This window comes from Pseudomonas syringae pv. tomato str. DC3000, from assembly GCF_000007805.1.
GTDB lineage: Bacteria > Pseudomonadota > Gammaproteobacteria > Pseudomonadales > Pseudomonadaceae > Aquipseudomonas > Aquipseudomonas avellanae.
In genome coordinates this window covers 5,940,716-6,054,362 of record NC_004578.1, presented here as the reverse complement: position 1 = coordinate 6,054,362, position 113,647 = coordinate 5,940,716, and the positions used below count along the sequence as shown (strand labels likewise).

Here is a 113,647-nt window from a genome sequence, read left to right as displayed (position 1 = left end):
TCGGATTCTCGAAGAACTCGCCGTCACGAATCGCCTTGGTCACCCGGGTGAAATCCTGATACACCACGCGACCGGCACCGAGGTTCATGTGCCCGACTTCGGAGTTGCCCATCTGCCCGTCCGGCAGACCGACGTCCATGCCCGAACCGGAAATCAGGCCGTTGGGCATGGTTTTGTAGAGGCGATCCATGACGGGCATTTTCGCCGCCAGGATGGCATTGCCTTCGTGGCTTTCGCTGTGTCCGAAGCCATCGAGGATGATAAGGACCAGAGGTTTTGGCGTGGCAGTCATAGAACCCACTCGATGCTGGTTGAATAAAGAGAGTAACAAAGTACAAGGGAACGGCATTTTAGGGACAAGTTCCAACGGCGTCACTGCCGTACGGACTTTGGCCGACCTTGGCTGCTGTGTATACTGGCCGACATTTTAACGCCCTGGAACCTACTGATGGTTGCTCACCTGCTTGAATTCGCCACTACCCACTATTTGATCACCGGTGCCTTCGTCATTCTGCTGGGCCTGCTGATTGCTTACGAACTGAGCAAGGGCGGCGCCAGCCTGAGCACTCGCGAGCTGACCGCACTGGTCAACAGCGATCAGGGCGTGGTCATCGACGTGCGCTCGAAAAAGGACTTCACCGCCGGCCACATCGTTGGCTCCCTGAATTTTCCGCAGGACAAGGTGCTGACCCGCACCGCCGAACTGCAGAAATACAAGGACAAGACGTTGATCATAGTCGATGCAATGGGGCAGCATGCGGGCTCTACCGCCCGCGAGCTGCTCAAAACCGGCTTCAAGGCGGCCAAGCTGTCCGGCGGTATTTCCAGCTGGCGCGGCGATAATCTTCCTCTGGTGAAATGAACATGGCTCAAGTCATCGTCTATTCCAGCGACTACTGCCCGTATTGCATACGTGCCAAGCAGCTGTTGCAGAGCAAGAGCGTGGCCTTCGAAGAAATCCGGGTCGACGGCAAGCCGCAATTGCGCGCCGAAATGACCAAGAAGGCCGGTCGTACTTCTGTACCGCAGATCTGGATCGGCCCGACCCACGTGGGCGGCTGCGATGACCTGTTTGCTCTGGAACGTGCCGGCAAGCTTGATGCCCTGCTGGCCTGATTCCCTTTAATCTTTCAGCCCTATCTGACAAGGATCCGAGATGACCGATCAACCGAACAACGGCGCTGTTGCCAACGAAGAAAACGGCCCGCAATTTTCCCTGCAGCGTATCTACGTTCGCGACCTGTCGTTTGAAGCGCCAAAAAGCCCGGCAATCTTCCGCCAGGAGTGGACGCCGACCGTCAGCCTGGACCTGAACACTCGTCAGAAGCCGCTGGAAGGTGATTTCTACGAAGTCGTGCTGACCCTGTCGGTGACCGTCAACAATGGCGAAGAAGTTGCGTTCATCGTTGAAGTGCAACAGGCCGGTATCTTCCTGATCAAGGGTCTGGACGACGCCGCAATGAGCCACACACTGGGCGCGTTCTGCCCTAACATCCTGTTCCCGTACGCTCGCGAAGCCATCGACAATCTGGTCGTACGTGGCTCGTTCCCTGCGCTGATGCTGGCCCCGGTGAACTTCGACGCCCTGTACGCGCAAGAGCTGCAACGCATGCAGGAAGCTGGCGAAACGCCAATGCCGACTGTGCAGTAAGCATTACGGCTATTACAGCGATGAAAAAGCGCCTTTCGGGGCGCTTTTTTGTGCCTGGCAGCTCGCGGTCAGGCAAACCCGTGCTGGCGCCACGCTTCATAGACGGCCACCGCCACGGTGTTGGACAGGTTCAGGCTGCGGCAGCCTTCGCGCATGGGCAGGCGCAGGCGATGTTCGCTGCTCAGCGAGTCGAGAATGTCGGCGGGCAGGCCACGGCTTTCAGGGCCGAACAGAAACGCATCGCCTGGCGCAAAGCTCGCATCATGAAAAGGCCGCGAGCCTTTGGTGGTGAAGGCGAACAACCGAGGGTTGCCGATCTTCTCCAGGCAGCTTGCCAGGTCTGCGTGCGTCTGCAGCGTGGCATACTCGTGGTAATCGAGACCGGCACGGCGCAGGCGCTTGTCGTCCAGCTCGAAACCCAACGGCTCGATCAAATGCAGGGTGCAGCCACTGTTGGCGCACAGCCTGATGACATTGCCGGTATTCGGCGGAATTTCTGGTTGAAAAAGGATGACGTGAAACATGCACGGCTCCGGACAAAAGGACGGGATGCATTCTACCCCTGAAGAGGACCCGAGACCGAAGCTCTGGCCACGCGTTCTTGGCTCTATGGCGATTGTCGGCTTCACCGTGGGTACGATTATCGGTCGCTTGCAGCAGCCAGACCCCGTCGAGCTTGAGCAGATTGAGGAATTACCCACCGGGCTGGTGCTGTGGTTCAACGAAGAGCCCAAGTATCAGGGGGCGACGGTCGATGGCGCTGTAGTGCTCAACGTCGATGCGTCGGGGCGGCCGTGGACGGGCCAGTTGAGGTTCGACAACAAGGTCGCACGCTGGAAAGTAGAGCAAGGGGAGAAGGGCTTGGTGCTGACGCTCCTGGCAGCCCGTCCGCTTCATGGCGACTGGCGCACTGAGAAGGTGGACGGGCGCTGGAGACTGGAGGTCAGTCTCCGGGAGGAATAAAAGAGGGGAATCCCCGGCCTGCCTGTACCAAGGTCCCCAAAACGGGTGATACAAGACTTATTGCAGAGTGCGTGCCAGTTTTGAGAATTAATCCGAAAGAACGCATTTTCATAGTCATATCGGATTACATACCGCTTGGTTGTAGTGTCTTTAAAACCTTTAAGTCATTGAATAGGCTGGATTTATTCCTCGGGTCTGCTCCTTGGGCAACATTTTTGAAAAACGCTTTGCACGCCTGTCACTTTAGCGTCTCGAATTCTGAGCGGTGCCTTTCGCTTGATTGCGCAGCCTCGGGAGATGCACTCAATGTGCGCACCGTCACGATGCAAACACCCATACTGATGCATTAATGATGCTGACCATGCCACGGCACCAGTTTGCGTTGCAGCGCGCGCAGGCCCAGTTCCATGGCAAAAGCGATGATGGCGATGACCAGAATCCCCAGTACCACCACATCAGTCACCAGAAACTGCGCAGCCGACTGGACCATGAAGCCAAGCCCGCTGGTCGCGGCGATGAGTTCTGCGGCGACCAGTGTCGACCAACCCACGCCCAGGCCGATGCGAATGCCGGTAAGAATGTCCGGTAACGCGCTGGGCACGATGACATGGCGAATCAGTTGCCAGCGCGTGGCCCCCAGCGATTGCGCAGCCCGCACCCTGGCAGGGTCCACGGTGCGCACCCCGGCGGCTGTGGCGATGGCAATCGGCGCGAAGATCGCCAGGTAGATCAACAGCACCTTGGAAAACTCGCCGATGCCGAACCAGATCACGATCAGCGGCAGGTAGGCCAATGGCGGGATGGGACGGTAGAACTCGATCAGCGGGTCGAAAATCCCGCGAGCGATGCGGTTCTGGCCGATGGCAATGCCGACCGGAATCGCGGTGAGAGTCGCTGCGCCCAAGGCCAGGCCGATACGTTGCAAGCTGGCACCCAGATGCTGCCAGAGCGTGGAGTCCATGTAGCCCTTGGTCATCAGTAGCCAGCCTTTGCCCAGTACATCCGCTGGCGGCGGCAGGAACAGTGGCTCGATCCAGCCTCCGGCCGTTACCGCCCACCACAGGGCCAGCAGCGTGACGAGGGTCAGAGCGCTGATGGCCCGGGTGCCCGGATAGACCCGCGGCCTGCGGGCGACAGGTGGTTTACCTGCAAGGTTGGCGATGCCTGTCAGTTCATGGCTGCTGATCGGCTCATGGCTGCTCATGCGCGCTGTTCTCCGGCACGTTGGGCAAACACGCTGGCCAGCACCTGTTCGCGGGTTTCGATAAAGCCTGGGTCAGACTTGATCGCACGAGCCGACTCGCCAGCGCTGTAGCGGCGGCCGAAGTCCAGTTGCAGGTGCTGCGCAATACGCCCGGGGTCGGGCGCCAGCAGAATCAGGTCAGTAGCGAGAAAAACCGCTTCTTCTATATCGTGGGTAATCAGAAACACCGGTTTGGCGGTGCGTTGCCAGACTTGCAGCAACAATTCCTGCATCTGTTCGCGGGTGAAAGCGTCCAGTGCGCCGAAGGGCTCGTCCATCAATAGAATGCGTGGGTCGGCTGCCAGCGCTCTGGCCAGACCCACGCGTTGCCGTTGCCCGCCGGACAGCTCCCAGATACGCCGCTGTTCAAAGCCGATCAGGTCCACCAGCGCCAGCATTTCCCGCGCCTTTGCTTCGCGTTCGCTGCGGCTGACCCCGGCCAGTTCCAGGCCAAATGCAACATTGGCCAGCACGTCCTGCCAGGGCAACAGTGCATTATCCTGAAACACCACGCCGCGCTCGGCACCTGGCCCTTCGACGGCGCTGCCGTCCAGCGTGATGCGCCCGCCGCTGGGTGTGACGAACCCGGCAATCAGATTCAGCAGCGAGGTCTTGCCGCTGCCTGACGGCCCGAGCGCCACCAGCAATTGCTGTGGCCCCAGACTCAGGTTGATGTTCTCCAGCACGGGTGCTGCTGCACCGGGGTAGTGAGCGCCGATGCCCTCCAGCTGCAACAAAGCCATGGGGATTTCCTCGCGATTTATTGCGGGATGAATGCGTTGCTGACGTACGGCGAGTAATCAGGCAGCACCGCGTCGACCTTGCCTTGTTCTTTAAGGAACGCCGCAGTTTTGGCTACCGCTTCGATGGTCGGTGTGCCCAGCAGTGAGCTCTGCTCGGTGGCCAGCGGATAGACATTGCCTTGCAGCAGTTCCGGTACGTCAGACGCCTTGGCGCCGGAAAGCCGGGTCAACTTGTCGACGTTCGCCGGGTTGGCGATCCACGCCGCAGGGTCCTGGCGATACTGGGCGTAGGCATCCAGCGTCACTTTGGCGAACGCTTTGACGACTTCCGGGTGTTTGCTGGCGAAGTCCTTGCGCACGATCCAGGCGTCGAACGTCGGCGCGCCAACCTTGGCCAGTTCGCCGGAAGTGATCAGCACCTTGCCGGTTTCCTTGGCTACACCCAGCGCCGGGTCCCAGACGTAGGTCGCGTCGATGTCACCGCGTTTCCACGCGGCGGCAATGGCTGGCGGCGCGAGGTTCAGAATCGTGACCTTGGCCGGGTCGATGTTCCAGTGCTTGAGTGCCGCGAGCAGGCTGTAGTGGCCGGTGGAAACGAACGGCACGGCAATCTTCTTGCCGATCAGGTCCTGAGGCGAATTGATTCCCGAGCCATTGCGCGCAACCAGTGCCTCGGCAGCGCCGATCTGAGTGGCGATCAGGAAGGTCTCGACCGGCAGTTTGCGCGTAGCGGCCGCAGTGAAAGGGCTTGAGCCGAGATACCCGATCTGTACGTCGCTCGAAGCGATGGCAGTGATGACGTCGGCCCCGTTGTCGAACTTGCGCCAGGCGATTTTCGAGTCAGTGGCTTTTTCGTAGGCATTGTCGGCCTGCGCCACCTTGGCTGGATCGACAGTGGTCTGGTAGGCAACCGTAAAATCGGCTGCTTGTGCGAGAAAGGTTGCGCCAGTCAACGACAGCGCTGTCAGCAGGCGCAGGGAAAAATGCAGTTTCATGATGAAGCTCCGAATCAGACGGGCCGGGGACAGGCTGGAGATGGAGACTAAGTGATCTAAGAATCCTAAAATAAATAACTTTTAGGCATTAGCTTATGAGGTGTTCTGCTGCATGCATGCACACGATCGCCAGGTTTCGCATCGGCCAATCGGCCCGAGCCAGTGGCGCACGACACTGAAATTGCTTTTTTGTTCATCTGGACTACAGTCGAATGCGTGTTTTGAGTGGTAAAAAGTGCCCAAAAAGCCTGTTTTGAGCGGATTTTCGAAATTATTTTGCGATGGCACAACGCCTGCCGTCAAAGTGGTGACAACTGTCACATTAACCGCTTAATCTCTTCGAAGTGCCCGTTTTACAAGGCTTTTGCTGGCTTGCCAGTAACGCAGTGCCGTGGGGGCCTGTGACTGGTCAGTCTCAATTTGGGCAGTCTGGTGCACAAAACCAAACGATCTGACGAATGGTCCCAAAATAAATTTTGGGAATTACACAATTAGGTCGATACACGTCCGTGACGTCCTGGCTGACACGAGTTGTGACATATAACTGAATACTCTTAATAACTGCAAAATGGTTATTTTTGAGCATGAAGAAAACACACTCCCGTGCGGCCATCGATATACGCGGTCTAGTCAAAAGTCGGGGTGTACAGAATCCATTGACCTCCAGGTCGGGACTGTCACCTTTCGCGAAATCCTTGGGTCAGGGCAAAGCCCGGCACCAAGGACATAAAAAATTAGATTCACGAGGAGCGTAGCAATGAAGAAGTCCACCCTGGCCTTGGCCGTAACCGTCGCGGCATTGGCTCAGCAGGCCGGTGCAGCTGGTTTCCTTGAAGACAGCAAAGCGTCCGTCAGTTCTCGTACTCTGTATTTCAACAACGACCTGCGTGAAGGCCGTCGTGCACCCGATCAGCGCGAAACCGCGACCGGTTTGAAATTTGACTACACCTCGGGCTTTACCCAGGGCACCGTTGGGTTTGGTCTTGATGCACAAGCCGTGATGGGTCTCCATCTGGGCGGCGGCATTCAGCACCATACTGTCAACACGGCCAACACCGTTGTTCCGACCGATACTGATGGTTCTTCGGTCAGCGACTGGTCCCGTGTAGGCGCCAACGCCAAGATGCGCTTCTCCAAAACTGAATTGAAGGTCGGTAACGCTCTGGCGCCTAACCTGCCAATTCTGGTCGCCAACGATGGTCGTCTGTTGCCTCAAGCTTTTGAGGGCGGCATCCTGACTTCGAAGGATCTGGACAATGTTACCTTCACTGCCGGTCAACTGAACAAGTCCATAGGCCGTGCTTCGAGCAACTGGACTGACCTGTCCGTTGCCGGTGCTACTCAGACCGCCGATCAGTTCCGTTTCGCGGGTGCTGACTGGAAAGTTACCAAAGACCTGACCTTGCAGTACTACTACGCCAACCTGGAAGACTTCTACAAGCAGCACTTCCTGGGCCTGGTTCATGTTTACCCGATCAGCGACAACCAGTCTTTCAAGACTGACCTGCGTTATTTCAACAGCAGCTCTGACGGTAAAAACAGCGAGGCCGCCGCAGGCTATCGCTTCAACAACAACGGTGGTTACGCCTCACACGCCGGTGAAGTCGACAACCAGACCTGGTCTGCCATGTTCACCTACGCTTTGGGCGGTCACTCGTTCATGGTTGGTCACCAGCAAGTGGGTGACAGCGGCGGCATGGTCTTCCTTGGCCAGGGTAACGTAGTGGACGGTCGCGGCCGTCCTGAAGGCAACGGCGGTTCAAGCTTCTACCTGTTCACCGATTCGATGATCAACGGCTTCAACCGTGCTGGTGAAAACACCACATTCGGTCAGTACTCGTATGACTTCGCCAAGGTCGGTGTTCCAGGTTTGAAAGCCGCGATTGCTTACTTGAGCGGTGATGACATCCGTGACGTAAACCGCAATCTGGGTACTCACTCCGAGTGGGAACGCGATATGCGCGTTGACTACGTGATTCAAAGCGGCGTGTTGAAAGGCTTCGGCACCACTGTACGTCACGGCACCTTCCGCGGTGACGTTGCCACTACTGCTGATACCGATCAAACCCGTATTCTCTTCAACTACACCTACAACTTCATGTAAGTGTACTGAAGCGTGACGAAACCCCGCCGAGTGCGGGGTTTCTTTTGTCTGCTTTCTGATATTCCTTATCGGTATATATCTGTCGTTATTTATTCTTTTTAATTTCCTTTCACAGGGCGCACAGTCAGGCTATACCCAGATACACCCGAATATCACAAGGAGCAACACCATGACACTGCGACTTGGCGACATCGCCCCTGACTTCGAGCAGGAATCCAGCGAAGGTCGTATCCGTTTCCATGAATGGCTCGGCAACAGCTGGGGTGTGTTGTTTTCTCATCCGGCAGACTTCACGCCTGTCTGCACCACAGAGCTGGGCTTCACTGCCAAATTGAAAGATGAGTTCGCCAAGCGCGGCGTTAAAGCCATCGCGCTGTCCGTTGACCCGGTTGATTCGCACATCAAGTGGATCGACGACATCAACACCACGCAGAATACCCAGGTCAATTTTCCGATTCTGGCCGACGCCGACCGCAAGGTTTCCGACCTTTATGACTTGATTCACCCCAATGCCAACGACACGCTGACCGTGCGCTCGCTATTCGTGATCGACCCGAACAAGAAAGTGCGTCTGACCATCACCTATCCGGCCAGCACCGGGCGCAATTTCCACGAGATTCTGCGGGTCATCGACTCCCTGCAACTGACCGACAACTATAAAGTCGCCACGCCTGCCAACTGGGTGGATGGTGATGATGTAGTGATCGTGCCGTCGATCAAGGACGAAGCCGAAATCAAAGAACGCTTTCCCAAAGGCTACAAGGCCGTCACGCCTTATCTGCGACTGACGCCACAGCCAAACCGCTGATTTTCGATCTACCAGGCGTGGGGTTATTCGGGCCGATTTATCGGCCCTTTTTTATGGCGCCCGAACACCTCCGTTCACTTCAGTGCAGCGCTGGCAAGGCCGGACGCAGAGCGTCCAGAACGGCATGCGACGCGGAGCGTCGCACGATAGTCGAAAAATAGTATTTTTCTTTATATTCATTTATGGAATAACTAAATGAATAAATAAGATTTATAGATATAAAAATGTGCTGTTAAGGTCGTCCCTATTCCCGCCTTGTTCGTCTACGACTGGCCGAGCAGGCACTACCCAACACCCGGTAAAGGAGCGCATATGCGCACTGTCATTTTGCGTCGAAGCCTTGTCGCCCTGTTTGCTGCTGCGGTCGCTCTTGGTGCGGTCACTCAGGCCCAGGCGGAAGATCTGCGCATCGGTTATCAGAAATACGGCACGCTGGTGCTGCTCAAGGCCAAGGGCTCGCTGGAAAAGCGCTTGGCCGAGCAGGGCGTCAAGGTTCAGTGGACCGAGTTCCCGGGTGGCCCGCAGTTGCTTGAAGGCCTGAACGTCGGCTCCATCGATTTTGGTGTGACCGGTGAAACGCCACCGGTCTTCGCTCAAGCAGCAGGCGCAGATCTTCTGTACGTCGCGTACGAGCCGCCTGCACCAACCAGCGAAGCCATTCTGGTGCCCAAGGACTCGCCGATTACCTCGGTAAAAGACCTTAAAGGCAAGAAAGTCGTCCTCAATAAAGGCTCCAACGTTCATTACCTGTTGGTTAAGGCTCTGGAAGATGCAGGTCTCAAATACACCGATATTCAGACCGTGTTCCTGCCGCCAGCCGATGCGCGTGCCGCTTTCGAACGTGGCAGCGTAGACGCCTGGGTCATCTGGGATCCTTACCAGGCCGCTGCTGAAAAGCAATTGCAGGCCCGCACGCTGAAAGACGGCACTGGCATTGTCGACAACCACCAGTTCTATCTGGCGACCAAGCCTTACGCGCAGAAAAATCCAAAAGTGATTCAGGCCGTGATCGAAGAAGTCCGCGCGGTGGGCGAGTGGTCCAAGGCCCACCCCGACGAAGTGACCAAACAGGTCGCACCGCTGCTGGGGCTGCCCGCCGACATTACGTTGACCTCGGTGAAACGCCAGGGCTACGGCGCGCTGTTCATCACCCCGCCGGTGGTCGCCGCGCAGCAGAAAATTGCCGATACCTTCTACCAGCTCAAATTGATCCCCAAGCCGCTCAGCATTGCTGACGTGGTCTGGACGCCACCTGCTGCTGTTGCTCAAGCACAGTGACAAACAGGCCCCTTGAGGAGACAACTCCATGAGCCTCAGTGCTTCGCAACGCATCGTTCATCGACTGGCGCCCTGGGCACTTCCAGTCCTGTTATTGGCCATCTGGCAGCTGTCAGTCAGTGCCGGCTGGTTATCCACACGCATTCTGCCCGCACCCAGCGCAGTCATTGAAGCGGGTGCCACGCTGGTTGCCAGCGGCGAAATCTGGACCCACCTGGCGATCAGCGGCTGGCGCGCCGGAATCGGCTTTGCCATCGGCGGCGGCATAGGTCTGGCACTGGGCTTTATTACCGGCCTGAGCAAATGGGGCGAACGCTTGCTGGACAGCTCGGTGCAGATGATCCGTAACGTGCCGCACCTGGCGCTGATCCCGCTGGTCATCCTGTGGTTCGGCATCGACGAGACCGCGAAGATATTTCTGGTCGCACTGGGCACGCTGTTCCCGATTTACCTGAACACCTACCACGGCATCCGCAACATCGATCCGGCGCTGGTAGAAATGTCCCGCAGCTACGGCTTGTCCGGCTTCAGCCTGTTTCGGCATGTGATCCTGCCGGGCGCCATGCCTTCGATTCTGGTGGGCGTACGCTTTGCGCTGGGCTTCATGTGGCTGACGTTGATCGTGGCGGAAACCATTTCGGCCAGTTCCGGCATCGGATATCTGGCAATGAATGCGCGGGAATTTCTGCAGACCGACATCGTGGTGCTGGCCATAGTGTTGTACGCAGTCCTCGGCAAGCTGGCCGATCTGGCGGCGCGCGGCCTTGAGCGTGTCTGCCTGCGCTGGCATCCGGCCTATCAAGTGAGCAAAGGCGGTGCCGCATGACCAGTCTGAAACAACAACCCCCGCACCTGCTGCGCGGTATCCCGCTGGCGGTGCAAAACCTGAAAAAAGCGTTTGGCACCCGCGAAGTGCTCAAGGACATCGACCTGCACATTCCGGCCGGTCAGTTCGTCGCCATTGTCGGCCGTAGTGGTTGCGGTAAAAGCACCCTGCTGCGCCTGCTTGCCGGTCTCGACAAGCCAACCGAGGGCCAGTTGCTCGCAGGTTCTGCGCCGCTGGACGATGCCCGCGAAGACACGCGCTTGATGTTCCAGGAGGCGCGCTTGCTGCCCTGGAAGAAGGTCATCGACAACGTCGGTCTGGGCCTCGGTGGCAACTGGCGACCGCAGGCACTCGAAGCGCTTGAGGCCGTCGGGTTGGCTGAACGTGCCAACGAGTGGCCGGCGGCATTGTCCGGTGGCCAGAAGCAGCGTGTTGCACTGGCTCGCGCGCTGATTCACAAGCCGCGGCTGCTGTTGCTCGACGAACCACTGGGCGCGCTGGACGCCCTGACCCGGATCGAAATGCAACAACTGATTGAAAAGCTGTGGGGCCAGTATGGCTTCACGGTGCTGCTGGTCACCCACGATGTCAGCGAAGCGGTCGCCATTGCCGACCGCGTGATTCTGATCGAAGAAGGCCAGATCGGCCTCGATCTGCTGGTCGATCTGCCACGCCCGCGAGCTCGCGGCTCACATCGCCTCGCCGCTCTGGAAGCAGAAGTGCTTAACCGCGTGCTGGCCATCCCCGGCTCGCCACCTGACCCGGAACCGTTTTCGCCACTGCCCACGCAACTGAGCTGGGCAAATTAACCCTGATCCCAAAGGAAGACACGCCATGACTATTAAAGCCATCAACGTTCGTAACCAGTTCAAAGGCACCATCAAGGAAATCGTTCACGGCGACGTGCTGTCGGAAATCGACGTACAGACCGCATCGGGCGTCGTGACCTCGGTCATCACCACCCGCTCGGTCAAAGAGCTGGAACTGGTCGTAGGCAGCGAAGTGATCGCCTTCGTGAAGTCGACCGAAGTCTCCATCGCCAAGCTGTAAACGATGGGCAAAAAACACCCCGGGCGGTCCTGACCCTCCGGGGTTTTTTGCTGTTTACCTAGCAGTTCTGTGAGGTAGGCGGTGTAGCGGTTTTGCCGGATGCTAAAGACCGATTCCTTTTGGAACGTCTGGCCATGGCCTCTTCAAATCAAGCAGTGTTATGCCGTTATCGCTACGACCCACTGGATCGCTTGGCATCCAGTTCGCCGGTAGGGCAGGCGGCCCTTCAGCGCTTCTATCACAAGAACCGCCTGGCGACCGAAATACAGGGCGCGTTGCGGCGTACGGTCTTTCAGCATGATGATCTGTTATTGGCTCAGCAGCGGCGTGTTGAGGGTGTGCTGGAAACCACGCTGCTGGCAACCGATCAGCAGCGTTCTGTTTTGCAGCTTGTGGATAAAGCGGGTACTGAGCCTATTGCCTATAGCCCCTACGGTCATCATCCGGCAGAAAGTGGCTTGGCCAGTTTGCTGGGTTTCAATGGCGAACGACGCGATCCGGTGACCGGGCATTATCTGTTGGGAAATGGGTATCGCGCTTATAACCCGGTGTTGATGCGCTTTAACAGCCCGGACAGTTTGAGCCCGTTTGGTGAGGGTGGGTTGAATGCGTATGGGTATGTGGGTGGGGATCCGGTTGGGTGTGTGGATACTTCGGGGCATGTTCCAATGTTTAAGCCTTTTTTTAAGCGGTCGAGCCCTTATCACAGGCGGGATATACTGTCTGATTACATTATTCCTGTTACATCCTCACGTAATCGAGCTTTACTGGGATCTCAAGCGGGGGGCGCGCGCGATGGTATTTACTCCTCAGCGACTTCACTTGGTAACAGTTCGGGAGCAGCTTCTGAGCAAGCAATGAATTTCTCAATAACTAAGCCGATAGCGTCAACGAGTAAAGCTGCATCGTCGAATGGTTCAGCGAGCACCGCACGTTTAGTCGCGCCGACGGAGAAGAAAGCGGCTCCAGTTCCTTTTTATACACAGGATGAAGCTCTAAAAGCTTTGTATGATGATTATCGGGTCGCATCCAAAGCTGCGAAGTCTGCTCATGTTTCTGGCTCTCCTAGCTCTGAATACTACCGTTTAGCGGGTGAGGCTTACCTGAAGGAGGGTGTTTACCTACGCTCCAAACTTGCACATATTGAATTGCTTGGAGTAGACGGAGCTCATAGAGCCACCTATTCAAATTTAAAAAGTAAAATTAAAAGACTTTGGACTTATCAAGACCCTAATATTTTTCCACATTTAAGTAAGGTAGATGATATACGTAAGTAAAGTTCAAACAGCCCTCTTCCCCAAAAACACCGGCAAATACAACCCCAAATAAGCATCAAACACCCGCATGCCTTCCTCAGCCATGCGCGGTGTGATCTCGTCATGCAACTGCACCGACCGCGCATACACCCGATCCCCCAGTTCCATCGCCAGCGCAAATACGTCCACGTCATCCGGCAGCGCAGGCAGCTGGAAGTGGCGATCAAAGACCTCAAGCATCAAGTGCCCCAGTTCAATGTCGTGCTGGCGGTCGGCCTGATTGATTTCGGTCAGGCCGTGCTGGGCGAGGATCAACTGCCGGGCGGCGGCGTCGGCGTTGTAGATGGCGAGCATGCGCAGTTCGACGATGCGTGACAGGTCGCGCCAGGTGGTGAGCTGATCGTGATCGATGGGCGCCTGCAGCGATGCGCGGAAGGCGGCGTGGATGTCGGCGGTCAGTGCTTCGAGTAGCGCCGGAACGCTGGCGAAGAAGTGATACACCGACGAAGGCGGAATGCCGGCGCGTTCAGCCACGCTGTAGATCGACAGGCTGGCCACCCCTTGTTCGGCAAGCAATGTGCGCGCGGCGTCGAGAATCGAATCGATCCTGGCCTGGCTGCGTGCTTGCGGTTTGCGGGGAGTGGCGGCGCGTGTCATGGGCGTGGCTCTTGATTGGGCTGGCGGCATTGTAAGGGATTCTGACTGGATGAATCTCTGTCGTCGCCAAACGATTATCGCTCCCACGCTGGAGCGTGCGGAACGATAGTCGCCCGCAAGAACACCATCGTGCCCATGCTCCGCGTGGGTATGCCGTTCTGGACGCTCCGCGTCCTCTCCTGATTATGTGGCGCGGCGCAGATCTGTGACGCGGAGCGTCACCCAAGGCGTTCCCACGCTGGAGCGTGCGGAACGATAGTCGTCCGCAAGAACACCATCGTGCCCATGCTCCGCGTGGGTATGCCGTTCTGGACGCTCCGCGTCCTCTCCTGATTATGTGGCGCGGCGCAGATTTGTGACGCAGAACGTCACGAATGGCACGCCCACGCTGGAGCGTGCGGAACGATAGTCGCCCGCAAGAACACCATCGTGCCCATGCTCCGCGTGGGTATGCCGTTCTGGACGCTCCGCGTCCTCTCCTGATTATGTGGCGCGGCGCAGATCTGTGACGCAGAGCGTCACGAATGGCACGCCCACGCTGGAGCATGCGGCGCGAGAGATGCTCCGGGCGCAAACAAAAACGCCGCAAAGCTCAAGGCTTTGCGGCGTTATGTGTTGCCCAGCCTCAATCAGACCGTATGCAGGTACCAGTTGTACTCAAGGTCGGAGATCGAGTGTTCGAACTCTTCCAGCTCGCTCTCTTTACAGGCGACAAAGATGTCGATGTATTTCGGATCGATGTACTTGGCCATGACCGGGTTGTCGTCCAGCTCGCGCAGTGCGTCGCGCAGGTTGTTCGGCAGGCTTTGTTCGTGCTGTTCGTACGAGTTGCCTTCCACCGGAGCGCCAGGCTCGATCTTGTTGACCAGACCGTGATGCACGCCTGCCAGCACCGAAGCCATGACCAGATACGGGTTGGCATCGGCACCGGCTACGCGGTGTTCGATACGCACGGCATCGGCCGAACCGGTTGGCACGCGGACCGCGACCGTGCGGTTGTCCAGGCCCCAGGTGGGCGAGTTTGGTACGTAAAACTGAGCACCAAAGCGACGGTACGAGTTGACGTTCGGGCACAGGAACGCCATCTGCGCAGGCAGGGTCTCGAGCACACCGCCGATCGCGTGACGCAATGCGGCGTTCTGCTCGGGATCCTCGCTGGTGAAGATGTTCTTGCCATCGCGATCCAGAATCGAGATGTGGACGTGCAGACCATTACCCGCCTGACCCGGATAGGGCTTGGCCATGAAGGTCGTGTCCATTTCGTGATCGTAGGCGATGTTCTTGATCAGGCGCTTGAGCAGCACAGCGTAGTCGCACGCTTTGATAGCGTCTGCGACGTGGTGCAGGTTCACTTCGAACTGCGCAGGGGCACTTTCCTTGACGATGGCGTCGGCAGGAATGCCTTGCTCCTTCGCACCTTCCAGAATGTCCTGCAGGCAATCGACGTATTCGTCGAGGTCATCGATCAGGTAGACCTGTGTCGAGTGCGGGCGCTTGCCGGAGATAGGGGAGCGGGGCGGTTGCGGACGGCCGTTAACGTTCTCCTGATCGATCAGGTAGAACTCCAGCTCGAAGGCGGCGCAGATGGTCAGGCCCATTTCATCGAACTTGGCGACTACCTGGCGCAAGACTTCGCGCGGGTCGGCGAAAAACGGGTCACCTTCGATTTCGTGCATGGTCATCAGCAGTTGCGCGGTAGGGCGCTTTTGCCAAGGCTCGTTGCACAGGGTGTCAGGGATGGGATAACAGATTCGGTCAGCATCACCGATATCCAGGCCCAGACCGGTGCTTTCCACCGTGGAGCCGTTGATATCCAGGGCAAATAAAGAGGCCGGCAGGTTGATGCCTTTCTCGTAAACCTTATGGAGGCTGGTGCGCTCGATGCGTTTGCCACGCACCACACCATTCATATCTGCAATCAGAAGGTCAACGTACAGAACCTCAGGATGTTCCTTAAGGAACGCGTTCGCTTCGTTAAGCTGAACGGCACGCGGGGGTACCGACATGATGCAACACCTTTGTTGTTAAAAATATCAATCATCAATGATTGCGGATCTCAGTCAATCCGAAAGCCATGATGAAGTCAATAGAGCCTTTTTTGCCCTAAAACTGCGCCAGATGGCCTTTTTTGCCGCTATTTAGGGCGTTTTATCGTGTTTCTATTCAGTCTTGATCGCCAGCGTGAGCGGCCTGTCTTCTATTTTTAACGGGTTATTGTATAAAAAAATGAACGAGGCTAAGCTCGATCGCAACCCAATAGAGCAACAATAGCGGGGGTCCAATGCTTCACCTTCCCTTGGTCGGCACGCGGATATCGAGTCCGCATAGCGGTCATCATGCCTGTGATACCCATGCTCGTGGTGAACTGACGCACTTTGCTACACACCTGAACGACCGTTCGGGCTCGCCTGCTCTACGCTCAAGACCGGACATTACCACTATAACCGCGTCGCCAGTGTTATGGCGGCCGTCTGGAACTCCGGCTCTGCAGGTGTCACCTTACCCCTAATCGGCGCCTGCCGAAACGAGTTGTACACCGTGACGCCGACGCGTCGAAAAAACGCCTGATCACGATCAGGACAAGAAAACCCTGAGGTATTTATGAGTACCAACCTCGACCAGCTCACCGATTGGTTGAAAGAACACAAGATTACCGAAGTCGAATGCATGGTGTCCGACCTCACTGGCATCACGCGTGGCAAGATCTCGCCGACCAACAAGTTCATCGCTGAAAAGGGCATGCGCCTGCCTGAAAGCGTGCTGTTGCAGACAGTGACCGGCGACTACGTAGAAGACGACATCTACTACGAACTGCTCGACCCGGCAGACATCGACATGATCTGCCGCCCCGACCAGAACGCGGTGTATCTGGTGCCCTGGGCCGTCGAGCCCACTGCGCAGGTGATCCACGACACCTACGACAAGCAGGGCAACCCCATCGAGCTGTCGCCGCGCAACGTATTGAAGAAGGTGCTCAAACTCTACGCCGATCAAGGCTGGCAGCCGATCGTGGCGCCGGAGATGGAGTTTTACCTGACCAAGCGCAGCGACGACCCGGATTACCCGTTGCAACCGCCCATCGGTCGCTCCGGGCGCCCTGAGACCGGTCGCCAATCGTTCTCTATAGAAGCGGCAAACGAATTCGACCCGCTGTTTGAAGACGTCTATGACTGGTGCGAACTGCAGAACCTGGACCTCGACACGCTGATTCACGAAGACGGCACAGCGCAGATGGAAATCAACTTCCGTCACGGCGATGCCCTGTCGCTGGCCGATCAGATTCTGGTGTTCAAGCGCACCATGCGTGAAGCCGCGCTCAAGCACGACGTGGCGGCGACCTTCATGGCCAAGCCCATGACCGGCGAACCGGGCAGCGCCATGCACCTGCACCAGAGCATCATCGACATCGAGACCGGCAAGAACATCTTCTCCAATGAAGACGGGACCATGAGCGAGCTGTTTCTAAACCACGTCGGTGGCCTGCAGAAGTTCATCCCCGAGCTGTTGCCGCTGTTCGCGCCCAACGTCAACTCGTTCCGCCGTTTTCTGCCCGACACCTCGGCACCCGTTAACGTCGAATGGGGCGAAGAAAACCGCACCGTCGGCCTGCGCGTACCGGATGCAGTGCCGCAGAACCGCCGTGTGGAAAACCGTCTGCCGGGTGCAGATGCCAACCCTTATCTGGCGATTGCCGCCAGCCTGCTGTGCGGTTTCATCGGCATGGTCGAAGGCATCAACCCGAGTGCGCCGGTGGTCGGGCGTGGCTACGAGCGGCGCAATCTGCGCTTGCCGTTGACCATCGAAGACGCGCTGGAACGCATGGAAAACAGCAAGACCATCGAGAAGTACCTGGGCAAGAAATTCATCATCGGTTATGTCGCGGTCAAGCGTGCCGAGCATGAAAACTTCAAGCGTGTGATCAGTTCGTGGGAGCGAGAATTCCTGCTCTTCGCTGTCTGATCCCGCAGGGCGCCGCCGCGGTTGATGCGCGGCGCTCTGACTACTGACCTGAAACAAAGGAAGTGCTGCATGAGTGCCAACAACAACCCGCAAACCCTCGAATGGCAGGCCCTGAGTAGCGAGCATCACCTGGCACCGTTCAGCGACTACAAACAATTGAAAGAAAAAGGCCCGCGCATCATCACCCGCGCCGAGGGCGTGTACCTTTGGGACAGCGAGGGCCACAAGATCCTCGATGGCATGTCCGGTCTGTGGTGCGTGGCCATTGGCTATGGCCGCGAAGAACTGGCCGATGCTGCCAGCAAGCAGATGCGTGAGCTGCCGTACTACAACCTGTTCTTCCAGACTGCTCACCCGCCGGTGCTGGAGCTGGCCAAAGCCATTTCCGAGATCGCTCCGCAGGGCATGAACCATGTGTTCTTCACCGGTTCAGGCTCCGAAGGCAATGACACGATGCTGCGCATGGTTCGTCATTACTGGGCGTTGAAAGGCCAGCCGAACAAGAAAACCATCATCAGCCGCGTCAACGGTTATCACGGCTCCACGGTCGCCGGTGCCAGCCTTGGCGGCATGACGTACATGCACGAACAGGGCGACCTGCCGATACCGGGTATCGCTCATATTCCGCAGCCCTACTGGTTCGGTGAAGGCGGCGACATGACGCCCGACGAGTTCGGTGTGTGGGCCGCCGAGCAACTGGAAAAGAAAATCCTCGAGCTGGGTGTCGAGAACGTCGCTGCGTTCATTGCCGAGCCGGTTCAGGGGGCAGGCGGCGTGATCGTTCCGCCTGAATCCTACTGGCCAAAAATCAAAGAGATTCTGTCGCGCTACGACATCCTGTTTGCCGCCGATGAGGTGATCTGTGGTTTCGGGCGCACCGGTGAGTGGTTCGGTAGCGATTTTTACGGCCTCAAGCCCGACATGATGACCATCGCCAAAGGCCTTACCTCCGGTTATGTGCCGATGGGCGGCCTGATCGTGCGCGACGAGATCGTCGCGGTGCTCAACGAGGGCGGTGATTTCAATCATGGCTTTACCTACTCGGGGCACCCGGTGGCGGCAGCCGTCGCACTGGAGAACATTCGCATTCTGCGCGAAGAAAGGATTGTCGAACGGGTGAAGTCGGAAACGGCACCTTATTTGCAAAAGCGTTTGCGTGAACTGAACGATCATCCGCTGGTAGGTGAAGTGCGTGGCGTCGGGTTGCTGGGGGCCATCGAGCTGGTGAAAGACAAAGTCACCCGCGAGCGCTACACCGACAAGGGCGCGGGCATGATCTGTCGAACCTTCTGCTTCGAGAATGGCCTGATCATGCGCGCCGTGGACGACACGATGATCATTGCGCCGCCACTGGTGATCAGTTTCGCGCAAATCGATGAACTGGTGGAGAAGGCGCGTACGTGCCTGGATCTGACGCTGGCCGCACTGCAGAGCTGAATCCGCAAAAAGTGCGGGGATGTGCGTTGTTTAACGAGGGGCGGCTTGAAAGCCTGCTCCGGAACTTGCCAGACTAATGGCTACACGCCGCCAATCGACGGTCAGTGATAAAAATACATTGGAGCTACGCATGAAAAAATTTGGCAAGACCCTTCTCGCGCTGTCCCTGATGGGCGTTGTGGCCACTGCTGCGCAGGCCGATGACAAAGTGCTGCACGTCTATAACTGGTCCGATTACATCGCGCCGGACACCGTTGCCAAGTTCGAGAAAGAGTCGGGCATCAAGGTGGTCTACGACGTTTTCGACAGCAACGAGACGCTGGAAGCCAAATTGCTCGCTGGCAAGTCCGGTTATGACATCGTCGTACCGTCCAACAACTTCCTCGCCAAGCAGATCAAGGCGGGCGTTTATCAGGAGCTGGACAAGTCCAAACTGCCGAACTGGAAGAACCTGAACGAATCCTTGCTCAAGGCCGTGTCGGTCAGCGACCCGGACAACAAGCACGCCTTCCCTTACATGTGGGGCTCGATCGGTATCGGCATCAACCCGGACAAGGTCAAGGCCGCGCTGGGTGCTGACGCGCCGGTCAACTCGTGGGACTTGCTGTTCAAGCCCGAGAACGCCGCCAAGCTGAAGTCGTGCGGCATCAGCTTCCTCGATTCGCCAACCGAAATGCTGCCAATCGCGCTGCATTACCTGGGCTACCCGACCGACTCTCAGGACAAGAAGCAGCTTGCCGAAGCCGAAGCGCTGTTCATGAAGATTCGCCCATCGATTGGTTACTTCCACTCGTCCAAGTACATCTCGGACCTGGCCAACGGCAACATCTGTGTCGCGGTCGGTTACTCGGGTGACATCTATCAGGCCAAGTCGCGCGCTGCTGAGGCCGGTGGCAAGGTCAAAGTTGCTTACAACATTCCCAAAGAAGGTGCCGGCAGCTTCTACGACATGGTTGCCATCCCCAAGGATGCCGAAAACGTTGAAGGTGCCTACAAGTTCATGACCTTCCTGATGAAGCCGGAAATCATGGCTGAAATCACCAACGCCGTGCGCTTCCCGAACGGTAACGCTGCTGCTACGGCGCTGGTCGACAAGGAAATCACCGGCGATCCGGGCGTTTACCCGCCTGCTGACGTCCAGGCCAAGCTGTATGCAATCGCCGACCTGCCTGCTGCCACGCAACGAATCATGACCCGCAGCTGGACCAAGATTAAGTCAGGTAAATAAGCCTGTCATCAAACCTGTGGATGCTGCGTAGCCCTGGCTGCGCAGCTTCCAACAGACAGGAACATCGCCTAAACCTTTGCTGGTTGGACGCATAGACGGTAAGTTGCGCGCCGGTTTGGTTTTCCGGACGCCCTCCGGCGCTCAGGCCCCTCTGCTAAAAGGACTCATTCTTTGTCTATTTCTATTTTTTCCAAAGCCTTGCTGGCGGCTGCCGGCCTGACACTGACCCTCAGTGCCCAGGCTGAATCCACCGTGCATATTTATAACTGGTCCGATTACATCGGCAAGACCACCCTGGCAGACTTCAAAGCCGCTACCGGCATCAAGCCTGTGTACGACGTGTTCGACTCCAACGAAACCCTGGAAGCCAAGCTGCTGGCCGGGCGCACCGGCTACGACGTGGTGGTGCCGTCCAATCACTTCCTCGGCAAGCAGATCAAGGCGGGCGCGTTCCAGAAGCTCGACAAGTCGCTGCTGCCCAACTACAAAAACCTCGACCCTGCGCTGCTCAAGCGTCTGGAGAAAAACGATCCGGGCAACCAGTACGCTGTCCCGTACCTGTGGGGCACCAACGGCATCGGTTATAACGTCGACAAGGTCAAGGCGGTGCTCGGTGTCGACAAGATCGACTCCTGGTCGGTGCTGTTCGAGCCTGAGAACATCAAGAAGCTGTCCAGTTGCGGAGTAGCGTTTCTTGATTCCGCCGATGAAATGCTGCCAGCCATGCTCAACTACCTGGGGCTGGACCCCAACAGTACCAAGGAAGCCGATTACAAGAAGGCCGAAGCCAAGCTGATGGCGATTCGTCCTTACGTAACCTATTTCCACTCGTCCAAATACATCACCGATCTGGCCAACGGCGATATATGCGTTGCCGCAGGTTTCTCGGGCGATGTGTTCCAGGCCAAGGCTCGTGCAGAAGAAGCGGGCAAGGGCGTGAAGCTCGCTTACAGCACCCCGAAAGAGGGCGGCAACTTGTGGTTCGACATGCTGGCGATTCCGGCGGACTCGAAAAACGTCAAAGCCGCCAGCGCCTTCATCAACTACATGCTTGACCCCAAAGTCATTGCCCAGGTCAGCGATGAAGTCGGCTATGCCAACCCCAATCCCGCCTCCGGCGAGTTCATGGAACAGAAAATTCGTACTGACGCAGCGGTCTACCCGTCTCAGGAAGTGCTGGACCGTCTGTTCGTGAACAGCGAGTTGCCACCCAAGGTGCAACGTCTCATGACCCGCAGCTGGACCAAAGTATCCGATCCACGAACCCCACATTTCAAGCCACTGGCTGACGCCTGATGCTGTGCTCCCGTTTTCTTTCAGGAGCCAGCACCATGATGCGACCCGACGCCAAAGTCGAGAAAGTCTACCTCTATCCCAAACCCGTGGATTTCAGAAAATCCATCGATGGCTTAGCTGCTTTGGTCGAGTTGGATATTAAAGTGGCGGTCTTTGATCCGGTGCTCTTTGTCTTTCTCAACAAATCCCGGAATCGAGTGAAGATTTTGTATTGGGAGCGTAACGGCTTCTGCCTTTGGCTCAAGCGTCTCGAGTCCGAGCGTTTCAAAATCTCGCCAGATGATGTCGACGAAGCCATTGTGCTGACGGTTCAGGAATTGAATTGGCTGCTGGATGGATTTGATCTGTGGCGCAACCGTCCTCATAAGATTTTGACTCCAAGGTTTGTTGCCTGACGGGTATAATCCAGGGCATGCGACCATTGCCCGACAACCTTCCTGACGATCCCGTATTGCTCAAACAGATGCTGCTTGAGAGCTACGAAGCACGCTCGCGCAAACAGGAAGTTAAAGACGCCTACGCCACTCACATCGTTGATCTCAAAGAGCAGATCAAGCTGCTGCGTGACCGTATTTTTGGTCGAAAGTCCGAACAAACCGTCGAGCCTAATACCCCTCAACTTGCCTTGTTCAATGAACCTGAAAGCGAGCCTATGCTCCCGGTCGGCGATGCTGATGAGGAAGTAGTTGCTCCTGCGCCACGCCGTGGCAAGCGCAAGCCACTGTCGGCTGATCTGCCGCGCATTGAAGTCATCCACGAGCTGCCCGAACACGAACTGACCTGTGCCTGCGGTTGCCGCAAGCATGTCGTCAGCGAGGAAACCAGCGAGCAACTGGATATCGTGCCGATGCAGATTCGGGTGATCAAACACATCCGCAAAGTCTACGGCTGTCGTGGCTGTGAGTCGGCACCGGTCACAGCCGGCAAGCCTGCGCAGTTGATTGAAAAGAGCATGGCCAGCCCCAGCGTGTTGGCCATGCTGCTGACCACCAAGTATGTCGACGGCTTGCCGCTGCATCGTTTTGAAACGGTGCTAAGCCGACATGGCATAGAAATCCCGCGTCAAACGTTGGCCCGCTGGATTATCCAGTGCGGCGAACATTTGCAGCCGCTGTTAAATCTGATGCGTGATCGATTGCTGGAAAGCCCGGTCATCCACTGTGACGAAACCCGCGTTCAGGTACTGAAAGAACCAGATCGAGACCCGACCAGCCAATCCTGGATGTGGGTACAGGCCAGCGGGCCTCCAGATCATAAAGTCGTATTGTTCGACTACACTTCCAGCCGCGCGCAGGACGTACCGTTACGGCTGCTGGAAAGTTATCGCGGCTATGTGATGACTGATGATTACGCGGGCTATAACGCGCTGGCGTTACAACCGGGCGTGGAGCGCTTGGCGTGTATGGCCCATGCGCGGCGCAAATTTGTCGAAGCACAAAAAGTGCAACCTAAGGGCAAGACCGGGCGTGCCGATATCGCGCTGACGATGATCAATAAGCTGTACGGTATCGAGCGCGAATTGAAAGACGGCAGCGACGAACAGCGCTTTACCGGTCGGCAGGAGAAAAGCCTGCCAATCTTGGCTCAGTTGAAAAGCTGGCTGGATAAAACTCAGTCCCACGTGACGCCGCAAAGCGTGCTGGGCAAGGCAGTTGGTTATCTGGCGAATAACTGGAGTCGGCTGAAGCGTTACGTGGAAGCCGGCTTTTTACCGATCGACAACAACCCGGCAGAGCGCGCAATAAAGCCGTTTGTTATTGGGCGCAAAGCCTGGCTGTTCAGCGACACGCCTAAAGGCGCCACCGCCAGTGCACAGATCTATAGCTTGGTCGAGACCGCCAAGGTCAACGGCCAGGAGCCCTATACGTGGCTGCGCCACGTACTGGAGAGGTTGCCACTTGCGCAGTCGGTGGCCGACTATGAGGCGTTGCTGCCGTGGAACTGCTCACCGGAAATGCCAAGATAAACGGAAGCCGCATCTGATGGTAGGTGTGGTTGGTGGATCGCTTACGGACCAAAGTCAAGTCGGGCAAATAACTATTCAGCACCCGGCCGCATTGGCCGGGTTGCCTACCTGTTGGGAGTTTCACCCATGGCAGTTGCCTCCGGCGCCTACAAGAAAGCCCTCGAAGGCGGTCAGCAACCCAAAGAGGTGCTGGTCAGGATCGATAGGGTCACCAAGAAGTTCGACGAGACGATTGCGGTGGACGATGTGTCCCTGCAGATCAACAAGGGCGAAATCTTCGCCCTGCTTGGCGGCTCTGGCTCCGGCAAGTCCACGCTGCTGCGCATGCTGGCCGGTTTCGAGCGCCCGACCGAGGGGCGTATCTACCTCGACGGCGTCGACATCACCGACATGCCGCCGTACGAACGTCCGATCAACATGATGTTTCAGTCCTATGCGCTGTTCCCGCACATGACCGTGGCCGACAACATCGCCTTCGGCCTCAAGCAGGACAAGCTCGCCAAGTCGGAAATCGAAGCCCGTGTGGCCGAAATGCTCAAGCTGGTGCAGATGACCCAGTACGCCAAGCGCAAGCCGCATCAGCTTTCCGGCGGCCAGCGTCAGCGTGTTGCGCTGGCCCGTTCGCTGGCCAAAAAGCCCAAGCTGCTGCTGCTCGATGAACCGATGGGCGCGCTGGACAAGAAACTGCGCTCGCAGATGCAACTGGAGCTGGTGGAGATCATCGAGCGCGTTGGCGTGACCTGCGTGATGGTGACTCACGATCAGGAAGAGGCCATGACCATGGCCGAGCGCATCGCCATCATGCATCTGGGCTGGATCGCGCAGATCGGCAGCCCTATCGACATCTACGAAACCCCTACCAGCCGTCTGGTCTGCGAGTTCATCGGCAGCGTCAACCTGTTCGAGGGTGAAGTGATCGAGGACATGGAAGGCCATGCGCTGATCCGCAGCCCGGAGCTGGAACGCAACATTTATGTCGGCCACGGCGTCAGTACGTCGGTGGAAGACAAGCACATCACCTACGCATTGCGCCCGGAAAAACTGCTGATCACCGCTGAACAACCCGGTTTCGAATACAACTGGTCGCGCGGCAAGGTCCACGACATTGCCTACCTGGGCGGCCATTCGGTGTTCTACGTCGAACTGCCGGGCGGCAAGCTGGTGCAGTCGTTTGTCGCCAATGCCGAGCGTCAGGGCGCGCGACCTACCTGGGGCGATGAAGTCTACGTCTGGTGGGAAGACGACAGCGGCGTGGTACTGCGCTCATGAAAATACGCAAGATCAAGCGCGCTTTCGAGCGCATAAAACCCACCGGGCGGCAGATGGTCATCGGTGTGCCGTTCCTCTGGCTATTCCTGTTCTTTGCCTTGCCGTTTTTGATTGTGCTCAAGATCAGCTTCGCCGAAGCCGACGTCGCGATCCCGCCGTACACCGAGATCTTCAGTTACGCCGACGAAAAGCTGCAAATGGCCCTGAATTTCGCCAACTACACCTTGCTCAGCGGCGATGATCTGTACGTTTCGGCGTACCTGGGTTCGCTGAAAATGGCGTTTATCAGCACCGCGCTATGCCTGCTGATCGGCTACCCGATGGCCTACGCCATCGCCAGCGCCCGCAAGGACCTGCAGACCGTGCTGTTGCTGCTGATCATGATGCCGACCTGGACCGCGATCCTGATTCGCGTGTATGCGTGGATGGGTATTCTCAGCAACAACGGCCTGCTCAACGCCTTTCTGATGTGGCTGGGCCTGATCGACGCGCCGTTGCAGATCCTCAATACCAACCTGGCGGTGTACATCGGCGTGGTCTATTCCTACCTGCCGTTCATGATCCTGCCGCTCTATGCCAACCTCGTGAAGCACGACACCAGCCTGCTGGAAGCCGCGTCCGACCTGGGCTCCAGCACCTTCAACAGCTTCTGGAAAATCACCGTGCCGCTGTCCAAGAACGGCGTGATCGCTGGCTGCATGCTGGTGTTTATCCCGGTGGTGGGCGAGTTCGTGATCCCCGAACTGCTCGGTGGCCCGGAAACCCTGATGATCGGCCGTGTGCTGTGGCAGGAATTCTTCAACAACCGTGACTGGCCGGTGGCTTCGGCACTGGCGGTCATCATGCTGCTGGTGCTGATCGTGCCCATTATTCTGTTCAACCGCAGTCAGGCCAAAGAGCTGGAGGGCAAGGCATGAACCGCTTTCGATTCTCGAACCTGATGCTGGTTTTCGGCCTGTTGTTCATCTACGCGCCGATGGTGATTCTGGTCATCTACTCGTTCAACGCCTCGCAACTGGTGACGGTCTGGGGCGGTTGGTCGGTGAAATGGTACGTCGGCCTGCTGGACAACTCGCAACTGATGGGCTCGGTGATGCGCTCACTGGAAATCGCCTGCTACACCGCTATTGCGGCAGTGGCATTGGGCACCATGGCCGCGTTCGTCCTGACCCGCATCAGCCGCTTCAAGGGCCGGACGTTCTTCGGCGGGCTGGTCACGGCGCCGCTGGTGATGCCGGAAGTAATCACCGGTCTGTCGCTGTTGCTGCTGTTCGTGGCCATGGCGCAGATGATCGGCTGGCCGCAGGAACGCGGCATCATGACCATCTGGATCGCCCACACGACGTTCTGCGCGGCTTACGTGGCGGTTGTGGTGTCGGCGCGGCTGCGTGAGCTGGACCTGTCGATCGAAGAGGCGGCAATGGACCTGGGCGCGCGCCCGTGGAAGGTGTTCTTCCTGATCACCATCCCGATGATCGCGCCGTCACTGGCTGCCGGGGGCATGATGTCGTTTGCGCTGTCGCTGGACGACCTGGTACTCGCCAGCTTCGTTTCCGGGCCGGGCTCGACGACCTTGCCGATGGAGGTGTTCTCTGCTGTGCGCTTGGGCGTGAAGCCTGAAATCAACGCCGTTGCGAGTCTGATCCTGCTGGCCGTGTCACTGGCGACCTTCCTTGTCTGGTTCTTCACCCGCCGCGCTGAAAACAACCGCAAACGCGCGATCCAGCAAGCCATCGAGGAAAGCGCTGCCGACGCCTGGACGCAGCCTGACCCAAGGCGAGCGCCAGCTGTCTGACAGCTATGGCAGGACGCAGAGCGTCCAGAACTGCATACCTACGCAGAGCGCAGGCACGATGACCAGTCAAATGGCTATCGCTCCCACGCTCCAGCGTGGGAGCGCAGCTCTGGACGCTCTGCGTCCGATCTTGATAGCGCGGTGCTACGCAGACTTGTGACGCGGAGCGTCACGAAATGCATGCCAACGCGGAGCATTGGCACGATAGTCAAACCCGGTTGTGCCTGATGTACCGTGTGTAACGGTTTCACTGTCGGTTCCCGACAGTTCGAGGACAAGTCCCACACAAGGAATTGTGGCGATCGCTACTCCCCCGGCACCAACCGCAAAACGCCTTCGGTATGCGCTGCCACATCTTCCTCACTAAAGCGCTGCGGCACGTACTCGCCGTTCACAAACGCCTTGGCCTGATCCGAATAGTGCTTGTCGAACGGTACACCGCTCTGGCCTACCGGGTTGATGCCCAGGCTGTGGGCCGGGTCGGCGAAGTCTATGAGGCGGCGGGTCGAGGGGCCGTAGCCGACGGGCCACGGGGCAGGGCGGATGCTGGAGGACAGGTTGTTCGGTACTTCGTGAGTGCCCGGCGCAGCATACGGGCCGACGTTGAAAATACTGTCCAGCGGCTTCTGTGATCCCAGCGGATGACCTTGGGTCAAAGTGTGAGCCTTGCCCCAGAGCCATTCGTCCGGATTGGTGCCGTACAGCGATCGCAAGTGCGAAACGCTGGCCCGCCAGGCCACCTTGACGGTGTTGGCGCGGCTTTCTTCGTGGGGCGAATTGCGATTGTTCCACCAGGGCGAATCGGCATCGGCGGCCAGGCGTGGCAAGGCGGAGTCCAGTGCGCGGGTCGACAGCAAGGTTTCAAACAGCGCATCGTCCAGTTCGTCGTGGAAAGTCTCTTCAGTCAGGTCGAAGAGGAACTGGTTGAACAGCGTGGCACCCACCGAATCAACCGGGTAATCACCTTTCCAGCTGGCCAGCCGCTCGACCAGCGCGAGTTCGTCCGGGTCGCTGATCGCGCTGCGCAGCACCGGAATCAGAGGCCTGAGAATGCTCGGGGCGTAATCGGTCTGTGTGCTCAACTGCAAGGCCTTGCTGGCCGCCAGGTCCCACTTGATGCTGGAATCACTCAGTTGCCGGTTGAGTTCCTGGCCGCGCTCAGCCGGGTTGTAATACCCCGGAATCTGCATGCCGGTCGGCGACAGTGGCTGGAAGTTGGCTGACACGATGTAGCCACGCGCAGGGTTTTCTTCGTGCGGGTTGGCGCTGAACGGGTAGAAACCCAGTTTATCGGCCTGCGCGGTGCTGCCATCCAGAATGAAACCCGGGTTGACGCCTTCCGGGCGGATCGGCAGTTGCGCCGCTGCCCACCAGCCAATGTCGCCCTTGGCGTTGGCCCAGACGATATTAAGGCCCGGCGACTGGATCTTCTCGGCGGCGCTGCGCATCTTGTCCAGCGTGTCGGCGCGATTGGCATCGTAGAAACCATCAAGCACGGGGTTGGCGGACACCAGAAATGACCACCACATTGCAATCGGCGTCTGACCGGCATTCTTGCCCATCACGTTATTGACGATAGGGCCGTGCGGCGACTCAATCAGGGTCAGCGTGACCGGGGCCTGACCTTTGACCGCGATCTGCTGCTCGGTACGCTTCATGTCCACCCATTGGCCGTGATACCAGACCTGATTGGGGTTGTCGGGGTTGGTCTTTTCGGCAATCAGGTCAACGTCATCGTTCTGAAACATGGTCAGGCTCCAGCCGAAATCCATGTTGTGGCCCAGAAACGCGAACGGGTTGAGCGCCGGAAAGTGACCGTACAGCTCAAAGCCTGGCGCAGACAGCTGCGCCTCGTACCATACCGAGGGCACCGAGAAGCGAATGTGCGGATCGCCCGCAAGAATAGGTTTACCGCTTTGCGTGCGGCTGCCGGAAATCGCCCAGGCGTTGCTGCCCTCGAATTGCGGCAGGCCTGCGTCTTCCAGCGCCTTGTGGCTCAACTGTGCCAGTTCAGCCAGGCCTTTCCAGTCGGCGCTGGCCAGTGCCGGTTTTGCGTCCAGCATACCGTCCGGGTGCCAGTCCAGATCGAACACTTTCAAATACTGCGGGCCAAGCTGGTCGCGCACGTAGGTCAGCAGTGGCTCGGTGCGGAACGCGGCGGCAAAACTGTAGGCCAGATAGCCGCCGATGCTGAGCGTGTCTTCGGCAGTGAAGCGCCGCCTGGGGATGCCCAGCACGTCAAACTCCATCGGCCTTGCGTGGGTGTCCTGATACTGATTGATGCCGTCGATGTAGGCTTCCAGCGCTTTCCAGGTCGCAGTGGTCTTGTCCTGGTGTGCGACGTATGCGTCAGCATGCTCGCGGATGCGCAGGGTGCGAAACAGTTTGTCGGTCTCGAGCAGATTCGGCCCGAGTATTTCGGCCAGCTCGCCACGCGCCAGACGACGCAGCATTTCCATCTGGAACAGCCGGTCCTGGGCATGGGCGTAACCCAGCGCACGGTACAGATCGGCTTCGTTTTCAGCCCGTATGTGCGGTACGCCGCGCTCGTCGTAACGCAGGGTGACGGGCGCTTGAAGACGGCTCATGGCGATCTCGCCATCGCGGACCGGCTGCTTGCTGTTCACGTACCAGCCTGCGCCGCCGGCGATGATGGCAATAATAATGGCTAGAATGACAAGGCTGCGTTTCATCCGGGTTCTCGAAAATTACAACTGGCAGGGGCCATGCAGGCTACAGTTTCAAAAGTGCAATCAGCTAGCGACAAAGCCGGGTCTCTCGACTGAGCGGGTGGCTGAGTCAGTCTGCAAGCTTGCGGCAATTGTCTTTACGACACTATGAAGCTTTGCGGCAAACTGGCGAATATCACGACAGTCGATTATGGCGGCATAGCTTGCCATGCCGGAGTAGACAGAAGAATATCGTTACACAACTTTACGATTTCCTTGCCGGAATCTGGAAACCCCATGTCCGCCACGTTCGACCCCGATAATCTGCGAGCCAGCCTGCTGGCGCTGAACGTTATTGACCCCCTTTCTCTGGACGGTCAGGCGTATCAGCGCTTCTACGGTCTTGCAGGCCTTGGCGGTGAAAATGTGGTGCGCAGCTGGCTTGGTCGCCTTGATGTTGACGGCTATGAGATTGTCGGGCAAGTGTGGCTGCCCGAAAGCCCGGTCGCGACGCTGTTTCTGTTTCATGGTTTCTACGACCACATGGGCCTGTACCGGCATGTCATCGAATGGGCGCTGACCCAGGGTTTTGCAGTGATCTCCTGCGACCTGCCAGGGCATGGATTATCCAGCGGCAGCCGTGCCAGCATCAACGATTTCGCCGAATATCAGGTGGTATTGCAGCGCCTGCTGCTTGAAGCCGGCTCCCTGGGTCTGCCGCACCCCTGGCATCTGTGCGGGCAAAGCACGGGTGGCGCGATTGTGATCGATCACTTGCTGCATCAGGGCGCAGAGTCTCCGGCGCAAGGTGAAGTCATTCTGCTGGCACCCTTGGTCAGGCCGCGTGCATGGGGCTGGTCGCGTTTCAGCTATCGCCTGCTCAAGCCCTTCGTGAGCGGCATTGCCCGGCGCTTCACCGAGAACTCCAACGCGCCGGCGTTCCTGCCTTTTCTGCTGGCCGACCCGTTGCAGCCGCGTCGCCTGCCGACCGCCTGGGTCGGCGCGCTGGCGCAATGGATCGTGCGCGTCGAAAGTGCTCCTCGCAGCCTGCGCAGCCCGATCATCATTCAAGGCGACGCAGACATGACGGTCGATTGGTCGCACAACCTTGCGGTCCTGAAAGACAAGTTCAGCCAGCCGCACATTCTCATGCTGGGGCACGCCCGGCATCATCTGGCCAACGAAACGCCGGAATTGCGGGCCAGGTACTTTGATTTCGTGAAAGGGCGGCTGGGCTAGGTTTTCGCAGCCTTGTCTGCCAGCAGCGCCTTTACCTGGCGGCGCAGGCGAAAGTTTTCAGCGGCCAGCACGGCCACCATCAGCAGACTCAGTACGCCAAACGCATCCTGCCCCAGAGAACTCCAGAACAGCCAGGCGAAAAAGGACATTACGATAGCGGTGGCCAGCAGGGCCAGAGAGTCTTTCATGCGATTGCTTCCATTCCTTGACCTCAGGCGCTTGAGGGCCTGAACGGTGTTTACTGTCCGGGATTCAGGCTCGATGCACTTTGCCCCACTGCCAGCCCTGCGCGAATCGCAGCCAGTGCGGCCTGGTAATAGGCTTTGCCTTGCGGCGACTCGGCGAACGTCGAGAACTCTTCAAGCTCCGGGTCGGACAGGTCGCGGTAAACATACAGCAGCGTGTTGTTCAGGTCGGCGCTGATCTGTGCCATCAGGCGTTCGCGCTGGCCTTCGAGCATGCCCTGCGCCTGACCGCCGCCCAACAGGCCGGGGATCATCTGGCTCAGGCTGTCTGCCGCAACGCCTGCAATGGCAAGGCTGACTTCGGCACCGGCCTGTTTGGCGGGCAGCGCCTGGGCCAGATGACCGATCAGCAACTGGCGCGTTGCATCCGCTTGTATGTGCGGGATGCCCTGGGCGTGCTTGGCCAGTTGATCGGCGCGGGTCGCGGTCAGCTCGGCATTGACGATCTTGCGACCCAGCGGTGACTGGAAAAACTGCAGCGATGGTGTGGGGTCATTGAGGCTTTCACGCAGGCGTTTTGAAGCGCGCTGGTCCATTGCCTGCGGTGCGAAACGCTGATTGCTGTTGGCCACCAGCGCCTGAAAAACTGCTGGCGGCAGGTTATTGCTGTAACGCTGCTGGGCCGCTTTGAGAGCATCGTTGAAATGCGCGCGCTGTTCCGGCCAGCCTGCAGCTTTGTACAACTGATCGTAGTTGTCTGCCCAGACAGGCGAGGTGCAGAACATCAACAGCAAAACAAACAAACGACGCATTGGGGACTCCTGTCGGCAGGCCGCTATTCTCCGGGTGTTAGCGTGGATTTGTCGAGTTATGAGTGCCGTTTGCGAATGAAATCTCGCGCCATTGATACCGCGTGTATACGCCTCTGTCGAATTTCAGGGCTTATGGATACTATGCACGTCATGCGCATACCCTCTGACCACCCACTGCTGCTGAGAATCGTCGACGACCTGGCCGCCAATGGCTGGTCGCAGCAGAATATTTTCCTGCCGGAAGCTCTGACCCTCGAGCTTGCGCAAGAGTGCCGCAAACGTGCAGCCGAAGGCGAGCTTGAGCCTGCCGCTGTTGGCAAAGGGCCGGCACAGGAAATTCGCGAAGGCATTCGTGGTGATCGTATTCAGTGGCTCGAGCCTGGGCAGGTGGAGTGTTGCGACAGCTACCTGGAACTGATGGACAGCTTGCGCCAGGCGCTCAATCGCGGTCTGTTTCTGGGGCTGCAAGATTACGAAAGCCACTTTGCCCTGTACCCGCCAGGTGCCCGCTACCTGCGGCATGTGGATCGCTTTCGTGACGATGACAAGCGCATGGTGTCGGTGGTGCTCTACCTCAATAATGCCTGGCTGCCGGAGCATGGCGGTCAGTTGCGCATGTACCTCAAGGACGATCTGGCTTATGACGTCCAGCCTGCAGGCGGTTGCCTGGTGGTGTTTCTCTCGGGTGACATTCCCCACGAAGTCATGCCCGCCACCCGTGACCGGCTTTCATTGACCGGCTGGTTCAGGCGTCGAGGCAATGAGCTGTTCCAGTAATGCCGTTATGCCTCATGAAAACTGTTTCATGAATGTGGTGAGCCATTGAGCCCGGCAGCGGTCTATCGTGAGCACACCTGAACCGACGGATTGTCGTGGGCAGGGTCGGACTTACGTCAACTGTAACTGGAGCAATCATGAAATCCTTATTTTCTGGAACGGTGGTAGCAGGTCTGTTGCTGAGTGCGTCCATGCTGGTCAGCGCTGCAGAAATGCCGCAGACCGCATCGCCTGAAGGTGCCGAGGTGTACATCATTTCGCCCAATGATGGCGAAACGGTGACCTCGCCGTTCAAGGTGCAATTCGGCCTCAAAGGCATGGGCGTCGCGCCAGCCGGTGTGGACGTGCCCGAGACCGGTCACCACCACCTGCTGATCGATGTGAAAGACCAGCCCGCCGCAAATATGCCGTTGCCGGTCAGCGACAACATCCGCCACTTCGGCAAAGGCCAGACCGAAACCGAACTCAACCTGCCGCCAGGCCAGCACACTCTGCAATTGCTGATGGGCGACAAAGGCCACATGCCGCTGAACCCTTCGGTCGAGTCGAAGAAGGTCACGATCAATGTGAAGTAGGTAGTTGATTTCACCTGAGAGGGTGTGACGCACAGCGTCACGAACGGCAGTCCCGATAATTTCAATTATCGTGCGACGCTCCGCGTCGGCATGCCGTTCCGGACGCTCTGCGTCCGATCTTGAGGGGCGAGTACCCATGCAGTGCATGGGCACTCTGGTCAGAACGCTCGGATCAGAACAACACGCGGCTGCGGATGGTGCCTTTGATGTGTTGCAGCTTGGCCTGTGCCAGGTCCGAGTACTCGGCGTCAACGTCGATCACCACGTAGCCGACTTTCTCGTTGGTCTGCAAGAACTGACCGGAGATGTTGATGCCGTTTTCGGCGAAGACCTTGTTGATCTCGCTGAGTACGCCCGGGATGTTTTCGTGGATGTGCAGCAGGCGGTGTTTGCCTGGGTGCGCAGGCAGCGCCACTTCCGGGAAGTTGACCGAGGACACCGACGTACCGTTGTCGCTGTACTTGACCAGCTTTTCTGCCACTTCCAGACCAATGTTGGCCTGCGCCTCGGCAGTGGAACCACCGATGTGCGGGGTCAGGATCACGTTGTCCAGGCCACGCAGCGGGCTTTCAAAGATGTCGTCGTTCGAGCGTGGCTCGACCGGGAACACGTCAATGGCGGCTCCGATCAGGTGTTTGTCCTTGATCGCGTCAGCCAGGGCATCCAGTTCGACGACTGTGCCGCGCGCGGCGTTGATCAGGATGCTGCCCTTTTTCATCGCGCGGATTTCTTTCTCGCCGATCATCCACTGGGTTTCGGTGGTTTCCGGAACGTGCAGCGTGACGATGTCGGACATGCCCAGCAGCTCGTTCAGGCTGGAAACCTGAGTGGCGTTGCCCAGTGGCAACTTGGTCAGCGTGTCGTAGAAATACACCTGCATGCCCAGGCCTTCAGCCAGCACTGACAATTGCGTGCCGATCGAGCCGTAGCCGACGATGCCGAGCTTCTTGCCACGGATCTCGAAGGAGTTGGCCGCGCTCTTGATCCAGCCGCCACGGTGGCAGGACGCGTTCTTTTCCGGGATGCCGCGCAACAGCAGAATCGCCTCGGCCAGCACCAGTTCGGCAACCGAACGGGTATTGGAGTAAGGCGCGTTGAACACCGCAATACCGCGTTCGCGCGCTGCGTTGAGGTCAACCTGATTGGTGCCGATGCAGAAGCAGCCCACTGCGACCAGTTTCTTGGCGCTATCGAACAGCTCTTCGGTCAGTTGGGTGCGGGAGCGGATACCGATAAAGTGAGCGTCGGCGATCTTTTCCTTCAGTTCGGCTTCCGGCAGAGACTTGGTGTGGTACTCGATGCTGGTGTAGCCGGCTGCCTTGAGGACGTCGACAGCGGATTGATGGACGCCTTCGAGAAGAAGGAACTTGATCTTGCTCTTGTCGAGGGAAGTCTTGCTCATCTGCGTAAACCTGTGTCCCGAAGAAAATTGGCAGGGGTGCCCGGATCGGCTCTGGGCACGACTCGCGGGGGGCGTATGCTAGCATATGAGCCCCGCGAAACCTCATTCCAGAACGTGAACCGTTCTCAGGATGCCCATGAATTGTCCGAGAGTTGAGTCGATGACCCATCCCGCTTTGATTGATGAGCTGCAAGCCCTGGCTGACCCCGGCAAGGTGCTGACTGATGCCGGTTCTCTGGAGACCTACGGCAAGGACTGGACCAGGCAGTTCACCCCCGCGCCGCTGGCTATCGTGTTTCCCAAGACCACCGAGCAGGTTCAGGCCATTGTGCGCTGGGCCAATGAGCGTCTGGTCGCGCTGGTGCCGTCTGGCGGGCGCACCGGGTTGTCTGCGGCAGCGGTGGCGGCCAACGGTGAAGTGGTGGTGTCATTCGATTACATGAACCAGGTGCTGGAACTGAATCTCACCGACCGTACGGCAGTTTGCCAGCCGGGCGTGATCACCCGGCAGTTGCAGGCGCTGGCCGAAGACAACGGCCTTTATTACCCGGTCGACTTTGCCTCGTCGGGCTCCAGCCAGATCGGCGGCAATATCGGCACCAATGCGGGCGGGATCAAGGTCATTCGCTACGGTATGACCCGCAACTGGGTGGCTGGCCTCAAAGTGGTCACCGGCAAGGGCGACCTGCTTGAACTGAACAAGGACCTGATCAAGAACGCCACCGGTTACGACCTGCGGCAGTTGTTCATCGGTGCCGAAGGCACGCTGGGGTTCGTGGTCGAAGCCACCATGCGCCTCGACCGCGCGCCGAAAAACCTCACTGCGATGGTGTTGGGTACCACCGATTTCAACTCGATCATGCCTGTGTTGCATGCCTTCCACGGCAAGCTCGACCTGACAGCCTTCGAATTCTTCTCCGACAAGTCTTTCGCCCGGGTCATGGCGCGCGGCGATGTGCCGTCACCCTTTGATACGCCTTGCCCGTTCTATGTGCTGCTGGAATTTGAAGCGACCACCGAAGACCTTGCCGATCAGGCGCTGGCGACCTTTGAGCATTGCGTCGAGCAGGGCTGGGTGCTGGACGGGGTCATGAGCCAAAGCGAGCAGCAGCTGCGCAACCTGTGGAAGCTGCGCGAATACATCTCCGAGACCATCTCGCACTTCACCCCGTACAAGAACGACATCTCGGTCTCGGTCTCGAAAGTGCCGGAATTTCTCGCTGAAATCGACGCCATCGTTGCCGAGTACTACCCGGACTTCGAAGTGCTCTGGTACGGCCATATCGGCGACGGCAACCTGCACCTGAACATCCTCAAGCCTGAAAACCTCGACAAGGACGAGTTCTTCGTCAAATGTGCGCGGGTCAACAAATGGGTGTTCGAGACCGTAGAAAAGTACAACGGCTCGATTTCTGCCGAGCATGGCGTCGGGATGACCAAACGCGATTACCTGACGTACAGTCGCTCGCCGGTGGAAATCGAGTACATGAAGGCGTTGAAAGCGGTCTTCGACCCCAACGGCATCATGAACCCCGGAAAGATATTCGCCGTTTGATCCCTGCCGTACCGTGTACCGCCACGCTAAAACAGCCACGCCACACTTATCAGACTGAGGAGACGTCATGAGCTACCAGCACAAATATGTCGATGGAACGAGCATTCACTTCCCGCTGGGCAAAGTGGTCTGCATCGGCCGCAACTATGCCGAGCACGCCAAGGAATTGGGCAACCCGGTGCCCACCGAGCCGCTGCTGTTCATGAAGCCTGGCAGTGCGGTAGTTGCACTGGAAGGCGGTTTCACCATCCCGGCCGATCGTGGCTCGGTGCATTACGAAGCCGAGATTGTGGTGTTGATCGGCAAGCCCCTGAGCAAGAATCCGTCCCGCGAAGAAGTGCTCGACGCGATCAGCGGCTTTGCACCCGGCCTGGACCTGACCCTGCGTGACGTGCAGTCCCGTCTGCGCGAGAAAGGCCTGCCGTGGGAACTGGCCAAGTGCTTCGACGGCGCTGCGGTGATCCCTCCATTCGTCCCGGCTGGCACCTTCACGGACCTGACAGACATCGGCATTCGTCTGACCATCAACGGCAAAGTGGTGCAGGACGGCAACAGCAGCCTGATGCTCAACCCCATCGTGCCGATGATTCAGCACATGGCGGCCAACTTCTCGTTGCAGGCCGGTGACCTGATCATGACCGGTACGCCTGCTGGCGTGGGGCCGTTTGAAGCCGGTGACGAAATCGTTCTGGAACTGACCGGTCAAACGCCATTCACCAGCGTCGTTCGCTGACAGCGCAGCCGTTTCATGCAGTAGCCAAAGCCACGCGGGATCATTCCCGGGTGGCTTTTGTTTGTGGGGTAGTTGATAGTTCAGTCGATTTTGCGTTTTTTTCACACCCGCTCTGGATAATCCTGCCGGCCCTTCACGGGCACCCGTGTCGTCATGAAGTCTCACCTGCTCAGGAACACTTGAATGGCCCTTCCTGCCTCAACGCCGCCTCGCGCTAAAAAACGCTTCGCCTGGATACGCACCCTGCGTTGGTATTGGTGGCTGCTGCTGTTCATCTTGCTGGGCTATGGCCTGTCTCACATCATGCATTGGGATGATCGCGGGCTGCTTTGGCTCAAGGAAAGGTTCGAGAGCAACGAAGAGCGCAGCGCAAGTATCTGGTTGCCGGACTATCATGTAGAGATCGATGCCAAAGCGTTGCCAGGCATGGAAAAAGACGAGGCTTCGGACCTTTCTTATAACCCGATCAGCAAAACGCTGTTCGCGGTCATGGGCAAGAATGCGTTTCTGGTGGAATTGACGCTCAAGGGCGACGTGCTGCGCAAGATTCCGCTGGTCGGCTGGAGCAATCCGGAAGGCGTGGCCGTCATGAATGACGGGCTTATTGCTATCACCGACGAACGTCAACATCAGCTGACTATTGTCAAGGTGACAGCCGATACCACCACCCTGAACATTGCAGACTTCCCTCACTACGAGCTGGGCACGTCGGCCAACAAGAACAAGGGTTTCGAGGGCGTCGCCTGGGACCCGCGTCGTCAGCAACTGCTGCTGGGCGAAGAGCGTCCGCCAGCGTTGTACACCTGGAAGAGCGACGGCAGCAACGTGCTCAAGGGCGACAAGCAGAGCCTTTTGAGTCGCGCTCTGGACATGCGCAACCTGTCGTCACTGAGCATCGATCCGCGCACCGGCCACATGCTGGCGCTTTCAGCAGATTCGCACATGCTGCTGGAAGTGGACGAGCAGGGTAATCAGGTCAGCTTCATGACCCTGCTGGGTGGCATGAATGGCTTGAAAGATACGATTCCTCGCGCAGAAGGTGTTGCGCTGGATGAGGCCGGGACGCTGTACATGGTCAGCGAGCCGAACCTGTTCTATTCGTTTCGCAAGCAGTAAGCCAGGACGGCAACCACATAACTGGTAATCAAATAGCACTACGCCATTAAGCTTGCTTTCAGAATGGCGTGGTATCAATGCCGCCCGCTCAACTTGCCCGAGTCACCTCAATGCGCCGCTCTACCCGCTCTTTACTCCTGCTCATTGCCCTTGTTCCGTTGGCCGGGCTGTTCATGCTCGCCAATGAGCGATACCGCTATGTGGAACGCGTGCTGTTCGACTGGCAAGTGTTCTGGCAATCCGACTCGCTTGAGGCCATTGGCCTTGATCAGTATCGCGCTGTGACAGAAGGTCAGGTCATCAACGGGCTTGAGGACGATGTCTCGGGCCTGAGCTTCGACCCGGACCGCAAAAGCCTGTTCACCGTGACCAACCAGAACCCCGAGCTTGTCGAGCTGAGCCTGGACGGTCGCGTGCTGCGGCGTATTGCGCTGGTGGGTTTTGGTGATGCCGAAGCGGTCGAATACATCAGCCCCGGCGTTTACGTGATCAGTGACGAGCGTCAGTTACGGCTGATTCAGATTCACGTCGATGACAGCACAAAAAGCCTGAACGCCGCCGATGCCGAGCAGCTGACGCTGGGGCTGACGGCCAGCGGCAACAAGGGCTACGAAGGGCTGGCCTATGATTCGCGTGGCAAGCGCCTGTTTGTCGCCCGCGAGCGCGATCCGGTGCAGATCATCGAGGTGCGTGGCTTTCCCCGAGTCAATGCCGATGCGCCGGGCAATCTTCAGGTCATCACCGACGGCAAGCGCGACGGCAAGCTTTCCGTGCGTGATCTTTCCAGCCTGCAATTCGATGAAGTGAGCGGTCACCTGCTGGCGCTGTCCGATGAGTCGAAACGGATTCTGGAACTCGACACCACGGGGCGGCCGATTGGCAGTGGCTCGCTGAAAGAAGGCGATATGGGGTTGAGCAAGAGCGTGCCACAGGCCGAAGGCATGGCCATGGACGACGAAGGGACGTTGTATCTGGTGAGCGAGCCGAACCTGTTCTACGTGTTCCGCAAGCCTTGAGTCGTTGAGGCGCATGCCCACTTTGCGTGGGCATGGCCGGGTGCATCAGCGTGTTAGGGTCTTCACGCCTTCGGCGGTGCCCAGCAGCAGCAGGTCAGCCGGGCGAGCGGCGAACAGGCCGTTGGTGACCACGCCGACGATGGCGTTGATGCTCGCTTCCAGCTCTACCGGGTTGGTGATGCTCATATTGTGCACGTCGATGATGATATTGCCGTTGTCGGTCAGCACGCCTTCACGGTAGACCGGGTCGCCGCCCAGCTTCACCAGTTGCCGCGCAACGTGGCTGCGCGCCATCGGCACAACTTCAACCGGCAGCGGGAATGCGCCCAGCACTGGCACCAGCTTGCTGCCGTCGGCGATGCAGATGAAGGTCTTGGCCACTGCCGCGACGATCTTCTCGCGAGTCAGCGCTGCACCGCCGCCCTTGATCAGGTTCAGATGCTCGTCGCTTTCATCGGCGCCATCGACGTAGAACTCCAGGTCGCTGACGGTGTTCAGCTCATAGACCGGAATACCGTGGCCCTTGAGGCGTGCAGCGGTGGCTTCGGAGCTGGCGACTGCGCCGTCGAACGCACCCTTGTGTTTGGCCAGTGCATCAATGAAGCAGTTGGCTGTGGAACCGGTGCCGACGCCCACAATGCTCTTGTCGTCGAGCTTTGGAAGGATGAAATCGACAGCGGCTTGGGCGACTGCCTGTTTGAGTTGATCCTGGGTCATGCGGACTCCACGGTGCCTGATGTAGGTAAATGAGAGGTTTCTGGAAAAGGCGGGACGCAAAAAGGCCCGCATTATAGCGGCGACTGCACCGTAAAGCCTTGTCATTCGTATGGTCGTCTTTCGGCACGCAGGGTAGACTTCCCGACCTTGCCCGCTTCGTCAGTGATGCCGCCCCCGATGCTTGAACAATACGTCAAGAAAATCCTCACCTCGCGCGTCTACGACGTAGCGGTCGAAACCCCGCTGCACGGCGCTCGTCAGCTGTCCGAGCGGCTGGGCAATCAGGTGCTGCTCAAGCGCGAAGATTTGCAGCCGGTGTTCTCCTTCAAGATTCGCGGCGCGTACAACAAGCTCGCCCAATTGACCGCAGAAGAGGCCGCACGCGGCGTGGTCACGGCCTCGGCGGGCAATCACGCCCAGGGCCTGGCGCTGGCGGCGAAAGAGCTGGGCATTCTGGCCACCATCGTCATGCCGCGCACCACCCCGGAAATCAAGGTCGAAGGGGTGCGTTCCCGCGGTGCCACGGTGGTGTTGCACGGCGATTCCTTCCCTGAAGCGCTGGCCTATTCGCTGAAACTGGTCGAGCAACAAGGCTTCGTCTACATCCATCCGTATGACGACCCCGACACCATTGCCGGGCAAGGCACCGTGGCGATGGAAATCCTCCGTCAGCAGCCGGGGAAGCTGGACGCGATCTTTGTGCCGGTCGGTGGCGGCGGCTTGATTGCAGGGATTGCAGCGTACGTGAAATACCTGCGGCCTGAGATCAAGGTCATCGGCGTCGAGCCCGACGACTCCAACTGTCTGCAAGCGGCGATGGCGGCGGGCGAGCGCGTGGTGTTGAGCCAGGTCGGGCTGTTTGCCGACGGCGTGGCGGTGGCGCAGATCGGTTATCACACCTTTGAAGTGTGCCGTCATTACGTCGATGAAGTGATCACCGTCAGCACCGACGAGATCTGCGCGGCGATCAAGGACATCTACGACGACACCCGCTCGATCACCGAGCCTGCGGGTGCGCTGGGTGTTGCAGGCATCAAGAAGTACGTCGAGCAGCGCGGCGTGACCGGCCAGACGCTGGTGGCCATCGACTCCGGCGCCAACGTCAACTTTGACCGCCTGCGCCACGTGGCCGAGCGTGCCGAACTGGGCGAAGGCCGCGAGGCGATCATTGCCGTGACCATTCCCGAGCAGCCGGGCAGTTTCAAGGCGTTCTGCGAAGCCATCGGCAAGCGCCAGATCACTGAATTCAACTACCGCTACCACACCGACCGTGAAGCCCATATCTTCGTCGGCGTGCAGACTCACCCGGAGAACGACCCACGCAGCGCGCTGGTCGCCAGTCTCACCGGGCAGGGTTTTCCGGTGCTGGACCTGACCGACAACGAACTGGCCAAACTGCACATCCGCCACATGGTTGGCGGGCATGCCGAGCGGGTCAACGATGAGGTGGTGCTGCGTTTCGAGTTCCCGGAGAGGCCGGGCGCGCTGTTCAACTTCCTCAACCGGCTGGGCGGGCGCTGGACCATCTCGATGTTCCACTACCGCAACCACGGGGCAGCGGATGGCCGGGTGGTGGCGGGTCTGGTGGTGCCCGAGGAAGAGCGGCACTTGGTGGGCGCGGCGCTGGACGAGATTGGTTATCGGTATTGGGACGAGAGCGAGAACCCGGCGTATCGGCTGTTTTTGGGCTGAGGGGAGATTTCTCGTTCCTCACGCTCCGCGTCACAAGAGGACGCAGAGCGTCCAGACCGGCATACCCACGCGGAGCATGGGCACGATAGCTCTTAAGGCGCGACCCTTGTGCCCACACTGCTAAACTCACTCAAGCCCGATTCCAGAGGAACACCGCGTAATGGAACCCATCACCGCCCTCAACACCCTGCACATCACCGCCCTCACGCTTCTGTTGATCAGCGCCCTGGTGTTGGCCAGCGGGGTGATCAAGGTTCGTCTTGAAGGTGACGCGACCATCCAGAATCGCCTGCTCATGCGGCCGCTGCTGTTTTTCTGGGTGCTGATGGCCGTGTGTCTGGCGACGCTGCCGTTCAGCGGCTGGTGGCTGGTGCACCTGAAAGGGTTGTCTTTGGGCCAGACCTGGGTGCTGGGCAGCAGCGTGCTTTACACGGTCGGGTTGTGCAGTTGGGGCTGGCTGGTGCTCAGGCTCAATCGGTTGCGCCTTGGTGTTACCAAAAGCAAACGAGGCTTTACCCTGGCGCTGACCGTGATCAGCGTCGTGTGCTTTGTGGCAATGGCCGGTCTGATGGGCTTCAAGCCGGCCTGAACGCTTTCGCGGATCAACTGCGCAGGGTAATCACCGGCCAGCCGCGCTGCTCGGCTTCTGCACGCAGTCTGGCGTCCGGGTCTACCGCGACCGGGTTGGCGACCTGCTCCAGCAGCGGCAGGTCATTCATCGAGTCGCTGTAGAAATAGCTGTCTTCAAGGCTGAACGCATTGTCTTCCAGCCACTGATTGAGACGTGTCACCTTACCCTCACGGAAGCATGGAACGCCCGTCGTGCGGCCGGTGTAGCGCCCGTCAACCATCTCGCACTCGGTCGCCAGCAGCGTTTCAATCCCCAGGCGCGCCACGATCGGTGCCGTCACAAAGCGATTGGTCGCAGTAATCACCACCAGTTTGTCGCCGGCCTCGCGGTGTTTGGCGATCAGCTCCAGCGCCTTGGGCAGCATGATCGGCTCGATGCAGTCGCGCATGAACTCGCGGTGCCACTCCTGCAGTTGCGCCATGTCAGTGTTGCCCAGAATCTCCAGCGTAAAATTCAGGTAGTCGGTCATGTTCAGCGTACCGGCCAGGTAATCCTGATAAAACTCGTCGTTGCGGCTTTTGTACGTGGCGGCATCGAGGATGCCACGCTGGTACAGGTAATCGCCCCAGGCGTGATCGCTGTCGCCGCCCAGAAGCGTGTTGTCGAGGTCGAATAAAGCCAGGCGCATAGGGTTACTCGCTGAAATAGTTGAAAAAAGAGCCCCAGAATACGAGGTTTTCACAAGTCTTCACATAAGGTGCTAAGCCTCGTTGCTGGTTTGATCGCCTTTGTGGAACAATGCGGCGACATGCGTTTGCGAGGTTGTTGCCGTGATCGACCCCGATGGTTTCCGTCCTAATGTCGGGATTATTCTGACAAACGATGCTGGTCAGGTCCTATGGGCTCGACGTATTAACCAGGATGCCTGGCAGTTTCCCCAGGGTGGAATCAACCCGCAGGAGACGCCTGAAGACGCGCTTTATCGTGAATTGAACGAAGAAGTCGGGCTTGAACGGCATGATGTGCAAATACTTGCCTGCACTCGGGGCTGGTTGCGTTATCGTCTGCCGCAACGATTGGTCCGTACGCACAGCCAGCCGCTGTGTATCGGCCAGAAGCAAAAATGGTTTCTCCTGCGCCTGATCTCCAACGAGCAGCGGGTGCGGATGGATTTGACCGGCAAACCGGAGTTCGATGGCTGGCGCTGGGTCAGTTATTGGTATCCGTTGGGCCAGGTGGTGACATTCAAGCGCGAGGTGTATCGACGCGCACTCAAAGAGCTTGCCCCGCGCCTGTTATCGCGCGACTGACACGGAGTTCGACCCCGAGCCATGCTCAATACGCTGCGCAAGATCGTCCAGGAAGTTAACTCCGCCAAGGATCTCAAGGCGGCGTTGGGCATTATTGTGTTGCGCGTCAAGGAGGCCATGGGCAGCCAGGTCTGCTCGGTCTACCTGCTCGATGCCGAAGTGAACCGTTTTGTGCTGATGGCCTCCGAAGGCCTCAACAAGCGTTCCATCGGCAAAGTCAGCATGGCGCCGAACGAAGGCCTTGTTGGTCTGGTCGGTACGCGCGAAGAACCTCTAAACCTCGAAAACGCCGCTGATCACCCCCGTTATCGCTACTTCGCCGAGACCGGTGAAGAGCGTTATGCCTCGTTCCTGGGGGCGCCGATCATCCACCATCGTCGTGTGGTTGGCGTATTGGTGATCCAGCAAAAGGAGCGCCGTCAGTTCGACGAGGGCGAGGAAGCCTTCCTTGTCACCATGAGTGCGCAACTGGCGGGCGTTATCGCGCATGCCGAAGCCACCGGCTCGATTCGCGGTCTGGGTCGCCAGGGCAAGGGCATTCAGGAAGCCAAGTTTGTCGGTGTGGCCGGCTCGCCGGGTGCCGCAGTCGGTGTCGCAGTGGTCATGCTGCCGCCTGCCGATCTGGAAGTTGTCCCGGACAAGACCGTCACGGATATCGCTGCCGAGCTGACGCTGTTCCAGAATGCACTGGAAGGTGTGCGCAACGACATGCGCACCCTGTCCGCCAAGCTCGCCACGCAACTGCGCCCCGAAGAGCGCGCGCTGTTCGATGTCTACCTGATGATGCTCGACGATGCTTCGCTGGGCAGCGAGGTGACCAATGTCATCAAGACCGGCGAATGGGCACAAGGTGCCTTGCGCTCGGTGGTCAGCGAGCACGTCAAACGCTTTGAGCTGATGGACGATGCTTACCTGCGTGAGCGGGCCTCGGACGTCAAGGACCTGGGCCGCCGCCTGCTGGCGTACCTGCAGGAAGAGCGGCAACAGGCACTGGTTTACCCCGATAACACGATTCTGGTCAGTGAAGAGCTGACCCCGGCCATGCTTGGCGAAGTGCCGGAAGGCAAGCTGGTCGGTCTGGTGTCGGTGCAAGGTTCCGGCAACTCCCACGTCGCGATTCTGGCGCGGGCGATGGGTATTCCCACGGTCATGGGCCTGGTGGATTTCCCGTACTCCAAGGTCGATGGCATCGATCTTGTGGTCGACGGCTATCACGGCGAAGTCTTCACCAACCCCAGCGAAATCATGCGTAAGCAGTTCGGCAAGGTGGTGGAGGAGGAGCGTCAGCTCTCTCAGGGCCTGGATGCCCTGCGCGAATTGCCGTGCGTGACCCTCGACGGGCATCGCATGCCGCTGTGGGTCAACACCGGTCTGCTAGCCGACGTCGCTCGCGCCCAGCAGCGTGGCGCCGAAGGGGTTGGCCTGTATCGCACCGAAGTGCCGTTCATGATCAACCAGCGTTTCCCGAGTGAAAAGGAACAGCTGGCGATCTACCGCGAGCAACTGGCGGCCTTCCATCCGCTGCCGGTGACCATGCGCAGCCTGGACATCGGCGGCGACAAGTCGCTGTCCTACTTCCCGATCAAGGAAGACAACCCGTTTCTCGGCTGGCGCGGTATTCGCGTCACCCTCGACCACCCGGAAATCTTTCTGGTTCAGACCCGCGCCATGCTCAAGGCCAGCGAAGGCCTGAACAACCTGCGCATTCTGTTGCCGATGATTTCCAGCACCCATGAAGTGGAAGAGGCGCTGCACCTGATCCACCGGGCCTGGGGCGAAGTGCGCGACGAAGGCACCGATGTGCCGATGCCGCCTGTCGGCGTGATGATCGAAGTACCCGCTGCGGTTTACCAGACTCGTGACCTGGCGCGGCAGGTGGACTTCCTCTCGGTGGGCTCCAACGACCTGACCCAATACCTGCTGGCGGTCGACCGCAACAACCCGCGTGTGGCCGATCTCTACGATTACCTGCACCCGGCGGTGCTTCAGGCGCTGCAAAGCGTGGTGCGTGATGCCCACGCCGAGGGCAAGCCGGTGAGCATCTGCGGCGAAATGGCCGGCGACCCGGCAGCCGCCGTGCTGCTCATGGCGATGGGCTTCGACAGCCTGTCGATGAACGCCACCAACCTGCCGAAAGTGAAGTGGATGCTGCGCCAGATCAACCTCAGCAAGGCCAAGGAGTTGCTGGCGCAACTGATGACCAACGACAACCCGCAAGTCATCAGCAGCTCCCTGCAACTGGCACTGAAAAACCTCGGTCTGTCGCGGATGATCAACCCGGGCTCGGTCAAAGGGCACTAGCTGCGCTTGCAGGACCGGACGCAGAGCGTCCAGAAAGGCGCTACCACGCGGAGCGTGGGAGCGATGACCATTGTTCAGCAAATCTTCATTGGCTGTACCGACCTGTTTGTGAACAATGCGGATCGCCGCCCCCGGTCACTCTCACCCACGCGCCGCCTGTTTCAATACCGGACGCAGAGCGTCCAGAACGGCATGCCGACGCAGAGCGTCGCACGATAGTTGAAAGTCAGACACATCAGGCGGATCTTTTTTCACTTCGTTCAGCCAGCTTCCATCGGTCGCCGCTAGAGCATCCTGCCGGGCTCCGGTAACATGCGCGCCTGATTCAGTCGCTCGCAAGGGCGTTCCAATTGAGGAGTCGCAATGCTGCCTTACCCGCAGATTGACCCGGTAGCCGTCGCTATCGGCCCGCTGCAAATTCACTGGTACGGTTTGATGTACCTGGTCGGCATCGGTGGCGCCTGGCTGCTCGCGTCGCGTCGTCTGAATAAGTTCGACCCGACCTGGACCAAGGAAAAACTCTCCGATCTGATTTTCTGGCTGGCCATGGGCGTGATCGTCGGTGGGCGGTTGGGCTATGTGCTGTTCTACGACCTGTCTGCCTACATCGCCAATCCTCTGTTGATATTCGAGGTCTGGAAGGGCGGCATGGCGTTCCACGGCGGCTTTGTCGGGGTCATGATCGCGGCCTGGTGGTTCGGCAAGCGTAACGGCAAAAGCTTCTTCCAGTTGATGGATTTTGTCGCCCCATTGGTGCCAATCGGCCTGGGTGCCGGGCGGATCGGCAACTTTATCAATGCCGAACTGTGGGGCAAGCCGACCGACGTGCCGTGGGCAATGGTCTTCCCGCCATTCAGCGACCCTGCACAGTTGGCGCGCCACCCGTCGCAGCTGTATCAGTTCGCACTGGAAGGCGTGGCACTGTTCATCATTCTCAATCTGTACGCCCGCAAGCCGCGCCCGACTATGGCCGTTTCCGGCATGTTCGCGCTGTTCTACGGCATCTTCCGCTTTGTGGTCGAATTCGTCCGCGTTCCTGATGCCCAGCTGGGCTATCTGGCATGGGGCTGGGTCACCATGGGTCAGATCCTCAGCCTGCCGATGATCATCGCTGGTCTGTTCCTGATCTGGCTGGCCTACAAGCGCGACCCGGCTGCCAGCAAGGCAGCGGTTTAACACCGAACCGCCGGGTCACGATGCCCGGCGCGTTCAACAACGCAGGTGATTTATGAAGCAATATCTGGAACTGGTCGCCCACGTGATCAAGCACGGCACCTTGCAAGCCAACCGTACCGGCGTGAACACCATCAGCTTTCCGGGTGCCATGCTGCGTTACGACTTGCAGGAAGGTTTTCCGGCGATCACCACACGGCGCATGGCGTTCAAATCGGCTATTGGCGAGATGGTCGGTTTCTTGCGTGGCGTGAGCAATGCCGCCGAATTCCGCGAACTGGGCTGCAAGGTCTGGGACCAGAACGCCAACGAAAACGCCCAGTGGCTGAACAATCCGTTCCGCAAGGGCGAAGACGATCTGGGCGAGATCTACGGCGTGCAATGGCGCAAATGGCCAGCGTACAAGCGCATCGACACGGGCAACGTCGCCGCCATCGAACTGGCACTCGGTCAGGGTTATCGCCAGATTGCCGAATCGGAAGAAGACGGCCAGTCGTTCGTGGTGCTGTACAAGGCCATCGACCAGATTCGCCAGTGCATCGACACCATCATCAATGACCCAGGCAGCCGCCGCATCCTGTTCCACGGCTGGAACTGCGCCCAGCTCGATGAAATGGCCCTGCCGCCATGCCATCTGCTGTACCAGCTGCACCCCAACCCGCAGACCCGCGAAATCTCCCTGACCCTGTACATCCGCTCCAACGACCTGGGCCTCGGCACGCCGTTCAACCTGACCGAAGGCGCCGCGCTGCTGAGCCTCATCGGCCGCCTGACCGGCTACACGCCGCGCTGGTTCACCTACTTCATCGGCGATGCCCATGTGTACGAGAACCACCTGGACATGCTCAACGAGCAAATGACCCGCGAGCCGTACCCGATGCCAAAACTGGTGATCTCCGACCGCGTGCCGGAGTTTGCCAAGACCGGCGTTTATCAGCCTGAATGGCTGGAGCTGATCGAGCCGTCGGACTTTTCGCTGGAAGGCTATCAGCATCACCCGGCGATGACTGCGCCGATGGCGGTCTGAGCCCGTAAGAGAGCGAATCTAGCGCTGTGCTATAGTTTCAGCGCACCCCCCCTGACCCTGTTCAATGGAATCGACTATGTTTTTCAATCGGATTGGACATCGTAGTGATACGAAGAAGGCTGAAGACGCGGCCCTCATGCAGGCAATCAAGAGCATCGACACTCTTGTGGTAAGGGGTGGTCGCATGTCCATGGACGCCAAAGAAATCGAAGATTTGGTTCGCTCCTCCCGCGACAAGGCTAAAAAACTGGTCACTGCGCAAAACGAATCCTGATAAATGGCTTTTTTACTTCTGTTGCCACTACTCGTCAGCGGTTTTTTGGTGTGCCTGAAGGATCCCACGATGCCTTGTCAGGTTTACTGACCTTTGTGATGCCAGCCCTATGGGCTTTTCTTACTGTCCGACCGATTATCCAAGCGATACACCGCTCAGGCCTATTGGTTTTCGGCAGGAAAATATCGTCTCGATCAGCGTATTCAGCGAGGAAGTACGCGAAGCGTTCAAGCGCGTTGATTCTGAGCGGGCGGGTGAAGAGGCTGCGAAAGAGAAAGCTGCCAAAGATCAGCTCGTAAAGGCGATCACTGAGCTTGTGGCGGTGGTGCAGGCTGCGCAGCGTTAAACGAGAGGTGTCAAACCCACCTCAATGCCCATGACTCCTGCCCACATGCGAGGGCTCACCCTCGGGCGCCGCAACAGCGCCTGTCACTTCCAGCCTCTCCAGTATCGCGCAGTGGTCCGCCACGCCATCGCTGCAGCGGCGGCGCAGGTCGAGCAGTTGCTCCTGGAGCGCTTGCAGGCTCGCGACGCGGGCGTTGACGTGTTCGATGTGCTCGTCGATCAGCGCATTGACGCTTTCGCACTGGTCCTGCGGGCTGTCGCGCAGGTTGAGCAGGTTGCGAATCTCTTCGAGGGTCATGTCCAGGCTGCGGCAATTGCGGATGAACGACAGGCGTTCCATGTGCGCCTGGGTGTACAGCCGGTAGTTGCCATCACTGCGGGCGGGGGCGGGCAGCAGGCCTTCGCGCTCGTAATAACGGATGGTTTCGACCTGGGTATCGGTCAGTTTTGCCAGTTCGCCGATTTTCATGTGGGCTCATCTCGATTGAGTGCTTGACCCTATAGTGGCTACAGGGTGTTCACTTGGCAACAAGCAGAATCCTGGAGCACAACGAATGGGCACGACAATCAAGAATCCCTCCGCACATGACCACGATCATGACCATGATCACGGGGCGCACGAACACGAGCATAAATCCCCAGAGCCTGCGCATTCGTGCTGCTCCAGTGATGCGCAACCTGCCGTGGTGACGTTTGCCGACGCGCCGACATCCGGTAGCCGCTTGAGCAACTTCCGTATCGAAGCGATGGATTGCCCGACCGAGCAGACCCTGATCCAGAACAAGCTCGGCAAGCTGGCCGGTGTGCAGAAGCTCGAGTTCAACCTGATCAACCGCCTGCTGGGCGTCTGGCATGACCTGCCGTCCACCGATCCGATTCGCGAGGCCATCAGCTCGCTGGGCATGCAGGCCGAGCCGGTCGAGGAGGGTGTTGTGCCTGCTGCATCGGTTCCTGCGCCGGCGAAACACTGGTGGCCATTGGCATTGTCCGGCGTCACAGCGCTGGGTGCCGAAGTGGTCCATCTGGCTTCACTCGGCCCGACTTGGGTCGTTGCGCTGCTGGCGTTGGTGTCGATCTTCAGTTGTGGGTTGACCACCTATAAAAAGGGCTGGATCGCGCTTAAGAACTTCAACCTGAACATCAATGCCCTGATGAGCATTGCGGTGACCGGCGCGATTCTGATCGGTCAGTGGCCTGAAGCGGCGATGGTGATGTTTCTGTTTACCGTGGCCGAGTTGATCGAAGCCAAATCCCTGGACCGCGCCCGCAACGCGATCAGCGGCCTGATGCAACTGACGCCGGAACTGGCGACCGTGAAGCAGGCTGATGGCAGCTGGCAGGAAATTGAAGCCAAAAATGTCGAACTGGGCGCTATCGTCAGGATAAAGCCGGGTGAGCGGGTCGGGCTGGATGGTGAAGTGGTGTCCGGTAACTCGACCATTGATCAGGCCTCTATCACGGGTGAAAGCCTGCCGGTCGAGAAAACCATTGGCGATAAAGTTTTCGCGGGCACTATCAACCAGGCAGGGTCGCTGGAGTATCGCGTCACCGCTGCGGCGAACAATTCGACGCTGGCGCGCATCATTCATGCGGTGGAAGCGGCCCAGGGTTCACGCGCGCCGACTCAGCGTTTCGTCGACAGCTTCTCGCGCATCTATACGCCAGTAGTGTTCGTTGTCGCGTTGGGCGTGGCGCTGATTGCGCCGCTGTTTTTTGGCGGGCAATGGTTTGACTGGATCTACCGGGCGCTGGTGTTGCTGGTCGTCGCGTGCCCGTGTGCGCTGGTGATTTCTACGCCGGTGACCATTGTCAGCGGCCTGGCAGCAGCGGCGCGCAAAGGCATTCTGATCAAGGGCGGCGTTTATCTGGAGATGGGCGAGAAGCTTGATTACCTGGCCCTCGACAAGACCGGCACCCTGACCCACGGCAAGCCGGTGCAGACCGATTACGTGCCGCTGGACCCCACAGTCGCCGAAAGCGCGCCGGCGATTGCCGCGAGCCTTGCCGGGCGCTCCGATCACCCTGTTTCTCAGGCGATTGCCAAAGCCGCTGATAACAGCCTGACGTTGTACGAGGTCACAGCGTTTGAGGCCTTGGGCGGGCGTGGCGTGAAGGGCGAAGTGAACGGCCAGATGTACCATTTGGGCAACCACCGCTTGGTCGAAGAGCTGGGCCTGTGCTCGCCAGCGCTGGAAGCCAGGCTTGATGCGCTGGAAATGCAGGGCAAGACTGTAGTGCTGTTGCTGGATGCGTCCGGTCCGATCGCGCTGTTTGCGGTAGCCGACACCGTGAAGGAAACCAGCCGTGAAGCCATTGCTCAGTTGCATGAACTGGGCATCAAGACCGTCATGCTGACGGGTGATAACCCGCACACCGCCAAGGCAATTGCCGATCAGGTCGGGATCGATGAAGCGCAGGGCAACCTGCTGCCTGCCGACAAACTGAGTGCCATCGAAGCGCTTTACGCGCGCAACCATCGCGTGGGCATGGTGGGTGACGGCATCAACGATGCCCCGGCACTGGCTCGGGCCGAGATTGGCTTTGCGATGGCGGCTGCGGGGACTGACACGGCGATCGAAACGGCAGATGTCGCCCTGATGGACGATGATCTGCGCAAAATCCCGACGTTCATTCGACTGTCCCGTCAGACCTCGGCGGTGCTCAAGCAAAACATTATCCTGGCCATCGCGACCAAAGTGCTGTTCATCGGCATCACCTTCGCGGGCCTGGCGACCATGTGGATGGCCGTATTTGCCGACATGGGCGTGAGCCTGCTGGTGGTGTTCAACGGCTTGCGATTGCTCAAGAAGTGATCAGTCGGGAACATTGAGGGGCGGACGCGGAGCGTCCAGAACGGCATTCCCACGCGGAGCATGGGAACGATAAAAAGCAGACTTTGCTATCGCTCCCACGCTTTGCGTGGTAGCGCCTTTCTGGACGCTCTGCGTCCGCCTTCATCAGCCAAACCGCTCCTGCCCCCAGGCAATAAAGGTCTCCAGCAACGGTTTGAGCACGGCGCGGGTTGGTTCGGCCAGGTCCGTGCGGTAGTGGAAGGGCACGAACTCATCCATGTAGGTGCTTTGCGCCAGTTCCAGTTGCACCGCGTGGATGTTGTTGGCCGGGTCGCCGTAGTGGCGGGTGATGTGGCCGCCCTTGAAGCGTCCGTTCAGCACATGGCTGTAATCCTTGGCCGCTGCGCAGACCTGCTCCATTCGGCTGGCGAGTTCCGGGTCGCAACTGACCCCGTTGAAAGTGCCCAGGTTGAAATCCGGCAAGCGCCCCTCGAACAGGTGCGGAATGTGCCCGCGAATCGAGTGGGCGTCGAACAGCAGCGCATAGCCAAACTCATCGCGCATCCGCTGCAGCTCCTGCTCCAGCGTCTGGTGATAGGGCGTCCAGATCTGCTGCAGATACCGAGCACGTTCTTCGGCACTCGGCGTCTGGCCTTCCTTGAACAACGGCACGCCGTCAAACAGGATCGACGGGAACAAGCCTGTGGTCGCGCCCACGTACATCGGCTTGTCGTCTGATGGCCGATTGAGATCGATGACAAAACGCGAATACTCGGCGGCCAGGGTGCTCGCGCCCAGTTCGGCAGCAAAGTCATACAGGCGCGGGATGTGCCAGTCGGTGTCCGGCAGGCTAAGCGCCTCGTCCACCAGCGCCGCCTCGACCACCGGTGTCAGCTTCAGGCCTGCATGCGGCATGCTGATCAGCAGCGGGACGCGGCCACGTTTGAATGTCAGAACGTTATCCACAGAGCAGACTCCTTCAGATCGATGATTCGACGCCGTGGCGCACGATGCGTTTGTCCAGATCGCCGCCTAGCCAGTAGCCCAGGTCAGCCGGTCGTTCGATGTTCCAGGCGACAAAATCCGCCACCTTGCCCACTTCCAGCGAACCGTGAGTCGCGCTCATGCCCAGTGCCTTGGCGGCATTGAACGTAACGCCCGCCAGCGCTTCTTCAGGCGTCATGCGAAACAGCGTGCAGGCCATGTTGAGCATCAGGCGCAACGACAGGCCAGGCGAGGTGCCGGGGTTCAGGTCGGTGGAGATGGCAATCGGCACGCCATGCTTGCGCAGCGCGTCCATCGGCGGCAATTGAGTTTCCCGCAGGAAATAAAACGCCCCCGGCAGCAGCACGGCGACGGTTCCGGCAGCGGCCATGGCAATGGCGTCGTCTTCGGTCATGAACTCCAGATGGTCCGCCGACAGCGCGTTGTAGCGCGCTGCCAGGCTCGACCCGCCCAGCGAAGAAAGCTGCTCGGCATGCAGTTTCACCGGCAACGCCAATTGCCCTGCCGTGATGAATACCCGCTCGACCTGCTCAGGCGAGAACGCCAGGTATTCACAGAACGCATCTACCGCGTCCACCAGCCCTTCGGCCGCCAGTGCCGGAAGCATCTCGTTGCAGATGTGGTTGATGAAGTCATCGGCACGGTCAGCGTATTCCGGTGGCAACGCATGGGCGGCCAGACAGGTGGCGCGCACGGTGACCGGCTGGGTATTGCCCAGACGGCGGATCACGCGGAGGATCTTGCGCTCGTTTTCCAGGTCCAGCCCGTAGCCCGATTTCATCTCGACGGTGGTGACGCCGTCTTTCAGCAAGTGCCGCAGACGACGCTCGGCGCTGGCGTACAGTTCATCTTCACTGGCGGCACGGGTCGCGCGCACCGTGCTGGCGATACCACCGCCTGCTGCGGCAATCTCGGCATAACTCACACCCTGCAAACGCTGCTCGAACTCGCCGCTGCGGTTGCCGCCAAACACCGTGTGCGTGTGGCAGTCGATCAGGCCGGGGGTCACCCACGCGCCGCCCAGATCGATGCAGTTGTCATGTTCCGGCTCGGCCAGTTCAGCCTGAGGCCCGATCCACTCGATGAGCGCCCCGGAGGTCACGATGGCGGCATCCTCGATGATCGAGTATTTGCCGTGTGCCATGCTTGCGATGTGACAGTGTTTCCAGAGCGTTTTCATTCCGGGCCTCTTTGATCAATGGGTTTTGTTGAGCGCCTTTGGCTTGACCCACAACCCGTAGGCGATGAGCAGCAGCGCAATCCAGATTGCGCCGACGATCAAGGCTGCACGGTTGTCCGGGAAATAGCCCAGAACGCCGAAGATGAACAGCATGAAGGCAATGGCGGCGGCAGGCCCGTAAGGCCAGAACGGCACCGCAAACTTGAGCTGTGTGACCTCTTCGCGGCTCATCGAGCGGCGCATGGCGACCTGAGTCAGCAGGATCATCAGCCAGACCCAGACCGTGGCGAAGGTTGCCAGCGACGCGATCAGCAGGAACACGTCTTTGGGGATCAGGTAGTTGAGCAGCACGCCGCCGAGCAGCGTCACGCCCATCACCAGCACGGTCATCCACGGCACGCCCTGACGCGACAGGCGCGCAAAACTCGCCGGCGCCTGACCGTCGCGGGCCAGGCCGTACATCATGCGGCCTGCGCCGAAGATGTCGCTGTTGATAGCTGACACCGCCGCCGAGATCACCACGATGTTGAGAATGGTCGCCGCCGAGGCAATGCCCAGGTTGTCGAAAATCTGTACGAACGGGCTGCCTTGGGTGCCGATTTGCGGCCACGGATAAATACACATCAGCACAAACAGGGTCAGCACGTAGAACAGCAGAATACGCAGCGGCACCGCGTTGATTGCCTGCGGCAGGCTGCGTTGCGGGTCCTTTGCCTCACCGGCCGTGATGCCGATGATCTCGATGCCGCCGAAAGCAAACATCACCACTGCAAACGAAGCGATCAGGCCGGTGACGCCGTTGGGCATGAAGCCGCCATGCGCCCACAGGTTGCTGATGCCGATTTCAGTGCCGCTGGTCGAGCTGCCGATGCCGAAGATCATGATGCCGAAGCCTGCAACGATCATCGCCACGATGGCGCTGACCTTGAGGATCGACAGCCAGAATTCGGTTTCGCCGAAAACTTTGACGTTGCACAGGTTGAGCGCGCCGATCAGGAACACGATGCCCAGCACCCAGATCCAGCGCGGCACTTCCGGAAACCAGAAGCCCATGTAAATGCCGAAGGCTGTCACATCGGCCAGACAGACGATGATCATCTCGAACGCGTAGGTCCAGCCCAGCACGAAACCGGCCAGCGGCCCCATGTAGCGTGTGGCGTAATGGCTGAACGAACCGGACACCGGGTCGTGAACAGCCATTTCGCCCAGTGCGCGCATTACCATGTACACCGCCGCGCCGCCGATCAGGTACGCCAGCAATACAGCGGGACCGGCCTGTTGAATCGCCGAGGCCGAGCCGTAGAACAACCCTGTGCCGATGGCAGAGCCCAGGGCCATGAAGCGGATGTGGCGGGCGGATAACCCGCGTTTCAAACCATCTTGTGACGTCATTTCAGGTCCATTTCATTACAGGTATGGCAAAAGCCGCGAGGACGCCTGCATCCGGCTTCCCGCAGCAATGACCAAAGCGAGCCCTGCCAGGCTCGCGGTGCATCACAGACTCGGTAGCAGACGTGCAGGAACCAGCGGGTTCAGGCAAGTGGAGGACAACAGCTGACTGGCAGCTTCGATGTCCGGTGCAAAAAAGCGGTCCTTTTCATAGAACGGGACCTTGCTGCGCAACAGGCTGCGGGCTTGCTCCAGCTTCGCGGAGGTTTTCAGGCCTTCACGCAAGTCCAGCCCCTGGCAGGCAGCCAACCATTCTACGGCAAGAATCCCGCGAACGTTTTCTGCCATTTCCCATAACCGCTTGCCAGCAGCCGGTGCCATCGACACATGGTCTTCCTGATTGGCGGAGGTCGGCAGGCTGTCGACACTGTGCGGATGGGCCAATGCCTTGTTTTCACTGGCCAGCGCGGCGGCCGTGACCTGCGCGATCATGAAGCCGGAATTGACGCCTCCGTTGGCCACCAGGAAGGGCGGCAGTTGCGACATGTGCTTGTCCATCATCAGCGAAATACGGCGCTCGCTGAGCGAGCCGATCTCGGCGATGGCCAGCGCCAGATTGTCCGCCGCCATCGCGACCGGCTCTGCGTGAAAATTGCCACCGGATATGACGTCGTTCTCGGCGGCGAACACCAGCGGGTTATCGGACACCGCATTCGATTCGACTTCCAGCACCTCGGCGGCCTGACGCAACTGGGTCAGGCACGCGCCCATCACCTGTGGCTGGCAGCGCAGCGAGTAGGGGTCCTGAACCTTGTCGCAGTTGCGGTGCGACTCCGACACGCCACTGCTTTCGCCCAGCAATTCGCGGTAGCAGGCCGCCGCATCGATCTGCCCGCGCTGACCGCGCGCGGCATGAATACGTGCGTCGAACGGCGAGCGTGAGCCGAGCACCGCTTCGACGGTCAACGAACCGCAGGTCAGCGCAGCGGCAAACAGGTCTTCGCCCTCGAACAAGCCGCGCAGTGCATACGCGGTGGAAACCTGGGTGCCGTTGAGCAGTGCCAGCCCTTCCTTGGCGGCGAGGGTCAGCGGTTTCAGGCCAGCAACGGCAAGTGCATCGACAGCGTTGAGCCATTCGCCCTTGTGACGTGCCTTGCCTTCGCCCAGCAGCACCAGCGACATATGCGCCAGCGGAGCCAGGTCACCCGAAGCGCCGACCGAACCCTTGAGCGGAATATGCGGATAGACCTCGGCATTGATCAGCGCGATCAACGCATCGATCACCACCCGACGAATACCCGAGAAGCCGCGGCTCAGGCTGTTGACCTTGAGCACCATGATCAAGCGCACCAGATCATCGCTGATCGGTTGGCCGACACCGGCCGCATGCGACAGCACCAGCGAACGCTGCAGGTTTTCCAGGTCCTCGCTGGCGATTCGCGTCGAGGCCAGCAAGCCGAAACCGGTGTTGATGCCGTACGCGGTGCGGTTCTCGGCCAGAATGCGCTCGACGCAGGCTACGCTGTCGTCGATCTGCTGGTTGGCGCTGCTGTCCAGCGTCAGGCTGACCGGCTGTTGGTGAATGGCGCGCAATTGCGCGAGGGTCAACTGGCCAGGGATCAGGTTCAGCGTCTTGGCAGATAAGGTGGTCACGATGCAGCTACTCCTTGATTGATGTCAGCAACGGCGTGTGGCCGTCAGCTGCTTTTATAGGTTTGCCGCGTGATCGCGACAGTGCTGGAAAACCCTTTCCAGCGATGTTTCGTCTTTGAGCAGGGCAGCGCTGCTGGCGATGTCGGGTGCCAGCCAGCGGTCTTCTTCGTAGGCCGGAACCCGCTCGCGCAGCAACCGCCAGGCCAGGTCCGTACCGACGCCAAAACGCTGCGCCTTGAGAAACTCAAACGCTTGGGCTGCCAGCAAATATTCGATGGCCAGAATCTGCGTGGCATTGCCCAGCACCTTGTGCAGCTTGAGCGCGGCGCTGGTGCCCAGGCTCAGATGATCTTCCTGCAGGCCTGAGGTGACGTAGTTGTCGACCACTGCGGGCTGCGCCAACTGGCGGTTTTCGGCGCAGAGCGAAGCGGCGACGTACTGGACGATCATCATTCCCGAGTTGACGCCCGGCTGGCTGACCAGAAACGCCGGCAGGCCGCTGACCATCGGGTTGATCAGGCGATCCAGCCGACGCTCGGCGATCGAGCCCAGTTCGGCCATCGCCATGCACAGCAAATCCGCCGCCATCGCCACCGACTGGCCATGCGGGTTGGCCTGGGACACCACGCGCCAGGCATCGGGCGTGCCGAGCAGCATCGGGTTATCGGTGACCGAGTTCAGTTCGGTCTCGATCTGGCGAGTGGCATGGGCCAACTGGTCGCGGGTTGCGCCGTGCACCTGGGGAATCGAGCGAATGCTCAGCGCGTCCTGCGTGCGAATGCCCTGGCTGCTGGCCAGTACTTCGCTGCCTGCCAACACGCTGCGCAGGTTCTTGCCCACCTGCTGCATGCCCGGATGCGGCTTGAGCGCGAGAATGCTTTCATCGAACGCGTCCAGCTGGCCGCGCAGGGCTTCAAAAGTCATGGCGCCGATCACATCGGCCCATTGGCTCAGACGCTCGGCATCGGCGATAGCCAGGCAGCTCAGGCCAGTCATGCACGGCGTGCCGTTGACCAGGCACAAGCCGTCCTTGGCACCGAGAATGACCGGAGCCAGACCTTCCTCGTTCAAGGCCTGCTCAGCCGCGACGATCTGCCCGCGATAGCTGACCTGGCCGATGCCCAGCAACGCGACACCGACGTGCGCCATGTGCGTCAGGTAACCCACCGACCCCTGCGACGGCACTTGCGGAGTAATGCCCCGGTTGAGCAAGGCCAGCAGCGCCTCGACCACCTGCCGGTGAATGCCCGATTTGCCCTGGCTGTAATTGAGGATTGCGGCGCAGATGATTGCGCGGGTTTGTTCGTCGGCCAACGGTGCACCGACACCGCAGGCGTGGCTGAGCAGGGTATTGCGCGACAGACGGCTGAGCTGGTCGCCTTGCAGTGAAACGTTGCACAGCGCCCCGAGCCCAGTGTTCACGCCATACGCGCGTTCGCCGCTGGCGACGATTTGCCGGACGATGGCCTGGGCGTTATCGATCCGCGCCCAGGCGGCGTCTGACAGGCGCACTTGCGCGCCATGTCGGGCCACTGCGACCACGTCCTGCCAGCCCGACGGGGCTTCACCGAAGACGACCTGTTCTGCTCGCGACATCTGCAACAGTCCTTAAAGGGTGGCCACGCGGCGCTGAACGAAACGGTCCACGTAATCGTCGGCGGGCGAGTGAAGAATTTCTTTCGGCGTACCGACCTGAATCAATCGCCCGTCCTTGAGGATTGCGATGCGATTGCCGATGCGTACCGCTTCGTCCAGGTCGTGGGTGATGAACACGATGGTCTTGTGCAGGCTGGCTTGCAGTTCCAGCAACTGGTCCTGCATCTCGGCGCGGATCAACGGGTCGAGGGCGCTGAAGGCTTCGTCCATCAGGATGATGTCGGTGTCCGCCGCCAATGCCCGTGCCAGGCCGACGCGCTGGCGCATGCCACCGGAAAGCTGGTGCGGGTATTTGTTTTCGTAGCCCTTCAGGCCCACCGTCGTGACCCAGTGCTGCGCGCGTTCCTGGCACAGCGCCTTGCTCTCGCCGCGCACTTTCAGGCCGTACGCGACGTTGGCCAGCACAGTCTTGTGCGGCAGCAGGCCGAAGCTCTGAAACACCATGCTGATCTTGTGCCGACGAAATTGGCGCAAGGCCTCCATGTCGTAGCGCAGGATGTCTTCGCCATCGACCAGAATCTCGCCGCTGGTCGGGTCTATCAGCCGGTTGAAGTGGCGCACCAGCGTCGATTTGCCGGAGCCGGACAGGCCCATGATGACGAAAATCTCGCCACTGCCGATCGACAGCGACAGGTCGTTGACCCCCACCACGCAGCCGGTCTGCGCCAGTACCTGATCCTTGCTCTGGTTCTGTTTGATCAGCGCCAGCGCTTCCTTCGAGCGGTTGCCAAAAATCTTGAACACGTTTTTGACGACGATTTTGTTCGGTTCCACGCTGCTCATTTGTGCGCCTCATGCCGTGGGCGGCCATAGGCCTGCGTGATTCGGTCGATGACGACCGCCAGAATGACGATGGCAAGGCCGGCTTCCAGCCCGCGTCCGACGTTGAGGGTCTGAATGCCTACCAGCACATCCTCGCCCAGCCCGCGTGCGCCGATCATCGAGGCGATGACCACCATCGACAGCGCCATCATGGTGGTCTGGTTGATGCCAGCCATGATGCTCGGCATGGCCAGCGGCAGTTGCACGCCGAACAGTTGCTGCCAGCGATTGGCGCCGAAGGCGTTGATCGCTTCCATCACTTCGCCATCGACCTGACGAATGCCCAGATCAGTCAGGCGAATCAGCGGCGGCGCGGCATAGATCACGGTGGCGAAGATGGCCGGGACCTTGCCCAAACCGAACAGCATCAGCACCGGAATCAGATAAACGAAGCTGGGCATGGTCTGCATGATGTCCAGCAGCGGCATCAGCACCGAGCGCAGGCGATTACTGCGCGCCGAGAGAATGCCCAGTGGAATGCCGATCAGCACCGCAATGATCGTGGCGACCAGCATCAGCGCCAGTGTCTGCATCAGCTTGTCCCACAACCCGACCGCGCCGACCAGAAACAGCAGGCCGACGATCACCAGCGTCGTGATGATTTTGCGCGTCGCGTGCCAGGCGATACCGCCGACGATGATCAGCATCAGCCACCACGGGGCCATGCGCAGCAGGCCTTCGAGGTTGACGATAGCCCACAGCAGGGTCTCGGAGATGTGCCGGAACACGTCGCCATACTGAGTCACCAGCGAGTCGACCCCGTCGTTGACCCAGTTGGCGATCGAGAAAGTGAAGCTTTCAGGAAACATAAGCGGCTCTCAAATGAGGTGTGTCGGGTCAACGGTCAGGGCAGACGGCTCGTCAGGCTGGCTGCCCCGTCGTTTACAGCGAGGCGTCCACCTTTTTCGCGGCGTCTTCACTGACCCATTTGTGCCAGACTTCCGGGTGCTCTTTAAGGAAAATCTTCGCCAGCTTCGGCGATTCGATGCGTTCCTTGGCCATGCGCCCCAGGTTCTGGTTGAGCAAATCGATCGGCAGGTTGACCTTTTCCAGTATCGCGATCAGCTCGGGTGCCTGTTCGTGGAACACTTTGGACACCCCGACTTTGATATCGATGGTCTTGTTGACCCCGGCTTTCTCTTCCAGACGCACCAGATCCACCTGGCCCATAAGCGGCGTCGGCGACCAGTAATAGGTCAGGATCGGCTCGCCACGTTTGTAGCTGGAGAGAATAGCCGCATCCAGCGCAGGACCGGTGCCAGGGCGGAAGTTGGTGTATTTGTTTTCCAGGCCGTAGCTCTTGAGCATTTCGCTGTTTTCCAGCTCGCAGGTCCAGCCCGCCGGGCAATTATAGAAACGGCCTTTGCCGGGCTCTTCCTGATCCTTGAACACCGCGGAATATTGAGCCAGATCGCTGATGGATTTCAGGTTGGGTGCCTTGGCTTCCAGCTTGCGCTTGGCGTCGCCCTCAATCACGTAACGCGGCACGTACCAGCCTTCGACAGCGCCGACGATAGGCGCGCCGACACCCACCACTTTCCCGGCAGCGGCGGCCTTGTTCCAGACTTCACTGCGGCCGACCCATTCTTCGGCGAAAATCTGAATGTCGTTGGTGCTCAGGGCGTTCTCCATGGCGATGGAGTTGCCGGGCAGGGCGTCCACGGCGCAGCCGTAACCCTTGTCCAGAATGACCTGCAGCACGTCGGTCAGCAGCATCGCGCTTTCCCAGTTCAGGCCAGCGAACTTCACCGGCTTGCCTGATTCGCACCAGCCGGCAGCCTGACTTGCGCCTGCACTGGCGAGCAAGCCTGCGGATACCAAGGTGGTCAACAGGGCCTTTTTCATATTCATTGTCGATGCTCCCAAGCTTGAAATGGATGACGGCAGCTTCAATCAGGCATCCGGCCCGTGGGCATGCTCATGCCCGTTCCCCGAGTCTGTCGGTTTGATAACCGCAGACCCCTTAACGTCCGATCATCGGCAGGTTCAAGCCCTGCTCTTTGGCACAGTCGATGGCAATGTCGTAACCGGCATCGGCATGGCGCATCACGCCGGTGGCCGGGTCGTTGTGCAGTACGCGGGCGATGCGTTCGGCGGCCTCGTCCGTACCGTCACAGACGATGACCATTCCTGAATGCTGCGAAAAGCCCATGCCGACGCCGCCGCCGTGGTGCAGTGACACCCATGTCGCGCCGCTGGCGGTGTTGAGCAGGGCGTTGAGCAGTGGCCAGTCGGAGACGGCGTCGGAGCCGTCACGCATGGATTCGGTTTCGCGGTTGGGGCTGGCGACCGAGCCGGAATCCAGGTGGTCGCGGCCGATCACCACCGGTGCCGACAGCTCGCCGCTGCGGACCATTTCGTTGAACGCCAGGCCCAGCTTGGCGCGCTGACCCAGGCCGACCCAGCAGATACGTGCTGGCAAGCCCTGAAAACTGATGCGCTCGCGGGCCATGTCCAGCCAGTTATGCAGGTGATCGTCGTCCGGGATCAGCTCTTTGACCTTGGCGTCAGTCTTGTAGATGTCCTGTGGGTCACCCGACAGCGCGGCCCAGCGGAACGGCCCGATGCCACGGCAGAACAACGGGCGGATGTAGGCCGGAACGAAACCGGGGAAGTCGAAGGCATTGGAGACGCCGACTTCCTTGGCCATCTGGCGAATGTTGTTGCCGTAGTCGAAGGTCGGAATACCCGCTTGCTGGAACGCCAGCATCGCTTCGACGTGTTCGGCCATCGACTGCTTGGCAGCCTTGACCACTTCGGCCGGCTCGCTCACCGAGCGGGCGCGGTATTCGTCCCAGGTCCAGCCTTTGGGCAGATAGCCATTGAGCGGATCGTGGGCGCTGGTCTGGTCGGTGACCATGTCCGGGCGCACGCCGCGACGGACCATTTCCGGCAGAATGTCTGCTGCGTTGCCACACAGAGCGATGGAAATGGCTTTGCCCTCGGCGGTGTATTTGGCGATGCGTGCCAGTGCGTCGTCCAGATCAGCCGCCTGCTCGTCTACATAGCGGGTCTTGATGCGGAAGTCGATACGGCTTTGCTGGCATTCGATGTTCAGCGAGCAGGCCCCGGCCAGTGTCGCGGCCAGCGGTTGTGCGCCACCCATGCCGCCCAGGCCTGCGGTCAGCACCCAGCGACCTTTGAGGTTGCCGTCATAGTGCTGGCGACCGGCTTCGACGAAGGTTTCGTAGGTGCCCTGAACGATGCCCTGGCTGCCGATGTAGATCCAGCTGCCAGCGGTCATTTGGCCATACATCGCCAGGCCCTTGGCATCCAGTTCGTTGAAATGCTCCCAACTGGCCCAGTGCGGCACCAGGTTGGAGTTGGCGATCAGCACGCGCGGGGCGTTGCTGTGGGTCTTGAACACGCCGACCGGCTTGCCGGACTGCACCAGCAGGGTTTCATCATCGTTGAGCCGGGTGAGGCTCTCGACGATCTTGTCGTAGCATTCCCAGTTGCGCGCTGCGCGACCGATGCCACCGTAAACCACCAGTTCATTGGGGTTCTCGGCGACTTCCGGGTCGAGGTTGTTCATCAACATGCGCAGCGGCGCTTCGGTCATCCAGGTCTTGGCCGTCAATTGAGTGCCGCGAGCAGCCCGCACGACGCCTTCGCGGTGGCGGGTCCAGTTCTGCTTCAGGTCTTGATTATTCTCGGTCACAAAAAAATCCTCAGCGATCAATCCCAACCAGCCCGATGGCGGGCGAGCAGCGCCTGGCGAAGCAGGCTGGTTCAGTCCGACAGAAGACAGCGTGTCTAGCCTGTCTCTACTTGTACATACAAGCATATGCAATCAAAAGACCAACTTTGCCGAACAGCGATTTATTGGTCACTCGAAGGCTCGGCGGCCCTGTATTTTCGGGGGTGTTGTGGACTTTTCGTGACGGGCGTACGGCGTGTGAGGCGAGGTGAGCATTGTTACCTGAGGCGTGGCTTGCGCGCTTTTGGGGCAGCAGGTAACAGAATGGTGCGGGAAATGTGCACAGGGTCGCAAGGCAACATCGGGGGTTCATCGACATCTGCAAAAATCGTCGCCTGAAGGGCCGGAGTTGTCTTGCCTGGGGATGGGAACGATCCCGCTCAAGCAAGCGTCATACCCAGGCCTGAGCGAGCATTCACTGGCCGGCGATTAGTCTTTGCGGGCACTTTCATGTTTAAATTGAACGCTCGTTCAAGTTAAACCGGTGGTTCGCTGCCCGCTCACAACAGGAGGCTTACCTTTGCCGTATCCGCTTTTTGCAGTTGGTTTTATCAGTCCGGAGGTCTGTAAACGATGAGTTCTCCGAGTACTTCTTCAAGTGGCACCGTCCGCATGAACGCTCCAGTGTTCTACTTCGCTGCGAGTTTCATCCTGATTTTCGGCATCATTGTCATCGCCTTCCCGCAAGCCAGCGGCGCCTGGCTGCTGGCCGCGCAGAACTGGGCTGCCAACACGGTCGGCTGGTATTACATGATGGTCATGACCCTGTACCTGGTCTTCGTGGTGGTCACCGCCTTGTCGGGCTTCGGCAAGATCAAGCTCGGTGCCGACCACGACGAACCCGAGTTCAGTTACCTGTCATGGGCCGGCATGCTGTTCGCCGCCGGGATCAGCATCACGCTGTTCTTCTTCTGCGTTTCAGAGCCGCTGACGCATTTGCTGCAACCGCCGCAGGGTGAAGGGGGCACGGCTGAGGCTGCGCGCCAAGGCATGCAACTGCTGTTTCTGCACTGGGGCCTGCATGGCTGGGGCGTGTTTGCTTTTGTCGGTATGGCGCTGGCCTACTTCGCCTATCGCCACAACCTGCCGCTGGCCCTGCGTTCGGCGCTGTACCCGCTGATCGGCAAGCGCATCAACGGCCCTATCGGCTACGCCGTCGATGGCTTCGGCATCATCGCGACCATCTTCGGGCTTGGTGCAGACATGGGTTTCGGCGTGCTGCACCTTAACTCCGGTCTCGATTACCTGTTTGGCGTACCGCACACTCAATGGATTCAGGTCGGCCTGATCACCCTGATGATGGGCGCGGCGATTCTGGTTGCCATCGCCGGTGTCGACAAGGGCGTGCGCGTGATGTCCGACATCAACATGCTGCTGGCCTGTGCGCTGCTGCTGTTCGTGTTGTTTGCAGGTCCCACTCAGCATTTGCTCAACACGCTGGTGCAGAATATCGGTGACTACCTGGGCGCGCTACCGAGCAAGAGTTTCGACGTCTACGCCTATAACAAGCCGAGTGACTGGCTGGGCGGCTGGACCGTGTTCTATTGGGCCTGGTGGATTGCCTGGGCACCGTTCGTGGGCCTGTTCATCGCGCGTATTTCCCGTGGCCGCACCATCCGTGAATTCGTTTTCGGTGTGCTGCTGATTCCGCTGGGCTTCACCCTGGCGTGGATGTCGATCTTCGGCAACAGCGCCATCGATCAGGTGCTCAACCACGGCATGGCTGCGCTGGGCCAGTCGGCTATCGATGACCCGTCGATGACGCTGTACCTGCTGCTGGAAACCTACCCGTGGAGCAAGACGGTCATCGCGGTCACGGTGTTCATCAGCTTCGTGTTCTTCGTTACGTCGGCCGATTCGGGCACTGTGGTGCTGTCGACGCTCTCGGCCAAAGGCGGCAACCCCGACGAAGACGGCCCGAAATGGCTGCGCGTGTTCTGGGGTGTGGCGACGGCGCTGATCACCAGCGGCCTGTTGTTCTCGGGCAGTATCGATGCGTTGAAATCGGCGGTGGTGCTGACCTCGCTGCCGTTTTCGCTGATCCTGCTGCTGATGATGTGGGGCCTGCACAAGGCGTTCGTCATGGAATCCCAGCGCCAGATTGCGCAGCTGTATTCGCTGGCGCCAGTTTCCGGCTCACGACGTGGCGGCTGGCGTCAGCGCCTGAGCCAGGCCGTGCATTACCCGTCGCGAGACGAGGTGTATCGCTTCCTCGACCAGACCGTGCGTCCGGCCATTGATGAAGTAACGGCGGTGTTTGTCGAAAAGGGCTTGAACGTGGTCAACGTTCCCGACCCGTCCAACGACTCGGTGACCCTGGAAATCGGCCACGGGGAAGAGCGCCCGTTCATCTACCAGGTGCAGATGAAAGGCTTCTTCACCCCGTCGTTTGCGCGTGGCGGCATGGGTTCCAAACAGTTGAACAACCGCCGCTACTACCGCGCCGAGGTTCACCTCAGCGAAGGCAGTCAGGACTACGACCTGGTGGGCTACACCAAGGAGCAAGTCATCAACGACGTGCTCGACCAGTACGAACGGCATATGCAGTTTCTGCATCTGGTGCGTTGACAGGGGCTGGGCGCAGAGCGCACTTATTGTTCCTCACGCGTGTGGGAATGCAGTAGGTGACGCTCTGCCTCAAAAGAGGACGCGAAGCGTCCAGAACGGCATGCGACGCGGAGCGTCGCACGATAGGGGGCGTGATTGAGATTATCGTTCCCTACGCAGAGCGTCGCACGATAGTTGTGGGCACTCAAAGACTGCTCAGGCAGCCCGTCAGGTCATTAGCCAGCTTTTCCAGTACCTGCTCGTAACCTTGCGCGGTGGCCGGGGTGTAGCCGCCCAGTGCGTCGAGTTCTGCGAGTTTCACCGGCAGGCCTGCGCTCAGCGTTTCTGCCAGGCGGGGGCGCAGGGGTGGTTCGCTGAAGACGCAGGTCTTGCCTGCCGCCTTCAAGCGCTCCCGCATTGCGGCCACGTGCTGCGCGCCCGGCTGGATCTCGGCGGCGATGGCGAATACACCTGCGTGCTTGAGCCCGTACGCTTCTTCGAAGTAATCGAACGCCTCGTGAAACACGAAGTACGGTTTGCCGGCAACCACACTGACGCGGCCCTTGATGCGCGCGTCCAGTGCGTCCAGACGTTTGCTGAAGGCATCGGCGTTGCTGGCGTAGCGGGCTGCATTGGCAGGGTCCGCAGCGCTCAGGTCAGCGGCCATTTTTGCGGCGATGACCCGTGCGTTGACGGTCGACAGCCACAGGTGCGAGTCCAGGCTGCCGGGGCGGTGATCGTGGTCATGCTCGTCGGCATCGTGGTCATGCTCGTGATCATCATGCGAGGCGTTGTCTCCGCCAAAGTGACGCAAATGCATGCCCGGCAGCGATTGCACAGCCACCGAAGGCAGTGTGCGGCTTTTGATGACGCGCGGCAGAAAGGTTTCCATGTCCGGGCCGATCCAGTAAAGCAACTCGACTTCCCCCACGCGCCGTACGTCGGATGGGCGCAGCGCGTAGTTGTGGGGGGACGCACCTGGCGGCAAAAGCACCTCGGGCTTGCCCACGCTGTCCTGCACAGCCGCTGCAATCAGCTGCAATGGCTTGATACTGGTCAGCACCCGAACCTCGGCCTGGGCAGGGGCGATGATCAGCAGGCTGACCCAGAAAACAGCAACAAGATTGAAAAGACGGCGCACTCGAATCACTCATATAAGCCAGGAACAGGTAACATAATAACGTCTCTAGCCAATATCGTCGCTGCTCATGCCCAATACTCCCCTGGCCAGTCGCCCCCATGATCATTCGCACTGCGTGCATTCGGCCCTCGCCGAAGCTGAAACGCTGTGCACACAACAGGGTCTGCGCCTGACCACATTGCGCCGCCGCGTGCTGGAACTGGTCTGGCAAAGCCACAAGCCGCTGGGTGCCTACGACATCCTTGCAGTGCTCAGTGAAGAAGACGGTCGTCGTGCTGCGCCGCCCACCGTTTACCGGGCTCTGGATTTTCTCCTGGAAAACGGCCTGGTGCACCGCATCGCGTCGCTCAACGCATTTACCGGCTGCAACCACCCGACCCACGCGCATCAGGGCCAGTTCCTGATCTGCCGCCTGTGTCACGCCGCCATCGAATTGCAGCACCCAGCGATCAGTAATGCCGTCGTCGATGCGGCTGCCGGCGTTGGTTTTGCGGTCGAAGGCCAGACGGTCGAAATCGTCGGCGTGTGCGCTGGTTGCAAGGCAGCCTGATGGCCGAAGCACTGATACGCCTGGAACAGGTCGCCGTCACGTTATCGGGGCAGAGCGTGCTGGACAACATCCAGCTGAGCGTGCGCCCCGGCGAGATCGTCACGCTGATCGGCCCCAATGGCGCTGGCAAGACTACGTTGGTGCGTGCCGTGCTGGGCTTGCTCAAGCCAGACTCGGGAACGGTCTGGCGCAAGCCGAAGCTGCGTGTCGGGTACATGCCGCAAAAGCTGCATGTGGATCAGACCCTGCCGCTGTCGGTGCTGCGTTTCCTGCGCCTGGTACCGGGTGTGGACCGCGTAGCCGCGCAGTCGGCGCTTGAAGAAGTCGGCGCTGAAAAGGTCATCGACAGCCCGCTACAGGGTATTTCCGGCGGCGAGATGCAGCGCGTACTGCTTGCCCGCGCCTTGTTGCGCAAGCCTGAGCTGCTGGTGCTCGACGAGCCCGTGCAGGGCGTCGATGTCGCCGGGCAGGCCGAGTTGTACAGCCTCATCACCCGTTTGCGCGACCGCCACCAGTGCGGCGTGCTGATGGTTTCCCACGATCTGCATCTGGTCATGAGCACCACCGATCAGGTGGTGTGCCTGAATCGCCACGTCTGCTGCTCCGGTCATCCCGAGCAGGTCAGCCATGACCCGGCGTTCGTCGAACTGTTCGGCAAGAATGCGCAGAGCCTGGCGATCTATCACCACCATCACGACCACGCGCATGACCTGCATGGCGCGGTAGTGAACGACGCGCCTACGGCTTCGCCCCCTCACACTCATGTTCATGGAGACAGCTGCAAGCATGGCTGATTTTCTACTGTATGCCTTGCTCGCAGGCGTTGCCCTGGCGCTGGTTGCCGGCCCGTTGGGGTCTTTTGTGGTCTGGCGGCGCATGGCGTATTTCGGCGACACGCTGTCCCACGCCGCATTGCTCGGCGTGGCGCTGGGCTTTTTGCTGGATATCAGCCCGACCATCGCGGTGACGTGCGGTTGCCTGCTGCTGGCGGTGTTGCTGGTCACCTTGCAGCAGCGTCAGCCGCTGGCGTCAGATACGTTGCTGGGGATCCTTGCGCCAAGCACCCTGTCGCTCGGGCTGGTGGTGCTCAGCTTCATGCACGAAGTGCGTATCGACCTGATGGCCTATCTGTTCGGCGACCTGCTGGCGATCAGCCCCACCGACCTGGCCTGGATTCTGGGCGGCAGCGCATTGGTGCTGGTGTTGATCGTGGCGCTTTGGCGGCCGCTGCTGGCAATGACTGTGCATGAAGAGCTGGCACGTGTCGAAGGCCTGCCCGTTGCCGCATTACGCATGGCATTGATGCTGCTGATCGCCGTGGTAATCGCCGTAGCGATGAAAATCGTCGGGGTTTTGCTGATTACCTCGCTGCTGATCATCCCTGCCGCTGCGGCACAACGTCACGCCCGCTCGCCGGAGCAGATGGCGCTGGGCGCAAGCGTGCTGGGCGTGATAGCCGTGTGCGTCGGGCTATCGTTATCATGGTTCAAAGACACCCCGGCCGGACCGTCTATAGTGGTATCTGCGGCTGCGCTGTTCTTGCTCAGCTTTGTTCTACCCAGGCGAGCGGTGTAGACTTGCTCGTTTTTTGCGCAAACTAGAGAATCGCAGGAATGAAGCCGTTCGCCCCACGCTATCTGCTGCTTGTCGCATTTTCCATCCTGTTGGGTGCCTGTCAGAGCGCGCCTACCGTAGAAACGCCTGCCTCGCAGGTTCAGCCCGATGCCTTTGCGCAGCTTGAACAGAACATCGCCAGCAACGAGCTGGCGACGGCCGAGGATCAACTCGCAACGTTACAGGCCGCCAATGCTGGCGACATCCGCCTGGAGCCCTTTCAGCGACGTCTGGCAGAGGCCTACCTGAGCCGTAGCCAGATAAGCCTGCAGAAGGGCGACATGAATGCGGCGGCCAGCGCATTGTCGCGTGCGCGCGCACTGATGCCCAAAGCGCCAGCGCTGACCAGCGGGGTCAACGGTGCCATCGCTCATGCACGCAAGGCGGAGCTTGAAAAAGCCGAAGCGGACCTCAAAGCTGCTGAAGACAAAAGGGTGGCCAAACTGGTTGATCCGTCGGCAGAAAGCACGACCATCGAGCTGAAAATCGGCGATATGCGCGCATTGCGTCACCAACTGGACGATATTGCAGCGGATACCGTGGCGTTCAATTGTGACGTGCTGTTGGTGGTGCCGCGCACCGAAGATTATCCGTGGCTGGCCACATTGCTGACCAAACGGGTGGTCAAGGCCAATCCGGATTTTGAATTGCAACTGCGTCGGGAAATCGAGCGCAATGAAAAAGCGCACATCGTTTTGACGCCAGCCAGGTCCTGAACTGCTTTTTCAAAAGCGGACTTTTGGACAGCTATCGTTCCTCACGCTCCGCGTGGGAATGCCGTGCGTGACGCTCCGCGTCACAAATCTGCGCCGCGCCGCATACTCAAGATCGGACGCAGAACGTCCAGAAATGCGTCCCCACGCTGGAGCGTGGGGACGATAATCCAGCCAGAACGAGACTGGCTCTGGCGTTTAGATCAAGCCGGAACAGCTTTGGCCTTCACTTCTCGGTCCCAGACGCGGTGTTGCGCAATCGCGTTGAAGAACGTCTCGAACGATTTGCTATCGGACACAACCAGCAAGCCTGCATCTTCTTCCAGGCGTAGCAACGTCAGCAGTTCTTTGGCTTCCCCGGCAACGGAGATGGCCTTGAGGTGCTTGTAGGCTTCCAGGATAAAGTGCAGCGCCACGCCATCGGTGCTCAACGCCTTCACCGAGTCCTTGCCGCCCGGCACAAACACCGCGTCGAACGCTACCGAAGGCAAGCCTTCAGCAGAAGCATCTACCGGCAGGCTGGCGCCATCAGCAGTTTTGACGGGTGCAGACGTCGGGCCGAGAACCTTGGCATGTGCGCCCTTTGCAGTCAGTTCCTTCTTCATGGCCTCGACCGCTTTGCCGTCCACGCCATTGGCGACAAGGATGGCGACTTTGCGCGAAACAATGTCACCCGACAGCAGATTGACCTGGCTCAGCGCCGGCGACTCTTTTACCGAGGTGTTACGAACAGGCACGGTTCCAGCAGTCGGCGCAGGCAAGCCAAGGTTGGCAGCCACACGGCTGGCCAGCTCAAGATCAATGTTGGCCAGAATCTCGTTGACCTGACGGGCACGAATGTACTCGCGCTCGACCTTGCCCAACTCGAAGCTGTACGCCGCGATGATGTGCTCTTTCTCGTGGTGGCTCATGCTCTGGAAGAACAGGGTAGCCTGCGAGAAGTGGTCGCCGAACGATTCGCTGCGCTCACGCACCTTGTGCGCTTCGACGCGCTCAGGGTAAGTCTCGAAGCCGCCGTCCACTGCAGCAGCAGGGGTTTCTTTCGGCCAGCCGCCATCAATCGAGTTCGGCTCGTAGGAAGCGCGGCCCTTGTCGATGGTGGTGCGGTGCTGAGCATCGCGCTGACCGTTGTTGTTCGGCGCAATCGGACGGTTGATCGGGATCTCGTGGAAGTTTGGGCCACCAAGACGGCTGATCTGCGTGTCGGTGTAAGAGAACAGGCGACCTTGCAGCAGCGGATCATTGGAGAAGTCGATGCCTGGCACGATGTGGCCCGGGCAGAAGGCAACCTGCTCGGTCTCGGCAAAGTAGTTGTCCGGGTTACGGTTCAGCACCATTTTGCCCAGCGGAGTGACCGGCACCAGTTCTTCCGGGATGATCTTGGTCGGATCGAGCAGGTCGAAGTCGAACTTGTGCTCGTCTTCCTCGGCAACGATCTGCACGCCCAGTTCCCATTCCGGGTAGTCGCCCATCTCGATGGACTCCCACAGGTCGCGGCGGTGGAAATCAGTGTCCTTGCCGGCCAGCTTCTGCGCCTCGTCCCAGACCAGCGAGCACACGCCGAACTTGGGCTTCCAGTGGAATTTGACGAAGCTGGATTTACCTTCGGTGTTGATCAGGCGGAAGGTGTGGATACCAAAGCCCTGCATGGTGCGCAGGCTTTTCGGGATCGCGCGGTCGGACATGGTCCACAGCACCATGTGTGCAGATTCCGGCACCAGCGAGACGAAGTCCCAGAAGGTGTCGTGCGCCGAGCCGCCAGTCGGGATTTCGTTGTGCGGTTCAGGTTTTACCGCGTGCACGAAGTCGGGAAACTTGATCGCGTCCTGAATAAAGAAGATCGGCATGTTGTTGCCCACCAGGTCGAAGTTGCCTTCGCCGGTGTAGAACTTGACCGCAAAACCACGCACATCGCGCACGGTATCGCCCGAGCCACGTGGCCCCTGAACAGTCGAGAAACGCACGAAAACCGGCGTTTTCTCGGCCGGATCACGCAAAAAACCCGCCTTGCTGAGTGCGCCGTGGTTTTCATACGTCTGGAAATAGCCATGGGCTGCGGTGCCGCGGGCGTGAACAATACGTTCCGGGATACGCTCATGGTCAAAGTGCGTGATTTTTTCACGCATGATGAAGTCTTCAAGCAGCGAAGGGCCACGGCTGCCGACTTTAAGGGTGTTCTGGTTATCAGAGATTTTTACGCCGTGGTTGGTGCGCAGCGCCTGGCCGGTGGCGTCCGAGCGAAATTGCTCGAGGCTCTCCAGCTTGGCGTTGGTGTTGCCGCGGTCCGGTGTATCAGTGCCGGCCATCTGGCTTTTTGACGTATCGGTCGCAGGTGGTGCTTTCTTGCTAGCCATCAGAAACTCCTTATCTCGACCCAATCGTTGAGTTGGGTTCGCTGAATACGACTTCCCTGCCGTAAGCGGGAAATCACGGTATCCAGAAAGTGACCGGCCGTATAAACAGCCGTTCAGTCGGATTTGCAGTCGTTGGCATCAGCGGTCGCGTTATGCCCGTTGCACAGGACAGCCTACAAATAAATGCTAAGCACAGTCGGCCGGACAGGCTAAAATGCGCGCCCGGCTCAATCTGGCCGAGGTAACGAAGCAAGTGGCGTCCTGCCACTGCGCTGATTTTTTAACGCGCCCCCACAAGGTTCGCTCCGTGATCGAGTTTCATAACGTCCACAAAACCTATCGGGTGGCAGGCAAGGAAATACCGGCCCTGCACCCCACCAACCTGCGCGTCGACGACGGCCAGGTGTTTGGCATCATCGGCCATTCCGGTGCTGGCAAAAGCACGCTGCTGCGCCTGATCAACCGCCTCGAGACCCCAAGCGGCGGGCAGATCGTGGTCGATGGCGAAGACGTCACCGCGCTCGACGCCAATGGCCTGCGGCGCTTCCGGCAGCAGGTGGGGATGATTTTCCAGCACTTCAATCTGCTGGCCTCCAGGACTGTCGCCGACAACGTGGCAATGCCGCTGACCCTGGCCGGCGATATGCCCCGCAAGCAGATCGACCAGCGTGTGGCCGAGTTGCTGGAGCGGGTCGGGCTGTCCGATCACGCTAAAAAGTACCCGGCGCAATTGTCGGGCGGCCAGAAGCAGCGCGTCGGTATTGCCCGCGCGCTGGCGACCAAGCCGAAGATTCTGCTCTGTGACGAAGCCACCAGCGCGCTGGACCCGCAGACCACTGCGTCGGTCCTGCAACTGCTGGCCGAGATCAACCGCGAGCTGAAGCTGACCATCGTGCTCATCACCCATGAAATGGACGTGATTCGTCGCGTCTGCGACCAGGTCGCGGTCATGGACGCAGGCGTGATCGTCGAGCAGGGCAAGGTCGCGGATGTGTTTCTGCATCCGCAGCACTCGACGACCAAGCGCTTTGTGCAGGAAGACGATCAGGTTGATGAAAACGAGCAGCGTGACGACTTCGCCCATGTGCAAGGCCGCATCGTGCGCCTGACCTTTCAGGGCGACGCGACCTACGCGCCCTTGCTCGGCACTGTGGCGCGGGAAACCGGCGTCGATTACAGCATCCTGGCCGGGCGCATCGACCGCATCAAGGACACGCCTTACGGGCAACTGACGCTGGCGATCACCGGCGGCGACATGGACGCTGCCTTTGCGCGCTTCACCGCTGCCGATGTTCATATGGAGGTGCTGCGCTGATGGACGCTTTCCTGAACCTGTTTGCCAACGTCGACTGGTACGAGATCTGGGTCGCCACGGGCGATACCCTGATCATGCTCAGTGTTTCGCTGGGTTTCACTATTCTGCTCGGGCTGCCCCTGGGCGTGCTGATGTTCCTGACATCGCCGCGTCAGTTGCTGGAGCATAAACAGCTGTACGCCACGGTCGGTTTGATCGTGAACATGCTGCGCGCGCTGCCGTTCATCATTCTGCTGATCGTGATGATGCCGCTGACCGAAATCATCACTGGCACATCATTGGGCATTCTCGGCACGCTGCCGCCGCTGATTGCCGGCGCCACGCCGTTTTTTGCGCGCCTGGTGGAAACCGCATTGCGTGAAGTGGATCGCGGCATCATCGAAGCCACACAGGCAATGGGCGCCACCACCCGGCAAATAATCGTCAAGGCACTGCTGCCCGAAGCTCGCCCCGGCATTGTGGCGGCGATTACCGTCACTGCCATCGCGCTGGTGTCCTTCACCGCCATGGCGGGTGCGGTAGGTGCTGGCGGGCTGGGCGATCTGGCCATTCGTTACGGTTATCAACGCTTCCAGAACGATGTGATGTTCGTGACGGTCGTATTGTTGCTGGTACTGGTGCAGATTCTGCAGACCATCGGCGACAGACTGGTCGCACACTTCACCCACCGTTGACCGAATCAGTTGGCATCGGCCCGCCTTTTGCGGGCCTCAAAGGAGTTGTTGCATGAAGAAGTTATTGGCCATATTTGCCGCTGTTACCGCCTTGTCCGCGCAGGCCAACGAAACACTGACCGTCGCGGCCTCTGCCGTGCCGCACGCCGAGATCCTCGAGTTCGTAAAACCAACCCTCGCCAAAGAGGGTGTGGACCTGGAGATCAAGGTATTCAACGATTACATCCAGCCCAACGCACAGGTGTCGCAGAAGCGTCTGGACGCGAACTTCTTCCAGCATCAGCCGTATCTGGATGAGTACAACAAGGGCAAAGGTACTGATCTGGTCGCAGTGGCCAAGGTTCACGTGGAACCCTTCGGCGCGTACTCGGACAAGTTCAAGAAGCTGGACGAGCTGCCTGCCGGTGCCAACGTCGCGCTGCCCAACGACGCCACCAACGAAGGCCGTGCCTTGCTGTTGCTGGCCAAGGCGGGTCTGATCACGCTGAAAGACCCAAGCAACATCCTGTCCAAGCCGTCGGATGTCGTGAACAACCCGAAAGACCTGAAATTTCGCGAGCTGGAAGCTGCCACGCTGCCACGCGTGCTGACCCAGGTCGATCTGGCGCTGATCAACACCAACTACGCGCTGAGCGCCAAGCTCGATCCGACCAAGGATGCGTTGATCATCGAAGGTGCCGATTCGCCTTACGCGAACATCCTCGTTACCCGCCCGGACAACAAGGACTCGGACGCCATCAAGAAACTGGTCGCAGCCTTGCAAAGCCCAGAAGTGAAAACCTTCCTGGCCGAGAAATACAAAGGCGCTGTGGTTCCGGCGTTTTGATCTGACTGCGCTGCGTCATACACGCAAAGCCGGCCGCCTCGGAGTGCCAGACACAACCGAGGTGGCCCGTTTTGGGGCCGCTTCGCAGCCCACCGCTGTGCGGAACCAGAGCCCGATGCCGCCCGTTGCAATGCCCCATTTAATCCCTTTCCAGCAACCTTGGTAATTGCTTCACCAGTTTCTGGTTATTCAGCGGGGCGCGGATGAAGCCTCGTTGGGTGCCGTCCGGGCCGATCAGGGCCAGGTTGCCGCTGTGGTCGACAAAGTAATTCGGCTTGCTGGTATCGGCGGGTATGAACGGGATGCTCACGCTGTTGGCCAGTTTCTGGATGTCGGCCACCGGCGCGGTCAGGCCGATGTACTGGGGGTCGAAATAGCTCAGGTATTCCTTGAGTTGCTGCGGGGTATCGCGGTTGGGGTCAACGCTGACCAGCACCACGCGCATTCGCTCGACCGCTGCTGTGGGTAATTCACTGCGAATCTGCTTTATCTGCGCCAGCGTCGTCGGGCAGATGTCTGGGCAAAACGTGTAGCCGAAGAACATCAGCGTCCACTGGTCTTTCAGGCCATCAAGGGCCACTGCCGCACCGTTCTGGTCGATCATGCTCAGCGCTGGCAACTGACGGCTTTTCGGCAGCAGGACAATACCTGCCTCATTAAGCGCAGTCTGATTGCTCGGCCCGCTACCAGGCAGCAGGCGGCTGAGGACCAGGCCAAGAACGAGGGCCACAATGGCGGCGACGATAAAAACGGTTTTCTGGGTGCGGGTCATGGCATCAACGCAGGTAATGATCGGTATTCAGCCGGGGATGATCGCCTATATCGCGCACCGAGCCTAGGGCGCGGTGACGTCAAACAGCGTATACGCCAGGGTCAGATGCTTCACATCGTCAGGTAAATCCTGATCCACGATGAAGCGCACCGGCATTTCGATGCGCTCGCCCGGCTGTAACGTCTGCTGAGTGAAGCAAAAGCATTCGGTCTTGTGAAACCAGGGCGCCGCCTTTCCCGGGGTAATACCCGGCACAGCCTGGGCCTTCATCGGTCTTTCTGTAGGGTTTTGGGCCACGAAAATCATTTCGTTGACCGCGCCCGGATGGACATACATGCGGCCTGCGCGGGGATAGAACGCCCAGACCATGCCGGCAGAATTGGACGACGTAAACTGCACCTCGATCTGCCGCGCGGTATCGACCTGCTGTTCGTCCGTAACGTCACGCAGCGAGTGATAAATCGGTGTCAGCGCAAATCCACACGCAAACATGATCGCCACCAGCATGAGCAGGCGGAAAACGAGCCGTTCAGAGGCGATGGGCTGAGTCATGAATGGCTCACTTTTGCGTCGGGCAATGTGTCGGGAAGAGGGTGATCACCTTCAGAGTAGTCGGCTTATCACAAAAACAAGGTGCTCGGCGCGTCGATCTTCACGCACCCCAGTGTGTGCGGGCAATGATTGTTTTTTGACCAAATGATCAAAAAACCGGCAAAACCCCCTTTGATATAGCCAATACATATAAATGTGAATCGGTTATGACAAAAATGTCTTAGGCATTTAGTTAACCGAGCTAACGTATGATCTTCCCTAACTGCAGTACAGGGCGTAACGCCCTCAGGAGTTCCAACTGCCATGAACACCGCCGCATTGCGCGAGCAGATACAACGAGCCCATCAACATGAGGCCCGGACCGGCCACCTGTTGCAACAGTTGGAACAAAAGCTGCCCCATCTTCACCCCGCCATCCACTTGCCGGATGTCGATGCGAGAGAAGTGCTGACTCGTTTCGTAACCGCTTACATTGATCTGGTGCCCGACCTGCTGGACGTTGCTCACGAGGTTGCGGTGGAAGCCGGGATCGAAGGGCAGATAAAACCGGTGCTGAAAATTGCCGAGCACTTTTTTGCCGCGCCGCCACCGGTCATGGCCGGGCACGAGGGGCTGGAAAGCCTGCTGGATGAGGCTTACCTGGCGCACCGGCTGGTGGAGGAAGTGAATGATCTGTACATCAAGCATTTCGGCCAGCCGCTGATACCGTCCAATACCACGGTTGCCAGCGTGATCGCCCACCAGTTGATCGGCGAGCAATTTGCCAACGCGCTGGACGAAGCGGTGCATCATGCGGTCGATCAGCTTCTCGACGATGAAAGCTTTGCGCTGGACTCTGTCGAAGCCTATCGCGAGAAACTGAGCAGCCCTGAAACCGGTGCAGCCTGGAAGCGCTGGCCAAGCCTGTCACGTCAATTGGGCATCGGCCTGGAGCTGGAACGCTCCATCGTCTGATTCAGACGCCCGCATCATTGTCTTCGCCCGCAACGGAAGGAGCCGGATATCGCTCCGCTGCTACGCGAAGACCCATCCGGCTCCTTCAATTACTCTGTGTTGCGACGATCAGGTTGCGCCCGAACCAATCCCTGTGGTCGTGTAGACCCGCCCTTCAAGACGACGCTTCAAGCCACGCGGCTCGATGAGCAGCCGGGTTCCGTTAGCGGCGTTGGAGCGGCCCCACTCTTCCAGCAGTTCCAGGCACGAGTGATCAATGTAAGACAGGTTGCCCAGTGGCACATGCACGGTGCTGCCTTGCGGGATAGTGGCCAATGCCTGAGTCAGCGCCGGCACCTTGAGGAAGGTCGCAGCGCCCACCAGACGCAGCTCACACTCTTTTTCGCCCGCCAGCGGTACCACATTGATCTTCAGACGCGATGCCTTGAAGGCCAGTTTGACCAGCGTCAGGCCGAAACCGATCAGCACACCTGTCAACAGGTCGGTAAAGACGATCGCGACGGCGGTTGCCGCATAGGTGAACATCGGCATCCGGCCATAGCGGCCCAGACCGCGAAACGCTTTCAGATCGACCAGTTTCAGACCGGTGTAGACCAATACGCCTGCAAGGCTTGCGACCGGTATGCTTTGCAATACGCTCGACAGCAGCAAGACGAACGCCAGCAGCCACGTACCGTGGAGTATGGTCGAGTAACGAGTCTTGGCACCGGCCTGCACGTTGGCCGAGCTGCGCACGATTACGCCAGTCATCGGCAACGCACCCAGCAGTCCGCAGAGCATATTACCCACGCCTTGAGCGCTCAGTTCCTTGTCGAAGTCCGAACGTTCGCCACTGTGCATGCGGTCCACCGCCGATGCAGAAAGCAGCGTTTCGGCACTGGCAATGAAGGCGACGACAATGGCGGCAACCAGAATCGCCGGGTCAGCCAGGTTCATCAGGTCCGCAGGGCGCAGCCAGTCGATGGCGTCGGCCAGGTTATCGGGCACTTCAACGCGCTTGACCTGCAAGGCCATGAACAGGCTGATACCGGTTGCAATACCAACACCCAGCAGCGCGCCGGGCACGAAGCGCAAGGATTGTGGGCGGAGTTTCTCCCAGCCCCACATGATCAGCATGGTGCCCAGACCGAGCATACCGGCTTGCATGCCGGTGCCTGGCCCGATGGCCTGAACCAATGTGGCGGGGAAGCCGATCAGGTTATCCAGCCCGGAAGGTTTAGGCCCGCTGTCGAACATGACGTGCGCCTGTGACAGGACGATCAGCACGCCGATGCCGGCGAGCATGCCGTAAACCACCGCAGGTGCGGTGACCCGGAACCAGCAGCCAAGCTTGAATCGACCCGCCAGCAACTGAAGCAAGCCTGCCAGCAGCAGGATCGGCCCGAGCATCGCCATGCCATGCTCGCGCACCACTTCGAAGACCAATACCGCCAGACCCGCAGCCGGACCACTGACCTGCAGTGGCGAACCGGCTATCCAGCCGACCACCAGGCCACCAACGATGCCGGTGATCAGGCCTTTGGCCGGAGGCATGCCGGATGCAATCGCGATCCCCATGCACAGCGGCAGTGCAACCAGGAACACGACCACGGAAGCCAGCAGCTCACGCGGTAAAGCAGATTTCAATTCTCTAATACCCATGGCGCTTCTCCGGGATTTTTCAGACGAAGCAAGGCGGGCGGCTCGCATCATGCGTAGCCGCCACCCGCTAAAACAAGAAGCTTGCCGTCAGTAGTGACTGATATCAGTCAGCTGAAAAGCGTGCTTTCGGGGAAGCCATCGGCGTCGGGCCGGTGCCATCGAGCGGCACGAAGGTGTCACGCTCTGCGTCGTAGGCCAGAATTTCGCTGGTTTCGATGCTGTAGACCCAGCCGTGGATGAACAACTGACCGCTGGCCATCTTCGCTGCGACCGATGGGTGGGTGCGCAGGTGATGCAATTGGGAAATCACGTTTTCTTGAGTCAGGACCTGCATGGTTTCAAGCTCGCCGCTGCAATTGCAGTTTTGCTCGACCACTGTGCGGGCCACTTCGGCATGACGCAGCCAGGCTTTTACCGTCGGCATCTTGTCCAGGCTTGAAGGGTTGAGCACGGCACGCATTGCGCCGCAGTCGGAGTGCCCGCAAACAATGATGTGCTGCACGCCCAGGGCGACCACTGCATATTCCAGTGCTGTGGACACGCCGCCGTTCATCTGGCCATACGGTGGTACAACGTTACCGACGTTACGCGTCACAAAAAGGTCGCCTGGCGAGCTTTGAGTGATCAATTCGGGCACGATGCGCGAGTCAGCGCAGGTAATGAACATGGCCCGTGGCGACTGCGCGGTCGCCAGCTTCTTGAACAGCTCTTCCTGCTGAGGGAAGACTTCTTTACGAAAATGAACAAAGCCATCGACGATATGTTTCAACGCTACGTCGGCGCTGTCCGCGTGGCTGGATGTGCTGGACGACGTAGCCGAATGCTGTTTATCAGTGTCTCTCATGTCTTCATCCTCTCTGACGGATTGATGTCGATTCTTCATGCCTGTTTGACCAGAGCCGGATGTGATCACCTGTAACGGGCATCACGAAAAAATCCCTTGAGCGCTAGCGCTGCTGTCACTCAGAGTTACAGACTAATCGCCCAAGCTTAAGCGAAACTGAATGCGATGGCTCTGGGACGCGGGTTTGCACGATAGTACCAAGTTCGTTACAAGAGTGACATTTGTTGTCCGGGCGGACAAAACGCATCACAATCGAGTGTGAAGCCATCACGTTTGTTCAATCCAAGCCGCTTGATTGCCAAGGCATAGCGTTGCGCCAGCAGATCGGCAAAAGGTCCTTCGCCACGCATCCTCGAGCCAAAACGACTGTCGTACAGTGCGCCGCCGCGACTTTGGCGAACAAGGCTCATCACATGTTCGGCGCGCTGCGGGTAATGCGTTTTCAACCATTCGTCGAACAGCGGTGCGACTTCCAGCGGCAAGCGCAGCATCACGTAACTGGCGCTCAATGCACCCGCGTCCTTTGCCTCGCTCAATAGCGCTTCCAGTTCGTGGTCGTTGATCATCGGGATCATTGGCGCGCACAGCACACCGACCGGCACGCCCGCCTGACGCAATACCCGAATGGCCCGCAAACGGGCCTTGGGCGCTGCGGCCCTGGGCTCGAGAATGCATTTGAGTTCGTCATCCAGCGTCGTCAGGCTGATGAATACCGATACCAGGCGCAATCTGGCCATTTCTGCCAACAGATCCAGATCCCGCAGGATCAGTGAGCCTTTGGTAATGATGCTCACCGGATGACGATAGCGCAGCAATACCTCAAGCGTAGCGCGAGTGATGCGGTGTTCACGTTCGATAGGCTGATACGGGTCGGTATTGGCTCCCAGGGTGATAGGCGCGCAGCGGTAGCCTGGCTTGGAGAGCTGTTGCTCCAGCAATGTCGCCGCGTTGGTTTTGGCGATCAGTCTGGTCTCGAAATCGAGCCCTGGAGACATGTCCCAATAGGCGTGGCTGGGTCTGGCGAAGCAATAGATGCAGCCATGTTCACAGCCCCGATAAGGATTGATCGACCGGTCGAACGGAATGTCCGGCGAGGTGTTGCGGGTGATGATGCTTTTGGCGGTTTCCAGCGTGACGGTGGTGCCCTGCGTCAGCGGGACTTCCTGATACCAGCCGTCGTCTTCGGCCACAGACTGGCTGGGCGCGAAACGATTATGCGGATTGCTGGCGGTACCGCGACCACGAACCGGGGCAGGGCTGGACATCGGGCATTACTCGGATACTGTTTATCCGTACAGTAAAGCATGTGCCTTGGTGTGTCGCCCAACAGACCATTGAAACACCGCTCGGCTGACGAGCGGCGTGCGTGCGGTCCTTTCAGGCATCGCCTTCGTGAGTCAGTTCCAATACCCGGTCAACCAGCTTGTTGATGCCTGATGCGGCCTCGCCAATGCTTTTGGCGACCATGTAGGCGGGCGTGCTGACCAGTTTCCGTGCGGGGTCTTCGACGATGTCATCGACAGCGCATTGCGCATGGCTGCCGCCCATTTTGGTAATGGCAGCTGCTGTTTCAGGGTCGTTGCCGATGGTGCAAATGACGCCGGGGCCATAGATCTTGGCGGCCAGTGCCGGAGTGATGCAGATCAGCCCGACCGGTTTGCCGGCTTCGGCGAACGCCTCGGCCAGCTCCAGCAGCCCGGCTTCCACCTGGCAGGCGTGACCTTGCAGGGCGAGGTCCGAGAGGTTTTTGGCCGAGCCGAAGCCGCCGGGGATGATCAGTGCGTCGAAATCGCCGGCGTTGGCATCGCGAATGTCTTTCACTTCGCCGCGGGCAATGCGTGCCGATTCGATCAGTACATTGCGCGATTCGGGCATTTCTTCGCCCGTCAGGTGATTGATCACATGGTGTTGAGCGATGTCCGGCGCGAAGCACTGGACCTGCGCGCCACGTTGATCCAGGCGTAGCAGGGTCAATACGCTTTCATGAATTTCAGCGCCATCGTAGACGCCGCATCCTGAGAGAATCACAGCCACTTTTTTTTGCATCGATTCGGCTCCTTGGTGCGTGAGCTGCCTGAAACGTGTCTTGATTGGTTTATGCATTGATCGTTTTACTGGCCGAGTGTTCAGTCGGCACTTCATTGGTACATTCAGGTGAGCAGGTGCACAAGGCGTCAGCGAGGTCAGACAGCGGCTGGGCGCTGTCGCCGGGCGAGGCCTGTCGGCCTGCACCCGGGGTAGGCAGTAGCGTTTTACTCGTCGGTTTTTTTGGTCAGATCGACGGGTACTGCTGCGGGCATATCCAGGTCGGAAGCGGCTGCCGATGCACAGAAACGGTCCTTTTCTGCGCGCGCTTCACGAGCAATGCGAGCGTTCTTGAAGCGTCTGCGGATCCACAGGCAAAGGCCAAGCAGTATCAGCGCGCCCAGTACCCAGAGCTCGTATTTCTTCACGTTGCCCAGCAAGCCTTCGAGAATCGCGCCAAAGTGGTAAGCGGCCGAGCCCAGCGCCGCCGCCCAGACCGCCGCGCCGATACCGTTCAGCACCAGATAGCGTGCGGGTGGGTAGCCGGACAGGCCGATGGCCACGGGCATGACAGTGCGCAGGCCGTACACGAAGCGGAAGCTCAGCACCCAGATGTCGGGGTGTTTGCGCACCAGCCTGAGTGCCTTGTCGCCCATGAGTTGCCAGCGAGGCTTGCGCGCCAGGAGCTTGCGGCCGTGTTTGCGACCCATGAAATACCACAACTGGTCACCCGCATAACTGCCACAGAACGCGACGAGGATGACGATATTGAGGTCCATGTATCCGCGGAACGCCAGAAATCCGGCAAGAACCAGAATGGTCTCGCCTTCAAAGAAGGTGCCGAGGAAAAGGGCAAAGTAGCCGAATTCGTTCAAGAAATTCTGGAGCATTGTCTGGATGCTGGCGAAATGAACGCGCAGCCTAACGCGCCCAACGCAATCATGAAAGTGTCGATATGTGTCTCGACGTTAAAGATTCTTACAACCACAATGGTTGCATCCACTTCAATGTCGTGACCGCGACGTGCAGTCGCAGGTCGAACCATGACTGTCACACATTGGTCATAATGGCGGCTTATAACTGTCGCGCTTGCCCGCGTAAGCGGGCTCAGGAGTCTCGCCGTGAGCTTTACCCCCGCCAACCGCCTGTTTCCTCTCACTCGTCTGCGCCGTAATCGCCGCGACGACTTTTCCCGTCGTCTGATGCGTGAGAACGTCGTTACCGTTGATGATCTGATTCTTCCCGTATTTGTCCTCGATGGCGAAAACCGTCGTGAATCGATTGCTTCCATGCCAGGCGTCGAGCGCCTGAGCGTTGACCTGCTGCTTGAGGAAGCCGAGCACTGGGTCGCACTGGGTATTCCTGCGCTGGCGCTGTTCCCGGTGACACCGCCGGAGAAAAAATCCCTGGACGGCGCCGAAGCCTGGAATCCGGACGGCATCGCTCAGCGCGCCACCCGCGCCCTGCGTGACCGCTTCCCGGAGCTGGGCGTCATTACTGACGTGGCGCTGGACCCGTTCACCACGCACGGTCAGGACGGCATTCTCGACGAAGAAGGCTACGTACAGAACGACATTACTGTCGACGCGCTGGTAAAACAGGCGTTGTCGCATGCCGATGCGGGCGCTCAGGTGATCGCGCCGTCGGACATGATGGATGGCCGCATTCAGGCCATCCGCGAGTCTCTGGAGCTGGCCGGGCATGTCAACGTGCGGATCATGGCCTACTCGGCCAAGTACGCCAGCGCCTATTACGGCCCGTTCCGCGATGCAGTGGGTTCTTCATTGAACCTGGGCAAGGCCAACAAGGCTTCCTATCAGATGGACCCGGCCAACAGCAACGAGGCGCTGCACGAAGTGGCGGCCGACCTTGCCGAAGGCGCCGACATGGTGATGGTCAAGCCAGGCATGCCTTATCTGGACATCCTGCACAGGGTCAAGGACGAGTTCAAGGTGCCGACCTTTGTCTATCAGGTCAGCGGTGAATACGCGATGCACATGGCAGCAATCCAGAATGGTTGGCTGAGTGAAGGGGTGATTCTCGAATCCCTCACTGCCTTCAAACGCGCCGGTGCCGACGGCATTCTTACCTACTTCGCCGTCCGGGCTGCTCAACTGTTGAAGGGGCAATAGCCTCACAGGAACATTCATGAATACCGAAGCACTCATCGAAGCCGCTGTTGAAGTCGATGTCCAGGAGGCTGCACCGGTGGTCGAGCCTGATATCGAAGTAATCCCGGCCATCGAGGCGCCTGCCGCTTCGTTGCCCGCCATCGTCGCTCCGAACCTGGACGACAGCAGCCTGTATATCCACCGCGAACTGTCGCAATTGCAGTTCAACATCCGGGTACTGGAACAGGCGCTCGATGAGTCCTACCCGTTGCTGGAGCGGCTGAAGTTTCTGCTGATCTTTTCCAGCAACCTCGATGAGTTCTTCGAGATTCGTGTTGCAGGCCTCAAGAAGCAGATCACGTTTGCCCGCGAGCAGGCAGGGGCCGACGGTTTGCAGCCGCATCAGGCACTGGCCAGGATCAGCGAGCTGGTGCATGGTCATGTCGATCGGCAATACGCGATCCTCAACGACATTCTGCTGCCGGAGCTTGAAAAGCATCAGGTCCGCTTCATCCGCCGCCGTCACTGGACGGCCAAGCTCAAGGCCTGGGTACGTCGCTATTTCCGTGACGAGATCGCGCCGATCATCACCCCGATCGGTCTGGACCCGACGCACCCGTTCCCGCTGCTGGTCAACAAGAGCCTGAACTTCATCGTCGAGCTGGAAGGTATCGATGCCTTCGGTCGCGATTCGGGCCTTGCGATCATTCCGGCCCCGCGTCTGCTGCCGCGTGTCATCAAGGTGCCGGAAGAGGTGTGTGGCCCGGGCGACAACTTCGTGTTCCTGTCGTCGATGATCCACGCCCACGCTGACGATCTGTTCCAGGGCATGAAGGTCAAGGGCTGCTACCAGTTCCGCCTGACCCGAAACGCCGATCTGGCGCTGGACTCGGAAGACGTGGAAGATCTGGCGCGTGCGCTGCGTGGCGAACTGTTCTCGCGTCGTTACGGCGATGCGGTACGTCTGGAAGTGGCCGATACCTGCCCTAAACACCTGTCGGACTACCTGCTCAAGCAGTTCAACCTGCACGAGTCCGAGCTGTATCAGGTCAACGGCCCGGTCAACCTGACGCGCCTGTTCAGCATCACCGGCCTGGACAGCCACCCCGAATTGCAATACCCGCCGTTCACGCCAGCCATCCCCAAGCTGCTGCAGAACAGCGAAAACGTTTTCAGCGTGGTCAGCAAGCAGGACATCCTGTTGCTGCATCCTTTCGAGTCGTTCACACCGGTGGTCGATCTGTTGCGTCAGGCTGCCAAGGACCCGCACGTGCTGGCGGTGCGCCAGACGCTGTACCGCAGTGGCGCGAACTCGGAAATCGTCGACGCGCTGGTTGATGCCGCCCGTAACGGCAAGGAAGTCACTGCGGTGATCGAGTTGCGTGCCCGATTTGACGAAGAGTCCAACCTGCAACTGGCCAGCCGCCTGCAAGCCGCGGGCGCGGTGGTGATCTACGGTGTGGTCGGCTTCAAGACCCACGCCAAGATGATGCTGATCCTGCGTCGCGAGGCGGGCGAGATCGTGCGTTACGCGCACCTTGGGACGGGTAACTATCACGCCGGCAACGCACGTCTTTACACCGACTACAGCCTGCTGACCTCTGACGACGCGCTGTGCGAAGACGTCGGCAAACTGTTCAGCCAGTTGATCGGCATGGGCAAGACCCTGCGCATGAAGAAACTGCTGCATGCGCCGTTCACGCTGAAGAAGGGCATGCTCGACATGATTGCCCGCGAAACGCAGTTCGCACTCGACGGCAAGCCTGCGCACATCATCGCCAAGTTCAACTCGCTGACCGATCCGAAGATCATCCGCGCGCTGTACAAGGCCAGCCAGTCTGGTGTACGTATCGATCTGGTGGTGCGCGGCATGTGCTGCCTGCGTCCGGGTATTGCCGGGGTCTCGCACAACATTCATGTGCGCTCGATCATCGGCCGCTTCCTGGAGCACACGCGGGTGTTCTACTTCCTCAACGGCGGCGACGAGCAGATGTTCCTGTCGAGTGCCGACTGGATGGAGCGCAACCTCGACAAGCGTGTCGAGACCTGCTTCCCGGTGGAAGGCAAGAAGTTGATTCTGCGCGTGAAGAAGGAGCTGGAAAGTTACCTGACCGACAACACCCACAGCTGGCTGCTGCAGTCAGACGGGCGTTACGTGCGCAGCATGCCGACTGGCAATCAGAATGCCCGAAGCGCCCAGGCGACCCTGCTGGAGCGCCTGAGCAACCCGGTTCTCAGCGTACGCTGAAGACGATGCCGACTCGGGTCAGCCACTCCGCTTCCAGCGCAAAGTCGGCCTGAGTCAGCTGGTTGTTTTCCAGCCAGCCCTGCGGGAACTCGGCGTCCAGATTCGGGCCGTCGGCACGCAACGTCACCCGTGGCATCTCCTGGGTGCCGCGAATGTGGTGGAACAGAATCGCAAAGCGCAGCAGTACGCACAGGCGAATCAGCTTGATGCCTTCAGCGCCGAACTCGGCGAACTTGTCCTTGGGAATGTTACGGCGATGACCGCGCACCAGCAGCGCGAGCATTTGCTGGTCTTCGCGTGAAAAACCGGCAAGGTCCGAGTGCTCGATCAGATACGCGCCGTGCTTGTGGTAATGATAGTGGGCGATGTCCAGCCCGACTTCATGCACCTTGGCGGCCCAGCTCAGCAGTTCGGCGTAGCTCTCGTGCTGCAACTCCCAGCTCTCGGCAACCTGCTCCAGCGCATGCAGCGCCTTGGCTTCGACGCGTGCGGCTTGTTCCAGATCGACGTGATAACGCTCCATCAGCGAGCTGAGGGTGCGCTCACGCACGTCTTCGTGGTGATGACGGCCCATCAGGTCGTACAGCACGCCTTCACGCAGGGCACCTTCGCAGTGATCCATGCGCTTGAGTTCCAGCGCATCGAAGATCGCTTCCAGAATCGCCAGACCGGCCGGGAAAATCGCACGGCGGTCGGGTTTGATGCCGTCGAAGTCGATTTTCTCGACGTCGCCCATCTTGAACAGCTTGCGTTTAAGCCACGCCAGCCCTTCGGCATTGACCTCGCCTGCGCCATAGCCGTTGGCTTTCAGCGCCAGGCCGATGGCGCGAATGGTGCCGGACGAACCGATGGCTTCATCCCACTTGAGGCGATGCAGCGCGTGTTCGATGCTCATGATTTCGAGGCGCGCAGCGGTGTAGGCCTGAGCGTAACGAGCGGGTGTTACTTTGCCGTCGCGGAAGTAGCGCTGAGTAAAACTCACGCAGCCCATCTGCAGGCTTTCACGCAGCAGCGGCTCGAAGCGTTGGCCGATGATGAATTCGGTGCTGCCGCCGCCAATGTCGGCGACCAGGCGCTTGCCGGGTGTGTCGGCCAGCGTGTGGGAGACGCCCAGATAAATGAGGCGTGCTTCTTCGCGGCCGGAAATCACTTCTACCGGATGGCCGAGAATTTCTTCGGCGCGGTGAATGAAGTCGTTGCGGTTGCGCGCTTCGCGCAGGGCATTGGTGCCCACAATACGCACGGCGCCGGGCGGCAGGCCGTTGATCAACTGCGCAAAGCGTTTCAGGCAGTCAAGACCGCGCTGCATCGATTCTTCGGTCAGTTGACGCTCTTCATCGATACCCGCTGCCAACTGCACCTTTTCGCCGAGGCGCTCAAGAATGCGAATTTCGCCCTGATTGGCTTTAGCCACAACCATATGAAAGCTGTTGGAGCCCAGGTCGATAGCGGCGATCAGTGAAAGATTCTTGGGTTTGGAGTGCGGCATGTTCAGGAAGTCCCGTTCGATAACCGCACCATCGTGCCACGATCCATGCCTGCCGCCAACGCGAAGCTGTTCAGGCCCGGGAAATATCCGGTATTACTATCATGGCATGGCGTATGGCTATCTGATTGATGTGATAGTTCTGTAACCATCGTGCGACGCTCCGCGTCGCATACCGTTCTGGACGCTCTGCGTCCGGTCTTGAGTCGGCAGCGTGGCACCAATTTGTGACGCAGAGCGTCACCCAAGGCGTTCCTGCGCTGGAGCGTGAGGAACGATAGGTGTCTGAGCTGGCGCGTGAGCAACGATAATCTCGACTATCGTGCGACGCTCCGCGTCGCATGCCGTTCTGGACGCTCTGCGTCCGGTCGTGAAAGTGCTGCGTGTCACGCCTGTTCCGTTGTCCCGATGAAATTCGCCAGTTCCGGAGTTTTCGGGTTGGCGAACAGTACTTTCGGGTCGCCGACTTCATGCACCTTGCCCTGATGCATGAACACCAGTTTGTCGCCCACTTCACGGGCGAAGCGCATTTCGTGGGTGACCATGATCAGGGTCATGCCGTCCGCCGCCAATTGACGCACGACGCTGAGCACTTCGTTGACCAACTCCGGGTCCAGCGCCGAGGTGATCTCGTCGCACAGCAACACTTTGGGCGACATGGCCAGCGCGCGGGCTATTGCCACACGTTGCTGTTGCCCGCCAGACAGGCGATCCGGGTATGCATCGAACTTCTCGCCCAGCCCGACACGCTCCAGCATCGTTCTCGCCAGTTTCGCGGCTTCCGCTTTTGGCACCTTCTGCACGACCTGCGGCGCAAGCATCACGTTCTCGCCAACGCTCAGGTGCGGGAACAGATTGAACTGCTGAAACACCATGCCGACCTTCTGGCGCAGGGTGCGCAGATCGGCGCGTGCCGCGTCCAAGTATTCGCCATCGACTTCAATCACGCCGTCGTTGATCGACTCCAGCCCGTTGAGCGTGCGCAGCAGGGTGCTTTTACCCGAGCCGCTGCGACCGATGATCGCCACCACCTGGCCTTCCTCGACCGAAAGATCGATGCCTTTGAGGACGTGATGATCGCCATAGTATTTATGCAGGGCGGAAATTCTAAGCAGAGGCATGCAGTCTCCTTTCCAGATGGCGCGCGCACAGCGACAAGGGGTAGCAGAGGATGAAATAGCCCAGGGCAACGAAGCCATAGACCATGAAAGGTTCGAACGTGGCGTTGGCCAGCATGCTGCCGGTCTTGGTCAGCTCGGTAAAACCGATGATCGAAGTTACCGCTGTGCCTTTGACCACCTGTACGGAAAAGCCGACCGTCGGGGCAACCGCGATGCGCAGCGCTTGAGGGAGGATCACGTAGCGCATCTGTTCCAGTGGCGTCATCGCCAGGCTGGCCGAAGCTTCCCACTGGCCCTTGGAGATCGACTCCACGCAGCCGCGCCAGATCTCGGCGAGGTAGGCGCTGGTGAACAGCGTCAGTGCCAGGGCCGCAGCAGCCCACGGCGAAATGTCCATGCCCATCAGGGCAACCCCGAAGAACACCAGAAACAGCTGCATCAGCAGCGGTGTGCCCTGAAACAGTTCTATATAAAGCTTGGCGGCCACGCGCGGGCCGGTTTTTTCCGACGTGCGCATGACCATCACCAGCAAGCCGATCAAACCGCCGCCGATAAAGGCTACCAGCGACAGGGCCAGGGTCCATTGCAGGCCGATCAGCAGGTTGCGCAGGATGTCCCAGAGAGTGAAATCCATCAGCTGCTCCTCGAAATGTAACGACGCCCGATCCAGGCCAGCAGTTGGCGGATCAGCAGCGCCATCGCCAGGTAGATCAGCGTGGTCACAATGTAGGTTTCAAACGAGCGGAAGTTGCGCGACTGAATGAAGTTGGCAAAGAAGCTCAGTTCTTCGGTGGCAATCTGCGAGCAGACCGCCGAGCCCAGCATGACGATGATGATCTGGCTGCTCAGTGCCGGCCAGACCTTGCCCAGCGCCGGGACCAGCACCACATAGCGAAAGGCTTCATAGCGATTCATCGCCAGCGCTGCCGAGGCTTCAAGCTGCCCTTTGGGAATCGCCTGAATGCCTGCCCGAATGATTTCTGTCGAGTAAGCGCCCAGGTTGATCACCATCGCCAGCACGGCCGCCTGCCATTCCGAGATCTGCACGCCCAGCGATGGCAGACCGAAGAAAATGAAGAACAGCTGAACCAGAAACGGCGTATTACGGATCAGCTCGACGTAGATCGCGAAGATCGTCGCAAAGGGCTGGATCTTCCAGGCCCTGACGACGGCGCCGACAATACCGAGGCTGACACCCAGCAGGGTGCCAATGGCAGTCAGTTCCAGCGTGAACAAAGCCCCGCGCAACAGCACATCAATGTTCTGCAGGACCGGTGTAAAGTCGAAGTGATAAGCCATTGGTGAATCCTGTGACCGGAAAGCGGTGATCAGAGATCGGCGGGCAGCGGTTCCTTCAGCCAGGTCACGGACGCTTTTTCCAGCGTACCGTCAGCCTTGGCGGCGTTGAGGATCTCGTTGACCTTGCTCAGCAGTTCCGGCTGGCCTTTGTTCAAGCCGACATAAACAGGCGAATCCTTGAGCTTCACCTTCAGCGCTGGAATGCGCTTCGGGTTGCGCTCGCTGATTGCGACCATCACCACGTTACCGCTGGCGATCAGGTCGGTCTGACCGGCCAGGTAGGCGGCGATTGTCGAATTGTTGTCCTCGAAACGTTTGATGGTTGCGCCTTCCGGTGCAACTTTCGACAGTTCGATGTCTTCGATCGCGCCACGGGTAACACTGATGGTCTTGCCTTTCAGGTCAGCGATGTCCTTGACCGGAGAATCAGGCGGGCCGAACACAGCCAGGTAGAACGGTGCATACGCGCGGGAGAAATCGATGACTTTCTCGCGGTCCGGGTTCTTGCCCAGGCTTGAGATCACCAGATCAACCTTGCCGGTGGTCAGAAACGGAATGCGGTTGGTGCTGTTGACCGGCGTCAGTTCCAGCTTGACCTTCAGCCTGTCGGCCAGCAATTGCGCTGTGTCGATGTCCAGGCCGCGTGGCTTCATGTCCGGGCCGACCGAGCCAAAGGGCGGGAAATCCTGCGGAACGGCCACCTTCAAGGTGCCGCGCGCTACAACGTCGTCCAGGCCGTTGGCGTGGGCGGGTGTCTGACTCAACATCAGACTGGCAAACAAGGCAGTAAGCAGGGCGCTGTAACGCTTGGTCATGTGAAGTCTCCGGGCGAAACGAAAGATGTTGGTCAGTCTCCAGTGCACAGCGCATGCCATCCACTCGTTACGCGCCACAACTCGGGGTTTTCAGCATGATTACGGTCTTACTGGTCTGACCAGTTGGCGGCGCGCACGCCCTGCTTTGGCGCGCCTCAAGCCCCGGCCGCCCCAGCGCTGGGCGTCGCTTGCCCAATCGACGGGATGACGTTAAAAGGGATTTTCACTGGACTGACTGGCCTGAACAGTGATGCCGAACACTTCACTCGCAGTACCCGAATCAGCCCTGCGGGCCATTCGCAAGTTGATTGCCGAGCAAGGGTACAAGCCTGGCGAAAGCCTGCCGTCGCAGCGCGATCTGGCGGTTTTGCTGGGGGTCAGTCGTGCATCGCTGCGCGAAGCTCTTTCATCGCTCAGCGCGTTGGGCGTGGTCAGCGTTCAGCCCGGTAAAGGCGTGTTCGTGCAGTCGATTTCTGAACCAGAACAGCGCACGGGCGGATTTTCCTGGCCGTTCGACGCTCAGGTTTCACCTGCTGATACCTTCCAGTTGCGTTATGCCCTGGAAGGTTTCGCTGCGGGGCTGGCCGCCGTGACCCTGACCGCCGACGAGCGCGACGTGCTGGAAGACAACGTCGAAGCCATGCGCCTGGAGTTGCGCAGCGGAGATTTCGAGGCGGCGGCCAGGCTGGATTTCGAGTTTCATCGGCATATTCTGGTCGCCAGTGGCAATCAGGCCATGCTGGGGATCGTCACCGCAGGCGCCGATATTTTTCTGGAAAGCCAGAAAATGCCGTTCATACGCGCGGCCAGGGTTATGGAAACCTGGCAAGAACACCGCAAGATCCTTCGCGCGCTGGCCCGCCATGCGTCGGGGCCTGCGCAAAAAGCCATGCAGGAGCACATACGAGGCGCAGCGCTGCGCACCGGTATCGTGTTCGTTTCGCCCTCTGGCTGAAAGCCCGTGATAACGCCCGTCATGCGCCATCATAGCCAGAGTCAATGAACCTTCGCTTCCTGAATGACTTGAGGCCCGCTATGATGAGCGTCGTTTTTAGCCTATGACCTCGGAGACTTCCATGAGCAACGACCTGATCAAACACGTCACCGACGCCAGCTTTGAAGCCGACGTACTCAAGGCTGATGGTGCTGTACTTGTTGATTACTGGGCTGAGTGGTGTGGCCCGTGCAAGATGATTGCCCCGGTACTGGACGAAATTGCAACTACCTATGCCGGCAAACTGACCATTGCCAAACTGAACATCGACGAAAATCAGGAAACCCCGGCCAAGCATGGCGTGCGTGGTATCCCGACGCTGATGCTGTTCAAGAATGGCAACGTCGAAGCGACCAAAGTGGGCGCTCTGTCGAAGTCGCAGCTGGCCGCGTTTCTCGACGCCAACATCTGAAGCACTTCAAAGCCCCGCAAATAGCGGGGTTTTTTTCGGGTGTCGTACTAGACGCCTGGAAAATCAGGTGGTACATTCGGCCCCGCAACGGCTTCTCCGTTGCCCCCTGCTAGCCGTCGCCGACGCTCTCCTTTCGATTTAGTACGCGATCCTGTCGCCTTTTCTGCGGCGCGGCCTCATTAAGCCAAAAGCTTAATTTCCCCCTCCATACATGATTACGTCATTCCCCATATGAATCTGACTGAACTCAAGCAAAAGCCGATTACCGAATTGCTCGAAATGGCCGAACAGGCTGGCATCGAAAATATGGCCCGTTCGCGTAAGCAGGACGTCATTTTTTCCCTGCTTAAACGGCACGCCAAAAGTGGCGAGGAAATATCCGGTGATGGCGTGCTGGAGATTCTCCAGGACGGCTTCGGTTTCCTGCGCTCTGCAGACGCGTCCTACCTGGCCGGCCCGGATGACATCTACGTCTCCCCTAGCCAGATCCGCCGTTTCAACCTGCGTACCGGCGACACCATCGTTGGCAAGATCCGTCCACCCAAGGAAGGTGAGCGTTATTTCGCTCTGCTCAAGGTCGACACGATCAACTACGATCGTCCTGAAAACGCCAAGAACAAGATTCTGTTCGAAAACCTGACGCCGCTGTTCCCGACGATCCGCATGAAGATGGAAGCCGGTAACGGTTCCACCGAAGACCTTACCGGTCGTGTGATCGATCTGTGTGCACCGATCGGTAAAGGTCAGCGTGGTCTGATCGTTGCTCCGCCAAAAGCGGGCAAGACCATCATGCTGCAGAACATCGCGTCGAACATCACGCGTAACAACCCGGAAGTGCATCTGATCGTTCTGTTGATCGACGAGCGCCCGGAAGAGGTGACCGAAATGCAGCGCACCGTGCGCGGCGAAGTGGTTGCCTCGACATTCGACGAACCGCCAACCCGTCACGTACAGGTTGCCGAAATGGTGATCGAAAAGGCCAAGCGCCTGGTCGAGCACAAGAAAGACGTCGTTATCCTGCTCGACTCCATCACCCGTCTGGCGCGCGCCTATAACACCGTCATCCCGAGCTCCGGCAAGGTACTGACCGGTGGTGTCGACGCTCACGCACTCGAAAAGCCAAAGCGTTTCTTCGGTGCTGCGCGAAACATCGAAGAAGGCGGCTCGCTGACTATCATCGCCACCGCACTGGTTGAAACCGGTTCGAAGATGGATGAAGTCATCTACGAAGAGTTCAAGGGTACGGGCAACATGGAGCTGCCTCTGGATCGCAAGATCGCCGAGAAGCGCGTGTTCCCGGCCATCAACATCAACCGCTCCGGCACACGCCGCGAAGAGCTGTTGACCGCTGATGACGAGTTGCAGCGCATGTGGATCCTGCGCAAGCTGCTGCACCCGATGGACGAAGTCGCGGCTATCGAGTTCCTCATCGACAAGCTCAAGCAGACCAAGACCAACGACGAGTTCTTCCTGTCCATGAAACGCAAGTAACAGACAGGCTGGCTCAAAAAATGGTGTCCTTCGGGGCACCATTTTTTTTGCCTGTGCGCCGTGGATTTGCTGCCTTGGAGGGCGGGAGCAGGTACGATGTGCGTCTATTTGGATAAATGGCCGGGTTAATGAAATTCAAAGATCTAAGGGATTTCGTGCAGCAGTTGGAGCAGCGCGGAGAGTTGAAACGCATTCAGATGCCGATCTCGCCTGTGCTGGAAATGACTGAAATCTGTGACCGTACCTTGCGCGCCAAAGGCCCGGCCCTGCTGTTTGAAAACCCGGTTGGCTTTGATATTCCGGTGCTGGGCAACCTGTTCGGCACGCCGGAGCGCGTGGCCATGGGCATGGGCGCGGAAGCCGTCACCGAGCTGCGCGAAATCGGCAAGTTGCTTGCGTTTCTCAAGGAGCCCGAGCCGCCCAAAGGCCTGAAAGATGCCTGGTCCAAGCTGCCCATCTTCCGCAAAGTCATCGCCATGGCGCCCAAGGTCGTCAAGGATGCACCCTGCCAGGAGATCGTCATCGAGGGTGATGACGTCGATCTCGGCATGTTGCCGGTGCAGACCTGCTGGCCGGGCGATGTCGCGCCGCTGATCACCTGGGGCCTGACCGTGACCAAAGGCCCGAACAAGGAGCGGCAGAACCTCGGTATTTATCGCCAGCAGGTCATCGGCCGCAACAAGATCATCATGCGCTGGCTCAGCCATCGCGGTGGCGCGCTTGACTTCCGCGACTGGTGCGTCAAGCATCCTGGCGAGCCTTATCCGGTGGCCGTCGCACTGGGCGCGGACCCGGCGACCATTCTCGGTGCCGTGACGCCGGTGCCCGACAGCCTGTCCGAATACGCCTTCGCCGGGCTACTGCGTGGCTCGCGCACCGAGCTGATCAAGTGCCGTGGCAGCAACCTGCAAGTGCCAGCCAGTGCCGAAATCGTGCTTGAGGGCGTGATTCATCCGGGCGAGATGGCCAACGAAGGCCCCTACGGCGATCACACCGGTTATTACAACGAAGTCGACAGCTTTCCGGTGCTCACCGTCGAGCGCATCACCCACCGCATCAAGCCGATCTACCACAGCACCTACACCGGGCGTCCACCGGACGAGCCGGCTATCCTGGGTGTGGCGCTGAACGAAGTGTTCGTGCCGATTCTGCAGAAGCAGTTTCCGGAAATCGTCGATTTCTACCTGCCGCCCGAGGGGTGCTCTTACCGCATGGCGGTGGTGACTATCAAGAAACAGTACCCCGGCCATGCCAAGCGCGTGATGCTGGGCGTCTGGTCGTTCCTGCGCCAGTTTATGTACACCAAATTTGTGATCGTCACCGATGACGACATCAATGCGCGTGACTGGAATGACGTGATCTGGGCCATCACCACCCGCATGGACCCCAAGCGCGACACGGTCATGATCGACAACACGCCCATCGATTACCTCGATTTTGCCTCTCCGGTGTCTGGATTGGGATCAAAAATGGGCCTGGATGCCACTAACAAATGGCCAGGGGAAACCACCCGCGAATGGGGCAGGGCGATCGTCAAGGACGAAGCCACCACGCGCCGGGTGGACGAGATCTGGACTCAGTTGGGAATAGACTGATGCGTGTAACCTTGCAGCCCTCGGGTGCGGTACTCGAAACCCTGCCGGGCGAGCGGATTCTGGATGCTGCACAGCGGCTGGGCCATGAATGCCCGCAAAGCTGTCGCAACGGTAACTGCCATGTCTGCTCGGCCTTGCTGGTCGAAGGCCGGGTCATGCAGTCGGGGCAGGTGCTCGACCACGGCGAGATTCATACGTGTGTGGCCGAACCGCTGGAAGCGTGCGTCGTGCTGTGGGATGGCGTGCTGGCCAAAGGTGAACTGCCGGTACGCAGTTTTGCCTGCCAGTTGAGCGAGTGTGTCGAGATCGGTGGCGACGTCTGGCGTGTGGGCCTGCGCGCGCCGGCCGGCAAACCGCCGCGCTATCACGCCGGGCAGTACCTGATGATCGAGCGGGAGAACGGCGAGAAGTCGGCGTTTTCCATCGCATCAGCGCCGCACAGCGGTCGTGAGCTGGAGCTGCACGTGCTGGCCCGCGAAGACAGCGCACGCAGCCTTATCGAACAACTGCAACGCAATAAAATGGCGCGGGTCGAACTGCCGTTTGGCGACACCCACCTTGCCGAGTTGCCGAACGGGCCTTTGGTGCTGATCGCTGCCGGTACGGGCATGGCGCAAATGAACAGTTTGTTGGAACACTGTCGCTCCACAGGCTTTAGTCATCCTGTGCACCTGTACTGGGGCGTGCGTCGCCCCGAGGATTTTTACCAGGTCAGCCACTGGGATGAGTGGGCAACCCTGCCGAACCTGTTCCTGCACAAGGTCGTCAGCGATCTGTGCGGTTGGGAAGGGCGCTGCGGCCTGCTGCACGAGGCAGTTTGCGAGGACATCAAGGATCTCTCGGCGGTTCACGTGTACGCCAGCGGTTCGCCGGCAATGATCTACGGGACGCTGGACGCGCTTGTCAGTGCCGGTATGGATGCGCATCAAATGCGCGCAGACGTGTTTGCCTACGCACCACGTCCGTGATGCCGGACTGACGGCTGTATAACTGGAGTGTAAATTGCTACAACTGCTTATAGCTTCTGGCGATGTCACGAGTCGCCAGATGCCTTTTTGAAAAGACAGGCCTGTGGTCTGTAGCAACAACCGAACCACGACACCCTGATGCCGCTCACCCATGAGCGAGTCAGCGGGGCTCGGTAAAAACTGACAGCCAGACTGTCAGGGAGGCAAATGGAGAACCCAATCAACGAGTTGGCCGCTGCAGTGCATGACGGCCTCGGTCTGACGTACCCGCCCATCATCGACATGGGCCCACAGCTTACCCGCGAGCAACTGCTCGCATCCATGAGCGCCACCATGCGTCGCCATAAGGGCGGTCCGGTCTGGCTGTTCGCTTACGGGTCGCTGATCTGGCGTCCCGAGTGCACCGCCGTAGAGAGCCAGCGCGGCCGAGTGCACGGTTATCACCGCGGGCTTTACCTTTGGTCGCACGAACATCGCGGCACGCCGGAAGTACCCGGCCTGGTATTCGGGCTGGACCGGGGCGGCTCATGCACCGGTTTCGCCTATCGGCTGCCGGATGATTGCCTCGAGAAGTCGCTGCTGGCTTTGTGGGAGCGCGAAATGCCTTATCCCTCATACCGGCCGCACTGGCTCAACTGCCGCCTTGAGGACGGCCGAAAGGTACAGGCATTGGGGTTCGTGCTGGAGCGGCATTTGCCCAGCTATGCGGGCAACCTGCCAGACAGCGTGCTCAGCCAGGTGCTGGCCAGCGCGAGCGGACGTTACGGGACCACTCGCGATTACGTGGAACAGACCGCCAAGGCGCTGCGTAGCCACGCCATGCCAGACCTGAATCTGGAGGCGCGGCTCAAGCGCTGCAAGTCAGAGACTGCGTGATCAGCGTTTGATGTCGCGGGACGTACTGGCGACCTGTTTGTGCCGCAGCGTTGGCGCAAGAAACACCATCGCCAGGATGCACGCGCCGATCAGCAGCACGAAGCCGCCATCCCAGCCGAAGTGGTCAACCGTGTAGCCCATCGCAGCGCTCGCCGCGACAGAGCCGCCCAGATAGCCAAACAGCCCGGTAAAGCCCGCTGCCGTGCCCGCCGCCTTCTTGGGGGCCAGTTCCAGTGCCTGCAAGCCGATCAGCATCACCGGGCCGTAGATCAGGAAGCCGATGGACACCAGCGCGATCATGTCGACGGTCGGGTTGCCTTCAGGGTTCAGCCAGTACACCAGCGTGGCGATGGTCACCAGAAACATGAACACCATGCCGGTCAGGCCGCGATTGCCCTTGAAGATCTTGTCCGACATCCAGCCGCACAGCAGCGTGCCCGGAATACCTGCCCACTCGTACAGAAAGTAAGCCCATGAGGTCTTGTCGACCGTGAAGTGCTTGGCTTCTTTCAGGTAGGTCGGGGCCCAGTCCAGAACGCCGTAGCGCAGCAGGTAAACGAACACGTTGGCCATGGCGATGTACCACAGGAATTTGTTGCGCAGCACGTACTTGACGAAGATTTCCCGAGCGCTGAATTCTTCCTCGTGGCTCTCATCGTAGCCTTCCGGGTAATCGTTCTTGTAGTGCTCGATGGGCGGCAAACCCACCGATTGCGGAGTGTCACGCATCGTGGCGAAGGCGAATACCGCCACCAGCAGCGCAACTGCCGCCGGCACATAGAACGCTGCATGCCAGTCGTTTGTCCAGCCCATACCCAGCAGAAACAGCGGACCGATCAGGCCGCCGCCGACGTTGTGCGCCACGTTCCACACCGACACAACACCGCCGCGCTCTTTCTGCGACCACCAATGCACCATCGTCCGCCCGCTCGGCGGCCAACCCATGCCCTGTGCCCAGCCATTGATGAACAGCAGCACGAACATGATCGTGACACTGGACGTCGCCCACGGCGCGAAGCCGAAGATGAACATGATCCCGGCAGACACCAGCAGGCCGAACGGCAGAAAGTAACGCGGGTTGGATCGGTCGGAAATGATCCCCATGAGGAATTTTGACAAGCCGTAGGCAATCGCAATGGCAGACATCGCCACGCCCAGTTGGCCACGCGTGTAGCCTTCGTCGATCAGATACGGCATCGCCAGCGAGAAATTCTTGCGCAGCAAATAGTAGCCGGCGTAACCGATAAAGATGCCTGCGAAAATCTGCCAGCGCAGGCGTCGATAGGTGCTATCGACTTTTTCTTCGGGGAGGGGTGCCTGGTGCCTGGCGGGGCGGAAAAACCCGAACATGGAGAAGCTCCTGATTATTGTTGTTTTTGCGAATGCGAATATTACATTTTCATTACAGAAAAAAGCAGTGCCTCCGGGCTGATTCTTTGTAGGAAATGCAGGCAATCAGCTGTTGTTTTACGAACATTGCGTAAATGTTTACAGGTGTTTCAATTGTTTGGGATGGGTCCTACAGGCGTATCGGAAGTCGTGTGCTGACTGATGTGTCGGCAGGTTCATACCATCGTCATCACTGCGCCCTGGAGGTGCACCACGACGATGAGCCCCTACAACAATGAGAATCACCGCGTTCATGATTGCCGCAGCACTGGCCCCTCCCGTCGGCGCTGCAGAGCCATTTCTGGTGCCGATATACACGCCGACACCGGTTTTTCCGCCTGAGCTGGTCAAGACCCGCTATGCAGGCAAGGTCCGCGCCCAGCTGTGGATCAAATCCGACGGGCAGGTTCGTGAAGCCAGAGCGATCGAGAGCGGGCATCCGCAGCTCGCCGCAGTAGTGGAGCAGGCACTCCGCCAATGGCGCTATAAACCCTGGGTCGGGACAGTCGGCGCGCCGCCCATGACCACGATCACCGTGCCCGTCATTTTTGGTTCCCACGGCTATCGGCGCTTCAACACCGAAGTGACCGTGGGCCTGGGCAACATCCGCTGCGGCTACCTGAACCACGAAGTGAAATCCGCCCGCCAGGACTATCCCAAGGAACCGCTGAGTAAGGTCGACGTGTTCTGGTAAACCGGGCAGGCGCTGTTCGGCAGCCATGTTGCCCACCTGCGCAGCGAGCCCCAACGCCAGGTCCTGCTTGAGCAACTGGGCGCCGCGATACCGATGATGGTCAGCAATTGCCGAAGCAATCCCGATCGTCTGTACGGCGACTATCTGCCGACGCCGATCAAGACGTTGATGGTCGGGTTGGCCGAGCAAGCGGAGGGCAGCGAATGAGCTGCGTGCTGGGTTGCATGATGATTACGGGGTTGCTTTGGGCGGGGCGGCCACATACCAACCCGCCGCTGGCATCCAATGTCGAGCTGAAGCAGGTGTTGTGCTGGCAGTTGAATACAGAAATGTTCGAGGGACGCAAATGGCGCAAGGACGTCAAACCGGATGCGCTGATGCGCACAGAACTGTACCTGTCGAGCAGTCCGGTCATAGAGCAGTTTCTCACCCTGGACGAGCGTCAGGCCCTGGTTCTTGAGCTGCTGGAAGCGACGCCGGGCATCGTCGCTCAATGTCAAAAAAATCCGATGCGCAGGTATGTTGATTATTTGCCGGAGAGTGTGAGGAAGGCGCTGTAAGCGTGGGGCGCGTTAGCGAATTGCCGGGACCAAAGCATTCATGCCTTGGTCCCCGCACTGTTGGTGAGCGGTTAGTGAGTTGCGCTCATATTTTGAATCGCTTCAAGCTGACTCATGTCGAACGCCCCGTGAGCGCTGATCGTATTCGAGAAGTCGGTGATCGCGATTTCGATAGTGCCTCTCAGCACCTTGATCGCATTATCGATTTCTCGCGACGCCTCAGGCCCGAACGTTACCTCAATCACTCGGAGGGATTCGGCCTCTGTAGCGCGAGCTTCCTCGGCATTGCGTAGGGCCAACGCATGCTCGGTCTCTTCAACCTGACGCTGTGCAAGCTGGAACGCTGCCTCTATGGCTCCCTGCTGCGCAGCCTGTTCTTCCGCGAGTCGGCGAGCCGCCTCTTCCGCCTCGGCTCGCGCGCGCTTCTTCTTCGGCTTGGCGTTGTGCGGCTTCTTGGGCTTGACGGTTTGCGGCCTCTTGAGCAAGACGCTCAACGTGCTGCCGGTGCTGTTCTTTAATTCGAGCGTGCAAAGATTCAAGCTGGGTCTTGAGTTCGTTTAAAAAACGGATGCTTTCCATGTGAAACTGCGCGTACACCGTCATCGAGAAAAAGTCGATAGGTATGATGCCAGTAAGATTAAGAGAGTTCAGTCGAGCGTTCATTTCTATATCTGACTTTGTCCACGGAGTAGCATCTAACTCAATAGGTATGTTGTCGATATGATCTTGACGTAACGGAGCGCGCTTGTTCGTAATCAACTGATTGAGAGCGTGTATATGTCGATCGGTTATGTCGATATATTCCGATCCGCCCCAGTCGCCAACCTGAGCAGCAAGCTCTGCTTGCAAGAAGTCAGGCAGTTGCTGCAGGTGATGACGTAGTTCTTCCATGGATAATTTCCTTTTTTATAATGTCTAGCCAATGGTATATTGGGTATTTAGCGTTTGAATCCCGGCTTGCCATTTTCAGCTCGCCATTCTTTGATTGTTTTTAAAATACCCTCCGGGGTGTCCTCCTGACCTTCCTCGGGATAAAAGATTACGTCTGTTTGCGCTGGATGCTCTGTCACCTTTACAAAGTGCTTAACTAAACGATCCATGTGCTTAACAAACTCATCACCATGAAGTTGAATATGTTGAGAAGAGAGTCCCCTCAAAAATTCCAGGAATTCTTCTTCGGTGTAATCTTCTAGCTTTTCTTTAAAGATCATTTTTTTGGCTCCTGTGATGATCAATATGTTGCCTTGATGTCATAATAACCAAGTTGTCGATGTCATAAACCGCGCCGCCTTTTGAAATATAATTTTTATGATGGATTTCAAATCTCGTACGGCCTCCGGCTTGGTCGCTGAGTTTAGGGTGGGGCGCACCACCACCTCGCATTATTTCAAGGTTATTCTGAGTAGACTGTTTCCCTAGCTCGGGATCATCGGCTACGGCTATCCAGGTTGCTTTCCTCAGTGAAGCAAAATCACCAAATCGTCGTCCGCGCAGTTGATCTGCAATATGCGTCGGAATCGATGCGCCTTCTGCACGCGTTCTGTCCCCTAGCCAAACTCCAGTCACCGGCTCACCATACCCACTCGCAACCCCCGGAATCGACCTCGGGTCCTTGAACAACAGGTAAGTGTTAGGCAGCCCTGAATCAATCGGCGATATGAGAATGTAATCATCAGGATCATCTCGATCAATCGCCGGGTAAGCTTCAAGCTCGGGTACAAAAGGTGTCACCACGTTGCCTGGATCTACCGGCAAAGCGGGTGGCCCTGCGGGTGAGCTTGTCGAACTGTCCGCTGGTTGTGCTATTGGCGTCCATATCAGTGCCGGTGTCGATTCCCCGTCACGGATAAACTCGTAGGAATTGTTCTGTGCGTTATAGGTGAAAGTTCTTACGCGAACCTTGGTACCAACTTTCACACCGTCCGTAGCTACCCAGCGTGTAGCGCTTGTGCCAGCTTCATCGGATGTCAGTCGATGAGGCACATCCAGCGTGCCTTTGACGCTGGCAAGGTAGTGCAGATCGATATGCGGCGGCAGGTTGAGCTGCGACAGAGGTGTGGCGATAACGGCGGGCGGCAGTTCTGCGTCGCCCAACGGTTGTGGATACATCGCCAGCAACGTAACCAGATTGCTGCCCAATGTTCTGGTCGCAATCCTGATGAGTTGATCCTTCGCGATGTTGGTCGCAACGGTTCTGATGCCTGGTGCTGCGGTGGTGGTTGACGCGGGGGCAATAACTGACCACAACTTGTCGATGCCAGCGGCCTGTCGTGCTTCCTGACTCGCCGGTTTATTGGCCAGCGACAGTTCAGCATGGCGCATGGAAAGCGCTGCTGATTGTTCATTGAGCAGCGTGACCGACTCGGCAAGAAGCTTTGCTTCGTAGGTTTGAGATAAAGCGTTTACCCACGCTTCATGGGCCTGCTGCACACGTGGAGGATCACCCTGGCTGTAGTACACCAGATAGTTCAGGTGGTCTTTTTGTGTAGCATGGTCAAGCTCTTGACCGGTGAGACTCAGAGCCTGAGCGCGACGCTCGTCCAGTAACGGTTGTTTGATTGCAAGTAAATAGTTAACCCTGGTTTTTTTCTGAAGTATCAGCTCAAGAGTCTGCTCGTCGCGTGGGGGATCAGCATTTAGATCATGACCTGACGCTATTTCTTTTTGAAGATCATTTGGCAGCGATGCAGAAGCCAGTAAGTAGTTTTGTGCCAATCCAGATTGTAACGAGGGATAGGACGCTGTCAGTGTTTCAAGAGCCTGTCGATGTGCCTGATCTTTTTCGGCCTGTGCGCGTACCTGCGTTTCAACGCGCTCTCGCTCGGCGGCTTCCGCCATTGCCCGAGCATGCGCCTCAGCTTCTACTCGTGCGAGATGAGCCGCGTGTTCTGCCGCTTGCCGCTGGGCCAACGCATGCGCCTCTGCCTCTTGTTGCCTTAATAGACGTCTCAGCTGTTTATTAGTGATACCTCTTCGGCGACCGCGCCCTGGGCCTAGGCCGGTAGTGCTGGGTCCGCCGCCGCCACCACCGATTCCAATGCTCCAGCCTGAATTACCTCCACCACTCGCTTTATTAGCAGCTGCCTCGGCCGCTGCCCGGTCTGCGGACCCTAAGTCTGGAATAGGCCAGTATTTTACATATATATGTTTTTCTTGCTCATCTGCCATACAGTTCTCCTTATTAGCTGTATGGCGACTAATTAATCCGCTTTTTCTCCGTCATTGTGATACATAAATATTTTTTGCTTCATACTGTATTACGAGTGTTAATTAACCAAAACCACCACCTTCCCCACAGCCCTGCGCCCCCCCAACAAATCAATCGCCTCCCCAGCCCTTTCCAGCGGATAAACCGTCGATACCAGCGGCTTCAACTTCCCTTCTTCAAACCATGCAAACAACTGCGTGAAGTTCGCTGCATTATCTTGCGATTGTCGCTGCGCAAACGAGCCCCAGAACACGCCGACCACCGAAGCGCCCTTAAGCAGGGCCAAATTGATGGGCAGTTCCGGGATGCGGCCGCTGGCGAAGCCGACGACCAGCAGGCGGCCGTTCCAGGCGATGGTGCGGATGGCCTGGTCGAAGAGGTCGCCGCCGACCGGGTCGTAGATCACGTCGGCGCCGTTGCCTTGGGTGAGGCGTTTGACTTCGTCCTTGAGGCTGGTTTCGCTGTAGTTGATCAGTTCGTCCGCGCCTGCGTTTCTGGCGACTTCAAGTTTCTCGGAGCTGCTGGCGGCGGCGATGACGCGGGCGCCGAGGGCTTTGCCGATTTCCACGGCGGCCAGACCCACGCCACCGGATGCACCGAGCACCAGCAGGGTTTCGCCGGGTTGCAGGTTGGCGCGTTGTTTGAGGGCGTGCATGGAGGTGCCGTAAGTCATGCTGAATGCAGCGGCGGTGGTGAAGTCCATGCTTTCCGGGATCGGCAATACGTTGTAGTGAGGCACGGCGACCTGCTCGGCAAAGCTGCCCCAGCCGGTAAGGGCCATCACGCGGTCGCCGGGTTTAAGGTGGCTGACGTTTTCCCCGACGGCCGCTATCACGCCTGCGGCCTCGCCACCCGGTGAGAAAGGGAAGGGTGGTTTGAACTGGTATTTGCCTTCTATGATCAACGTGTCAGGGAAGTTGACCCCGGCAGCGTGCACATCAAGGAGGATTTCGTTCTTTTTGATCTCGGGGCTGGGCACGTCTTCCAGCACCAGCGTGCTGGCAGGACCGAAGGCTTTGCATAACAGGGCTTTCATCGGGCTATTCCTTTTCCGGTAATGGCCGATAAAGTCAGTTAAGCGGGTTCCCGGGTCAACAAGCATGGCCCTGCCTGATAAGCACACATAAGCTGTAAGCTACGTGGCAAACCGTATTAAGGAGTGGACTGTGAAAGCGTGGATTCTGGTATTGCTGGCCTTGTCATTGCCTGTCATGGCGCAGGAAGAGGCCAAGGAAGAAGGTGGCCCACCCAAAGCGGCTTATGTGTCGCTGACGCCGCCGTTCGTGGGCAACTACGCGCTGGATGGTGGCCCCAAGCTGCGCGTCTACAAGGCAGACATCGCCTTGCGCGTAACCGGTGCCGATGCCGAGGCGGCGGTGAAGCGCAATGACGCCTTGATTCGCAATCAACTGGTGTCGCTGTTTACTCAGCAGACGGTTGATTCGATGAGCAGCGCAGAAGCGAAGGAAAACATTCGTCAGGAAGCGCTCAAGCAGGTTCAGCGCGTCATGAATGATGAAGAAGGCAAGCCGATTGTCGAAGACTTGCTGTTCAATAACTTCATCGTTCAGTAAGTCTCTGTCAGCGCAGTGCCAGGATCGCCGCCCATTGTTCGGCGGTAACTGGCATGACTGACAGTCGGCTGCCTTTTTGCACCAGAGGCAGTTGCTCAAGCTGGCTTTGCTGTTTCAGATAACCCAGCCCCAGTACGTTCTTGAAGATATCCACAAACCCGATATCGAGGGCACTCCACGGGTTTTTCTCGGTAGTGGCCTTGGCATCGTGATAATGGCTGTCGGGGTCCAGTGCGGTGGGGTCTGGGTAAGCCGTTTTGACGATTTTGCCGATACCGGCAATTCCCGGTTCCGGGCAACTGGAATGGTAGAAAAAGAATTCGTCGCCCTCTGCCATGGTTCTCAGAAAATTACGCGCCTGATAGTTGCGCACGCCGTCCCAGCGCGCTTTGCCCAGTCGTTGCAGGTCGCTGATCGAGAATTCGTCAGGCTCTGACTTCATCAGCCAATAGGCCATTGTGCTCACTCCAGAGACAAAAATTTTACGGTATTACGAACAGTTTGATGACAAACCGACAATCGGTTCGCGCCACTATTTGCGTACTGGTTCACGTTACCGCAAAATGCCGGCCTTTAAAGCTCCACGCTGCTGCACGGCCTCTACAAAACCGATGCTGACATCGTATTGATTTGCCTAAGGAGGGCAGTCAATGAAACGCAAGCTTGATTTACTCTGGATTCTGGTTGTTTTGTTTGGCTTGGGTGTTGTGACGACCGGTTATGCACAGAGCTTGTGGACCAGCAAGGATGACGCTCCCGTCGAGATTACCCAGCAACAGCAAAAAGTCCCCGGCAGGCATTGAGCCCTGTTTCTACTCTGATCGTCGAGCGCCTGACGGGCTGAAACGATCAGAGCCTCTGCGTCAAATACCATTGCTTGTCCGATACCGTGCCCTGTAGCGGTACATCCCAAATGGCCTGCGCCAGTCGATCTACTTTCTGACACTCATGAGCCAAGCCCAGCAGCGCCGGTTTGCGCCAGGTTTTTCTGCGCGCCAGATACGCCAGGCTGCGGTCGTAGAAGCCGCCACCCATGCCCAGGCGACCGCCTTCGTCATCGAAACCCACCAGCGGCATCAGCACCAGGTCGAGTGCCCACACAGGGCGTTGCTTCGTGCGATTGATGCGCGGTTCGGGAATGCGAAAGCGATTGGGGATGAATTTCTCGCCGGGACGCACACGCTGGAAAACCATGCGGGTGCGTGGCCATGCGTTGAGCACCGGCAGGTAAGTTGCCTTGCCGCGACGCTGTGCTTCGCGCAGCAACAGGCGCGGGTCGATCTCGCCGTCCATCGGCAGGTACAGGGAGACGTGACGGGCGCGTCGAAACAGCGGGTGTTGCGCCAACTGCTGGTAGAGGCCGCGGGCGGCTGCGCGTTGCTGGCTGCGAGTGAGCACTCTGCGTGCCTTGCGTAGCTGGCGGCGCAATTGCGGACGTGTAAGTGACTGGGCGCTGATCATGAGCAGGAGGTCATGCAGGCTAATCCGGAAAGGAGGTTGAAGCTTTAGCGGGGTCGTCGTTGCCAGAAAACAGGGCTGGCAACTGACCGAATATGGACTCCCCGACGAACCGCTGTCGGTGTAGCCCTTGAACCCGAAAGTTCAAGGTGGAGATTGCAGGAGGTTTTAAGGCTTTCCGTCGAGCGGACATGCACACCAACCCCAACGTGCAACCCCCGTGGTTGTGCGTATCGGCTCAGGGACATGACCGACTGGCAAGCACTCCAGGGAGCAGCGCGAGTATACAGAAATGCCCCGCAATAATCAGCCCCGAGTTGAGTCCGGTGTGCCGGGCGTGTCTGTGGCCAGCACCAGATCGACCTTGTCGAGCAGATCGCGGACCTGTTCGCGAGTCGAGCCGCTGCTCTGCACGTCAGGCAGATGCTCCTTGTGCAGCAAGTCGTGAGTGATGTTGAGGGCGGCCATGACGGCGATGCGATCGGCACCGATGACTTTGCCGCTGCTGCGGATTTCACGCATCTTGCCGTCCAGGTAACGGGCGGCGCTGACCAGGTTGGTGCGCTCTTCCTGAGGGCAGATGATCGAGTATTCCTTGTCGAGGATCTGAACGGTGACGCTGTTGCCATTGCTCATGAGTCTTGCTCCAGGGCTTTGAGGCGCGAAATCATTGACTCGACCTTCTGCCGGGCGATTTCGTTTTTTTCAATGAGTTGGGCGCGTTCCTCGCGCCAGGTCTTTTCCTGAGCTAATAGGAGTGCGTTTTGGCCTTTAAGTTGCTCGGCGTACTTCAGGAGCAGCTCCACACGTTTCATCAGCGCTTGCAGGTCGGTGTCTTCCATTGTTTTCCACTGAATACTTTCTGATGAATGGCAGGGGGAGCGATGCTTATCCTCAAGCTCGAACCGCCGTCCGGGTGATCTTGTCGCGCGGATAGTCTAGGATACAAGGCCTTCATTCTAGACATTGCGCCGTTTGGCGACTAGCTACCCATGCCCATTCAGAATTCTCCGTACAAAGCGTTCGCCACCCTGCTCAATAGCGGTGGCCATAAAGTATCCCCTGCCGAACTGCACGGCCTGCTGTTGGGCCGCAGTTGCGCGGGTGCCGGCTTCGATAACGAAGGCTGGTTCGCCGACGCCTCGATGCTGCTGGAAACCGAGCCGCAAGACAACATTCGTGCAGCGCTTGTCGGCCTGCAAGAGATGGTCAAGGGCGAACTCACCGGCGATGACATGACCGTCGTGCTGTTGCTGCCGGGCGATGATGAGCCGCTCACCGAGCGCGCCGCCGCGCTGGGCCAGTGGTGTCAGGGTTTCCTCGCAGGCTTTGGCCTAGCCATCGGCGACAAGGTTCTGGGCAGCGAAGCGAAAGCCGTGCTCGAAGACCTGGCTGCCATCGCCCAAGTGCAGGACGCGCTGGAAGAGTCCGAGGACGGCGAGACCGACTACATGGAAGTTATGGAATACATGCGTGTTGCGCCGCTGCTGCTGTTCACCGAGTTCAACGAGCCTGCCGAGCCGCAACCCAAGCCTTCCCTGCACTGATAGCCCATCACTGCGACGCCGGCCCGGGTTGGCAACTGCCCGGTCCGGTGGACTTCATCAGGACTCCCGCTGCCCATGACCCAGATTCCGAAGGCCGAATACGCCCGCCGTCGCAAGGCCCTGATGGCGCAGATGGAGCCGAACAGCATCGCTATTCTGCCGGCCGCTGCGGTGGCGATTCGTAATCGTGATGTCGAGCATGTTTACCGGCAGGACAGCGACTTTCAGTACCTGAGCGGCTTTCCCGAGCCGGAAGCGGTGGTGGTGCTGATTCCCGGACGCGAATATGGCGAGTACGTGTTGTTCTGCCGTGAGCGCAATCCCGAGCGTGAATTGTGGGATGGCTTGCGCGCCGGGCAGGAAGGTGCGATTCGCGATTTCGGTGCGGATGATGCTTTCCCGATCAACGACATCGACGAAATTCTGCCGGGGCTGATCGAAGGCCGTGACCGGGTGTATTCGGCGATGGGCAGCAACCCCGAATTCGACCGGCACCTGATGGACTGGATCAACGTGATTCGCTCCAAGGCGCACCTCGGTGCCCAGCCGCCCAAGGAATTCGTTGCGCTGGACCACCTGCTGCATGACATGCGCCTCTACAAGTCGGCGGCGGAAGTCAAAGTCATGCGCCGCGCCGCAGACATCTCGGCGCGGGCCCATGTGCGGGCGATGCAGGCCTGCCGTGCCGGTCTGCACGAGTTCAGCCTTGAAGCCGAGCTGGATTACGAGTTCCGCAAGGGCGGCTCGAAGATGCCGGCCTACGGCTCCATCGTCGCCTCAGGTCGCAACAGTTGCATCCTGCATTACCAGCAGAACGATGCTGTCTTGCGCGACGGTGATCTGGTGCTGATCGACGCGGGCTGCGAAATCGATTGTTATGCCAGTGACATCACCCGCACTTTTCCGGTGAGCGGCACGTTTTCGCCCGAGCAAAAAGCTATTTATGAACTGGTGCTCAAGTCTCAACTCGCAGCGTTCGAGGCCATCGGCCCCGACAGGCACTGGAACCAGGCGCACGAAGCGACGGTCCAGGTTATTACCGCAGGGCTGGTCGAGTTGGGCCTGCTGCGCGGCGATGTCGATCAGTTGATCGAGAGTGAGGCCTACAAGATGTTTTACATGCACCGTGCCGGACACTGGCTGGGCATGGACGTGCACGATGTCGGCGAGTACAAGGTCGGCGGCGAGTGGCGCGTACTGGAGGTTGGTATGACGCTGACCGTCGAACCGGGAATCTACATATCCCCCGACAACCTGGAAGTCCCGAAGAAATGGCGAGGTATTGGCGTGCGAATCGAGGATGACGTTGTGGTAACCCGACAGGGCTGTGAAATTCTGTCCGGCGGCGTGCCCAAGACCGTGGCCGAGATCGAGGCGTTGATGGCTGCTGCCAGGGTGCAGGTCGCATGAGCCGCTTCAATATTGCCATCGTGGGCGGCGGGTTGGTCGGTGCAAGCCTTGCGCTTGCGCTACAGGCGGGTGCCAAGGCGCGTGGCTGGAAGATCGTGCTCATCGAACCCTTCGCCCCGGGAGACGCCTGGCAACCCAGCTACGACGCGCGCTCTTCGGCGCTGTCGTTCGGCGCACGGCGCATCTACGAGCGACTGGGCCTGTGGCAGCAGATTTCCCGACGTGCCGAGCCCATTCTGCAAATTCAGGTGTCGGACCGCGGCCGCTTTGGCGCTACGCGCTTGTCTGCGATTGAAGAAGGTGTGCCGGCGCTCGGCTATGTCGTGGAAAACGCCTGGCTGGGGCAGTCGCTCTGGGCTGGGCTGGACCGTGACGTGGTCAGTTGGCGCGTGCCGGCCGAGGTCAGGCAGATGCAGCCGCTGGCCGATGGTTATCGCCTGACCCTCAGTGATGAAACCGAGCTGGAATGCGATCTGGCCGTGCTGGCCGATGGCGGTCGTTCCAGCCTGCGTGAGCAACTGGGTATCGGTGTACGGCAGCGGCCTTACGATCAAAGCGCGCTGATCGCCAACATCTCGCCGGGCGAGGCACATTGCGGGCAGGCGTTCGAGCGCTTCACCGACGACGGGCCGATGGCCTTGCTGCCATTGCCGGACAATCGCTGTGCGCTGGTCTGGACGCGACCGGGCAACGACACTCAACGTCTTGCCGAGCTGGACGACCGCAGTTTTCTGGAAGAGCTTCAAGGCGTGTTCGGTTATCGCCTCGGCACCCTTCGTCAGGTCGGCGCGCGGCATGTCTACCCGTTGGCGCTGGTCGAGGCCGAAGAGCAAGTGCGCTCGCATCTGGTGATTCTGGGCAATGCGGCGCACAGCCTGCACCCGATTGCCGGGCAGGGGTTCAACCTTTCCCTTCGCGACGCCGATGCACTGGCCCAGACGCTGCTGGAGAGCGACGCGCCGCTCGGCGATCTGCCGACCCTGCAGCTCTACCGCGAGCGCCAGCGTCAGGATCAGCAATTGACCGTGGGTTTCTCCGACAAGGTGACGCGGCTGTTCGGCAGCACTCAGTCGGCCGTCACCACCGGACGCAACCTCGGGCTGCTGGGGCTGGACCTCTTGCCCGCCGCCAAGCGTTGGTTTGCCCGTCAGGCAATGGGTTTGGGGACTCGATCCGATGTTTGACTCACCCACTTCACATACAGGGCTTCGGCCACAAGCGAGAACGCTTTGACCATGGAAACGCGTGCAGATGTGTTGATTGTCGGGGCCGGAATGGTCGGCAGTGCTCTTGCGCTGGCCTTGCAGGGCAGTGGCCTTGATGTGCTGGTGGTCGACGGCGGGCCGCTGAGCGTCAAACCCTTTGACCCGCAATCGACTTTCGAGCCACGGGTCAGTGCCTTGTCAGCGGCCAGCCAGCGCATTCTGCAGCGGCTTGGCGTGTGGGATGGCATCGCGTCGCGACGTACCAGCCCTTACGCGCACATGCACGTCTGGGATGGCAGCGGCACCGGGCAGATCCACTTCTCGGCCTCTAGTGTGCATGCCGACGTGCTGGGCCATATCGTCGAGAACCGAGTGGTGCAGGATGCGTTGCTCGACCGTTTGCATGACAGCGACATCGGCCTGCTGGCCAACGCGCGGCTAGAGCAGATGCGTCACTCCGGCGATGACTGGTTGCTGACGCTGGCGGACGGTCGTTTGCTGCGTGCGCCGCTGGTGGTTGCCGCCGACGGTGCTAACTCGGCAGTACGCCGCCTGACCGAAACGCCGACGCGCGAGTGGGATTACCTGCACCACGCCATCGTCACCAGCGTGCGCACGGCCGATTCCCACAAGAAAACCGCCTGGCAGCGTTTCACGGATGACGGCCCGCTGGCGTTTCTGCCGCTGGACCGTGAGGGCGAGCACTGGTGTTCCATTGTCTGGTCGGTCACGCCAGCAGAAGCCGAGCGTTTGATGGTGCTGGAAGATGATCTGTTCTGCCGTGAGCTGGAGCAGGCGTTCGAGGGCCGGCTGGGCCAGGTCTTGTCTGCCGACGCGCGCCTGTGCGTGCCGCTGCGCCAGCGTCACGCCAAGCGCTACGTCGCCAATGGCCTCGCGCTGATTGGGGACGCGGCGCACACCATTCACCCGTTGGCCGGGCAGGGCGTGAACCTGGGTTTTCTGGATGCTGCGGTGCTGGCGCAAGTGCTGACCCACGCAGCGCAGCGTGGCGAGCGCGTGGCAGACCTGCGCGTGCTGGGCCGCTACGAGCGTCGCCGCATGCCGCACAACCTGGCATTGATGGCGGCGATGGAGGGCTTTGAACGCCTGTTCCAGGCCAACCCGCTGCCACTGCGCTGGCTGCGTAATACCGGCCTGAAAATGGTCAACCAAATGCCCGAGGCCAAGGCTCTGTTCGTGCGCGAAGCCTTAGGTTTGTCGGGCGATCTGCCGGAGTTGGCACGGCTTGACGCTCGTTAGAGCGTCTATCTACAGCCCAGTGGCGTTGCGCCTGTTCAGCACCGGACGCAGAGCGTCCAGAACGGCGTGCGACGCGGAGCGTCGCACGATAGCTGCATTATCCTCACCGCCCCAACGCACTCCGATACTGCCCCGGTGTCAGCCCGGTCCAGCGTTTGAACGCGCGGCTCAGGCTTTCGGTGTCGCTAAAGCCCAGCAGGTAGGCGATTTCGCTCAGTGAGCTTTGCGGGTCGTTCATGTGCAGCAGTGCCAGGTTCTGGCGGCATTGATTGAGTAACAGGTCGTAACAGCAACCCTCGTCCGCCAAATGGCGATGCAGGCTGCGCGTGCTCAGGTGCAGTGCTGCAGCAATGCTTTCGGCGGTCGGCTCGCCATCCGGCAGCAGGGTTTCGATGGCCGAGCGCACGCGCTGCTCCCAGATCAGCGAAGGCAACGGGTCGCCATTGGCTTTTTGCTCGTTTACCTGCATCGGGCCGTCATCCAGGTGGCTGTCGAAATCATCGCCGCCAAACTCCAGCAGGTTCTCTTGCGCCGAGAACATCACTGGCGAACGAAACAGGTCTTCCCAAGGCTGCGGATTGTCAGGCGCGGGGCGTTGCAGGTGCACGGACAGTGGCGCGTAACCCCGGCCTAACCGACTGCGGCAAGTGCGCACGTAAATGGCCGCGAATGCATCCAGCAATTCATGCGCGGGGAGCTGACACGATTTCGGCGTGCCGAAGCGAAACTCGTAACGCTCGCCGACCGCTCTGAAGTCCAGTTCCAGCGAGTCTTCAGCCATTGCCCGATAGCGCACGATACGCTCGAAAACCTCGCGCAGAGAGCCGCTGGCCACCAGCGTGTAGCCCAGTGCATGGAACGCTGTGGGGCTGACAAAACGCGAGACTCGCAAGCCCAGCGCAGGATCAAGGCTGGCGTGCACCGCCAGTTGCCAAAGCCTGGCGATAGCGTCGGCCGGAAATTGCGCGCCGGGGTCATCCAGCGATTCCATATGGATACCCGCGCTCCTGCACAGCGCATGGCTGTCCACTCCCAGCGCATCGAGTTGCTTGCGCAAGGCGCGGGTCCAACTGGCGAGACTGCTTGGCTCAGGCATGCGGGGCGCCTCCTCCAGCATTCAGCGTCGGACTGTCGCCGACCAGGTATCGCAGGGCACTCCTTTGCCCAATGCCACAGCCAGAGAATGAAAGCATTTATGACAGTTGTGCAAGCCCCCGGAGCTGATTCTCGACGCTGCGCTGTGAGTTGCAGTACTTCATGGCTTGCGATCAGTGGCGAATAGGTCAAAACGAGCTAGAAACGCTGTCTCCCCAAGCAGTCATCGTATAACGAGGGTGTAAGCGTTCAGGCTTCAACATTCGCAAGCGCTTGCCAAGCGGAGTCAACAGCGTTTCTGGCATTTGACACTGGCATGGCAAATGACTATAAATGCGGGATGTTGTACGACAACATAAGACCTTTATAAAATTACAACCATAAAAATAATTCAAAGAGTAACAAAGCCATGATCAGACAAAATTGTCAGGCAAAAATCCTGTCTGGATTGCTCGGTAGGTCACCTAAAGCGTCTGAATATCGTCGAAATCCATCGATTAGCCCCTCTGCGGTATCCGCAATCTAACGTTACATAAAAAACAGCCGCTCCACGGTTCTGGCCGAGGGACGCTCATCGCCAATCTAAAAATAAACAGGGTGAAGAGATGAAGATAAAAGGAATTCGATGGTGGATGGTGGGGCTGGTCACGGCCGGCCTGGTCGTCAACTACCTCGCACGCAACACGCTGTCCGTTGCAGCGCCGACGCTCATGAGTGAGCTGAGCATTTCCACCGAGCAGTACGCGCACATCGTGGTCGCCTGGCAGTTGTGCTACGCGATCATGCAACCGGTGGCGGGCTACATCATCGACGCAATAGGCACCAAGATGGGCTTCGCGATTTTCGCTGTGGCCTGGTCGGGTGCCTGTGCTGCGGCAGCGTTCGCAACTGGCTGGCAGAGCCTGGCAATCTTCCGTGGCCTGCTCGGGCTGACCGAAGCGGCGGGCCTGCCTGCGGGCGTCAAGGCGACGACCGAATGGTTTCCAGCCAAAGAGCGCTCGGTCGCCATCGGCTGGTTCAACATCGGCTCGTCATTCGGCGCATTGCTCGCGCCACCGTTGGTGGTCTGGGCGATTCTGCACAGCGGCTGGGAACTGGCGTTTCTGATTGTCGGTGGCCTGGGGATCGTGTGGAGCGGGCTGTGGCTGCTGCTCTACAAGCACCCGCGTGACCAGAAACGTCTGGGCGATGCCGAGCGCGATTACATTCTCAGCGGCCAGGAATCGCGCCTCAAGGATGCACCTGCCCAAAAAGGCAGCTGGAAACGCCTGTTCAAGAACCGCAATTTCTACGCCATCGCCTCGGCGCGCATTCTGTCCGAGCCCGCCTGGCAGACCTTCAACGCGTGGATCCCGCTGTACCTGATGACCGAACGGCACATGAACATCAAGGAAGTCGCGATGTTCGCCTGGCTGCCGTTCCTGGCGGCCGATATCGGCTGCGTGCTGGGCGGCTATCTCAGCCCGCTGTTTCACAAGTACTGCAAGGTCTCGCTGTTCACCTCTCGCAAGATGGTCATGCTGTTCGGCTGTTCATGCATGATCGGCCCGGCCTGCATCGGGCTGGTCGAAAGCCCTTACACCGCCATTGCGCTGCTGTGCATTGGTGGCTTTGCGCACCAGACTCTGTCGGGTGCGCTGTACTCGATCACCTCCGACTCGTTCGGCAAAAACGAAGTGGCCACGGCCACGGGCATGGGCGGAATGTTCGGGTTCATGGGGGCGGCTGCGTTCACGATGGTGTTTGGCGTGCTGGTCACCAAGATCGGCTACAGCCCGCTGTTCGTGGTACTGGCGATCTTCGACGTGGTGGCCGCGATTGTGGTCTGGACCGTGGCCCGCGAGGTGCCGCAAAACGAAGAGCCCGTTGCACTTGGCGTCGGTGAGCCGGGCCCTCGTACAGTTCCGGTAACCTGAGCGCCGTCGTAATCCTGTAACCAAGCGCGGATATTCTTTGCCCTGAAAGTGATTTTTTATTAGAGGCCGTTCCTCGAAGGCAGGGGACGGCTTCTTTTTTTGTCTGACGGCTTATATTCGTTTTGGGAATTAACAAATAGCTTCTTATTCCTTAGCGAATATAACTTGAGTCCCTATACTCG

At 59.2% G+C, this 113,647-nt stretch carries 105 protein-coding genes, 1 other RNA gene and 4 pseudogenes (1 of these 110 only partly in view); 62 read left to right on the top strand and 48 right to left on the bottom strand.

All coding sequences use genetic code 11. The features are described from left to right. Positions 1-292, bottom strand: partial view of a 2,3-bisphosphoglycerate-independent phosphoglycerate mutase gene (gene gpmI / locus PSPTO_RS27525; RefSeq protein ID WP_011105426.1) — the 5' portion only. Its footprint begins 1,241 nt before the window's first position; only the first 292 of its 1,533 coding nucleotides appear in the window; it begins with the start codon at positions 290-292; the stop codon falls past the left edge of the window. Positions 293-448: 156 nt separating this feature from the next. Here gpmI and PSPTO_RS27520 point away from each other — a divergent pair, with 156 nt between their 5' ends. Genes PSPTO_RS27520 through secB form a run of 3 tightly spaced genes read left to right on the top strand, consistent with a single transcriptional unit; the run spans position 449 to position 1,651 of the window. Further along, complete coding sequence (locus PSPTO_RS27520; protein WP_004397172.1) at positions 449-862, top strand: rhodanese-like domain-containing protein; 414 nt, start codon at positions 449-451, stop codon at positions 860-862. 2 nt (positions 863-864) lie between these two features. Further along, positions 865-1,116: a glutaredoxin 3 gene (grxC, locus tag PSPTO_RS27515; protein ID WP_005621585.1), complete on the top strand. Its 252-nt coding sequence runs from the start codon at positions 865-867 to the stop codon at positions 1,114-1,116. Positions 1,117-1,156: 40 nt separating this feature from the next. Next, entirely contained in the window at positions 1,157-1,651 is a 495-nt protein-coding gene (gene secB / locus PSPTO_RS27510; RefSeq protein ID WP_005621582.1) for a protein-export chaperone SecB, read from the top strand. A 68-nt stretch (positions 1,652-1,719) separates the two neighbouring features. On the opposite strand, the gene PSPTO_RS27505 is transcribed toward secB, so the two are convergent. Continuing rightward, positions 1,720-2,175, bottom strand: a complete 456-nt coding sequence (locus tag PSPTO_RS27505; protein ID WP_011105425.1) for a tRNA (cytidine(34)-2'-O)-methyltransferase — start codon at positions 2,173-2,175, stop codon at positions 1,720-1,722. Here PSPTO_RS27505 and PSPTO_RS27500 point away from each other — a divergent pair. Continuing rightward, positions 2,174-2,614, top strand: coding sequence for a hypothetical protein (locus PSPTO_RS27500; RefSeq protein WP_011105424.1), 441 nt, complete (start codon positions 2,174-2,176; stop codon positions 2,612-2,614). The genes PSPTO_RS27505 and PSPTO_RS27500 overlap by 2 nt on opposite strands. A gap of 346 nt (positions 2,615-2,960) precedes the next feature. Here the strand turns inward: PSPTO_RS27500 and tauC are convergent, their stop codons facing one another. From tauC to tauA, 3 genes are read right to left on the bottom strand one after another with little or no spacing between them, the layout of a single operon-like run. Continuing rightward, the gene (gene tauC / locus PSPTO_RS27495) at positions 2,961-3,818 is read right to left on the bottom strand and encodes a taurine ABC transporter permease TauC (RefSeq protein WP_011105423.1); all 858 of its coding nucleotides are present in this window, start codon (positions 3,816-3,818) and stop codon (positions 2,961-2,963) included. Next, positions 3,815-4,600, bottom strand: coding sequence for a taurine ABC transporter ATP-binding subunit (gene tauB, locus PSPTO_RS27490; RefSeq protein ID WP_005767098.1), 786 nt, complete (start codon positions 4,598-4,600; stop codon positions 3,815-3,817). Before tauB ends, tauC begins: the two co-directional genes overlap by 4 nt. 17 nt (positions 4,601-4,617) lie before the next feature. Continuing rightward, entirely contained in the window at positions 4,618-5,595 is a 978-nt protein-coding gene (tauA, locus tag PSPTO_RS27485; protein ID WP_011105422.1) for a taurine ABC transporter substrate-binding protein, read from the bottom strand. A 757-nt stretch (positions 5,596-6,352) separates the two neighbouring features. Between tauA and PSPTO_RS27480 the strand changes: the two genes are divergently transcribed. From PSPTO_RS27480 to PSPTO_RS27450, 7 genes are all read left to right on the top strand, one after another. Beyond that, entirely contained in the window at positions 6,353-7,699 is a 1,347-nt protein-coding gene (locus tag PSPTO_RS27480; protein WP_011105421.1) for an OprD family outer membrane porin, read from the top strand. Positions 7,700-7,868: 169 nt separating this feature from the next. Continuing rightward, the gene (locus PSPTO_RS27475; RefSeq protein WP_004397208.1) at positions 7,869-8,507 is read left to right on the top strand and encodes a peroxiredoxin; all 639 of its coding nucleotides are present in this window, start codon (positions 7,869-7,871) and stop codon (positions 8,505-8,507) included. Positions 8,508-8,819: 312 nt separating this feature from the next. After that, positions 8,820-9,785 carry a sulfonate ABC transporter substrate-binding protein gene (locus PSPTO_RS27470; protein WP_005767090.1) on the top strand — a complete coding sequence of 322 codons (966 nt, stop codon included), beginning with the start codon at positions 8,820-8,822 and terminating at the stop codon, positions 9,783-9,785. A gap of 28 nt (positions 9,786-9,813) precedes the next feature. Continuing rightward, the gene (gene ssuC, locus PSPTO_RS27465) at positions 9,814-10,611 is read left to right on the top strand and encodes an aliphatic sulfonate ABC transporter permease SsuC (RefSeq protein WP_005767089.1); all 798 of its coding nucleotides are present in this window, start codon (positions 9,814-9,816) and stop codon (positions 10,609-10,611) included. Continuing rightward, entirely contained in the window at positions 10,608-11,420 is an 813-nt protein-coding gene (ssuB, locus tag PSPTO_RS27460; RefSeq protein ID WP_011105420.1) for an aliphatic sulfonates ABC transporter ATP-binding protein, read from the top strand. Before ssuC ends, ssuB begins: the two co-directional genes overlap by 4 nt. Positions 11,421-11,445: 25 nt before the next feature. Continuing rightward, on the top strand, positions 11,446-11,661 hold the full coding sequence (locus PSPTO_RS27455) for a TOBE domain-containing protein (protein ID WP_002555770.1): 216 nt from the start codon (positions 11,446-11,448) through the stop codon (positions 11,659-11,661). Positions 11,662-11,795: 134 nt separating this feature from the next. Next, the gene (locus PSPTO_RS27450; RefSeq protein WP_011105419.1) at positions 11,796-12,938 is read left to right on the top strand and encodes an RHS repeat-associated core domain-containing protein; all 1,143 of its coding nucleotides are present in this window, start codon (positions 11,796-11,798) and stop codon (positions 12,936-12,938) included. 3 nt (positions 12,939-12,941) lie between these two features. Here the strand turns inward: PSPTO_RS27450 and PSPTO_RS27445 are convergent, their stop codons facing one another. Further along, positions 12,942-13,574: a TetR/AcrR family transcriptional regulator gene (locus tag PSPTO_RS27445; RefSeq protein ID WP_010205950.1), complete on the bottom strand. Its 633-nt coding sequence runs from the start codon at positions 13,572-13,574 to the stop codon at positions 12,942-12,944. A 629-nt stretch (positions 13,575-14,203) separates the two neighbouring features. After that, the gene (locus PSPTO_RS27435; RefSeq protein WP_003382104.1) at positions 14,204-15,580 is read right to left on the bottom strand and encodes a glutamine synthetase family protein; all 1,377 of its coding nucleotides are present in this window, start codon (positions 15,578-15,580) and stop codon (positions 14,204-14,206) included. Positions 15,581-16,175: 595 nt separating this feature from the next. Here PSPTO_RS27435 and PSPTO_RS27430 point away from each other — a divergent pair. The 9 genes from PSPTO_RS27430 to PSPTO_RS27390 all read left to right on the top strand — a co-directional run bounded on the left by PSPTO_RS27430 (position 16,176) and on the right by PSPTO_RS27390 (position 26,525). Continuing rightward, the gene (locus PSPTO_RS27430; RefSeq protein WP_003382103.1) at positions 16,176-17,534 is read left to right on the top strand and encodes a glutamine synthetase family protein; all 1,359 of its coding nucleotides are present in this window, start codon (positions 16,176-16,178) and stop codon (positions 17,532-17,534) included. A 69-nt stretch (positions 17,535-17,603) separates the two neighbouring features. Next, a complete protein-coding gene (locus PSPTO_RS27425; protein ID WP_011105418.1) occupies positions 17,604-18,971 on the top strand; it encodes an aspartate aminotransferase family protein in 1,368 nt (455 codons plus the stop codon). Between the two features lie 130 nt (positions 18,972-19,101). Continuing rightward, positions 19,102-20,199, top strand: coding sequence for a polyamine ABC transporter substrate-binding protein (locus PSPTO_RS27420; protein WP_005767078.1), 1,098 nt, complete (start codon positions 19,102-19,104; stop codon positions 20,197-20,199). A gap of 171 nt (positions 20,200-20,370) precedes the next feature. Then, on the top strand, positions 20,371-21,495 hold the full coding sequence (locus PSPTO_RS27415; protein WP_011105417.1) for a polyamine ABC transporter substrate-binding protein: 1,125 nt from the start codon (positions 20,371-20,373) through the stop codon (positions 21,493-21,495). Positions 21,496-21,530: 35 nt separating this feature from the next. Next, positions 21,531-21,890 (top strand): IS66 family insertion sequence element accessory protein TnpB, encoded by a 360-nt coding sequence (tnpB, locus tag PSPTO_RS27410; RefSeq protein WP_003409203.1) that lies wholly within the window; start codon positions 21,531-21,533, stop codon positions 21,888-21,890. Between the two features lie 17 nt (positions 21,891-21,907). After that, entirely contained in the window at positions 21,908-23,461 is a 1,554-nt protein-coding gene (locus tag PSPTO_RS27405) for an IS66-like element ISPsy5 family transposase (protein ID WP_011105416.1), read from the top strand. A 126-nt stretch (positions 23,462-23,587) separates the two neighbouring features. Then, positions 23,588-24,730 (top strand): polyamine ABC transporter ATP-binding protein, encoded by a 1,143-nt coding sequence (potA, locus tag PSPTO_RS27400; protein ID WP_005737104.1) that lies wholly within the window; start codon positions 23,588-23,590, stop codon positions 24,728-24,730. Beyond that, entirely contained in the window at positions 24,727-25,647 is a 921-nt protein-coding gene (locus PSPTO_RS27395; protein WP_005767073.1) for an ABC transporter permease subunit, read from the top strand. Before potA ends, PSPTO_RS27395 begins: the two co-directional genes overlap by 4 nt. Continuing rightward, entirely contained in the window at positions 25,644-26,525 is an 882-nt protein-coding gene (locus PSPTO_RS27390) for an ABC transporter permease subunit (RefSeq protein ID WP_005767071.1), read from the top strand. The genes PSPTO_RS27395 and PSPTO_RS27390 overlap by 4 nt, the downstream gene beginning before the upstream one ends. A gap of 305 nt (positions 26,526-26,830) precedes the next feature. Here PSPTO_RS27390 and PSPTO_RS27385 read toward each other — a convergent pair whose 3' ends face one another. Continuing rightward, positions 26,831-29,218 (bottom strand): penicillin acylase family protein, encoded by a 2,388-nt coding sequence (locus PSPTO_RS27385; protein ID WP_011105414.1) that lies wholly within the window; start codon positions 29,216-29,218, stop codon positions 26,831-26,833. Positions 29,219-29,491: 273 nt separating this feature from the next. On the opposite strand from PSPTO_RS27385, the gene PSPTO_RS27380 reads away from it, so the two are divergent. After that, on the top strand, positions 29,492-30,433 hold the full coding sequence (locus PSPTO_RS27380) for an alpha/beta hydrolase (protein ID WP_005767067.1): 942 nt from the start codon (positions 29,492-29,494) through the stop codon (positions 30,431-30,433). On the opposite strand, the gene PSPTO_RS27375 is transcribed toward PSPTO_RS27380, so the two are convergent. Both PSPTO_RS27375 and PSPTO_RS27370 read right to left on the bottom strand, forming a co-directional pair. Next, complete coding sequence (locus tag PSPTO_RS27375) at positions 30,430-30,621, bottom strand: hypothetical protein (protein WP_005767065.1); 192 nt, start codon at positions 30,619-30,621, stop codon at positions 30,430-30,432. The two genes, PSPTO_RS27380 and PSPTO_RS27375, sit on opposite strands and share 4 nt — an antisense overlap. 50 nt (positions 30,622-30,671) lie before the next feature. Further along, entirely contained in the window at positions 30,672-31,430 is a 759-nt protein-coding gene (locus PSPTO_RS27370) for a DUF2059 domain-containing protein (RefSeq protein WP_005767063.1), read from the bottom strand. A gap of 141 nt (positions 31,431-31,571) precedes the next feature. On the opposite strand from PSPTO_RS27370, the gene PSPTO_RS27365 reads away from it, so the two are divergent. Further along, on the top strand, positions 31,572-32,207 hold the full coding sequence (locus PSPTO_RS27365) for a 2OG-Fe(II) oxygenase (protein WP_024666025.1): 636 nt from the start codon (positions 31,572-31,574) through the stop codon (positions 32,205-32,207). Positions 32,208-32,344: 137 nt separating this feature from the next. After that, on the top strand, positions 32,345-32,782 hold the full coding sequence (locus PSPTO_RS27360; RefSeq protein ID WP_005767059.1) for a DUF4399 domain-containing protein: 438 nt from the start codon (positions 32,345-32,347) through the stop codon (positions 32,780-32,782). Between the two features lie 172 nt (positions 32,783-32,954). On the opposite strand, the gene serA is transcribed toward PSPTO_RS27360, so the two are convergent. Next, positions 32,955-34,184 carry a phosphoglycerate dehydrogenase gene (serA, locus tag PSPTO_RS27355; protein ID WP_003382085.1) on the bottom strand — a complete coding sequence of 410 codons (1,230 nt, stop codon included), beginning with the start codon at positions 34,182-34,184 and terminating at the stop codon, positions 32,955-32,957. 160 nt (positions 34,185-34,344) lie between these two features. Between serA and PSPTO_RS27350 the strand changes: the two genes are divergently transcribed. From PSPTO_RS27350 to PSPTO_RS27335, 4 genes are all read left to right on the top strand, one after another. Then, positions 34,345-35,739 carry an FAD-binding oxidoreductase gene (locus PSPTO_RS27350; protein WP_011105412.1) on the top strand — a complete coding sequence of 465 codons (1,395 nt, stop codon included), beginning with the start codon at positions 34,345-34,347 and terminating at the stop codon, positions 35,737-35,739. Positions 35,740-35,806: 67 nt separating this feature from the next. Beyond that, the gene (locus PSPTO_RS27345; RefSeq protein ID WP_003382082.1) at positions 35,807-36,472 is read left to right on the top strand and encodes a fumarylacetoacetate hydrolase family protein; all 666 of its coding nucleotides are present in this window, start codon (positions 35,807-35,809) and stop codon (positions 36,470-36,472) included. 183 nt (positions 36,473-36,655) lie between these two features. Continuing rightward, positions 36,656-37,588: an SdiA-regulated domain-containing protein gene (locus PSPTO_RS27340; RefSeq protein ID WP_011105411.1), complete on the top strand. Its 933-nt coding sequence runs from the start codon at positions 36,656-36,658 to the stop codon at positions 37,586-37,588. Positions 37,589-37,698: 110 nt separating this feature from the next. Continuing rightward, positions 37,699-38,604, top strand: coding sequence for an SdiA-regulated domain-containing protein (locus tag PSPTO_RS27335; RefSeq protein ID WP_005767052.1), 906 nt, complete (start codon positions 37,699-37,701; stop codon positions 38,602-38,604). Between the two features lie 45 nt (positions 38,605-38,649). Here the strand turns inward: PSPTO_RS27335 and rpiA are convergent, their stop codons facing one another. After that, complete coding sequence (rpiA, locus tag PSPTO_RS27330; RefSeq protein ID WP_007247432.1) at positions 38,650-39,321, bottom strand: ribose-5-phosphate isomerase RpiA; 672 nt, start codon at positions 39,319-39,321, stop codon at positions 38,650-38,652. Positions 39,322-39,498: 177 nt separating this feature from the next. Here rpiA and ilvA point away from each other — a divergent pair, with 177 nt between their 5' ends. Further along, on the top strand, positions 39,499-41,013 hold the full coding sequence (ilvA, locus tag PSPTO_RS27325; protein WP_010208255.1) for a threonine ammonia-lyase, biosynthetic: 1,515 nt from the start codon (positions 39,499-39,501) through the stop codon (positions 41,011-41,013). Between the two features lie 160 nt (positions 41,014-41,173). Next, positions 41,174-41,602 carry a DUF2269 family protein gene (locus PSPTO_RS27320; protein WP_011105408.1) on the top strand — a complete coding sequence of 143 codons (429 nt, stop codon included), beginning with the start codon at positions 41,174-41,176 and terminating at the stop codon, positions 41,600-41,602. Positions 41,603-41,615: 13 nt separating this feature from the next. Here PSPTO_RS27320 and PSPTO_RS27315 read toward each other — a convergent pair whose 3' ends face one another. Continuing rightward, positions 41,616-42,272 carry an HAD family hydrolase gene (locus PSPTO_RS27315; protein ID WP_011105407.1) on the bottom strand — a complete coding sequence of 219 codons (657 nt, stop codon included), beginning with the start codon at positions 42,270-42,272 and terminating at the stop codon, positions 41,616-41,618. 142 nt (positions 42,273-42,414) lie between these two features. Here PSPTO_RS27315 and PSPTO_RS27310 point away from each other — a divergent pair, with 142 nt between their 5' ends. From PSPTO_RS27310 to PSPTO_RS27285, 6 genes and pseudogenes are all read left to right on the top strand, one after another. After that, positions 42,415-42,894 (top strand): RNA pyrophosphohydrolase, encoded by a 480-nt coding sequence (locus tag PSPTO_RS27310; RefSeq protein WP_002555745.1) that lies wholly within the window; start codon positions 42,415-42,417, stop codon positions 42,892-42,894. A gap of 21 nt (positions 42,895-42,915) precedes the next feature. Continuing rightward, positions 42,916-45,195 (top strand): phosphoenolpyruvate--protein phosphotransferase, encoded by a 2,280-nt coding sequence (gene ptsP / locus PSPTO_RS27305; protein WP_003382074.1) that lies wholly within the window; start codon positions 42,916-42,918, stop codon positions 45,193-45,195. 363 nt (positions 45,196-45,558) lie between these two features. Beyond that, on the top strand, positions 45,559-46,371 hold the full coding sequence (gene lgt, locus PSPTO_RS27300; RefSeq protein WP_003382072.1) for a prolipoprotein diacylglyceryl transferase: 813 nt from the start codon (positions 45,559-45,561) through the stop codon (positions 46,369-46,371). A gap of 52 nt (positions 46,372-46,423) precedes the next feature. Then, the gene (locus PSPTO_RS27295) at positions 46,424-47,395 is read left to right on the top strand and encodes a thymidylate synthase (protein WP_011105406.1); all 972 of its coding nucleotides are present in this window, start codon (positions 46,424-46,426) and stop codon (positions 47,393-47,395) included. Between the two features lie 76 nt (positions 47,396-47,471). Then, positions 47,472-47,669 carry a hypothetical protein gene (locus PSPTO_RS27290; protein ID WP_010203904.1) on the top strand — a complete coding sequence of 66 codons (198 nt, stop codon included), beginning with the start codon at positions 47,472-47,474 and terminating at the stop codon, positions 47,667-47,669. Between the two features lie 130 nt (positions 47,670-47,799). Beyond that, a pseudogene (locus PSPTO_RS27285) lies at positions 47,800-48,015 on the top strand (hypothetical protein); the annotation flags it as partial. 21 nt (positions 48,016-48,036) lie between these two features. On the opposite strand, the gene cadR reads toward PSPTO_RS27285, so the two are convergent. Then, complete coding sequence (gene cadR / locus PSPTO_RS27280; RefSeq protein WP_005768479.1) at positions 48,037-48,483, bottom strand: Cd(II)/Pb(II)-responsive transcriptional regulator; 447 nt, start codon at positions 48,481-48,483, stop codon at positions 48,037-48,039. Positions 48,484-48,568: 85 nt separating this feature from the next. On the opposite strand from cadR, the gene PSPTO_RS27275 reads away from it, so the two are divergent. Further along, entirely contained in the window at positions 48,569-50,827 is a 2,259-nt protein-coding gene (locus PSPTO_RS27275) for a heavy metal translocating P-type ATPase (protein WP_011105404.1), read from the top strand. 144 nt (positions 50,828-50,971) lie between these two features. Here PSPTO_RS27275 and hutG read toward each other — a convergent pair whose 3' ends face one another. From hutG to hutU, 9 genes are all read right to left on the bottom strand, one after another. Next, entirely contained in the window at positions 50,972-51,772 is an 801-nt protein-coding gene (hutG, locus tag PSPTO_RS27270; RefSeq protein WP_011105403.1) for an N-formylglutamate deformylase, read from the bottom strand. A 13-nt stretch (positions 51,773-51,785) separates the two neighbouring features. Then, complete coding sequence (gene hutI / locus PSPTO_RS27265; RefSeq protein WP_011105402.1) at positions 51,786-52,991, bottom strand: imidazolonepropionase; 1,206 nt, start codon at positions 52,989-52,991, stop codon at positions 51,786-51,788. Positions 52,992-53,006: 15 nt separating this feature from the next. Continuing rightward, positions 53,007-54,383: an amino acid permease gene (locus PSPTO_RS27260; RefSeq protein WP_011105401.1), complete on the bottom strand. Its 1,377-nt coding sequence runs from the start codon at positions 54,381-54,383 to the stop codon at positions 53,007-53,009. 102 nt (positions 54,384-54,485) lie between these two features. After that, entirely contained in the window at positions 54,486-56,033 is a 1,548-nt protein-coding gene (hutH, locus tag PSPTO_RS27255; RefSeq protein ID WP_011105400.1) for a histidine ammonia-lyase, read from the bottom strand. A 54-nt stretch (positions 56,034-56,087) separates the two neighbouring features. After that, complete coding sequence (hutH, locus tag PSPTO_RS27250; RefSeq protein WP_011105399.1) at positions 56,088-57,629, bottom strand: HAL/PAL/TAL family ammonia-lyase; 1,542 nt, start codon at positions 57,627-57,629, stop codon at positions 56,088-56,090. 12 nt (positions 57,630-57,641) lie between these two features. Then, the gene (locus tag PSPTO_RS27245) at positions 57,642-58,472 is read right to left on the bottom strand and encodes a quaternary amine ABC transporter ATP-binding protein (RefSeq protein ID WP_007247035.1); all 831 of its coding nucleotides are present in this window, start codon (positions 58,470-58,472) and stop codon (positions 57,642-57,644) included. Continuing rightward, the gene (locus PSPTO_RS27240) at positions 58,469-59,320 is read right to left on the bottom strand and encodes an ABC transporter permease (protein WP_003380009.1); all 852 of its coding nucleotides are present in this window, start codon (positions 59,318-59,320) and stop codon (positions 58,469-58,471) included. Before PSPTO_RS27240 ends, PSPTO_RS27245 begins: the two co-directional genes overlap by 4 nt. 73 nt (positions 59,321-59,393) lie before the next feature. After that, positions 59,394-60,362 carry an ABC transporter substrate-binding protein gene (locus PSPTO_RS27235; protein WP_010218951.1) on the bottom strand — a complete coding sequence of 323 codons (969 nt, stop codon included), beginning with the start codon at positions 60,360-60,362 and terminating at the stop codon, positions 59,394-59,396. A gap of 112 nt (positions 60,363-60,474) precedes the next feature. Then, the gene (gene hutU / locus PSPTO_RS27230; protein ID WP_057443298.1) at positions 60,475-62,172 is read right to left on the bottom strand and encodes a urocanate hydratase; all 1,698 of its coding nucleotides are present in this window, start codon (positions 62,170-62,172) and stop codon (positions 60,475-60,477) included. Between the two features lie 651 nt (positions 62,173-62,823). Here hutU and betT point away from each other — a divergent pair. Continuing rightward, complete coding sequence (gene betT, locus PSPTO_RS27225) at positions 62,824-64,779, top strand: choline transporter BetT (protein WP_010211761.1); 1,956 nt, start codon at positions 62,824-62,826, stop codon at positions 64,777-64,779. 184 nt (positions 64,780-64,963) lie between these two features. Here betT and PSPTO_RS27220 read toward each other — a convergent pair whose 3' ends face one another. Further along, complete coding sequence (locus PSPTO_RS27220) at positions 64,964-65,899, bottom strand: zinc ABC transporter substrate-binding protein (RefSeq protein WP_011105397.1); 936 nt, start codon at positions 65,897-65,899, stop codon at positions 64,964-64,966. Positions 65,900-65,966: 67 nt separating this feature from the next. Here PSPTO_RS27220 and PSPTO_RS27215 point away from each other — a divergent pair, with 67 nt between their 5' ends. From PSPTO_RS27215 to PSPTO_RS27200, 4 genes are read left to right on the top strand one after another with little or no spacing between them, the layout of a single operon-like run. Next, positions 65,967-66,449, top strand: a complete 483-nt coding sequence (locus PSPTO_RS27215; RefSeq protein ID WP_007247038.1) for a Fur family transcriptional regulator — start codon at positions 65,967-65,969, stop codon at positions 66,447-66,449. Beyond that, a complete protein-coding gene (gene znuC, locus PSPTO_RS27210; protein WP_005768460.1) occupies positions 66,449-67,243 on the top strand; it encodes a zinc ABC transporter ATP-binding protein ZnuC in 795 nt (264 codons plus the stop codon). The genes PSPTO_RS27215 and znuC overlap by 1 nt, the downstream gene beginning before the upstream one ends. Then, on the top strand, positions 67,236-68,024 hold the full coding sequence (gene znuB, locus PSPTO_RS27205) for a zinc ABC transporter permease subunit ZnuB (RefSeq protein WP_007247039.1): 789 nt from the start codon (positions 67,236-67,238) through the stop codon (positions 68,022-68,024). The genes znuC and znuB overlap by 8 nt, the downstream gene beginning before the upstream one ends. 38 nt (positions 68,025-68,062) lie before the next feature. Continuing rightward, a complete protein-coding gene (locus PSPTO_RS27200; RefSeq protein ID WP_007247040.1) occupies positions 68,063-68,779 on the top strand; it encodes a PA5502 family lipoprotein in 717 nt (238 codons plus the stop codon). A gap of 200 nt (positions 68,780-68,979) precedes the next feature. Here the strand turns inward: PSPTO_RS27200 and katE are convergent, their stop codons facing one another. After that, entirely contained in the window at positions 68,980-71,130 is a 2,151-nt protein-coding gene (gene katE, locus PSPTO_RS27190) for a catalase HPII (RefSeq protein ID WP_011105396.1), read from the bottom strand. A 307-nt stretch (positions 71,131-71,437) separates the two neighbouring features. Between katE and PSPTO_RS27185 the strand changes: the two genes are divergently transcribed. From PSPTO_RS27185 to PSPTO_RS27175, 3 genes are read left to right on the top strand one after another with little or no spacing between them, the layout of a single operon-like run. Beyond that, a complete protein-coding gene (locus PSPTO_RS27185; RefSeq protein ID WP_010203924.1) occupies positions 71,438-72,445 on the top strand; it encodes a methionine ABC transporter ATP-binding protein in 1,008 nt (335 codons plus the stop codon). Next, the gene (locus PSPTO_RS27180) at positions 72,445-73,119 is read left to right on the top strand and encodes a methionine ABC transporter permease (RefSeq protein WP_011105395.1); all 675 of its coding nucleotides are present in this window, start codon (positions 72,445-72,447) and stop codon (positions 73,117-73,119) included. Before PSPTO_RS27185 ends, PSPTO_RS27180 begins: the two co-directional genes overlap by 1 nt. Before the next feature lie 52 nt (positions 73,120-73,171). Continuing rightward, positions 73,172-73,945: a MetQ/NlpA family ABC transporter substrate-binding protein gene (locus tag PSPTO_RS27175; RefSeq protein WP_005768450.1), complete on the top strand. Its 774-nt coding sequence runs from the start codon at positions 73,172-73,174 to the stop codon at positions 73,943-73,945. A gap of 139 nt (positions 73,946-74,084) precedes the next feature. Here PSPTO_RS27175 and PSPTO_RS27170 read toward each other — a convergent pair whose 3' ends face one another. Together PSPTO_RS27170 and PSPTO_RS27165 are read right to left on the bottom strand one after the other, a co-directional pair. Further along, the gene (locus tag PSPTO_RS27170; RefSeq protein ID WP_011105394.1) at positions 74,085-74,717 is read right to left on the bottom strand and encodes an SCO family protein; all 633 of its coding nucleotides are present in this window, start codon (positions 74,715-74,717) and stop codon (positions 74,085-74,087) included. 63 nt (positions 74,718-74,780) lie between these two features. Beyond that, positions 74,781-75,269: a cytochrome c oxidase assembly protein gene (locus PSPTO_RS27165; RefSeq protein WP_007247044.1), complete on the bottom strand. Its 489-nt coding sequence runs from the start codon at positions 75,267-75,269 to the stop codon at positions 74,781-74,783. Between the two features lie 303 nt (positions 75,270-75,572). Between PSPTO_RS27165 and PSPTO_RS27160 the strand changes: the two genes are divergently transcribed. Then, positions 75,573-76,223, top strand: coding sequence for a hypothetical protein (locus tag PSPTO_RS27160; RefSeq protein ID WP_011105393.1), 651 nt, complete (start codon positions 75,573-75,575; stop codon positions 76,221-76,223). A gap of 108 nt (positions 76,224-76,331) precedes the next feature. Here PSPTO_RS27160 and PSPTO_RS27155 read toward each other — a convergent pair whose 3' ends face one another. The 5 genes from PSPTO_RS27155 to PSPTO_RS27135 form a co-directional block, all read right to left on the bottom strand. Beyond that, positions 76,332-77,864, bottom strand: coding sequence for a SulP family inorganic anion transporter (locus PSPTO_RS27155; protein ID WP_011105392.1), 1,533 nt, complete (start codon positions 77,862-77,864; stop codon positions 76,332-76,334). A 103-nt stretch (positions 77,865-77,967) separates the two neighbouring features. Next, the gene (locus PSPTO_RS27150; RefSeq protein ID WP_003380033.1) at positions 77,968-78,708 is read right to left on the bottom strand and encodes a carbonic anhydrase; all 741 of its coding nucleotides are present in this window, start codon (positions 78,706-78,708) and stop codon (positions 77,968-77,970) included. Positions 78,709-78,914: 206 nt separating this feature from the next. Further along, on the bottom strand, positions 78,915-79,973 hold the full coding sequence (locus PSPTO_RS27145) for a PA0069 family radical SAM protein (protein ID WP_005768437.1): 1,059 nt from the start codon (positions 79,971-79,973) through the stop codon (positions 78,915-78,917). Between the two features lie 112 nt (positions 79,974-80,085). Beyond that, on the bottom strand, positions 80,086-80,754 hold the full coding sequence (gene elbB, locus PSPTO_RS27140; RefSeq protein WP_005768435.1) for an isoprenoid biosynthesis glyoxalase ElbB: 669 nt from the start codon (positions 80,752-80,754) through the stop codon (positions 80,086-80,088). Positions 80,755-80,960: 206 nt separating this feature from the next. Next, entirely contained in the window at positions 80,961-81,623 is a 663-nt protein-coding gene (locus PSPTO_RS27135) for a DedA family protein (RefSeq protein WP_005768434.1), read from the bottom strand. 231 nt (positions 81,624-81,854) lie between these two features. Between PSPTO_RS27135 and hemB the strand changes: the two genes are divergently transcribed. Continuing rightward, positions 81,855-82,865, top strand: a complete 1,011-nt coding sequence (hemB, locus tag PSPTO_RS27130; protein ID WP_011105390.1) for a porphobilinogen synthase — start codon at positions 81,855-81,857, stop codon at positions 82,863-82,865. 16 nt (positions 82,866-82,881) lie between these two features. Beyond that, complete coding sequence (gene ppk1, locus PSPTO_RS27125) at positions 82,882-85,092, top strand: polyphosphate kinase 1 (protein WP_005768431.1); 2,211 nt, start codon at positions 82,882-82,884, stop codon at positions 85,090-85,092. Here the strand turns inward: ppk1 and ppx are convergent. The 5 genes from ppx to PSPTO_RS27095 all read right to left on the bottom strand — a co-directional run bounded on the left by ppx (position 85,079) and on the right by PSPTO_RS27095 (position 89,813). Beyond that, positions 85,079-86,581 carry an exopolyphosphatase gene (ppx, locus tag PSPTO_RS27120; RefSeq protein ID WP_005621407.1) on the bottom strand — a complete coding sequence of 501 codons (1,503 nt, stop codon included), beginning with the start codon at positions 86,579-86,581 and terminating at the stop codon, positions 85,079-85,081. The two genes, ppk1 and ppx, sit on opposite strands and share 14 nt — an antisense overlap. 383 nt (positions 86,582-86,964) lie before the next feature. Then, on the bottom strand, positions 86,965-87,699 hold the full coding sequence (locus PSPTO_RS27110; protein WP_005768429.1) for an amino acid ABC transporter ATP-binding protein: 735 nt from the start codon (positions 87,697-87,699) through the stop codon (positions 86,965-86,967). After that, on the bottom strand, positions 87,686-88,336 hold the full coding sequence (locus PSPTO_RS27105) for an amino acid ABC transporter permease (protein WP_046464032.1): 651 nt from the start codon (positions 88,334-88,336) through the stop codon (positions 87,686-87,688). The genes PSPTO_RS27110 and PSPTO_RS27105 overlap by 14 nt, the downstream gene beginning before the upstream one ends. Next, a complete protein-coding gene (locus PSPTO_RS27100) occupies positions 88,333-88,998 on the bottom strand; it encodes an amino acid ABC transporter permease (RefSeq protein ID WP_003380046.1) in 666 nt (221 codons plus the stop codon). Before PSPTO_RS27100 ends, PSPTO_RS27105 begins: the two co-directional genes overlap by 4 nt. Positions 88,999-89,027: 29 nt before the next feature. Further along, positions 89,028-89,813: a transporter substrate-binding domain-containing protein gene (locus PSPTO_RS27095; protein ID WP_005768426.1), complete on the bottom strand. Its 786-nt coding sequence runs from the start codon at positions 89,811-89,813 to the stop codon at positions 89,028-89,030. A gap of 250 nt (positions 89,814-90,063) precedes the next feature. Between PSPTO_RS27095 and PSPTO_RS27090 the strand changes: the two genes are divergently transcribed. From PSPTO_RS27090 to PSPTO_RS27065, 6 genes are all read left to right on the top strand, one after another. After that, entirely contained in the window at positions 90,064-90,768 is a 705-nt protein-coding gene (locus tag PSPTO_RS27090) for a FadR/GntR family transcriptional regulator (RefSeq protein ID WP_007247319.1), read from the top strand. Between the two features lie 121 nt (positions 90,769-90,889). Continuing rightward, complete coding sequence (gene trxA / locus PSPTO_RS27085) at positions 90,890-91,219, top strand: thioredoxin TrxA (protein ID WP_003380053.1); 330 nt, start codon at positions 90,890-90,892, stop codon at positions 91,217-91,219. Between the two features lie 231 nt (positions 91,220-91,450). Then, complete coding sequence (gene rho, locus PSPTO_RS27080; protein WP_002551560.1) at positions 91,451-92,710, top strand: transcription termination factor Rho; 1,260 nt, start codon at positions 91,451-91,453, stop codon at positions 92,708-92,710. Positions 92,711-92,838: 128 nt separating this feature from the next. Next, positions 92,839-94,305 (top strand): 4-hydroxy-3-polyprenylbenzoate decarboxylase, encoded by a 1,467-nt coding sequence (gene ubiD / locus PSPTO_RS27075; protein ID WP_005768425.1) that lies wholly within the window; start codon positions 92,839-92,841, stop codon positions 94,303-94,305. After that, positions 94,305-95,273, top strand: a complete 969-nt coding sequence (locus tag PSPTO_RS27070; protein WP_005768422.1) for a CDP-6-deoxy-delta-3,4-glucoseen reductase — start codon at positions 94,305-94,307, stop codon at positions 95,271-95,273. The genes ubiD and PSPTO_RS27070 overlap by 1 nt, the downstream gene beginning before the upstream one ends. 207 nt (positions 95,274-95,480) lie before the next feature. Then, positions 95,481-96,149, top strand: a complete 669-nt coding sequence (locus PSPTO_RS27065) for a gamma-glutamylcyclotransferase (RefSeq protein ID WP_005737044.1) — start codon at positions 95,481-95,483, stop codon at positions 96,147-96,149. Here PSPTO_RS27065 and glpT read toward each other — a convergent pair whose 3' ends face one another. Further along, a complete protein-coding gene (gene glpT / locus PSPTO_RS27060; protein WP_005768419.1) occupies positions 96,150-97,499 on the bottom strand; it encodes a glycerol-3-phosphate transporter in 1,350 nt (449 codons plus the stop codon). It abuts the gene before it with no gap. Between the two features lie 274 nt (positions 97,500-97,773). Between glpT and PSPTO_RS27055 the strand changes: the two are divergent. Beyond that, positions 97,774-98,439: pseudogene (locus PSPTO_RS27055) on the top strand (energy transducer TonB). Between the two features lie 44 nt (positions 98,440-98,483). Beyond that, positions 98,484-98,792, top strand: a pseudogene (locus PSPTO_RS27050) (energy transducer TonB); the annotation flags it as partial. Between the two features lie 71 nt (positions 98,793-98,863). On the opposite strand, the pseudogene PSPTO_RS27045 reads toward PSPTO_RS27050, so the two are convergent. The 4 genes and pseudogenes from PSPTO_RS27045 to PSPTO_RS27030 form a co-directional block, all read right to left on the bottom strand. Further along, positions 98,864-99,683, bottom strand: a pseudogene (locus tag PSPTO_RS27045) (hypothetical protein). A 47-nt stretch (positions 99,684-99,730) separates the two neighbouring features. Then, positions 99,731-100,003, bottom strand: coding sequence for a bacteriocin immunity protein (locus PSPTO_RS27040; protein ID WP_011105385.1), 273 nt, complete (start codon positions 100,001-100,003; stop codon positions 99,731-99,733). After that, the gene (locus PSPTO_RS27035; RefSeq protein WP_011105384.1) at positions 99,993-101,960 is read right to left on the bottom strand and encodes an S-type pyocin domain-containing protein; all 1,968 of its coding nucleotides are present in this window, start codon (positions 101,958-101,960) and stop codon (positions 99,993-99,995) included. The genes PSPTO_RS27040 and PSPTO_RS27035 overlap by 11 nt, the downstream gene beginning before the upstream one ends. A 98-nt stretch (positions 101,961-102,058) precedes the next feature. Continuing rightward, positions 102,059-103,036: an NADPH:quinone oxidoreductase family protein gene (locus PSPTO_RS27030; RefSeq protein WP_011105383.1), complete on the bottom strand. Its 978-nt coding sequence runs from the start codon at positions 103,034-103,036 to the stop codon at positions 102,059-102,061. Positions 103,037-103,166: 130 nt separating this feature from the next. Between PSPTO_RS27030 and PSPTO_RS27025 the strand changes: the two genes are divergently transcribed. Continuing rightward, positions 103,167-103,574: a flagellar basal body-associated protein FliL gene (locus tag PSPTO_RS27025; RefSeq protein ID WP_002551568.1), complete on the top strand. Its 408-nt coding sequence runs from the start codon at positions 103,167-103,169 to the stop codon at positions 103,572-103,574. Positions 103,575-103,581: 7 nt separating this feature from the next. Here the strand turns inward: PSPTO_RS27025 and PSPTO_RS27020 are convergent, their stop codons facing one another. Next, positions 103,582-104,031, bottom strand: a complete 450-nt coding sequence (locus tag PSPTO_RS27020; RefSeq protein ID WP_005765622.1) for an EVE domain-containing protein — start codon at positions 104,029-104,031, stop codon at positions 103,582-103,584. A 193-nt stretch (positions 104,032-104,224) separates the two neighbouring features. Here PSPTO_RS27020 and PSPTO_RS29990 point away from each other — a divergent pair, with 193 nt between their 5' ends. After that, complete coding sequence (locus PSPTO_RS29990; protein WP_011105382.1) at positions 104,225-104,377, top strand: hypothetical protein; 153 nt, start codon at positions 104,225-104,227, stop codon at positions 104,375-104,377. 46 nt (positions 104,378-104,423) lie between these two features. Here the strand turns inward: PSPTO_RS29990 and PSPTO_RS27015 are convergent, their stop codons facing one another. The 4 genes from PSPTO_RS27015 to PSPTO_RS27000 form a co-directional block, all read right to left on the bottom strand. Then, on the bottom strand, positions 104,424-105,035 hold the full coding sequence (locus PSPTO_RS27015) for a 5-formyltetrahydrofolate cyclo-ligase (RefSeq protein WP_011105381.1): 612 nt from the start codon (positions 105,033-105,035) through the stop codon (positions 104,424-104,426). 94 nt (positions 105,036-105,129) lie between these two features. Further along, positions 105,130-105,308, bottom strand: a non-coding RNA gene (ssrS, locus tag PSPTO_RS27010) — 6S RNA. A gap of 30 nt (positions 105,309-105,338) precedes the next feature. Next, positions 105,339-105,668, bottom strand: a complete 330-nt coding sequence (locus tag PSPTO_RS27005; RefSeq protein ID WP_003380079.1) for a cell division protein ZapA — start codon at positions 105,666-105,668, stop codon at positions 105,339-105,341. Further along, on the bottom strand, positions 105,665-105,874 hold the full coding sequence (locus PSPTO_RS27000) for a TIGR02449 family protein (protein ID WP_002551573.1): 210 nt from the start codon (positions 105,872-105,874) through the stop codon (positions 105,665-105,667). Before PSPTO_RS27000 ends, PSPTO_RS27005 begins: the two co-directional genes overlap by 4 nt. 150 nt (positions 105,875-106,024) lie before the next feature. On the opposite strand from PSPTO_RS27000, the gene PSPTO_RS26995 reads away from it, so the two are divergent. The 4 genes from PSPTO_RS26995 to PSPTO_RS26980 all read left to right on the top strand — a co-directional run bounded on the left by PSPTO_RS26995 (position 106,025) and on the right by PSPTO_RS26980 (position 110,454). After that, positions 106,025-106,579: a YecA family protein gene (locus tag PSPTO_RS26995; RefSeq protein ID WP_005621372.1), complete on the top strand. Its 555-nt coding sequence runs from the start codon at positions 106,025-106,027 to the stop codon at positions 106,577-106,579. A 75-nt stretch (positions 106,580-106,654) separates the two neighbouring features. Then, entirely contained in the window at positions 106,655-107,989 is a 1,335-nt protein-coding gene (gene pepP, locus PSPTO_RS26990) for a Xaa-Pro aminopeptidase (RefSeq protein ID WP_011105380.1), read from the top strand. Continuing rightward, the gene (gene ubiH / locus PSPTO_RS26985) at positions 107,986-109,173 is read left to right on the top strand and encodes a 2-octaprenyl-6-methoxyphenyl hydroxylase (RefSeq protein WP_011105379.1); all 1,188 of its coding nucleotides are present in this window, start codon (positions 107,986-107,988) and stop codon (positions 109,171-109,173) included. The genes pepP and ubiH overlap by 4 nt, the downstream gene beginning before the upstream one ends. 51 nt (positions 109,174-109,224) lie before the next feature. Further along, positions 109,225-110,454, top strand: coding sequence for a 2-octaprenyl-3-methyl-6-methoxy-1,4-benzoquinol hydroxylase (locus tag PSPTO_RS26980; protein WP_011105378.1), 1,230 nt, complete (start codon positions 109,225-109,227; stop codon positions 110,452-110,454). A gap of 103 nt (positions 110,455-110,557) precedes the next feature. Here PSPTO_RS26980 and PSPTO_RS26975 read toward each other — a convergent pair whose 3' ends face one another. Next, a complete protein-coding gene (locus PSPTO_RS26975) occupies positions 110,558-111,550 on the bottom strand; it encodes an AraC family transcriptional regulator (RefSeq protein ID WP_007247332.1) in 993 nt (330 codons plus the stop codon). Between the two features lie 631 nt (positions 111,551-112,181). Here PSPTO_RS26975 and PSPTO_RS26970 point away from each other — a divergent pair. Continuing rightward, positions 112,182-113,465, top strand: a complete 1,284-nt coding sequence (locus tag PSPTO_RS26970) for an MFS transporter (protein ID WP_024656430.1) — start codon at positions 112,182-112,184, stop codon at positions 113,463-113,465. Positions 113,466-113,647: the final 182 nt, after the last annotated feature.

Coding starts and splice junctions, on each gene's coding strand:
- ssuC (WP_005767089.1), top strand. CDS start 9,814: ATGAGCCTCAGTGCTTCGCAACGCATCGTTCATCGACTGGCGCCCTGG.
- PSPTO_RS27000 (WP_002551573.1), bottom strand. CDS start 105,874: ATGGAAGACACCGACCTGCAAGCGCTGATGAAACGTGTGGAGCTGCTC.
- PSPTO_RS27420 (WP_005767078.1), top strand. CDS start 19,102: ATGAAAAAATTTGGCAAGACCCTTCTCGCGCTGTCCCTGATGGGCGTT.
- rpiA (WP_007247432.1), bottom strand. CDS start 39,321: ATGACCCAGGATCAACTCAAACAGGCAGTCGCCCAAGCCGCTGTCGAT.
- rho (WP_002551560.1), top strand. CDS start 91,451: ATGAATCTGACTGAACTCAAGCAAAAGCCGATTACCGAATTGCTCGAA.
- PSPTO_RS27470 (WP_005767090.1), top strand. CDS start 8,820: ATGCGCACTGTCATTTTGCGTCGAAGCCTTGTCGCCCTGTTTGCTGCT.
- PSPTO_RS27175 (WP_005768450.1), top strand. CDS start 73,172: ATGAAGAAGTTATTGGCCATATTTGCCGCTGTTACCGCCTTGTCCGCG.
- elbB (WP_005768435.1), bottom strand. CDS start 80,754: ATGCAAAAAAAAGTGGCTGTGATTCTCTCAGGATGCGGCGTCTACGAT.
- PSPTO_RS26975 (WP_007247332.1), bottom strand. CDS start 111,550: ATGCCTGAGCCAAGCAGTCTCGCCAGTTGGACCCGCGCCTTGCGCAAG.
- znuC (WP_005768460.1), top strand. CDS start 66,449: ATGGCCGAAGCACTGATACGCCTGGAACAGGTCGCCGTCACGTTATCG.
- ppx (WP_005621407.1), bottom strand. CDS start 86,581: ATGCCGCACTCCAAACCCAAGAATCTTTCACTGATCGCCGCTATCGAC.
- PSPTO_RS27320 (WP_011105408.1), top strand. CDS start 41,174: ATGGAACCCATCACCGCCCTCAACACCCTGCACATCACCGCCCTCACG.
- secB (WP_005621582.1), top strand. CDS start 1,157: ATGACCGATCAACCGAACAACGGCGCTGTTGCCAACGAAGAAAACGGC.
- PSPTO_RS26970 (WP_024656430.1), top strand. CDS start 112,182: ATGGTGGGGCTGGTCACGGCCGGCCTGGTCGTCAACTACCTCGCACGC.
- PSPTO_RS27425 (WP_011105418.1), top strand. CDS start 17,604: ATGAGTGCCAACAACAACCCGCAAACCCTCGAATGGCAGGCCCTGAGT.
- PSPTO_RS27445 (WP_010205950.1), bottom strand. CDS start 13,574: ATGACACGCGCCGCCACTCCCCGCAAACCGCAAGCACGCAGCCAGGCC.
- PSPTO_RS27520 (WP_004397172.1), top strand. CDS start 449: ATGGTTGCTCACCTGCTTGAATTCGCCACTACCCACTATTTGATCACC.
- PSPTO_RS29990 (WP_011105382.1), top strand. CDS start 104,225: ATGAAACGCAAGCTTGATTTACTCTGGATTCTGGTTGTTTTGTTTGGC.
- PSPTO_RS27340 (WP_011105411.1), top strand. CDS start 36,656: ATGGCCCTTCCTGCCTCAACGCCGCCTCGCGCTAAAAAACGCTTCGCC.
- grxC (WP_005621585.1), top strand. CDS start 865: ATGGCTCAAGTCATCGTCTATTCCAGCGACTACTGCCCGTATTGCATA.
- tauB (WP_005767098.1), bottom strand. CDS start 4,600: ATGGCTTTGTTGCAGCTGGAGGGCATCGGCGCTCACTACCCCGGTGCA.
- ppk1 (WP_005768431.1), top strand. CDS start 82,882: ATGAATACCGAAGCACTCATCGAAGCCGCTGTTGAAGTCGATGTCCAG.
- PSPTO_RS27350 (WP_011105412.1), top strand. CDS start 34,345: ATGACCCATCCCGCTTTGATTGATGAGCTGCAAGCCCTGGCTGACCCC.
- betT (WP_010211761.1), top strand. CDS start 62,824: ATGAACGCTCCAGTGTTCTACTTCGCTGCGAGTTTCATCCTGATTTTC.
- PSPTO_RS27180 (WP_011105395.1), top strand. CDS start 72,445: ATGGACGCTTTCCTGAACCTGTTTGCCAACGTCGACTGGTACGAGATC.
- ssuB (WP_011105420.1), top strand. CDS start 10,608: ATGACCAGTCTGAAACAACAACCCCCGCACCTGCTGCGCGGTATCCCG.
- PSPTO_RS27450 (WP_011105419.1), top strand. CDS start 11,796: ATGGCCTCTTCAAATCAAGCAGTGTTATGCCGTTATCGCTACGACCCA.
- PSPTO_RS26995 (WP_005621372.1), top strand. CDS start 106,025: ATGCCCATTCAGAATTCTCCGTACAAAGCGTTCGCCACCCTGCTCAAT.
- PSPTO_RS27395 (WP_005767073.1), top strand. CDS start 24,727: ATGAAAATACGCAAGATCAAGCGCGCTTTCGAGCGCATAAAACCCACC.
- PSPTO_RS27005 (WP_003380079.1), bottom strand. CDS start 105,668: ATGAGCAATGGCAACAGCGTCACCGTTCAGATCCTCGACAAGGAATAC.
- PSPTO_RS27215 (WP_007247038.1), top strand. CDS start 65,967: ATGCCCAATACTCCCCTGGCCAGTCGCCCCCATGATCATTCGCACTGC.
- PSPTO_RS27100 (WP_003380046.1), bottom strand. CDS start 88,998: ATGGCTTATCACTTCGACTTTACACCGGTCCTGCAGAACATTGATGTG.
- PSPTO_RS27295 (WP_011105406.1), top strand. CDS start 46,424: ATGAAGCAATATCTGGAACTGGTCGCCCACGTGATCAAGCACGGCACC.
- PSPTO_RS27405 (WP_011105416.1), top strand. CDS start 21,908: ATGCGACCATTGCCCGACAACCTTCCTGACGATCCCGTATTGCTCAAA.
- PSPTO_RS27370 (WP_005767063.1), bottom strand. CDS start 31,430: ATGCGTCGTTTGTTTGTTTTGCTGTTGATGTTCTGCACCTCGCCTGTC.
- hutH (WP_011105399.1), bottom strand. CDS start 57,629: ATGTCGCGAGCAGAACAGGTCGTCTTCGGTGAAGCCCCGTCGGGCTGG.
- cadR (WP_005768479.1), bottom strand. CDS start 48,483: ATGAAAATCGGCGAACTGGCAAAACTGACCGATACCCAGGTCGAAACC.
- ilvA (WP_010208255.1), top strand. CDS start 39,499: ATGCTTGAACAATACGTCAAGAAAATCCTCACCTCGCGCGTCTACGAC.
- PSPTO_RS27135 (WP_005768434.1), bottom strand. CDS start 81,623: ATGCTCCAGAATTTCTTGAACGAATTCGGCTACTTTGCCCTTTTCCTC.
- potA (WP_005737104.1), top strand. CDS start 23,588: ATGGCAGTTGCCTCCGGCGCCTACAAGAAAGCCCTCGAAGGCGGTCAG.
- PSPTO_RS27385 (WP_011105414.1), bottom strand. CDS start 29,218: ATGAAACGCAGCCTTGTCATTCTAGCCATTATTATTGCCATCATCGCC.
- PSPTO_RS27455 (WP_002555770.1), top strand. CDS start 11,446: ATGACTATTAAAGCCATCAACGTTCGTAACCAGTTCAAAGGCACCATC.
- PSPTO_RS27500 (WP_011105424.1), top strand. CDS start 2,174: ATGCACGGCTCCGGACAAAAGGACGGGATGCATTCTACCCCTGAAGAG.
- PSPTO_RS27165 (WP_007247044.1), bottom strand. CDS start 75,269: ATGACTCAGCCCATCGCCTCTGAACGGCTCGTTTTCCGCCTGCTCATG.
- hutI (WP_011105402.1), bottom strand. CDS start 52,991: ATGAAAACGCTCTGGAAACACTGTCACATCGCAAGCATGGCACACGGC.
- PSPTO_RS27110 (WP_005768429.1), bottom strand. CDS start 87,699: ATGCCTCTGCTTAGAATTTCCGCCCTGCATAAATACTATGGCGATCAT.
- PSPTO_RS27430 (WP_003382103.1), top strand. CDS start 16,176: ATGAGTACCAACCTCGACCAGCTCACCGATTGGTTGAAAGAACACAAG.
- PSPTO_RS27345 (WP_003382082.1), top strand. CDS start 35,807: ATGAGCTACCAGCACAAATATGTCGATGGAACGAGCATTCACTTCCCG.
- PSPTO_RS27435 (WP_003382104.1), bottom strand. CDS start 15,580: ATGTCGGTACCCCCGCGTGCCGTTCAGCTTAACGAAGCGAACGCGTTC.
- pepP (WP_011105380.1), top strand. CDS start 106,655: ATGACCCAGATTCCGAAGGCCGAATACGCCCGCCGTCGCAAGGCCCTG.
- PSPTO_RS27475 (WP_004397208.1), top strand. CDS start 7,869: ATGACACTGCGACTTGGCGACATCGCCCCTGACTTCGAGCAGGAATCC.
- PSPTO_RS27240 (WP_003380009.1), bottom strand. CDS start 59,320: ATGTTTCCTGAAAGCTTCACTTTCTCGATCGCCAACTGGGTCAACGAC.
- PSPTO_RS27170 (WP_011105394.1), bottom strand. CDS start 74,717: ATGACCCGCACCCAGAAAACCGTTTTTATCGTCGCCGCCATTGTGGCC.
- PSPTO_RS27315 (WP_011105407.1), bottom strand. CDS start 42,272: ATGCGCCTGGCTTTATTCGACCTCGACAACACGCTTCTGGGCGGCGAC.
- PSPTO_RS27015 (WP_011105381.1), bottom strand. CDS start 105,035: ATGATCAGCGCCCAGTCACTTACACGTCCGCAATTGCGCCGCCAGCTA.
- glpT (WP_005768419.1), bottom strand. CDS start 97,499: ATGTTCGGGTTTTTCCGCCCCGCCAGGCACCAGGCACCCCTCCCCGAA.
- PSPTO_RS27090 (WP_007247319.1), top strand. CDS start 90,064: ATGCCGAACACTTCACTCGCAGTACCCGAATCAGCCCTGCGGGCCATT.
- PSPTO_RS27480 (WP_011105421.1), top strand. CDS start 6,353: ATGAAGAAGTCCACCCTGGCCTTGGCCGTAACCGTCGCGGCATTGGCT.
- PSPTO_RS27365 (WP_024666025.1), top strand. CDS start 31,572: ATGCACGTCATGCGCATACCCTCTGACCACCCACTGCTGCTGAGAATC.
- PSPTO_RS27380 (WP_005767067.1), top strand. CDS start 29,492: ATGTCCGCCACGTTCGACCCCGATAATCTGCGAGCCAGCCTGCTGGCG.
- PSPTO_RS27235 (WP_010218951.1), bottom strand. CDS start 60,362: ATGAATATGAAAAAGGCCCTGTTGACCACCTTGGTATCCGCAGGCTTG.
- ubiD (WP_005768425.1), top strand. CDS start 92,839: ATGAAATTCAAAGATCTAAGGGATTTCGTGCAGCAGTTGGAGCAGCGC.
- lgt (WP_003382072.1), top strand. CDS start 45,559: ATGCTGCCTTACCCGCAGATTGACCCGGTAGCCGTCGCTATCGGCCCG.
- PSPTO_RS27360 (WP_005767059.1), top strand. CDS start 32,345: ATGAAATCCTTATTTTCTGGAACGGTGGTAGCAGGTCTGTTGCTGAGT.
- PSPTO_RS27290 (WP_010203904.1), top strand. CDS start 47,472: ATGTTTTTCAATCGGATTGGACATCGTAGTGATACGAAGAAGGCTGAA.
- tnpB (WP_003409203.1), top strand. CDS start 21,531: ATGATGCGACCCGACGCCAAAGTCGAGAAAGTCTACCTCTATCCCAAA.
- serA (WP_003382085.1), bottom strand. CDS start 34,184: ATGAGCAAGACTTCCCTCGACAAGAGCAAGATCAAGTTCCTTCTTCTC.
- PSPTO_RS27335 (WP_005767052.1), top strand. CDS start 37,699: ATGCGCCGCTCTACCCGCTCTTTACTCCTGCTCATTGCCCTTGTTCCG.
- PSPTO_RS27150 (WP_003380033.1), bottom strand. CDS start 78,708: ATGAGAGACACTGATAAACAGCATTCGGCTACGTCGTCCAGCACATCC.
- PSPTO_RS27375 (WP_005767065.1), bottom strand. CDS start 30,621: ATGAAAGACTCTCTGGCCCTGCTGGCCACCGCTATCGTAATGTCCTTT.
- PSPTO_RS27245 (WP_007247035.1), bottom strand. CDS start 58,472: ATGAGCAGCGTGGAACCGAACAAAATCGTCGTCAAAAACGTGTTCAAG.
- ptsP (WP_003382074.1), top strand. CDS start 42,916: ATGCTCAATACGCTGCGCAAGATCGTCCAGGAAGTTAACTCCGCCAAG.
- katE (WP_011105396.1), bottom strand. CDS start 71,130: ATGGCTAGCAAGAAAGCACCACCTGCGACCGATACGTCAAAAAGCCAG.
- PSPTO_RS27155 (WP_011105392.1), bottom strand. CDS start 77,864: ATGGGTATTAGAGAATTGAAATCTGCTTTACCGCGTGAGCTGCTGGCT.
- PSPTO_RS27095 (WP_005768426.1), bottom strand. CDS start 89,813: ATGACCAAGCGTTACAGCGCCCTGCTTACTGCCTTGTTTGCCAGTCTG.
- PSPTO_RS27275 (WP_011105404.1), top strand. CDS start 48,569: ATGGGCACGACAATCAAGAATCCCTCCGCACATGACCACGATCATGAC.
- PSPTO_RS27040 (WP_011105385.1), bottom strand. CDS start 100,003: ATGATCTTTAAAGAAAAGCTAGAAGATTACACCGAAGAAGAATTCCTG.
- PSPTO_RS27390 (WP_005767071.1), top strand. CDS start 25,644: ATGAACCGCTTTCGATTCTCGAACCTGATGCTGGTTTTCGGCCTGTTG.
- PSPTO_RS27030 (WP_011105383.1), bottom strand. CDS start 103,036: ATGAAAGCCCTGTTATGCAAAGCCTTCGGTCCTGCCAGCACGCTGGTG.
- PSPTO_RS27160 (WP_011105393.1), top strand. CDS start 75,573: ATGAACACCGCCGCATTGCGCGAGCAGATACAACGAGCCCATCAACAT.
- ubiH (WP_011105379.1), top strand. CDS start 107,986: ATGAGCCGCTTCAATATTGCCATCGTGGGCGGCGGGTTGGTCGGTGCA.
- PSPTO_RS27145 (WP_005768437.1), bottom strand. CDS start 79,973: ATGTCCAGCCCTGCCCCGGTTCGTGGTCGCGGTACCGCCAGCAATCCG.
- PSPTO_RS27200 (WP_007247040.1), top strand. CDS start 68,063: ATGAAGCCGTTCGCCCCACGCTATCTGCTGCTTGTCGCATTTTCCATC.
- PSPTO_RS27070 (WP_005768422.1), top strand. CDS start 94,305: ATGCGTGTAACCTTGCAGCCCTCGGGTGCGGTACTCGAAACCCTGCCG.
- PSPTO_RS27065 (WP_005737044.1), top strand. CDS start 95,481: ATGGAGAACCCAATCAACGAGTTGGCCGCTGCAGTGCATGACGGCCTC.
- tauA (WP_011105422.1), bottom strand. CDS start 5,595: ATGAAACTGCATTTTTCCCTGCGCCTGCTGACAGCGCTGTCGTTGACT.
- PSPTO_RS27260 (WP_011105401.1), bottom strand. CDS start 54,383: ATGACGTCACAAGATGGTTTGAAACGCGGGTTATCCGCCCGCCACATC.
- tauC (WP_011105423.1), bottom strand. CDS start 3,818: ATGAGCAGCCATGAGCCGATCAGCAGCCATGAACTGACAGGCATCGCC.
- PSPTO_RS26980 (WP_011105378.1), top strand. CDS start 109,225: ATGGAAACGCGTGCAGATGTGTTGATTGTCGGGGCCGGAATGGTCGGC.
- znuB (WP_007247039.1), top strand. CDS start 67,236: ATGGCTGATTTTCTACTGTATGCCTTGCTCGCAGGCGTTGCCCTGGCG.
- PSPTO_RS27505 (WP_011105425.1), bottom strand. CDS start 2,175: ATGTTTCACGTCATCCTTTTTCAACCAGAAATTCCGCCGAATACCGGC.
- trxA (WP_003380053.1), top strand. CDS start 90,890: ATGAGCAACGACCTGATCAAACACGTCACCGACGCCAGCTTTGAAGCC.
- PSPTO_RS27020 (WP_005765622.1), bottom strand. CDS start 104,031: ATGGCCTATTGGCTGATGAAGTCAGAGCCTGACGAATTCTCGATCAGC.
- PSPTO_RS27035 (WP_011105384.1), bottom strand. CDS start 101,960: ATGGCAGATGAGCAAGAAAAACATATATATGTAAAATACTGGCCTATT.